This is a genomic window from Bacteriovorax sp. As-1 (genome assembly GCF_058446905.1).
On sequence record NZ_CP184341.1, the window covers coordinates 1192286 to 1307628 of the forward strand.

The 115343-nt window shown below is 40.6% G+C and carries 110 protein-coding genes, 2 tRNA genes, 1 other RNA gene and 2 pseudogenes (2 of these 115 running past the window's edge); 38 read left to right on the forward strand and 77 right to left on the reverse strand.

From position 1 onward, the window contains the following. The 3 genes from ACN20O_RS06070 to ACN20O_RS06080 form a co-directional block, all read right to left on the reverse strand. On the reverse strand, positions 1-85 hold the beginning of the coding sequence (locus ACN20O_RS06070) for a hypothetical protein (protein WP_491638182.1). 302 nt of this gene lie to the left of the window's left edge; the window shows 85 of its 387 coding nt (coding positions 1-85); its start codon is at positions 83-85; its stop codon lies off the left edge, out of view. Positions 86-149: 64 nt separating this feature from the next. Then, positions 150-1094, reverse strand: a complete 945-nt coding sequence (locus tag ACN20O_RS06075; protein ID WP_491638184.1) for a TerC family protein — start codon at positions 1092-1094, stop codon at positions 150-152. A 42-nt stretch (positions 1095-1136) separates the two neighbouring features. Further along, positions 1137-2246 carry a baeRF3 domain-containing protein gene (locus ACN20O_RS06080; protein WP_491638186.1) on the reverse strand — a complete coding sequence of 370 codons (1110 nt, stop codon included), beginning with the start codon at positions 2244-2246 and terminating at the stop codon, positions 1137-1139. Positions 2247-2379: 133 nt separating this feature from the next. Here ACN20O_RS06080 and ACN20O_RS06085 point away from each other — a divergent pair, with 133 nt between their 5' ends. Continuing rightward, on the forward strand, positions 2380-3255 hold the full coding sequence (locus ACN20O_RS06085; protein WP_491638188.1) for a LysR family transcriptional regulator: 876 nt from the start codon (positions 2380-2382) through the stop codon (positions 3253-3255). Here ACN20O_RS06085 and ACN20O_RS06090 read toward each other — a convergent pair. After that, positions 3251-4129, reverse strand: a pseudogene (locus ACN20O_RS06090) (TerC family protein); the annotation flags it as partial. The gene ACN20O_RS06085 and the pseudogene ACN20O_RS06090 sit on opposite strands and share 5 nt — an antisense overlap. A gap of 128 nt (positions 4130-4257) precedes the next feature. On the opposite strand from ACN20O_RS06090, the gene ACN20O_RS06095 reads away from it, so the two are divergent. Together ACN20O_RS06095 and ACN20O_RS06100 are read left to right on the forward strand one after the other, a co-directional pair. Further along, positions 4258-4836, forward strand: coding sequence for a 2OG-Fe(II) oxygenase (locus ACN20O_RS06095; RefSeq protein WP_491638190.1), 579 nt, complete (start codon positions 4258-4260; stop codon positions 4834-4836). After that, positions 4833-5483 carry a lysophospholipid acyltransferase family protein gene (locus ACN20O_RS06100; RefSeq protein WP_491638192.1) on the forward strand — a complete coding sequence of 217 codons (651 nt, stop codon included), beginning with the start codon at positions 4833-4835 and terminating at the stop codon, positions 5481-5483. The genes ACN20O_RS06095 and ACN20O_RS06100 overlap by 4 nt, the downstream gene beginning before the upstream one ends. On the opposite strand, the gene ACN20O_RS06105 is transcribed toward ACN20O_RS06100, so the two are convergent. From ACN20O_RS06105 to ACN20O_RS06135, 7 genes are all read right to left on the reverse strand, one after another. Continuing rightward, positions 5480-7468: a hypothetical protein gene (locus tag ACN20O_RS06105; protein ID WP_491638194.1), complete on the reverse strand. Its 1989-nt coding sequence runs from the start codon at positions 7466-7468 to the stop codon at positions 5480-5482. The genes ACN20O_RS06100 and ACN20O_RS06105 overlap by 4 nt on opposite strands. Before the next feature lie 122 nt (positions 7469-7590). Then, a complete protein-coding gene (locus tag ACN20O_RS06110; protein ID WP_491638196.1) occupies positions 7591-9081 on the reverse strand; it encodes a hypothetical protein in 1491 nt (496 codons plus the stop codon). Between the two features lie 57 nt (positions 9082-9138). Beyond that, complete coding sequence (locus ACN20O_RS06115; RefSeq protein ID WP_491638198.1) at positions 9139-9666, reverse strand: gamma carbonic anhydrase family protein; 528 nt, start codon at positions 9664-9666, stop codon at positions 9139-9141. A 4-nt stretch (positions 9667-9670) separates the two neighbouring features. Further along, complete coding sequence (locus ACN20O_RS06120; protein ID WP_491638200.1) at positions 9671-10195, reverse strand: c-type cytochrome; 525 nt, start codon at positions 10193-10195, stop codon at positions 9671-9673. Between the two features lie 81 nt (positions 10196-10276). Next, a complete protein-coding gene (locus tag ACN20O_RS06125; RefSeq protein WP_491638202.1) occupies positions 10277-10819 on the reverse strand; it encodes an LOG family protein in 543 nt (180 codons plus the stop codon). Continuing rightward, positions 10816-11547 carry a TlyA family RNA methyltransferase gene (locus ACN20O_RS06130; RefSeq protein ID WP_491638204.1) on the reverse strand — a complete coding sequence of 244 codons (732 nt, stop codon included), beginning with the start codon at positions 11545-11547 and terminating at the stop codon, positions 10816-10818. The genes ACN20O_RS06125 and ACN20O_RS06130 overlap by 4 nt, the downstream gene beginning before the upstream one ends. Beyond that, positions 11544-11948: a hypothetical protein gene (locus ACN20O_RS06135; protein ID WP_491638206.1), complete on the reverse strand. Its 405-nt coding sequence runs from the start codon at positions 11946-11948 to the stop codon at positions 11544-11546. The genes ACN20O_RS06130 and ACN20O_RS06135 overlap by 4 nt, the downstream gene beginning before the upstream one ends. A gap of 89 nt (positions 11949-12037) precedes the next feature. On the opposite strand from ACN20O_RS06135, the gene ACN20O_RS06140 reads away from it, so the two are divergent. Together ACN20O_RS06140 and ACN20O_RS06145 are read left to right on the forward strand one after the other, a co-directional pair. Continuing rightward, positions 12038-12114: transfer RNA gene (locus ACN20O_RS06140), tRNA-Ile, on the forward strand. Between the two features lie 116 nt (positions 12115-12230). Next, complete coding sequence (locus ACN20O_RS06145) at positions 12231-12599, forward strand: group I truncated hemoglobin (RefSeq protein WP_491638208.1); 369 nt, start codon at positions 12231-12233, stop codon at positions 12597-12599. Here ACN20O_RS06145 and ACN20O_RS06150 read toward each other — a convergent pair. Then, a complete protein-coding gene (locus ACN20O_RS06150; RefSeq protein ID WP_491638210.1) occupies positions 12576-13886 on the reverse strand; it encodes a sensor histidine kinase in 1311 nt (436 codons plus the stop codon). The genes ACN20O_RS06145 and ACN20O_RS06150 overlap by 24 nt on opposite strands. A 90-nt stretch (positions 13887-13976) precedes the next feature. Between ACN20O_RS06150 and ACN20O_RS06155 the strand changes: the two genes are divergently transcribed. The 5 genes from ACN20O_RS06155 to ACN20O_RS06175 all read left to right on the forward strand — a co-directional run bounded on the left by ACN20O_RS06155 (position 13977) and on the right by ACN20O_RS06175 (position 18293). Beyond that, complete coding sequence (locus ACN20O_RS06155; protein WP_491638212.1) at positions 13977-14537, forward strand: hypothetical protein; 561 nt, start codon at positions 13977-13979, stop codon at positions 14535-14537. Between the two features lie 61 nt (positions 14538-14598). Next, entirely contained in the window at positions 14599-15033 is a 435-nt protein-coding gene (locus ACN20O_RS06160) for a DUF3015 family protein (protein WP_491638214.1), read from the forward strand. 26 nt (positions 15034-15059) lie between these two features. Continuing rightward, on the forward strand, positions 15060-16928 hold the full coding sequence (locus tag ACN20O_RS06165) for an Lnb N-terminal periplasmic domain-containing protein (RefSeq protein WP_491638216.1): 1869 nt from the start codon (positions 15060-15062) through the stop codon (positions 16926-16928). 7 nt (positions 16929-16935) lie between these two features. Then, complete coding sequence (locus ACN20O_RS06170; RefSeq protein WP_491638218.1) at positions 16936-17253, forward strand: hypothetical protein; 318 nt, start codon at positions 16936-16938, stop codon at positions 17251-17253. A gap of 68 nt (positions 17254-17321) precedes the next feature. Further along, entirely contained in the window at positions 17322-18293 is a 972-nt protein-coding gene (locus tag ACN20O_RS06175) for a hypothetical protein (RefSeq protein WP_491638220.1), read from the forward strand. 57 nt (positions 18294-18350) lie between these two features. Here the strand turns inward: ACN20O_RS06175 and ACN20O_RS06180 are convergent, their stop codons facing one another. After that, on the reverse strand, positions 18351-18665 hold the full coding sequence (locus ACN20O_RS06180) for a hypothetical protein (protein ID WP_491638222.1): 315 nt from the start codon (positions 18663-18665) through the stop codon (positions 18351-18353). 71 nt (positions 18666-18736) lie between these two features. Continuing rightward, on the reverse strand, positions 18737-19375 hold the full coding sequence (locus tag ACN20O_RS06185) for a hypothetical protein (protein WP_491638224.1): 639 nt from the start codon (positions 19373-19375) through the stop codon (positions 18737-18739). Positions 19376-19576: 201 nt separating this feature from the next. Here ACN20O_RS06185 and ACN20O_RS06190 point away from each other — a divergent pair, with 201 nt between their 5' ends. Then, on the forward strand, positions 19577-20128 hold the full coding sequence (locus ACN20O_RS06190) for a transglycosylase SLT domain-containing protein (RefSeq protein ID WP_491638226.1): 552 nt from the start codon (positions 19577-19579) through the stop codon (positions 20126-20128). A 24-nt stretch (positions 20129-20152) separates the two neighbouring features. Here the strand turns inward: ACN20O_RS06190 and dapF are convergent, their stop codons facing one another. After that, positions 20153-20956 carry a diaminopimelate epimerase gene (gene dapF, locus ACN20O_RS06195; RefSeq protein ID WP_491638228.1) on the reverse strand — a complete coding sequence of 268 codons (804 nt, stop codon included), beginning with the start codon at positions 20954-20956 and terminating at the stop codon, positions 20153-20155. Positions 20957-21075: 119 nt separating this feature from the next. Between dapF and ACN20O_RS06200 the strand changes: the two genes are divergently transcribed. From ACN20O_RS06200 to ACN20O_RS06220, 5 genes are all read left to right on the forward strand, one after another. Further along, a complete protein-coding gene (locus ACN20O_RS06200; protein ID WP_491638230.1) occupies positions 21076-22911 on the forward strand; it encodes a Kelch repeat-containing protein in 1836 nt (611 codons plus the stop codon). 48 nt (positions 22912-22959) lie between these two features. Further along, positions 22960-24066 (forward strand): PAS domain-containing sensor histidine kinase, encoded by a 1107-nt coding sequence (locus ACN20O_RS06205; protein ID WP_491638232.1) that lies wholly within the window; start codon positions 22960-22962, stop codon positions 24064-24066. 63 nt (positions 24067-24129) lie between these two features. After that, the gene (locus ACN20O_RS06210; RefSeq protein WP_491638234.1) at positions 24130-24837 is read left to right on the forward strand and encodes a response regulator transcription factor; all 708 of its coding nucleotides are present in this window, start codon (positions 24130-24132) and stop codon (positions 24835-24837) included. A 204-nt stretch (positions 24838-25041) separates the two neighbouring features. Beyond that, complete coding sequence (locus ACN20O_RS06215) at positions 25042-26778, forward strand: HAMP domain-containing methyl-accepting chemotaxis protein (protein ID WP_491638237.1); 1737 nt, start codon at positions 25042-25044, stop codon at positions 26776-26778. Positions 26779-26791: 13 nt separating this feature from the next. Beyond that, entirely contained in the window at positions 26792-27274 is a 483-nt protein-coding gene (locus tag ACN20O_RS06220) for a chemotaxis protein CheW (protein ID WP_491638238.1), read from the forward strand. Between the two features lie 12 nt (positions 27275-27286). On the opposite strand, the gene ACN20O_RS06225 is transcribed toward ACN20O_RS06220, so the two are convergent. Together ACN20O_RS06225 and ACN20O_RS06230 are read right to left on the reverse strand one after the other, a co-directional pair. Continuing rightward, a complete protein-coding gene (locus tag ACN20O_RS06225) occupies positions 27287-28099 on the reverse strand; it encodes a substrate-binding periplasmic protein (protein WP_491638240.1) in 813 nt (270 codons plus the stop codon). A gap of 165 nt (positions 28100-28264) precedes the next feature. After that, positions 28265-29239 (reverse strand): extracellular catalytic domain type 1 short-chain-length polyhydroxyalkanoate depolymerase, encoded by a 975-nt coding sequence (locus ACN20O_RS06230; protein WP_491638242.1) that lies wholly within the window; start codon positions 29237-29239, stop codon positions 28265-28267. 225 nt (positions 29240-29464) lie between these two features. Here ACN20O_RS06230 and ACN20O_RS06235 point away from each other — a divergent pair, with 225 nt between their 5' ends. Together ACN20O_RS06235 and ACN20O_RS06240 are read left to right on the forward strand one after the other, a co-directional pair. Then, on the forward strand, positions 29465-30511 hold the full coding sequence (locus ACN20O_RS06235; RefSeq protein WP_491638244.1) for a hypothetical protein: 1047 nt from the start codon (positions 29465-29467) through the stop codon (positions 30509-30511). A 168-nt stretch (positions 30512-30679) separates the two neighbouring features. After that, the gene (locus ACN20O_RS06240) at positions 30680-31936 is read left to right on the forward strand and encodes a hypothetical protein (RefSeq protein ID WP_491638246.1); all 1257 of its coding nucleotides are present in this window, start codon (positions 30680-30682) and stop codon (positions 31934-31936) included. A 62-nt stretch (positions 31937-31998) separates the two neighbouring features. Here ACN20O_RS06240 and ACN20O_RS06245 read toward each other — a convergent pair whose 3' ends face one another. Genes ACN20O_RS06245 through ACN20O_RS06255 form a run of 3 tightly spaced genes read right to left on the reverse strand, consistent with a single transcriptional unit; the run spans position 31999 to position 33951 of the window. After that, a complete protein-coding gene (locus ACN20O_RS06245; protein ID WP_491638248.1) occupies positions 31999-32559 on the reverse strand; it encodes an outer membrane beta-barrel protein in 561 nt (186 codons plus the stop codon). Positions 32560-32569: 10 nt separating this feature from the next. Continuing rightward, positions 32570-33565: a glycosyltransferase family 9 protein gene (locus tag ACN20O_RS06250; protein WP_491638250.1), complete on the reverse strand. Its 996-nt coding sequence runs from the start codon at positions 33563-33565 to the stop codon at positions 32570-32572. Continuing rightward, a complete protein-coding gene (locus ACN20O_RS06255) occupies positions 33538-33951 on the reverse strand; it encodes a DUF309 domain-containing protein (RefSeq protein ID WP_491638252.1) in 414 nt (137 codons plus the stop codon). The genes ACN20O_RS06250 and ACN20O_RS06255 overlap by 28 nt, the downstream gene beginning before the upstream one ends. Before the next feature lie 71 nt (positions 33952-34022). Between ACN20O_RS06255 and hisC the strand changes: the two genes are divergently transcribed. Together hisC and ACN20O_RS06265 are read left to right on the forward strand one after the other, a co-directional pair. Then, positions 34023-35171 (forward strand): histidinol-phosphate transaminase, encoded by a 1149-nt coding sequence (gene hisC, locus ACN20O_RS06260; RefSeq protein WP_491638254.1) that lies wholly within the window; start codon positions 34023-34025, stop codon positions 35169-35171. Continuing rightward, positions 35168-36172 carry a fumarylacetoacetate hydrolase family protein gene (locus ACN20O_RS06265; RefSeq protein ID WP_491638256.1) on the forward strand — a complete coding sequence of 335 codons (1005 nt, stop codon included), beginning with the start codon at positions 35168-35170 and terminating at the stop codon, positions 36170-36172. Before hisC ends, ACN20O_RS06265 begins: the two co-directional genes overlap by 4 nt. On the opposite strand, the gene ACN20O_RS06270 is transcribed toward ACN20O_RS06265, so the two are convergent. Then, entirely contained in the window at positions 36169-38094 is a 1926-nt protein-coding gene (locus ACN20O_RS06270; RefSeq protein ID WP_491638258.1) for a methyl-accepting chemotaxis protein, read from the reverse strand. The two genes, ACN20O_RS06265 and ACN20O_RS06270, sit on opposite strands and share 4 nt — an antisense overlap. Positions 38095-38276: 182 nt before the next feature. On the opposite strand from ACN20O_RS06270, the gene ACN20O_RS06275 reads away from it, so the two are divergent. Further along, positions 38277-39362 carry a homogentisate 1,2-dioxygenase gene (locus ACN20O_RS06275; RefSeq protein ID WP_491638260.1) on the forward strand — a complete coding sequence of 362 codons (1086 nt, stop codon included), beginning with the start codon at positions 38277-38279 and terminating at the stop codon, positions 39360-39362. Between the two features lies 1 nt (position 39363). Here the strand turns inward: ACN20O_RS06275 and ACN20O_RS06280 are convergent, their stop codons facing one another. From ACN20O_RS06280 to ACN20O_RS06290, 3 genes are read right to left on the reverse strand one after another with little or no spacing between them, the layout of a single operon-like run. Then, positions 39364-40143, reverse strand: coding sequence for a lysophospholipid acyltransferase family protein (locus ACN20O_RS06280; protein WP_491638262.1), 780 nt, complete (start codon positions 40141-40143; stop codon positions 39364-39366). Between the two features lie 8 nt (positions 40144-40151). Further along, on the reverse strand, positions 40152-41003 hold the full coding sequence (locus tag ACN20O_RS06285) for a GNAT family N-acetyltransferase (protein WP_491638264.1): 852 nt from the start codon (positions 41001-41003) through the stop codon (positions 40152-40154). After that, entirely contained in the window at positions 40993-42201 is a 1209-nt protein-coding gene (locus ACN20O_RS06290) for a M20/M25/M40 family metallo-hydrolase (protein ID WP_491638266.1), read from the reverse strand. Before ACN20O_RS06290 ends, ACN20O_RS06285 begins: the two co-directional genes overlap by 11 nt. Before the next feature lie 128 nt (positions 42202-42329). Here ACN20O_RS06290 and ACN20O_RS06295 point away from each other — a divergent pair, with 128 nt between their 5' ends. Next, positions 42330-42956 (forward strand): flavin reductase family protein, encoded by a 627-nt coding sequence (locus ACN20O_RS06295; protein WP_491638268.1) that lies wholly within the window; start codon positions 42330-42332, stop codon positions 42954-42956. Positions 42957-42959: 3 nt separating this feature from the next. Here the strand turns inward: ACN20O_RS06295 and ACN20O_RS06300 are convergent, their stop codons facing one another. The 4 genes from ACN20O_RS06300 to aroC are packed head-to-tail and all read right to left on the reverse strand — an operon-like array spanning position 42960 to position 46607. Continuing rightward, positions 42960-43328 carry a hypothetical protein gene (locus tag ACN20O_RS06300; protein ID WP_491638270.1) on the reverse strand — a complete coding sequence of 123 codons (369 nt, stop codon included), beginning with the start codon at positions 43326-43328 and terminating at the stop codon, positions 42960-42962. A 20-nt stretch (positions 43329-43348) separates the two neighbouring features. After that, positions 43349-44590 carry a carboxyvinyltransferase gene (locus ACN20O_RS06305; protein WP_491638272.1) on the reverse strand — a complete coding sequence of 414 codons (1242 nt, stop codon included), beginning with the start codon at positions 44588-44590 and terminating at the stop codon, positions 43349-43351. Then, positions 44565-45590 (reverse strand): 3-dehydroquinate synthase, encoded by a 1026-nt coding sequence (locus tag ACN20O_RS06310; protein ID WP_491638274.1) that lies wholly within the window; start codon positions 45588-45590, stop codon positions 44565-44567. Before ACN20O_RS06310 ends, ACN20O_RS06305 begins: the two co-directional genes overlap by 26 nt. 24 nt (positions 45591-45614) lie before the next feature. Further along, positions 45615-46607, reverse strand: coding sequence for a chorismate synthase (gene aroC / locus ACN20O_RS06315; RefSeq protein WP_491638276.1), 993 nt, complete (start codon positions 46605-46607; stop codon positions 45615-45617). A gap of 181 nt (positions 46608-46788) precedes the next feature. Here aroC and ACN20O_RS06320 point away from each other — a divergent pair, with 181 nt between their 5' ends. The 3 genes from ACN20O_RS06320 to rnpB all read left to right on the forward strand — a co-directional run bounded on the left by ACN20O_RS06320 (position 46789) and on the right by rnpB (position 48605). Next, complete coding sequence (locus ACN20O_RS06320) at positions 46789-47379, forward strand: zinc ribbon domain-containing protein (protein ID WP_491638278.1); 591 nt, start codon at positions 46789-46791, stop codon at positions 47377-47379. Positions 47380-47457: 78 nt separating this feature from the next. Next, entirely contained in the window at positions 47458-48231 is a 774-nt protein-coding gene (locus ACN20O_RS06325) for a transglycosylase SLT domain-containing protein (protein WP_491638280.1), read from the forward strand. 49 nt (positions 48232-48280) lie between these two features. Continuing rightward, positions 48281-48605: RNase P RNA component class A (rnpB, locus tag ACN20O_RS06330), an RNA gene on the forward strand. Here rnpB and ACN20O_RS06335 read toward each other — a convergent pair. The 3 genes from ACN20O_RS06335 to ACN20O_RS06345 form a co-directional block, all read right to left on the reverse strand. After that, positions 48605-49663: an A/G-specific adenine glycosylase gene (locus ACN20O_RS06335; protein ID WP_491638282.1), complete on the reverse strand. Its 1059-nt coding sequence runs from the start codon at positions 49661-49663 to the stop codon at positions 48605-48607. The two genes, rnpB and ACN20O_RS06335, sit on opposite strands and share 1 nt — an antisense overlap. A gap of 86 nt (positions 49664-49749) precedes the next feature. Beyond that, entirely contained in the window at positions 49750-50550 is an 801-nt protein-coding gene (locus tag ACN20O_RS06340) for a hypothetical protein (protein WP_491638284.1), read from the reverse strand. Beyond that, a complete protein-coding gene (locus tag ACN20O_RS06345) occupies positions 50547-51158 on the reverse strand; it encodes a helix-turn-helix domain-containing protein (RefSeq protein ID WP_491638286.1) in 612 nt (203 codons plus the stop codon). Before ACN20O_RS06345 ends, ACN20O_RS06340 begins: the two co-directional genes overlap by 4 nt. 148 nt (positions 51159-51306) lie before the next feature. On the opposite strand from ACN20O_RS06345, the gene ACN20O_RS06350 reads away from it, so the two are divergent. After that, a complete protein-coding gene (locus ACN20O_RS06350) occupies positions 51307-51741 on the forward strand; it encodes a pentapeptide repeat-containing protein (RefSeq protein ID WP_491638288.1) in 435 nt (144 codons plus the stop codon). A 196-nt stretch (positions 51742-51937) separates the two neighbouring features. Here the strand turns inward: ACN20O_RS06350 and nadB are convergent, their stop codons facing one another. Both nadB and nadC read right to left on the reverse strand, forming a co-directional pair. Further along, positions 51938-53497 carry an L-aspartate oxidase gene (gene nadB, locus ACN20O_RS06355; protein ID WP_491638290.1) on the reverse strand — a complete coding sequence of 520 codons (1560 nt, stop codon included), beginning with the start codon at positions 53495-53497 and terminating at the stop codon, positions 51938-51940. After that, complete coding sequence (gene nadC / locus ACN20O_RS06360) at positions 53494-54342, reverse strand: carboxylating nicotinate-nucleotide diphosphorylase (RefSeq protein WP_491638292.1); 849 nt, start codon at positions 54340-54342, stop codon at positions 53494-53496. Before nadC ends, nadB begins: the two co-directional genes overlap by 4 nt. A gap of 250 nt (positions 54343-54592) precedes the next feature. Between nadC and ACN20O_RS06365 the strand changes: the two genes are divergently transcribed. Together ACN20O_RS06365 and ACN20O_RS06370 are read left to right on the forward strand one after the other, a co-directional pair. Then, the gene (locus tag ACN20O_RS06365; RefSeq protein ID WP_491638294.1) at positions 54593-55441 is read left to right on the forward strand and encodes a ComEC/Rec2 family competence protein; all 849 of its coding nucleotides are present in this window, start codon (positions 54593-54595) and stop codon (positions 55439-55441) included. Positions 55442-55514: 73 nt separating this feature from the next. Further along, the gene (locus tag ACN20O_RS06370; protein ID WP_491638296.1) at positions 55515-55820 is read left to right on the forward strand and encodes a hypothetical protein; all 306 of its coding nucleotides are present in this window, start codon (positions 55515-55517) and stop codon (positions 55818-55820) included. Here ACN20O_RS06370 and ACN20O_RS06375 read toward each other — a convergent pair. From ACN20O_RS06375 to ACN20O_RS06405, 7 genes are all read right to left on the reverse strand, one after another. Further along, on the reverse strand, positions 55817-56872 hold the full coding sequence (locus tag ACN20O_RS06375; RefSeq protein ID WP_491638298.1) for an ATP-binding protein: 1056 nt from the start codon (positions 56870-56872) through the stop codon (positions 55817-55819). The genes ACN20O_RS06370 and ACN20O_RS06375 overlap by 4 nt on opposite strands. Then, complete coding sequence (locus ACN20O_RS06380; RefSeq protein WP_491638300.1) at positions 56872-57519, reverse strand: response regulator transcription factor; 648 nt, start codon at positions 57517-57519, stop codon at positions 56872-56874. Before ACN20O_RS06380 ends, ACN20O_RS06375 begins: the two co-directional genes overlap by 1 nt. A gap of 162 nt (positions 57520-57681) precedes the next feature. Continuing rightward, the gene (locus tag ACN20O_RS06385; protein WP_491638302.1) at positions 57682-58248 is read right to left on the reverse strand and encodes a peroxiredoxin; all 567 of its coding nucleotides are present in this window, start codon (positions 58246-58248) and stop codon (positions 57682-57684) included. 43 nt (positions 58249-58291) lie between these two features. Beyond that, the gene (locus tag ACN20O_RS06390) at positions 58292-60541 is read right to left on the reverse strand and encodes an alpha-ketoacid dehydrogenase subunit alpha/beta (RefSeq protein WP_491638304.1); all 2250 of its coding nucleotides are present in this window, start codon (positions 60539-60541) and stop codon (positions 58292-58294) included. A 127-nt stretch (positions 60542-60668) separates the two neighbouring features. Then, on the reverse strand, positions 60669-61766 hold the full coding sequence (locus ACN20O_RS06395; RefSeq protein ID WP_491638306.1) for a hypothetical protein: 1098 nt from the start codon (positions 61764-61766) through the stop codon (positions 60669-60671). Between the two features lie 79 nt (positions 61767-61845). Beyond that, complete coding sequence (locus tag ACN20O_RS06400) at positions 61846-65661, reverse strand: beta strand repeat-containing protein (RefSeq protein ID WP_491638308.1); 3816 nt, start codon at positions 65659-65661, stop codon at positions 61846-61848. 114 nt (positions 65662-65775) lie between these two features. Then, on the reverse strand, positions 65776-66888 hold the full coding sequence (locus ACN20O_RS06405) for a Glu/Leu/Phe/Val family dehydrogenase (protein ID WP_102245097.1): 1113 nt from the start codon (positions 66886-66888) through the stop codon (positions 65776-65778). A gap of 84 nt (positions 66889-66972) precedes the next feature. Between ACN20O_RS06405 and ACN20O_RS06410 the strand changes: the two genes are divergently transcribed. After that, entirely contained in the window at positions 66973-67302 is a 330-nt protein-coding gene (locus ACN20O_RS06410; protein ID WP_491638311.1) for a 2Fe-2S iron-sulfur cluster binding domain-containing protein, read from the forward strand. Here the strand turns inward: ACN20O_RS06410 and ACN20O_RS06415 are convergent. From ACN20O_RS06415 to ACN20O_RS06445, 7 genes are all read right to left on the reverse strand, one after another. After that, entirely contained in the window at positions 67294-67635 is a 342-nt protein-coding gene (locus ACN20O_RS06415; RefSeq protein WP_491638313.1) for a hypothetical protein, read from the reverse strand. The genes ACN20O_RS06410 and ACN20O_RS06415 overlap by 9 nt on opposite strands. Before the next feature lie 139 nt (positions 67636-67774). Then, positions 67775-68056 (reverse strand): hypothetical protein, encoded by a 282-nt coding sequence (locus ACN20O_RS06420; RefSeq protein WP_102245100.1) that lies wholly within the window; start codon positions 68054-68056, stop codon positions 67775-67777. Between the two features lie 100 nt (positions 68057-68156). Further along, a complete protein-coding gene (locus ACN20O_RS06425) occupies positions 68157-69140 on the reverse strand; it encodes an NAD(P)/FAD-dependent oxidoreductase (RefSeq protein WP_491638315.1) in 984 nt (327 codons plus the stop codon). A 48-nt stretch (positions 69141-69188) separates the two neighbouring features. Then, positions 69189-70556 (reverse strand): hemolysin family protein, encoded by a 1368-nt coding sequence (locus tag ACN20O_RS06430; protein ID WP_491639265.1) that lies wholly within the window; start codon positions 70554-70556, stop codon positions 69189-69191. 93 nt (positions 70557-70649) lie between these two features. After that, a complete protein-coding gene (locus ACN20O_RS06435; protein ID WP_491638317.1) occupies positions 70650-71129 on the reverse strand; it encodes a hypothetical protein in 480 nt (159 codons plus the stop codon). Then, positions 71126-71905 (reverse strand): hypothetical protein, encoded by a 780-nt coding sequence (locus ACN20O_RS06440; protein WP_491638319.1) that lies wholly within the window; start codon positions 71903-71905, stop codon positions 71126-71128. Before ACN20O_RS06440 ends, ACN20O_RS06435 begins: the two co-directional genes overlap by 4 nt. Further along, positions 71893-72354 carry an NUDIX domain-containing protein gene (locus ACN20O_RS06445; protein ID WP_491638320.1) on the reverse strand — a complete coding sequence of 154 codons (462 nt, stop codon included), beginning with the start codon at positions 72352-72354 and terminating at the stop codon, positions 71893-71895. Before ACN20O_RS06445 ends, ACN20O_RS06440 begins: the two co-directional genes overlap by 13 nt. A gap of 42 nt (positions 72355-72396) precedes the next feature. Here ACN20O_RS06445 and ACN20O_RS06450 point away from each other — a divergent pair, with 42 nt between their 5' ends. Continuing rightward, entirely contained in the window at positions 72397-73392 is a 996-nt protein-coding gene (locus ACN20O_RS06450; RefSeq protein ID WP_491638322.1) for a tRNA dihydrouridine synthase, read from the forward strand. Here ACN20O_RS06450 and ACN20O_RS06455 read toward each other — a convergent pair. From ACN20O_RS06455 to ftsY, 6 genes are all read right to left on the reverse strand, one after another. After that, a complete protein-coding gene (locus ACN20O_RS06455; RefSeq protein ID WP_491638324.1) occupies positions 73319-73819 on the reverse strand; it encodes a hypothetical protein in 501 nt (166 codons plus the stop codon). The genes ACN20O_RS06450 and ACN20O_RS06455 overlap by 74 nt on opposite strands. Continuing rightward, positions 73816-74445, reverse strand: coding sequence for an SDR family NAD(P)-dependent oxidoreductase (locus tag ACN20O_RS06460; protein ID WP_491638326.1), 630 nt, complete (start codon positions 74443-74445; stop codon positions 73816-73818). Before ACN20O_RS06460 ends, ACN20O_RS06455 begins: the two co-directional genes overlap by 4 nt. 110 nt (positions 74446-74555) lie before the next feature. Next, positions 74556-76115 (reverse strand): ribonuclease Y, encoded by a 1560-nt coding sequence (rny, locus tag ACN20O_RS06465; protein ID WP_491638328.1) that lies wholly within the window; start codon positions 76113-76115, stop codon positions 74556-74558. Positions 76116-76135: 20 nt separating this feature from the next. Continuing rightward, positions 76136-76699: a 5-formyltetrahydrofolate cyclo-ligase gene (locus tag ACN20O_RS06470; protein WP_491638330.1), complete on the reverse strand. Its 564-nt coding sequence runs from the start codon at positions 76697-76699 to the stop codon at positions 76136-76138. A gap of 8 nt (positions 76700-76707) precedes the next feature. Then, positions 76708-77016 carry a hypothetical protein gene (locus ACN20O_RS06475; protein ID WP_491638332.1) on the reverse strand — a complete coding sequence of 103 codons (309 nt, stop codon included), beginning with the start codon at positions 77014-77016 and terminating at the stop codon, positions 76708-76710. A 90-nt stretch (positions 77017-77106) separates the two neighbouring features. After that, a complete protein-coding gene (gene ftsY, locus ACN20O_RS06480; protein ID WP_491638334.1) occupies positions 77107-78231 on the reverse strand; it encodes a signal recognition particle-docking protein FtsY in 1125 nt (374 codons plus the stop codon). Between the two features lie 106 nt (positions 78232-78337). Here ftsY and ACN20O_RS06485 point away from each other — a divergent pair, with 106 nt between their 5' ends. Beyond that, positions 78338-79309, forward strand: a complete 972-nt coding sequence (locus tag ACN20O_RS06485) for an amino acid--tRNA ligase-related protein (protein ID WP_491638336.1) — start codon at positions 78338-78340, stop codon at positions 79307-79309. Here ACN20O_RS06485 and ACN20O_RS06490 read toward each other — a convergent pair whose 3' ends face one another. The 3 genes from ACN20O_RS06490 to ACN20O_RS06500 all read right to left on the reverse strand — a co-directional run bounded on the left by ACN20O_RS06490 (position 79310) and on the right by ACN20O_RS06500 (position 81712). Further along, positions 79310-80053: a hypothetical protein gene (locus tag ACN20O_RS06490; RefSeq protein WP_491638338.1), complete on the reverse strand. Its 744-nt coding sequence runs from the start codon at positions 80051-80053 to the stop codon at positions 79310-79312. 134 nt (positions 80054-80187) lie between these two features. Beyond that, the gene (locus ACN20O_RS06495) at positions 80188-80388 is read right to left on the reverse strand and encodes a hypothetical protein (RefSeq protein ID WP_491638340.1); all 201 of its coding nucleotides are present in this window, start codon (positions 80386-80388) and stop codon (positions 80188-80190) included. Next, complete coding sequence (locus tag ACN20O_RS06500) at positions 80375-81712, reverse strand: sigma-54-dependent transcriptional regulator (protein WP_491638342.1); 1338 nt, start codon at positions 81710-81712, stop codon at positions 80375-80377. The genes ACN20O_RS06495 and ACN20O_RS06500 overlap by 14 nt, the downstream gene beginning before the upstream one ends. A 188-nt stretch (positions 81713-81900) precedes the next feature. Here ACN20O_RS06500 and ACN20O_RS06505 point away from each other — a divergent pair, with 188 nt between their 5' ends. Further along, complete coding sequence (locus ACN20O_RS06505; RefSeq protein WP_491638344.1) at positions 81901-85428, forward strand: Ig domain-containing protein; 3528 nt, start codon at positions 81901-81903, stop codon at positions 85426-85428. A gap of 5 nt (positions 85429-85433) precedes the next feature. Here ACN20O_RS06505 and rimO read toward each other — a convergent pair whose 3' ends face one another. Next, positions 85434-86816 carry a 30S ribosomal protein S12 methylthiotransferase RimO gene (gene rimO, locus ACN20O_RS06510; RefSeq protein WP_491638346.1) on the reverse strand — a complete coding sequence of 461 codons (1383 nt, stop codon included), beginning with the start codon at positions 86814-86816 and terminating at the stop codon, positions 85434-85436. Positions 86817-86899: 83 nt separating this feature from the next. Between rimO and ACN20O_RS06515 the strand changes: the two genes are divergently transcribed. Next, positions 86900-88996, forward strand: coding sequence for a lytic transglycosylase domain-containing protein (locus tag ACN20O_RS06515; protein WP_491638348.1), 2097 nt, complete (start codon positions 86900-86902; stop codon positions 88994-88996). Here ACN20O_RS06515 and ACN20O_RS06520 read toward each other — a convergent pair. After that, a complete protein-coding gene (locus tag ACN20O_RS06520; RefSeq protein WP_491638350.1) occupies positions 88989-89600 on the reverse strand; it encodes a LolA family protein in 612 nt (203 codons plus the stop codon). The two genes, ACN20O_RS06515 and ACN20O_RS06520, sit on opposite strands and share 8 nt — an antisense overlap. 204 nt (positions 89601-89804) lie before the next feature. Here ACN20O_RS06520 and ACN20O_RS06525 point away from each other — a divergent pair, with 204 nt between their 5' ends. The 4 genes from ACN20O_RS06525 to ACN20O_RS06540 all read left to right on the forward strand — a co-directional run bounded on the left by ACN20O_RS06525 (position 89805) and on the right by ACN20O_RS06540 (position 93872). Then, entirely contained in the window at positions 89805-90761 is a 957-nt protein-coding gene (locus tag ACN20O_RS06525; RefSeq protein WP_491638352.1) for a hypothetical protein, read from the forward strand. Between the two features lie 96 nt (positions 90762-90857). Beyond that, complete coding sequence (locus ACN20O_RS06530; RefSeq protein WP_491638354.1) at positions 90858-91766, forward strand: glucosamine kinase nucleotide-binding domain-containing protein; 909 nt, start codon at positions 90858-90860, stop codon at positions 91764-91766. Next, positions 91766-92860 (forward strand): N-acetylglucosamine-6-phosphate deacetylase, encoded by a 1095-nt coding sequence (gene nagA, locus ACN20O_RS06535; RefSeq protein ID WP_491638356.1) that lies wholly within the window; start codon positions 91766-91768, stop codon positions 92858-92860. Before ACN20O_RS06530 ends, nagA begins: the two co-directional genes overlap by 1 nt. After that, the gene (locus ACN20O_RS06540; protein ID WP_491639267.1) at positions 92844-93872 is read left to right on the forward strand and encodes an SIS domain-containing protein; all 1029 of its coding nucleotides are present in this window, start codon (positions 92844-92846) and stop codon (positions 93870-93872) included. The genes nagA and ACN20O_RS06540 overlap by 17 nt, the downstream gene beginning before the upstream one ends. On the opposite strand, the gene ACN20O_RS06545 is transcribed toward ACN20O_RS06540, so the two are convergent. From ACN20O_RS06545 to rph, 11 genes and pseudogenes are all read right to left on the reverse strand, one after another. Next, on the reverse strand, positions 93869-95296 hold the full coding sequence (locus tag ACN20O_RS06545; RefSeq protein WP_491638358.1) for a C1 family peptidase: 1428 nt from the start codon (positions 95294-95296) through the stop codon (positions 93869-93871). The genes ACN20O_RS06540 and ACN20O_RS06545 overlap by 4 nt on opposite strands. A 126-nt stretch (positions 95297-95422) precedes the next feature. Further along, the gene (locus tag ACN20O_RS06550; protein WP_102245124.1) at positions 95423-96106 is read right to left on the reverse strand and encodes a VOC family protein; all 684 of its coding nucleotides are present in this window, start codon (positions 96104-96106) and stop codon (positions 95423-95425) included. Positions 96107-96111: 5 nt separating this feature from the next. Beyond that, complete coding sequence (locus tag ACN20O_RS06555) at positions 96112-96576, reverse strand: hypothetical protein (protein ID WP_491638360.1); 465 nt, start codon at positions 96574-96576, stop codon at positions 96112-96114. Next, a pseudogene (locus ACN20O_RS06560) lies at positions 96573-97085 on the reverse strand (cupin domain-containing protein). Before ACN20O_RS06560 ends, ACN20O_RS06555 begins: the two are co-directional and overlap by 4 nt. Before the next feature lie 63 nt (positions 97086-97148). Next, complete coding sequence (smc, locus tag ACN20O_RS06565) at positions 97149-100823, reverse strand: chromosome segregation protein SMC (RefSeq protein WP_491638362.1); 3675 nt, start codon at positions 100821-100823, stop codon at positions 97149-97151. Positions 100824-100990: 167 nt separating this feature from the next. Beyond that, positions 100991-101653, reverse strand: coding sequence for a fumarylacetoacetate hydrolase family protein (locus ACN20O_RS06570; protein WP_491638364.1), 663 nt, complete (start codon positions 101651-101653; stop codon positions 100991-100993). A 17-nt stretch (positions 101654-101670) separates the two neighbouring features. Beyond that, positions 101671-102111 carry a thioredoxin TrxC gene (trxC, locus tag ACN20O_RS06575; protein ID WP_491638366.1) on the reverse strand — a complete coding sequence of 147 codons (441 nt, stop codon included), beginning with the start codon at positions 102109-102111 and terminating at the stop codon, positions 101671-101673. Positions 102112-102149: 38 nt separating this feature from the next. After that, a complete protein-coding gene (locus tag ACN20O_RS06580) occupies positions 102150-103340 on the reverse strand; it encodes a sugar transporter (RefSeq protein WP_491638368.1) in 1191 nt (396 codons plus the stop codon). Between the two features lie 23 nt (positions 103341-103363). Next, positions 103364-103440: transfer RNA gene (locus ACN20O_RS06585), tRNA-Pro, on the reverse strand. A 69-nt stretch (positions 103441-103509) separates the two neighbouring features. Beyond that, on the reverse strand, positions 103510-104091 hold the full coding sequence (rdgB, locus tag ACN20O_RS06590) for an RdgB/HAM1 family non-canonical purine NTP pyrophosphatase (protein WP_491638370.1): 582 nt from the start codon (positions 104089-104091) through the stop codon (positions 103510-103512). After that, positions 104091-104807 carry a ribonuclease PH gene (gene rph, locus ACN20O_RS06595; protein ID WP_102245132.1) on the reverse strand — a complete coding sequence of 239 codons (717 nt, stop codon included), beginning with the start codon at positions 104805-104807 and terminating at the stop codon, positions 104091-104093. Before rph ends, rdgB begins: the two co-directional genes overlap by 1 nt. 58 nt (positions 104808-104865) lie before the next feature. On the opposite strand from rph, the gene ACN20O_RS06600 reads away from it, so the two are divergent. After that, positions 104866-105579, forward strand: coding sequence for a biotin--[acetyl-CoA-carboxylase] ligase (locus ACN20O_RS06600; protein ID WP_491638373.1), 714 nt, complete (start codon positions 104866-104868; stop codon positions 105577-105579). Here the strand turns inward: ACN20O_RS06600 and ACN20O_RS06605 are convergent. From ACN20O_RS06605 to nagZ, 8 genes are all read right to left on the reverse strand, one after another. After that, the gene (locus tag ACN20O_RS06605) at positions 105576-106718 is read right to left on the reverse strand and encodes a response regulator (protein ID WP_491638375.1); all 1143 of its coding nucleotides are present in this window, start codon (positions 106716-106718) and stop codon (positions 105576-105578) included. The genes ACN20O_RS06600 and ACN20O_RS06605 overlap by 4 nt on opposite strands. Positions 106719-106806: 88 nt before the next feature. Further along, entirely contained in the window at positions 106807-107547 is a 741-nt protein-coding gene (locus ACN20O_RS06610; RefSeq protein ID WP_491638377.1) for a PP2C family protein-serine/threonine phosphatase, read from the reverse strand. A gap of 3 nt (positions 107548-107550) precedes the next feature. Next, entirely contained in the window at positions 107551-109881 is a 2331-nt protein-coding gene (locus ACN20O_RS06615) for an FHA domain-containing protein (protein ID WP_491638379.1), read from the reverse strand. Further along, a complete protein-coding gene (locus tag ACN20O_RS06620; RefSeq protein WP_491638381.1) occupies positions 109835-110902 on the reverse strand; it encodes an FHA domain-containing protein in 1068 nt (355 codons plus the stop codon). Before ACN20O_RS06620 ends, ACN20O_RS06615 begins: the two co-directional genes overlap by 47 nt. Further along, a complete protein-coding gene (locus ACN20O_RS06625) occupies positions 110902-112482 on the reverse strand; it encodes an FHA domain-containing protein (RefSeq protein WP_491638383.1) in 1581 nt (526 codons plus the stop codon). The genes ACN20O_RS06620 and ACN20O_RS06625 overlap by 1 nt, the downstream gene beginning before the upstream one ends. Next, positions 112470-112802: a DUF192 domain-containing protein gene (locus ACN20O_RS06630; RefSeq protein ID WP_491638385.1), complete on the reverse strand. Its 333-nt coding sequence runs from the start codon at positions 112800-112802 to the stop codon at positions 112470-112472. Before ACN20O_RS06630 ends, ACN20O_RS06625 begins: the two co-directional genes overlap by 13 nt. A gap of 16 nt (positions 112803-112818) precedes the next feature. Then, positions 112819-114111: a type II secretion system F family protein gene (locus ACN20O_RS06635; RefSeq protein WP_491638387.1), complete on the reverse strand. Its 1293-nt coding sequence runs from the start codon at positions 114109-114111 to the stop codon at positions 112819-112821. Between the two features lie 150 nt (positions 114112-114261). Beyond that, positions 114262-115343 carry the 3' portion of a beta-N-acetylhexosaminidase gene (gene nagZ / locus ACN20O_RS06640; RefSeq protein WP_491638389.1) on the reverse strand. The gene runs 1 nt beyond the window's last position, so only the last 1082 of its 1083 coding nucleotides appear in the window; the start codon is cut by the window's right edge — 2 of its three bases fall inside, at positions 115342-115343; its stop codon occupies positions 114262-114264.

The following is a 115343-nucleotide window of genomic DNA, read 5'->3' on the forward strand; positions in this document are numbered from 1 at the left end:
TAATGTTGAGATTGATTTGTGAGTAAGCACTGCCAGAGTAAGTTGAGAGTAAAAAAACGAACAATAATGGTAGAGCTCTTTTCACAATTCCTCCGGGTTTGAAGAGTTCATTCTAAACAAACCCGGCGTAATTGAGAAGCTCCGGTAAATTATACCGGAGCTTTTGGTAGCTTCTTGTTTTTCTTTGGAAAGTAGATTGAAGCGACAATTGAAGTAATAAGCAACGTAAAGATAACCCCAATCGATACAATGGTTGGAACGTGGTACCAAGACGAGATGATCATCTTCACCCCTACGAAAGCCAGGATTCCGGCTAATGCATAGTTGATGTATTCGAACATCTCCATGATGCCATTAAGTGCAAAGTAAAGCGAACGAAGACCAAGGATCGCAAACACGTTAGATGTGAAAACGATATATGGGTCTGGCGTAATCGCTAAGATCGCCGGAATCGAGTCTACCGCAAAGATAATGTCGGTAGTTTCAATCATGACGAGAACAAGAAATAATGGAGTGAACATTCTCATCCCATTATGAGTTGTCCTGAAATGCTCCCCATCAAAATGCGGAGAGATCTTCCAAAATCTTTTTACGAACTTGATCATTGGATTGGCTTCAATCTCAATGTGCTTTTCTTCTTCACGAAGCATCTTAAGACCTGTGAACACCAGGAATCCACCGAAGATATAAATCATCCAGTTGAATTTTTGGATTAAGGCCACGCCGGCGAAAATAAAAATAATTCTAAAGAGCAACGCTCCTAGTACACCCCAGAATAAAACCCTGTGTTGGAACTGAGCTGGAACGCGGAAGTATGAGAAGATAAGCGAGATAACAAAAATATTATCCACACTCAGAGATTTCTCGATTACATACCCAGTCAAGAACTCCAGACCTTTTTGTTGCCCCATCTTGTGATAAACCCAAGCATTGAACATCATCGCAAGACAGATCCATACGGCCGTCCATGCCAAGGATTCTTTGATTGAAACCTTATGCGATTTTTTGTGAAATACCCCCAAGTCGAGCACTAACATGAAGGTGATAATCCCGGCAAACGCCAACCATTCCCATACCGAGTGAACTGCAAACATTCTCTTTTACTCCTAGAAACGCCTATTTTTAGAAAAGCCTATTTATAATCCTGAAGCCTGAATGTCTCCCGAATCGTATGCACCATCATATAGGTGTGAACGGTCAGTGACAATCGCTACAGCGTAATGTCCTTTAAAATGGTTGATTTCTTTTACTACAACCACCTCGCCACCTTTGGCGAGCACCATTTGACATAAGTCATCGAGAACGTCGTCATCATGTGAGTTTATCTGTTTTGGTTCGATGAAAATCTCACCAGTTTGTCTGTTGATTGATCCCCATACATAGCGGTTTTCAACAACGAACAGTTTTGTAATCTTACCGTAAACCGCGCTGATAGCGATATCTTCAAGATATGTAATCGCACGGTCTCTGTTCATGGCCAGTTCCAACTCGGTTAGAGCTCCGAGTTCTTGCTGCTCATAATAAGGAGTAAGAATGTTATAAACACGCTCTTGCAATTCGGCCGCTTTCATCTTTTCAACGTTGCCGACAATCGATTCATTCATCAGCATTGATTGGTTGAGAAGTTTTTTCATGTGCCCGATGTGGTCTTTAACACCAGCAAGGACAATAGGAAGGCGGTAAGCTGTAAAGAGCTTATTAAGTTCTTGAGAAGAATTAAGGAAAAACTCTTTGCCATCTTTTTTATTTTTTCCGTCAATCCCCGGCTCATTTCTATATGAATCCAGTTTTACTAAGTGACCGCTATTTTCAATCAGCACGTTGATGGCGCGTGAACTCATCGTCACGATGAAAAAACCACGAACATTGTTTTTAATTCTGATCAGCGGCTTAATGTGATAGCTGTCGGCCACAACAACGAGATCGTTGATTGATGACTGCACTCTAATGTATCCCAGGTCTCCATCGAAACCTTCTTCTGAATAAAAGACCACTACTCCGCGGTCCATTGCTTCAACTTTATCCAGGTACTTTTCATTCCAAAGTTTTTCCATAAATGCATCGACAAAAGATCGCGTATAGTCTTTTAGGAGATACAACTCAGCCTTTAAAAGAAGATCTTTCCATCTCTCTTTCATCGACTTCTGGTCGAGAATGGCAACATCTTTAGACAGGTAAAGAGATATCATTGGCCCTTTACTACCGATGTTTAGCGCATTCAGGTCCCTAATTGTAAGTTCTCTCATAAATCCTCCTTGGACTATAGATAGCGATATATTAGTCCATGGCGTCGTTTTAATAAAATTGATATTTAAGCTAAAATAGTTCGTTTTTTACGAAGATTGTTTTATACTGACATAGCTAACTAGGAGATTATTAATGAAATGGCTCAACTATCACCATTTAATCTACTTCCGCGAGATCGCCAACGAAGGAAGTATCTCTAAAGCTTCTGAAAAACTCTTAATCGGTCAACCCGCTCTCAGTGCTCAGTTAAAACAACTCGAAGACCAATTGGAAATCGAACTTTTCGAAAGAAAAAATAGAAAACTCATTCTGACTGATGCTGGAAAAGTTGTTCTGAAGTACGCTAATGAAATCGGACAACTGGGACAGGAACTACTGCAAGTTATCGCAGATAAATCATACTCTAATAAAACGCCTTTTAGACTTGGAGCTTTAGATAGTGTGCCTAAGCAGATTGTTTGGGAGATCGCTCAGAAGGCCAGAAGCTACGGCGACTGTTTTGTCAGTATTGTCGAAGGAGACCAAGAGGAACTGACTCAAGAACTTCTCTCGCGCAATATCGATTGTTTTATCTCAAATTATTCGGGTGACATTTCAAAAGATAAAAACATGAACAGTAAATCTTTTGTTAAGGCCCCTGTTTCTATCTATGGATCAAAACAGTTCTTAAGCTGCAAGGCTAACTTTCCCAAGTCGCTTAACAACCAGCCGATGATCCTGCCTACCCACCACTCAAAACTGCGCCACGACCTGGATTATTTCTTTGATTCAAAGAAAATTAAAATCTTAAGCGAGCTTGAGACACAGGATACAGCATTGATGAAGATTTTTGCTGCTCAAGGAGCAGGTCTGGCGGCCCTGCCGGATATCGCGGCCCTTGATCAGGTGAGAAACAATACACTTTATAAGATTGGGACACTACCAAATATCAAGGAAGAGTATTGGATTATCAGTTCAAAGAGAACTATTGATAACCCAATCGCTTCCAAATTAATGAAGTCTATTTAGATTCGTCGTTTTCTTTCTCTGGGATTAACAGAGAGAAAACAATTGAGAGCGCAATTAAACCTAAAACAAATCCCAATGAATAAGACGTTGGGATTTTGTACTTAAATTCAATTAACATTTTCACCCCGATAAAGATCAGGACGATTGAAAGAGCGTAAGACAGGAACCTGAAGAGCTTCACTACGCCGGCAAAAGCGAAATACAACGATCTCAATCCTAAAATAGCAAAGATGTTTGACGTGTAAGCAATAAAGGCACTTTTCGTTACCGATAAAGTTGCCGGGATCGAGTCTACCGCAAAAATGACGTCGGTTGATTCAATAATCAGAAGAACCAAAAATAACGGTGTCATGTGGCGCACGCCATTTTCCATGACAAAGAATTTCTGGGCGTGAAACTTATCTGTCATCTTGAAATATTTTTTCGAAAACTTATAGATAAATCCTTCTTCCGGATTGATGTCGTCATCCCCACCTGAGAAAAGCATTTTTGCTCCGGTATAGATTAAGAAGGCCCCAAAAATATAGAGGATAAAATGGAATTTGCTGATTAAGGCCACACCACCTGCGATAAAAATAATTCTCATCACCAGGGCACCTAAAATCCCCCAGAAAAGAACGCGGTGTTGGTATTGCTGCTCAACCTTGAAATATGTAAAGATCAAAGTCATGACAAAAATATTGTCGACACTTAAACTCTTTTCTAAGACATAGGCGGTTAAAAACTCATACGCTTCTCTTTCACCGATATAGTGATAAACACCATAATTAAAGATGAGGGCCAGTGTTATCCACACACCTGTCCAGATAAGCGATTCTTTTACAGAAACAACGTGATCTTTTTTATGAAAGACCCCTAAGTCCAGTGCCAACATGGCAAAAACAAAAACGTGAAAACTAATCCACCACGATAACTGCGATTCCAAAAACTACTCCTTAAATCGTACCTATTAGCTGCCAAATATCATTGAAAACCATCAAATTATAAGCTAGGTTTCACTATATGAAAAAAGAAATGCTCATATCCTCTCTTATCGAGAAGGGTTGGTTTCACGCCGAAGCTTTCCTTCCCCAGGAATTCTGCTTAGAGTTATTGGAAGAATGTAAAACTCTGGAGTGGAAAACCGCCCATGTAGGCACTGGAAATCTTAAACAAGAGGCCCTGACCATCAGAAATGACTCTATTTTCTGGATTGATGAAGGAACTGCCAGCCATCTTCAAAAAAAATATCTCGAAGAAATGCGCATACTAATGGATGACATTAACAGAGAGCTTTATTTAGGGCTTCGCGAATTCGAATGCCACTTTGCCCATTATAAAACTTCAGGCTTTTACAAAAAACATCTTGATCAACACAAAGGCAGTCAAAAACGCATCGTCAGCGCTATTTTTTATCTCAATGAACCAGTGGCCGGTGGTGAACTGGTGATCTACAACAAAGAAGACCCTGAAGCGATCGAAGCCAAAATCAAACCCCGCCCGGGAAGTTTTGTTTGCTTTTTAAGCAATCAAATTTATCATGAAGTCCTGCCCACAGAAAGTGAGCGCTACTCTTTGACCGGTTGGTTCAGGACCTTATGAAAGTAAAAATCCTCGCACAAATTATTTATTATCTTATCCGCATTCTCAACCTGACTTACCGTTATGAGTTTATCGGACTGGAAAATAAAAAACGTGCTAAAGATTTTCACCCCAACAAAACTTTTGTCTACGCTCTTTGGCACCAGAATTTAATTGGTGCTATCTTCTCTCATATTGGTGAACAGTTCACGATGGTTATTTCTGAATCAAAGGATGGAGAACTAGTCGCTGTCACTTGTGAGAAATTTGGCCATATCCCTGCCCGTGGAAGCTCTACGCGCGGAGGAAAAAGGGCCTTAATTGAAATTGTTAAAACTGTGAAGCGCGGAGTTCCCGGAGCGCTTACCGTCGATGGGCCAAAAGGCCCTGCCCATGTAGTAAAGCCTGGAGTTATAGAGATTGCCCGTCTCGCTCAATGCGCACTTCTCCCCCTTTCTCCTTATGCTGAAAAATACTGGTACTTTAAAAAGAGCTGGGATCAGTTCCGTATTCCAAAACCCTTTACAAAAATTGTCGTAGTGATTGGTGAGCCGGTGTTTATCGGCGAAGACGTCAGTCGTGAAGCGTTTGAAGAAGTTGCAGTTAAGGTTGGCAATCTCATCACCCAAGGTGAGGAGACTGCCAAGGCCCATTTATCTAAAAATTAATTTACTAATTCGTCAGAAAAACTCTTTTGGCATCCCATTCTTTCATAGATGTCTTGAATGTTGCGCGCTTTAACTTTAGTAGCTGAAACTTCCAGCATTGATCGTCCAATATAATAAGACCCAAGCCATGGCATATTCAGGTAGCGCTCAGTATCTTCTTTAGAAACTTCATCACCTTTCATTTTCTTAAGCGCAAAGATGGCTGACTTGTAGTGACGTTGAACCTTTTCAATTGAGCCGAGAAAAGTTGCTTCGTTTTTATATTCATTCATTGAACCATTATAGTAGTTCTTGACGTCAGAATAGATAATATCTCTATTAGTCACAACGAAATCAAAACCTTCCTGAACAATGCTGTCAGCATGCTTAAAAAGAATTCTTAACTTCTGAGCATCCTGGCATAAATAATTTGAGGCCAGGTTATCCTCCTTATTATTTTTAATAATGCTGGTGTATTTAGCATTAAATAAATCCAATCTCTCGTTGAATTCTTTAACTTCATCGTAACTCTTGTATGTCGTATACTTTAAGAATTTATCTCCCCACTCTCCATACAATTGAGCTGAGATTTTTTTATGGTTATCAAGAATAGTCAGCAGGTTATCTGATCCATCATCCAGGCCAGAGTACTCTTTAGGCGCAACAACATTGCCTAAACGTGTCTCTACTTTCTTTAACTCAACCAGCTTTACCAGGTATTCTTCTTTTTTCTTATCAAGCGAAGAGGCCAATTCTATTTTTGCTTTTTGGTTCTTCTCAGACATTGAGTCTTCTTTCGTTTTGATATCTTTTCCAATTCTAATAATATGGAAGAGGATATTCGCACGGTTTTTATCATTGAAATCCCTAGCTGAAACATCCAATGTATTCATAAAGTTTTCAACATCAATAGGATCGAATTTTTTTAGCTCCAGAAGGAATAGATCATCAAGCATCGGAATCGAGCTGATATTGAGTGATTTATAATATTTTGTCTGCGCTACTAATAAATCATAATCTTGGGCAAGCTGTGACATGATCAAAAGCTTCTGAGTGTCTGTCGGGATTTCTCCTACCTGATTAATTTCTGGCTGTAAGTATTTTTTAACCTTCTCTAAAGTCTTTTTAAATTCTTTTAAATCACCTACGCTTTCTTCAAAGGCCTTGCGGTCCATCTCAGAATAAGATTTTGAGACACTGACCTTCTGGTCTTCCATGCTTTTAAGTTCTGCTGTAATCGACTCCATCAGGGCCTTCGTATCACGGTAGTCTTCCTTGCTGGTATTGTTTTCAATATCCAGTGCCCCTTGCATGTCAAGCTCTCTTCTAATCTCGTAGAATGAGCAGTTAAGCTTAACAAACGTCTGGCGGTCAGTTGATTTTTCAAAATCAAAACGTTGCTTAAAAATTAAATCAATTAAGCGAAGAGCAGAGGAAAGAAGAAACCCTCCACCAGCAACAACAAGCCCAAGCTGGTTTCCGGCAAGGACTCCAAGCTGTGTTGAATCGTAGATAAAATCAGCAGTCATTTCCAGGACGCGACCATCTTCCAAGTTACATTGATTCTTTCTAAACATGGTTGTGATGCTAGAAAAGAGTGTTGAAAATTTAAGTCCACTAATAGCATTCGTGCTTTGGGTTGTGTTCCCATCTCCAAGAAGGCTGCCTAAGACCTCAGTTGTCTGAGAACTGTTACTGACAATATTCTGGTTTTTTAATTCGTCCTGAATTCCTTTGATTGACTCAATAACTTCAGTCATTTTATCAGCATCTTTTTTAAGACAATTTCCTTTTAAAACGTCTTTAATCGCTTCTGTTTTTGCAATCAAATCCGAGAATTTTTTTGATTCCATTGGACACGATTTAGGGCGCTCGGCCTGAGTGTTGTATCGCTTAATGAGCTGATCAACTCTGGCAAAATCAATTTCCGTCTGTGCTGCAAAAGCAGACCAAGGCATAACTGCTGCCAGAAAAGCTATAACGAATGAAAGGACTATGTTCACCATATAAACCTCAATCATTGGACGTAAGGATTCAATCTAATGAGAGCAAACTCTATGCCGGGCCCAATCATGACTTATTAGAGATTTAGGCGAAGTGCCTGATTAAAGATCATTCAGGGTGTCTATTATTTAGACACCCTGTTGAGACAGTTCCAATTCATTTTAATTTGATTCCCCAGAAGGTTGAATTGGTGCGTGAGCTCAAGGCAGCCAGCGCGTGTGAGGTATCGATTATCATTCATCTGCGAGTAACAGTACCACATCATATCGTCAGCATTTTCCGGGTCAGCATTGCGGCTTTTTGCCAACGTGCAAGCTTCAATATCCAGCTCTCTTGGATTAGAAGTCAAACATCCCCAATCGTGGTTTTCTCTATTCAACAGACATAAATAGGCCTTGGAAGGAGTCTGCTTTAGAACAACCTCTCCTGCACATTTTCGTAGATAGGGCCCATAGCTCGAAGAGAGAAGTAACTTTTTTTGATTGCCACTTAATTTTGTTAAAAGTCCTGTCTCTTTATTTTTCTTAGCAATCGTGCATAACTGATCAGCGCTAATGTAATCAATTTCTTTAGAGAGAATTGAACTCACAACACTTAATAAGGAATCTTCATAAGTATAAATATCTATCAAGTTATGCAGTTTCATAAAACCTAAAACCTTCACTTGAATTTCACTTAATCCTTTTGAAGACTGATAGATTGAAAGCATTTTCTCGTAAAGATTGCGGGCGATTTCATCCTCATCGCGGGCCAGGGCCACAAGAACAGGATGATTCTGGTTTTTGATAAGAAAGTCATAATTTTCTGAAATACTTCCTGCCTTTAATATTTGCCTCCAGGCATTGAGAGACAAGGCCGAATCAGTGACGGAAAGGGCCGCTTTTTTTAGCTCGTCACTTTTGCGAACTTCTGGCTTCACAACCCTAAGGTTAGTTCCCTTGAAGGCAGATAAAAGTGCATTTTTCCCAAGCCCTGTTGTTTTCTTTTCGGCCATTGAACTTTCTTTAAAAGCACGCTCTAATCTCGGAGCGGCCTGAGCCCCAAGAGGGCCAGTGCTCTCAAAACCTACGACCATTTGAGACTTATTAAAAATAGACGACATTGATTCGGCCATACTTTGACCGAAACTTAAATAGCGGGCCGCAGCCACTTCCTCTGCCAAGCTGAGTGGAAAACCGTCACCGACCAGAACTCTTAAATAATCATTAACACTTCTGTGATCAGGAGACTTTGATGAAAGAGTATTACACCCCATCAAGTAGACAGCTTTTGGTTTATCTAAGATTGATGGGCATGTCCCTAATTCACGGGCACGAGTGAGCTCCTCGAGAGAAATCGTAGATGAGCTTTGTTCTCCAAAAAAAAGCCCTCCGAAATGTCCAGAGACCACAAGAATATCACATGAGCTTACTGTCTTACACGCCTTGGAAAACCACTCTGGGTCTTTATTCTGAGGAACAAGTTCAACATGTTTATATCCCAATGGGGATAAGTTTTTATTGAAGCTTATTTTCTCGTCGGGTGAATTAAATGTCATTGAACAAAATGTCTGGGCCTTGAGTCCAAAGGACGCCACTAAGACCAAGACTCCGACAATTGTTTTTGCTCTTTTCATAGAGGGCCATCATATAACGAAATCTGGGCCCGAGGGGGGAAAGAAGTATTTTTTACACTAAAGCAATTTTACCTGTGAAGGATCCAGGTATTCGTCTTTATAAAGGACATAGGCTTTGTAATGATTGCCGTATTGAACGATTTCTTCCTGAGTGAGCTCGCGAACGGCCTTTGCCGGGCTTCCCATAATCATGCTCTTTGGTGGATATTTCTTTCCCGGAGGAACGACACTTCCACCTGCCACCACGGAATTTGCTCCGATGTGGGCACCATCCATAATCACGGCCCCCATACCGATCAAACAACTATCTTCAATCTTGCAGCCATGAAGAGTCACGCTGTGACCGATACTCACATTCTCACCAATAGTGAGCGCGAAATCCTTGGTCACGTGAAGCATAGTTAAGTCTTGAACATTGGTGTTTTTTCCGACTGTGATGGTGTTAACGTCGCCACGAGCGACACACTGATACCAGATATTGACATTTTCAGCGAGAATGACTTTCCCGATGACATCGGCACTGGGAGCGATAAACACTCCCTTTCCTAATTGTGGGTTAATTCCTTTAAAGGAATAAAGAGGCATGATCCTAGTTAGCTGCCGGTGCTGCTGCAGGAGCTGCGCCTTCAACTAGCTTTTTCCACGGAAGACGTGAAACGTAAGCAGCAAGGTCTTTCATATCTTGTGGAGATAGACCTTTTAGGATTGGGTTCATAACTGGGTTTGAACGAACACCAGCTTTCATGTCTGTAAGTTGTTTTTCGATATACCAGTCGAACTGTCCACCGATGAAAGGAGCTTTTTGAGAAGCTTTCCCTTCTCCACCTTTACCGTGACAAGAAATACACTGATTATAAAGTTTATGACCTTGAACTAGCTCTGGAGTGTTCAGGTCTACAACTGGAGCGTATTCCTTTACTTCAACTTCAACTTCAGCAACTTTTTCTTTTGGAGCCGTTAGCTCATGAATAAGCTCAGTTCTTTTTTCGTAAGCTTCTTCTGTTTTATGAAGATCAAATTTAGCATTTGAAACTGGAAGAGATTTGTATGAGAACAGCACAAGACCAAGTACGAACGCTGTTAATACACTTAAAAAAACCATCAATCTTGTCATGACTCTCCCGCCTTAGACCTTGAGAAAAAAAATATACGTTTAAGACTCGAATTATAGGGCATTATTAAAAACTTGGCAATTTTATATGCCTTGCAAAATAATTTTTTCTACATCACTTACAGTTTTTAATTCATGCAGGAGATTTAAATGTTCTCCCTTAATAAACCCTTCTGCATTAGAGTGTCTTAGATAAGACAGCAGTGAGTCATAAAAACCTTCAAAGTTTAAAATATAGCTCGGCTTCTGATGGTATTTTAATTGAGTCCAAGTCAAAACCTCAAACATCTCATCAAGAGTTCCCATTCCACCCGGCAAGCTTAAAAAAGCATCTGCGTTGTCATACATCAGTTGTTTTCTTTGATGCATGTTATCCACAACGTGAAGTTGAGTCAGTCCACTGTGGGCCACCTCGTAATCAACTAAGGCCTGAGGAATTACGCCGATCACTCTTCCTTTATTTTTTAACACGCTGTCGGCAATCGCCCCCATCAGTCCGATCGAAGCACCACCGTAAACTAAACCTACGTTGTTTTTTACTAAAAGCTCGCCGATCGCACGACCTAGCTCGAGATATTTAGAACCCTGGCCCGATGCCGAACCACAAAAGATGCAGAGGTTTTTCATTTAGAGCGCCCTTTATCAAAATAGAAGAAGTATTCTTTGTTGCCGGTCTTTCCCAGAATAGGTGAATCACATTGATCGACCAGGAAAAACCCCTGGACCTTACACCACTCTTTCATTTCGTGCATCATCACCAGGCGATGGCCTTCGCTTTTTACGATTCCATTCTGGTCAACACCCGTTGGACCAACTTCAAACTGCGGCTTCACCAGCGCAATGATCGCGCCTTGTGGCTTCACCAGATCGAAAATATTTTTAAGAACTAATTTTAATGAAATAAAAGAAAGATCTACGACAGCAAGGTCAACCTTCTCACCCAACTCGAATGGATAACGGATATTGACCCCTTCATGATTTTCCACACGCGGGTCTGAGCGAAGAGACTGGGCCAATTGATCGTGACCGACATCAATGCAGTAAACTTTTTTAGCTCCCTGATGAAGAACATAATCAGTAAAACCACCAGTGCTTGCCCCCACGTCCGCAACGACCAATCCTTCCGGATTAATTTGAAAACGCGCAAGTGCTCCTTCAATCTTATGAGCTCCACGAGAAACATATTGAACGTCTTTTCTCACTTCCAACCCCTCTGCGGTCACTTGTTGAGATGCCTTTTCGACTTTTTTCCCTTGATAAAACACCACGCCTTCCTCTATTAAAAGCAACGCCTGCGACCTGGTTGAGGTCAGCTTTGCTTCAACGAGAACTTTATCAACGCGGTCTTTGGTCATAGTGAAACTGGAGTGATGACGATTTCAATCTGCTCTTCGTTGCGCTCAACGTGAGTGATAGTCTTCGTTTCACCTAAATAGATGTCCAGGTTAGGCTCGTTAAAAGTCTTAACGATTTTTCCATTGATGTTGTAAAGATCGCCCTTAATGCGCACAAACCCTGAAGGCCCGTACTCATGAACACTTTGAACATAAAAAGCAGAGATATCCGCTTTAATTCCGTTTTTCATCTGAATTAAAACGTGCTCTTTTTCATCCACGGATTGGATTGAATGTTGCTCTGTAGACAAGAAGAACCCTTTTCCGATTCCCTTTTTATAAATAAGGCTCACTTTTAAACCGATTTTTGCTTCCGCAACCGTTGTGAGCGCCATTAGGCTTAAGACTAATAAAATTTTCATTCTAAAATCTTAAAGGATGATGCCTAAGGGTTCAATCGAATTGTGTACAGATCAGGCGTTTTGGTGCATACTTTGTTGACAACATATTGGGGTCAATAGCTCAGTTGGTTAGAGCTCCCGGCTCATAACCGGGTGGTCCTGGGTTCAAGTCCCGGTTGACCCACCAATTTAACCACCAGACCTAGTCTGGTGGTTAATTTTTCTCTCACCTTTCTTGCTTCAATTGCAGCTCATTCAAAATTACTCTAGACTAAAAGCTGATCACTTTATCCTTAAGGGCAGATGATGACTCAAATGACTATCTACGATAAGTACGGTGGCTATGATTTCTTTCATAAGATCATCTATGAGCTTTACTTAGAATTATTTGATCACATTGAGATCAGTTACCACTTCATTGGTGTCGACATCGAACGCCTATCTAATCTCCAAGCGCAATACTTGTGTGAAGCAATTGGCGGACCAAAGATGTATCAAGGCCGCAACATTGCCGTTGTTCATAAATACTTAAGGGTGACGGATTATGAATTCGATACCGTCGTGGTCACTGCTAAAAACACTCTGATGGATAGGATTGCGCGCTACCTTTATAAACGCATTAAGAAGATTAAAGGTTTTTTAAAAAAATTAAGAAGCGCATTCAAACTCTAAGATAAAAGTAGTTCCGGTTGTCGGGGCCATATCTTCTGCACTCTGAGAGACGACTGCGATTTTCCCATCAAGTTTTTCTACATATGTCTTAACAATCGGCAGACCAAAACCTGTGCCCTCTTCGCCCGATGTTCCTTTTCTCGTCGTCTTACTTCTCATGTCGAAAAGTTTGGGAAGAAGATCCTTTGGGATACCGATTCCAGAATCCTTTATATAGATCACAGCATTTGTTTCCTTTTTTTCGACTTTAATTGAAATTTCACTTTCAGCTGGAGAAAACTTGATCGCATTAGAAAGCAGGTTTCCAAGAATTTGATGTAATAATAGATCTCCGTTGGCACGGATTGGACACGCCTTCATATCACTGATCACTCTAAGAGAGATATGCTTGGCCTCCATTTTCTCTGAAAAGTTTTCTTTCAACTGACCCAGAAGTTCAAAAATTTCTACATTCTGGATTTCTATCCCGTTTTTTCCAAGCTCTGTTGCGTACAGGTTTCTCACGTTGTTAACGATGTCAGAAATGTTATAAGAGGCCTTTGAAATTTTTCTCACTGACGTCAAAGCTGTCTCAGGCAGTGGCTCTTTGTTTAAAAGATTGCTTCTCCCGATAATAACCGTTAGTGGAGTTGAAATGTCGTGAGTGATAACACAAATAAGATTCTGAATTCCTTCTTTTTTGTCTTCAATTTCTTTTTGGTGCATTTCGACCAGAAGAAGAAAAACCCAAACTATAATAGCGGCGACAAAAATCCAACCGAATGTAACAAGGGCCTGAGAGATAAGGAGCCCATTAGGTGTGATTAAATAAGGAAATGGATATTCTCTCATTTCTAAAACTGCGAAACCTAAAACCACTAGCGTGCTGATAGTCAGCCAGGTGATGATCCCTCTTTTACCCGTCACGACTCCGGCAATCAATGGAAGAATACCAAACCAGATAATGATGTTGCTATGAAAACCACCGCAGAAAAAACCAAAAGTCGCCTGGTGAATCATCCCGGCGGCCAGGAAAATGTTGGTGTTAAATTCAAGGCGATTATTAAGACGAAACAACAATGGTGAAAGTAGATGAACAATGCTTGCAGTGATTCCCACGATCCCTGGAAGAGGATGCAGGATTGTTTTGTAGGCCAAAAGAGCATAGCCCCACATCAATATCCCTGTTGCTAAAACACACACCAGATAGCTGTGTATATACCTCGGCGCCAGATCTTTCTTTTGAAGACGCCTCTTTGCCACGAACTGATAAAGGTTCATGTATGCATTTAGGAATAGCTCACCCATATGGAGTAGATTCTACATAAAAAAAGCTGTCCGTTGCTTGAATTTATCATTAAGATAAAAATAATTTTAACGGACTAAATTAGTATAAAAATGAAAAAACTCATTCACCTTTTTAGTGTTTTGCTTTTTGCGGGCTGTTCTTCACCCCCTGTAGGACCAGTTGCAACTTTTAAGCAAGATGGTATGGTTATTTCTATTAATGCGGAAGTCGCAGATAAAGTTGAATCCAGTTTAAAGAGCGAACTACTTTATATAAAGACTATCGCTGAAAGCGACTTTAAAAATGAACTCTTAAAAACGCTCTCGTTTATTCACTTTATTGATTATCAAAAAGATAACTGCGCTAGCGGCCAGGTCGCTTGTTCAGATAAAATGAACGACGGTAAAATCTTTATTAATCAAAATTTTTTCCAGATGCCGACACTGGAACAATTCACGGCCCTACTCCACGAAGCTCGTCACCTGGAATCACAAAACTTCGAACACATGAAATGCACCAAACGTCCGCAGTGGGGTTATGAGTGTGACGAAAATATTAACTCTCCTTATGGATTAGAATACAAATACCTGCTTCATAAATTTATTAACAATAAAGACGAGCAATCCGCTCAAGTACTTCAGAAGATTTTTCTTCGCGTAAATAAAATTTAATTTTACTGTAATCAAAAAGTAACTTATACTTTAGCTTTATTATTCTTATGGAGGATTTCTCATGAAGAAGCTTTTAGTTATCGCTATCTCTCTAGTATCTGTTAACGCTTTTGCTGCTGGTTACGGTTCAGCTGGATGTGGTCTTGGATCAATTGTTCTAGGTGACAAGCCAGGTTTCATGCAAGTTTTCGCTGCTACTACAAACGGAACTTCTGGTTCACAAACTTTTGGTATCACTTCAGGTACATCTAACTGTGGATCTGCTGGAAAATCTTCTGAGCAATTCATTGAAGCTAACAAAGCTTCTCTAGGAAACGATATCGCTCGTGGACAAGGTGAAACTGTTGATTCTCTAGCTACAATCATGAACGTATCTAACAAGACTGAGTTTGCTGCAGCTCTTAAAGCTCAGTACTCTGAAATCTTCAAAACTGGTGATGCTAAGACGATCAACTCAAAGATCATCGCTATCGCAAAATCAAACAAGTTACTTTAATTTTCTCTTAAATAAGGGAGGAGGCTTTGCCTCCTCTCCTCTACTGCAGACAAAACATGACTTCTACCCTGCGCTCCGCTCTTTTCTTCTTTCTCTTTGTTTCAGTAAGCTATGCTCAAGACCAATACTATTCTCCTGTTTGGAAAAACCTGCTTCACTACAACAGTGGTCTTCTAGGCATCTCCAGCGATGTCGATGATCCGGCCTTCTTTGTTGCTAAAGATGGAAAAAATAATCCGCTTCATGAATTGGCGGAAAACGTTCTTAAAATTAATACTAAAGATAAAGAATACATCTGCCGTTTCCCGGCGAGATTTAAATATTTAAATAGAAGCCAGAACCTTAATGTTGATGAATCTATTTTAAAGAGCTGTGAAAAATATCAGCAATACCTGGCCGACCATTACCCAAAAACCGTTCACCTGGTTTTTTCATCTTACTATCTTGAATCCCCTGCTTCGGCCTTTGGTCACACCTTCTTGAGATTTTCTAAAAATGAATCTCTTGCAAGTGATAAGAGATCAGAGCTTCTCGATGTTGGAATCAACTATGGCGCTTCCAACACTTCAAGCAATCCACTAGTCTATACCGTTTACGGGATCTTCGGTGGTTTTCAGGGAACTTTCTCTTCTATTCCTTATTTCTACAAAATCCGCGAGTACAATGATTTTGAATCCAGAGACCTTTGGTCTTATGAACTCAACTTCACTGAAGCCCAAAAAGAAAAATTGCTCGATCATTTATGGGAGCTAGGTGGAACCTGGTATTACTACTACTTTTTTACTGGAAACTGCTCACAGAAAATCATGGCACTGCTTGATGGAGTTGAGCCTTCATGGAAACTTCTCGATAGTCTTCCCAAATACATTATCCCGGCCGAAACCATCAAGGCCCTTTATAATGTTCCGGGACTTGTGAATCACATCACTTTCCGCCCAAGTAAAAGAAGAATGTTCCAGGAAGCTTACGGTCAACTTTCAACAGAAGAAAAAAGAGTTTTCAAGCAAGTTGTCGACCACGATGACTGGAATCTAGTCCAAAGCAAAGATGTCTCAACAGCTTCAGCGGCAAAAATCCTGGATGTAATCATTGAGTTTATCGACTACAAATATTCGAAAGAAGTTCTTTTTGAGAAAGGACCTAAGTACGAATGGAAACAAAAACTCCTGGCCATCAGAAGTCAGAATCCGGAAAAGGGAGCTGATCTTCAAATCCCTGCTCCAAAAGATGAAGAACCACATCTTTCTCATCCATCGAGAAAGCTAAAGCTCATGGCGGTAAAAACTGAGCACTCGAATGACCTGACATTTAAAGTCTCTCATCGATTTGCACTTCACGATTTCACTGATCCAACTCTTGGTTCACCAAAGTTATCGTCAATCAATTTTTTTAAAGTAGACTTAGAAGCTTCAAAAAAGGCGATAAAAGTCGATTCATTCACAGCAGTCGAAGTGGCTTCATTTAATCCTTGGGGAAGTTATTTTTATCCGGTGAGCATCTACGGGATCATCGATTACTCAAAAGATAGAATGAATCTTTGTGGCGAGTGCCGCGTCTTTAAAGGTTCTGTGGCCTCAGGTCCATCGTGGTCTTTTTTCAATGACCGCTTAATTCCTTTTATCTTCGCTAGCTCTGATTTTATGTACGCGACTGCTTATAATAAAAATTTTGAAATCAATGCTGGTATCTATACCGGTGTAATCTTAAGAGTCTCTGATTGGTTTTCAAGTTTTGCCAGGTATAAAAAGGCCTATGCTCTTTTTAATAAAAAAGAAAACTACATGACCGAAGTTACTGGTCAGTTCCACCATTCTAAACACGTTGATACCAGCATCGAAGCTAGCTTTACTGATAAAAGAAAGCAGTACATGGTTGGATTCAATTTCTTTTATTAGGAGTTATATGAAGTATCTTTTTCTTATTGCCCTGCTTGCTTCTTGTGCTGAACTTCAAAAAAATACCAACGTCAACATGATGGCAGAGGCCGAGACTGTGAGAGTCCTTGAAGCCGATGCACCGGCCGGTTCTTGCACAGTTGTCACAACTGTTCGCGGGGAAGATAACCTAATGAACCTTGGAAAAGACACTGCGGTCGCAAACATGAAGAAATATGCTGAAGGAAAAGGCGCTAATGCTATCTTCGTCAAAGAGTGCAAAGAGACAAAAACAGCTATTTCGACGATCACGAACTGCAAAGGTATCGCTTACAAGTGCCCATAAGCAACAAATTCTGAAAAAATTACAAGGATTCTATAAGAGCGCCCTGCATCTGGTAGAATCCTTGCACTATGAAAAAATCAATCCTATCCCTGAGTCTTTTAAGTCTTTCGTTCAACCTGTTTGCCGCTGAGGCCGACAACTTCACAGCGCGCACTCTAAATCTTGCTGATGCCGCAGAAGAGGTCAATGTCCTGGCCAACAACTACTTGAAGAAGGCCATCGTTGATTTAAACAAGGCCGGTGGATGTAATGAGGAAACCCTTTATAAGGAATTAAGAAAATACTTCGCCAATCACAGTAAAGGTGAACTGGTTAAAGACATTCTTTACCGAAATGCTGTCGCAATCAACAACCTCCCTATCAAACAATCTGTTTATGAAAACTGGGAAAAAGCTGATGGTTTTCTCCTGGGAAGAAAAAAGGCCGCCACGAGTCCTCTGGCCCTAAGTCCACTAATTAAAATCGGCGATGAAGTTGTCGGTGTAGATAAATTTGAGCATATGTTTGGAATGGGATTTACTTACTTCACTAAGTACTACCAAAAAGGAAAAGATATTAAAGACGTTCTAAGTTACGGAATCGCTCTGGAAAAAACGATTTTGGGTGGAAACGTGTTTGCCACAGGCGTTTTCTCATATGGAGACCTTTCAGCTAACTTCAATGGAATGAGATTCTGGAACCACGTCCTGCAAAAGAATGATGATATCTTAGGAAGCGAACATAACCTGGGCCCTTATGTGACTTGTTCAGCTTCTAAATGGCAAATTAATGAGAAGAACCCAATCGATTTTAAAAACTATATCGACGCTTCAATGGATGAAAGTATCAATTGCAGTAAATTCGCCGGCACAAAGGCCGTAGGAAAGTTTAAGGCATCCATTAAGAAAAGAGGCTTCTTCGACAGCAACAACCAAGCGCTTTGTCCGGTTGAGCCATCAAAGCTTCAGGAGATGAGACAGAAGTATAAGCCTTCCGGGATCGAGCACCTTATCATCAACGATGAAGGTCTTGACAAAGTCTCTTACTTTAACGAATTCTAGAAAATAAAAAAGCCTCCATTTCGGAGGCTTTTTTATTTAAACTTTTTAAAAGATGAATTAGTTTCCAACAGCACCAGTTTCATCAATCTTTAACTCACAAGAGTAGTTAAGAATAAATGCTGACACTCTTGTACACTTAAGATCTCTTCCAACTCTTACAGTTGTCTCTAAGCTCCCTTCTCTTTTTGATGTTTGTGTAGTAGCAGATAATTTTTCGAATACAACTTGTGCAGCTTCGCCCTGAATTAATAAACCAGCAGTATTTCCGCTAGCGTTCCAAGCGCGTGATGTCCCTTCCCAAGTTCTGATTGGTGAGCGTGCGAATGTAGAAACAGATGCAGTCAGTGCAAGAACAGCGATTAATGTTTTCATAAAAACTCCTCATTGGTTAGAATGAGGAGCTTCTATCATTGTTGGTCTCAGTAAAGAAAGGGCCATCTGAACTATTTACAGCGAGTCAGCGCCTCTGAAGATGATTGGGAAGCCTGCACACTTGAAGAAGAAAACTCAGCCTGAAGAACTTTATTTTTTCCCAATGTTAGTTTGTATGTTGTTGTCACGTCTGCATATGTATTGCGGGCCTGTTGAGTTCCTGTCTTATCCATCAGACCCATCACACAGTTATAAGCACCATTCACATCAACACCGCACTTGTACCCCATCTCCTGGTATGTACAGATTTGTGTTTCTGTTTTTTCTACGGCCTTTCCTTGAGTTAGTGTTTTACGTAAGTACAAATCATAGTTTAGACCTGAGTCTTTCGCTAAGAGCGTGAAAGTCTCATCGTTATGGTAGTTATCTGTTGGAACATCAATAGTTAGGGTTTGCCCGTTTTGCTTTAAAACCAGTTGTGGATCAAGTAGTGAAAATCCCAGAGGTACCTTCTCCGTCCTAATTTCCATATAACCCTTATTCAATGAGATGGTACGTCCTGCGTGTTGAGAAAGGACGACAGAATCCTTGCCCGGAATGGCCAAAATCCCTTTATGATCAATTTTTGAATTGATCAACCCTGCGTGTGCAGCAACAGGTAAAATAAGTGTCGAGAAAACCATACTAAGAGCTAAGACATTGTTTTTCATAATGACTCCGAGATTTAAACAGTTTGTCGAAATTCTATCCCGGAAACCTGCCCCATTCATAAGCACAGGTAATTATTTTAGACCCTGTCAAAAGGTTCAACACAGACTACTTTTTAGGCAATTTTTCTCTCATTTTTCAAGGGTTTAGACCATCATTTTTGGCCCAAACCGTGCACTTTAGAAGGCAAGCGGGGGCTTAAAATGAAAACAACAAAAACACTTATTCTTGCACTTATCCTTTCTCTGATTTCAACGAATGTTATGCCAAAGTCTTTCACTAAAGCAGAGATTAGAGCTTATAACATCGCTACAATTTCAAAGATGATTGAAGTTGTTGAGCCAAAAGTGAATGCAAAGAAAAGAGTAGAAATCGCGCTTGCTCTTTACCAGACAACAAAGAAGTATGCGATCGATCCAAAGATTATGGTGGCCATTATTTCTACTGAGTCTAACTTTAACAATGCCGCTGTATCTGTTTCGGGAGACCTTTCTCTTGCTCAGATCAACACTAAAGTTTGGGACGCTGAATTTGAGCGTTTAGGACTTGATAAAATAGACAAGAAGCTTTTAAAGGTAGACGAGTCTTATGCTCTTAACAAAATGGGTAAGATTCTTTCTATCCTAAAAAATCGTCACGCTAAAAAAGATTCTAAATGGTATGCAGTTTACCACTCAAAAACTAAAAAGTTTAAAAATGCATACGATGGAAAAGTTCAGACTCGTCTAAGAATGATTGCTTCAGTTTCTCTATAATCAATTAATGATTTGCGGGAATAACTACAGGGTTGTTCCCGTAAATATTTTTTCGACTTTTCCACAAAGATAGATGTCTTTTAAATCCTTCGAAAACTTTACCGCCAATCTTCCACCAAGAGTTTCCAGCACAACTTCGTCACTCCACCCATAGAAATGAGCTGCGGCCAGCGCTGTTGCTGTCGCACCTGTTCCACATGAGAGGGTTTCGTTCTCTACACCGCGCTCATAAGTTCTGATGCGGATGTGTTTTGGAGAGATCACTTCAAAGAAATTAGCATTAGAGCCTTTTGGAAAGCGGGCATCATAACGAACCTCTTTTCCGTTTGAAAAGACAGGGTAATCAAGAATCTTTTCGATTTCAAACACCGCGTGCGGAACACCAGTGTTCATATAAAGAGATTTTTTAGCTTTTAGTTTTGAATCTAAATCGTGAAGGTTAATTTTGTCCATGTCGTAGAGTTCAGTCATCTTCAGTCTGTAACCATAAACCGGATCAAGCGCACACTCATACACTCCATTCATCGTTTCGAATTTATACGTGTCTTTTTTTTCTTCAAGCACTTCATGAGCAAAAGCAGTAATAGCGCGTGCACCGTTACCGCACATTTCAACTTCGCCGCCATCGGCGTTGATATATCTCATTTTAAAATCAACTTTATCGCTGGTTTCAAGGAGAAGAACACCATCAGCACCAACTCCTGTTTTTAGTGAACACAGTCTGGCCCAAAGACTTCTGTCTTCAGCTCTATAAGTGAAGTCGCGGTTATCGATAACCACAAAATCATTTCCCGTTGCATTGAATTTTGTGAAGTTGATTGTCGTCATATAAAACTAGCCTATTCTTCGGTTAACACTTTGTCCAACATAAAAAGTTTGATTAAGCAAACTACTCTGTCATAAGATCAGCATCGCTTCCCTATTTTATATCTTAAATGAGGTTCAAAATGAAGTTTTTAACAATGACAGCAATTCTGCTTTTATCAAGCAGAGTGTTTGCCGACATGGTTTTCATGCGCGAGTGGGACAATCAAAAACATATCATGCATAAAAAAAATGATGGTGTCACAACTCAAATTACAAACGGTGATTTGGTTCATCTTTATCCTGACATCACTCCAGATGGAAAAAATGTTGTTTATGTTGAAGGAAAAATCTTCGACAACGGAACACAAGATCTTTATCTAGTGACAAAAAATCTTGAAACAGGAAAAACAAGAAAGTGGCATTCAGATGATCTTAAAGGGATGGTTCTTCATCCTAAGTTTTCTAAGAATGGTCAGTTCATTTTTTTCTCTGCTCCATTCCCTAAGAACAAAGTGTTTTACTTTGAACCAGGGAAATTCAATAGCAATAGTGACATCACAACTTTCAAAGCAGAAGCCCTCGTAAAAGAAGACGAAGCTTACTTCCCAAGACCATCGAGCGACGGAAACTTTGTTGTTTACCAAAGAAACATCACAGGAACGAGAGAAGTTGTTCTTTACGACCGTCTTGAAGAAACAAAACTTGTCATCGATAAAGGAATGGCCCCAGCTCTTTCTTTTGATGAAAGAAAAATTGCCTACACTTCAAAGAAAAATGGTTCGTGGGATATTTTCGAATACGACCGCGTAGCTAAAACTGTCACTCAAAAAACATTTGATGAAACAACTGATGAGATGGCCCCAACTTACACGCCAACTGGTGAATTAATTTTTGCTTCAAGCAAAACAGGTAACTACCAGCTTTACCAATTAAATGGCGATGAGTGGATTCGTTTAACAGAAATCGCTAATACTGATGACTACGCTCCTCAGTTTTCAGGTGAGACAAATTTCACTCAAGGCATTCGCGCTTCATTCATGGAACCAATGCGATCATCTTTTGGAACGATCATGCACAATGGTCTTCTTTATATGTGTGGAGGTCACCAAGGGCCGGAGCACACTTACCCGAAAGAGTCTTTCACGGATAACTTCAACGTTTACGACAAAAGAATCAACAACTGGAGAGAGTTAGCTCCAAGACCAATTAAGGCCCACGGTTACACATTGGCCGCAAAAGGAAACTACATCTACGCTTTCGGAGGATTCACTTACTCTGAAAATCATAAACCAAACTGGAAATCAGTTAGCACTGTTGACCGCTACGACATTCGCACCAACACATGGACGACGGTGGCTCAATTGACTAAACCTCGTTCATCAAATGTTGCCGTCACTATCGGTGATAAAGTTTATCTTGTCGGTGGCTGGGATAGCACTCCAAAATTCAACAACGACTACGATGGAACCTTCCATTCATCAATCGATGTCTTCGACCTGACGACTGAAACCATCTCTCCAGCTCCTTTTGAAATCCCTCGTCCACTAAGACGTGCTTTCACAGGAATTGAGTACCAGGGACAAATCCTTCTAGTTGGAGGACTTGGACAAGGAGCAAGTCACTTTGATTTAATTTCGAAAGTGACTCTCCTTGATCCAAAAACAGGAATCACGACAGAACTTCCAGAGCTTCCGTTTGCCACATTTGCCCCAGCAGCTGAAACAATTGGAAATGAGCTTTTTGTTTTCGGTGGAATGTTTAAAACTGGTGAGATGGCCTATGAGTATGTCTCTCACATCTACGGATACAATTTTGATTCGCAGGAATGGAGGCATACTGGGCGTTACTTAAAAGAAAGCAAGGGGTTTGCTCAGGTTTTCAAGTATGACAATAGAACGATTGGGGTTCTTGGTGGACACAGGTACTATTTAAATGAAGATAGGCCGGTAAATACATTTGAGATTTTTAAAAAATAGATTATATTTTTAAATAAAAAATCCCATATCCACGTCATTGGAACCATCATGAATTTAAAACAATTAGAAGAAAAAAACTCAATGTTTCAAAAGATCATGGATAATTTTCCATCAATGATTGGATACTGGGATAAAAATTTAAAAAACAAGTTTAGTAATGCTGCTTACAAGGGTTTTTTTCAAAGATCTGGAGAGGAAATATATGACAAGCACATTTCTGAAGTTATTGGCGAAGAGATCTATCAAAAAAACAGAAAATATATAGAAGCTGTCCTAAGAGGCGAAGAGCAGTACTTTGAGAGAGAGCTTACTAAAAATGGTCAAACAAGATTCACTCAAGCAATTTACATTCCCGACATTGAAGATGATGAAGTTCTCGGTTTTTATGTTTTGGTAAACGACGTTACTCAAATTAAAAAAATTGAAAAAGAAAGAAATGAAATCTATCAAAAATTAATTCAAAGCTCAAAAATGATTGCTCTTGGTGAAATGGCCAGTGGTATGGCCCATGAAATAAACAATCCACTCAGTATTATCAATTTAAAGGCCAGTATCACTATTAATGAAATAAAAAAAAACAATGTTGATATGAAGTTGATAGAAAAAAATCTTGATGCGATCATTTCAACGACCAATAGAATTGAAAAGATTATTACAGGCCTCTTATATTTTTCAAAAGATAATAATAATGAAGCATACTCTACGGTTTCTCTAGCATCAATTATTGATGAGACATTGATTTTTTGCCAAGAGAAGATGAATTCAAAAGATATTAATTTAATTCACCCCCTTATAGATTCAGATATATTTATTGAATGCAGTTCGGTTCAAATTTCACAAGTCATACTTAACCTTTTAAATAATTCAATAGATGCTGTTGAAAAATGCTTAACCAAATGGATTAAGTTAGAAGTAAAAATCAACAACAACGAAGTCAGTATTTTTATTTCGGATAGCGGTCCAGGAGTCCCGCACTCAATTAGAAGTAAACTTATGCAGCCTTTTATAACGACAAAAGAAACTGACAAAGGGACCGGACTAGGGCTAAGTATCTCAAAAGGGATCATCGAAAAACACAACGGCTCTCTTGCACTTATAGAGTCAGCTCCTCACACAACATTTCGAATTGACTTGAAAAGAAAGATAGAAATTTAATTTTCTAATGAATCTTTTTAATTTTTGTATTAATATTAAACAATAACAGTGCTGTATGGAAGTATGAGTAAATATAAAATTCTAATCATAGAAGATGAGCAAGGAATTAGAGAAAGTTTAGAAATAATCCTTAGTCCTCATTTTACAATTTCCACAGCGGCCAATGGAATTGAGGGGTTAAAGAAATCTTTCAAAGATAAACCAGACTTAATACTTTTAGACTTAAAAATGCCAGACATGGATGGCTTTCAAGTATGTAAGGCCTTAAGAGAAGATCATGATTTTGACCGCGTCCCTATCATTATTCTTACAGCTTTCAATATCAGCTCAGATAGAACAAGACTTTTTGATTTAGGAGCGGATGACTATATTACAAAACCCTTTGATACAACTGAGCTGATTGCTAGAATCCAAAGGGCATTATCTCGTCTATCCAAAGAAGTTAAATTATCTAATTTAACTCCAGATCCAAGTACACCTACTATTATTAAGCACGGCGAATTGAAAATTGATGGACTGGCCCAAAAAGTATTTATTGGTGATAAGTTAATCGCCTTGAGTTCAATTGAATTCAAATTGCTCTACTTGTTGGCCATAAATTTCAATCAAACTGTTGCTCGTGAAAAAATTCTGGAAGATGTTTGGGAAAAACAACAAGTCTCTGCTCGACTCATAGACCCTCATATTCTTGCACTTCGAGAAAAACTCAAAGGTTACCATTTCTCTATCCAAGCGATTTATGGAAAAGGTTACATCTTAAAAAACCTTTGATATTCGGGACAATCCAAAAAATATTGGCACATTTTAATCCATAAATATCATTTTATATTCCATTAAAAAATAGTAACTTATTAATTTTACTTAAAAATATAAATTTTAAAAATTCTATTCCTTTATGCATTATTCTAAGCAAACTAAAGAATCTTAAGAATTATCCGACGAATTGTTAAGAAACAATAAATGGAGGAATAGATCATGATAAACAAATTAAGCTTAAAGGCAAAGTTAATCCTTCTTTGTACTTCCTTAACCCTTTTCACCGCACTAGTAGGAGCATTTGCTTATAGAGGAATGGAAAAAGTAAACGAATCAAACTCTCAAGTAACAGATATTGTTGTTCCAAACTTATCCTACATCAACTCAATGGCACTAGAATACAGAAGAGTAAGGATCACTGTCAGAACTCTTGGACTAGAAGGATTAACTGCTGAGCAATCAAAAGAAGCAATTGAAGACACACTAAAGGCGATCTCTCGTTACGAAGACATTAGAGAAAAATATTATGCCACCCCCTCACTTGCCGGCGAAAAAGAATTAGATGATGAACTCAATAACAACTGGCTACACTTCAAAGCGATTGGGGAAAAAGCTATTTCATTATACAAAACAGGAACACCTGAAAGCCGTAAGGCCATGATGAAAATCTTCCTGGAAGACTGCCCTCAGGCTGCAAAGACCTACACTGTCTCTCTCGAAAAACTTATTAAATACCACAATGAAAATTTGAAACATTATACCGAAGAATCTAAAAACATAATGACAACGACAAACACTATCATCATTCTTCTCACACTCGCAGCGATTGCAATTAGTTTAATTTCAGGAATTCTATTTGCTTCAAAACTATCCTCTTCTATCAATGCAGTTGTTTCAAATCTTCAAAGAAGCTCTAATGACCTTTCAAATTCTTCTCAACAAATAGCAACTTCTTCTGAACAGTTGGCACAGGCAACTACTGAACAAGCAGCTTCTCTTCAGGAGACTTCATCTTCAATTGAAGAAATCAAATCCATGGTTGTTGCAAGTACTGCAAATGCCAAAGATTCCACTATTGCTTCAGGAAAATGCCTTGAAACAGCAGAAAAAGGTAAAGAAGTAGTACAGGAAGTTATCAAAGCGATTTCACAAATCAATGTAAGCAATAATAACATTATGGAACAAATTAATCAGAACAATAAAGAGATTGAAGATATCGTAAAACTTATTAGTGAAATAGGAAATAAAACTAAAGTTATCAACGACATCGTTTTTCAAACAAAGTTATTGTCTTTTAATGCTTCAGTCGAAGCTGCAAGAGCGGGTGAAAATGGAAAAGGTTTTGCCGTTGTTGCACAAGAAGTTGGTAACCTTGCAGCCATGAGTGGTACAGCGGCCGTAGAAATTTCGAGCATGCTTGAAACCAGTATTTCACGAGTTGAATCTATTGTTAAAAACTCTCAAGATAAAATTGGCAGATTGATATCTGAAGGGAAAATCAGTATCGAAGAAGGTACAAGAGTTGCTGGTGAATGTGGTATCATGCTTGATGAAATTGTTAAGTCTGTCGCTAATGTTTCAAATGCGATTACGGAAATTTCAACGGCATGCCAGGAGCAATCTCTAGGCGTACAAGAAGTCACAAAAGCGATTTCTCAGCTTGATCAAGTCACTCAGGAAAATGCAACAAGCTCTTCAGAGTCTTCTAATGCCGCTTCCAACCTTTCTCAACAAGCTTTATCACTTGATAATTTAGTTTATGACTTAGTTAAAATTGTTGAAGGTAACAAAGATGGCAAAACTTCAAAAAATAACAATGAAAATCTTCACTCCGAAACAAACAAGATCGCAAAAGTTTTAACTCTTTCAAAAAGAATACCATCTGGAACATTAGCTTCAAATAAGACAGAGTCTCTTTTTCCATCATCCGACGACAGAAGATTTTCAGAAGTTTAATCAGGAGGTCAAGATGAATAGTATCGATGAGAGCAGTGGACTTGATAGTAGATATATTTGCTTCCGACTTAATGACGAAAGATTTGGTATTCCCCTTCTTCAAATAAAAGAAGTCATTGGAAACATTAAAGTTACACCAGTACCCAAGAGTCCTAATTATTTTAAAGGCCTGATGAATCTTAGAGGGAAGGTTATACCTGTAATAGACTTGAGAATAAAATTAGGAGTCACGACCAATAAAAGTAATGACCAGCTTGCTATCATTATTTTAGATAATACGCCTAACTCTGTCGCAATCATAGTAGACTCAATTGATTCCGTCATGACTTTTAAAAGAGAAAATATTGATACTGCAAACGATAGTGAAATTACCGCTGTTTCAGAACATATTCTTGGAATAGCAAAAGAAGAAAACAGTCTGACAGTATTGCTTCATTTAGAAAAAATTTTAAACATTGAATTCGCTTGCAAGGGAACTATTTCCCTTGCAGCTTAAGTCAAATAAAACTTAGAAGGCTTTTGCAATAAAAGCTTTATTTACAATGTGCGAATCCAGAATTTTTTTATTTGGATTCTCCTTGTGCTTTTTATAATTGCTATACTTATTTTCAATTCTATCGTAAGTGCCGTTTTTTCTAATGATCAAGAGTCCTTCATTGAATTTTTTCATCACATCTTCTGAACGAAAGGCTGCCTGGTAATGATTTTCTTTAAAGAGTTTATATAAAACTATCGGCTGTGAGCTATCAACAGTAGCGTCCAGCTGTGTATTAAAATAGTTAAAGATTCTGATGTCAGCAATTGCAACATCTGCTCTTTCTTTATACAATTGAATATTTCTAAGTTTTTGGTCAGCGAACTCTCGGTAAGTAGAATTACTACTGGCCATAGTTGCAAACTCTGCTCCAAGCAAATCACGAGAGCGCTGAAAACTTGTCACAGAGTATTTTTTTAAATCAGAGATTGTTTTTATCTGCAGGTTTTTCTTTTTTAAAGCAATTGCATAGTTTTGATAGGTAATAAATGGCAAGGAATTATAAAGAGGAAGTTTCTCACTTACATTCGTGTTAGTAATCGCATCCAATTCACCGTTTAGTATTTTAGACTTGAGTCTTTCCATCGGGCCAAAAAAAGATTTTACTTCATATCCTGCAGCACGAGCGGCCTCACGAAAAATCTCCACCTCAAGTCCTGAGTCCTCCTTTTCAAAAACGTAAGGGGGTTTATTCATTCCAAAACCAACCGTCAAAGTTCCCAAGGCTTCAGCCTGAAGAGGTGCCGAAAATACCAGTGACAGAACCAAAAATGAGAATTTTTTCATAAGTGCCTTGTGACAGTAATCATAAATATAAAATAAGTTTATAAAACACTATCAACTAATTTTAAGCTAGGAAATACATGTCTAAAGGAAAAAAAACTACGCCAAACATCAATTTATAGAGAGTGCTGTCTGAAATAAAAAGGCCCTCGCAGGGAGGGCCTTTTCTTAGAGTCCATATCTTTTAAAGAAGTCTAAAATAAGTGCTGTTGCATCTGGTCCTTTTGGATCAAAGTAGGCCATCCCTGCAACTCCACCACTCCAAGCATGCCCAAGGTCATTGATCATGTAACGTTCTATAAGTACATCTTTACTTGGATTAACTAGCGTGTACTTGTTGTACCCATACTTGCCATTTTTTCCAGCCACGAACTTCACGTCTTTTTCTAAGAAATAAGAAGTGTCGCGAGTTCCATTATCAAGAAGGTCGTTGAAAATTTTAAATTCAGATTCAATTTGAAAAGCGTGTGCCGGGCTCATCAGCGGGCTCGCCATTCCGTGGAAGATAATGATCGGCATCTTGGAAGGATGGTGCCCTGCTGAACATGCATACCCTGTTTCTGCGGCAAGAGGTGCTGCAACTGAAGCTCCATAAAGAACAACATCTGCAAAATCTAATCCAGTAGTCGTAGCGTAGTATTGAGTTCCATCGTGAGAAGCTAAGGCCTTGAAACGATCTGGAAAACAGTTTCCAAGAATGTTAACCATTGAAGCACCAGAACTCATTCCAGCAGCATACACACGGTTTTTATCACCGTTATATTTTCTTAACACTTCATCCAGCATTTCTACAATAACTTGCGGTTCACCGTAACGGCTATTGTTTGCAGGAAGAACCCAGTTCCAGCATTTGTATGAGTTATAAGTTGGATTTTGTTCAGGAAGAAGAACGATAAATTTTTCTTTGTCGGCCCATTCAGTGATGCGAGTTCCTTCAGCAAAGATAGCGGCATTTTGCTCGCATCCGTGAAGCATAACAACGACAGGTGCCTTTTCGTTTATAGGAAGTCCTTTTGGAAGATAGACTTTATAGTTTCTCACGCCATAGATGCCAACGTAGCTGCCTTCTTTATAGTCGATGGCGTACGCTGTGCTAACTAGTGATGCGAGTAATGTTAGTAAAATCGCGATTCTTGTCTTCAAAACAGTCTCCCGAAAACCTCTTAAAATGGTGCGGGCGCGATCTTATTTTAATGAATCTAAGAAGTCGAGGAAATCTGCTTCTACCACCTTTTTACACTCCGCTCCCAAGTCACGTGGCCTAAAGCCAGCCACAATAAGAATGTAATTTTTATGGCTATACATAATCATTCCAAAATAATAATGATACACCCGAAGGCCATCGACTTACCTTAATAACGGGATTTTATGAAAATTAAACAAGTGTTTAGTGCCCTTTTTCTGACTCTTGCTTTTGCAAACCAGGCTTACGCCAATGCTGAAAGCTATATTCTCAAGATGGGAGCAAACCGAGTTGTTTCATTTGAATTCACCAAAGCTAAAAATGCAAAACTTCCCACTCTTCTTTTTCTTCCAGGTGTAAACCGCGGACTTCTTTCAAGTGATGAAGCACTGGAGAATCTTGCTGAAAAAGGATTTGGAATTGTCACAATGAATTTCAGTACACAGCCAATCTCTGTGTCTCAACTTGATAAAGGTGTTAAGCCTGATTTTAGAAATTCAACGTACACATTAGAAAGCTACCACGCTGAAGTGGCAGCTCTTTCAAATGAACTGCAAAAGAACTTTAAAGTAAAAACGATTGTCCCGATTTCAATTTCATTCAGCTCTGCTGTTTCTTCAACTCTTCCAAACTTCCCCTTCATCATTGATGCTGTTCCAATGACCGCTTCAGCGGCAGTTAACCCGGAACTGGAAGCCTACAGAGCGTATTTAAGATCTGGAGAAATTTTCAATCCTATCTTTGGGCCAGGAATCACTCGCTCAATGCTGGATCAAAGCTACTATCAACAATGGCGTCCTCAAGTCGATAATATGATCACAACATTTGATCTGGATAAAAACAGAAAAGACGATATGGTTGAAGGTTACACTGTTGCCAGCCGCGCAGCTGAAGGATTCGTCTGGGATCTAAAGAAAACATCTGCAGACACGAGACGTGTGTTTATCTTTGCTAAAGACGATTCTGAAACATTACTCAAAGACCAATTACAACTTTTCTTGAAAGCGATGGATTCAACACCAAATGCTCTTGCTTTTTTAGTTAAAGATTCAGGACATGTAGTTTCAAGCGATCAGCCAGAAGCTTACGCTAACATCGTGACTTATCTTCTTACTTCAGACGTTAAGAATGTTTCTGGAGTTTATGAAGTGACTCCTGGTTCAGAAAAAATGAAATTGTACAAAGGCGCTGACGCTAAGAAGTACATCCAAGACTTAATCCGCTCTCTATAAAATCATGAAGCTGGTGTAATGGTCCTACTCCAACAGGCCAAAAAGACACCAGCTACAGCAAATACCCTAGTAAAAGTGTCAAAGAGATTCCAAATTTGAGCAATTTAGTTGGCATTAGGCTTGCTCTACAGTCTTTGCCGGGTTCCCGGTTTTTTCTGAGGGGGAAAAATGAATCTTAAAAAGCTGATGCTATCGTCACTACTCGTTCTCGCTACAACACTTCAAGCTGCAGACAACATCGGATGGGGCCCAGGCTCAAACCCAGGACGTGATCCAGGTCGCGATCAAGGTAGAGACCCATGGGACACAAGACCAACAGACCCTAGAGACCCTTGGGGTAACGAGAGCGCAAGCAGAGTCCGCGACGTTGAACTTCAAGTTCGTCAGTATTTCCAATCTCAATCGCGATTAGATTTAATCCAGGATTACTATATCCGCTCACAGCTTCAAGGAAAGCAAATCAGAGCTATCACTATCACCGCTTCAACCGAAGCTGGTAACGGTGAAATGAGACTGCTTTCAAATGGTCAGTCACTAGAGCAGCCACAAAGAGTCGCTCGTCAAATGGCAGACTACACACTAAGAGTTGATCCATTTGCCAATACGCTTGGCCAATCTCTTAGAAATCTTGAACTGGAAATGAGAGGAAGATTTTATGTTGAAAAAGTTGTCTTTAATCTCCTTCAGAATAATGGTCCTGGCTACCCTGGCCCAGGGACTCCATCTCAGCCGCAAGTTGAAGTGGTCAGACAACAGCTTAATGAACAAATCCAAACTGAAGGTGGGTTGCAGCTCTTTAGAATGTTTAACCTTGCCGCAGAAAGACAAGGCCAGGCTTTAAGAAGAGTGACTGTTTTAGCTAGGTCACAAAGAGGAAGCGCACAAGCTCAACTTCTACTAAACGACCAAAACAGTGGAGTCGCTCAATCAATTGGTATGAGTTCAACAAGACTTTCATTTGAAGTTGGCGGTCAAAGAATCGGAAGAGAAATCCAAGGGCTAAGACTGTACTTCAGAGGAAACATTGTTGTTGAAGAAGTGAGCCTTGAATTCGACAGAGGTGGAGTGGTTAACCCAGGTCCAGTTCTTGAAAGAAGAATCGAGCAAGTGATCAACCAAAGATTATACGATACAAGCGGAGTGAACCTGACAGCTCTAATGAGAATTGATCAAAGACACTTAGACCGAGTTGTTGATTCAGTAGAAGTTGTTTTAAGAAACAGTGACTACGGTGCAAGATTAAAACTATGTCAGCAAGTTTCAGGGCCATACGCAACTGTAAACTGCGGGAACATCTCTACACTTTACCCAGGTGCACAGACAGTAAGATTATCTTCTGTGAACTTTGCGAAACTATCAGAACTAAGTCTCTCGGTTAGAATGGGAATGATTGACATCGAAAGAATCATTATCAACCTCAGATAAGTCATTCCTTTTTTAATCTCCACACACGTCAAAAAGGGCCTCGTAATGAGGCCCTTTCCTTTTTAAAATCTGATATTGATCCCCACTGAAGGCTGGAGTTCGTAGTCTTTTAAATTTGGATCATCTGTTGGAGTGTAAGTCGCAAGCAAGTCGGCAGTCAGTGAGAAAAACTCCATCACTCTTACTTCCACACCTGTCCCCACGTATGGTTGAACTTTTGAAGATGTGCTCGTCGTTGAAGTTCCCCCGTTAACCGTTTTAGTTTGTTCGTTTTTTCTTCCCTGCGCTCCTCCTCGGATATAAGACGTCAGGAAACTCGACATCGTAAAACTTCCGCGAAGACCTACACGAAGTTTATCTTCAGAATCTTTGTAAGTTGTGTTTGTCGCCGTATCTGTGCTGTCATCTTGTGCGTGTGTGTACTCTACTTCCAGAGCGGAGATTGGAAAGCGATAAGTCGCTCTCGCCCCAAAGATCGCACGGCTTTTCATGTGCGGTGAAGGTTGAAACTTCTGCACTCGCTCCAATCCGATAATTGGTGTTACACTCAAGCGCCCTTTGACTTCGGCCGAAAAAACTTCACCTGAAACCAGGGAAATAATCGCTAAAATAATCTTTAACATAAACTCTCTCCTACAATTTGAAGTTTAAGTGAATTTGATCAACCATCTGGTTCATCTCTTTCATCTCTCTGACTTCATCCATTACATGGTATTGAATCGTCCCATCAGCATTAAAGAGCACTCGCTGAGGGCGGTATTTAAAATACTCATAAGAAGGCCATCCTTCTTTTTTATCATAAAACGAAAGGGCATCGACTCCGATATAATTACAAATCGCTTCTGCCCACACGTCATTAACGATGACCCCTTTTACTTTAGAAAAAAGATAAAGAAGTTCTTTTGTATTGGCCCCTCTTTGCATAAAAAGTTCATTGTGACCTAGGTCGACACTGGCAAAAAGATCAGAAATAATTCCTTCATCTTGTTTGCTCCAGATAACGAATCTCTGGCCATGAAAAGAGTCAAAAAACTTTTTCCAGATTTCAATCTGTCTAGAAACATTGGCGAAGTTATCCACCATCACCATAATAAACTTTGGTGGCTCTGGTTCTTTAAAGAGTTGCTCAATGTTGTCGATCTGCTGGCCACTTTCCTTGCTTTTAGCAATGCGAACATCGCTTAAATTTTTATTGAGATAAAGCTCCAGAAGTTTCATTGATTTCTTTTCAATCGGCATCATCGGCTGGTCAGGGAAACGTTTTGTCAGAAGGTACTTGTTCCACTTAACTTCATAACCCACTCTCTCTTTTGAACGAAAATTAAAACCCATGAAAGCTGAGTTAAGAGTGCCCTCCAGATCAAAAAATAAATCAATATTGAAAATATCATCTAAGTTGGCGCAAAAGTGATGAGTCTCCACCATGCTTAATTTTGTTTTTGGTCTTTCAAAAATTTTGAGTTTAAACGGCATAAAGTTAAGAGCTAATGAGCAGCCCTCTTCAACGATCACGTTGATTTCCGCTTTGGGAAACTCTTCACTCAAGGTCACCAAAAATGGCAGGCAATTCACCACGTCCACTTCTGTTCTTGGGAACTTCACTAAGATTTTTCTAATTTCCATGTCCATAAACTTGGGTCCTTAAAACGAAACTCAAAAAGATTTTTAAAATCACTAATGACTGGTTCCGCAGGCACGGCCCGCACCATCTGTTTTAACTCTTTCCACGAAAGCTCACTGTAAAGAAGATCGCTTTCAATGTGATTTTGCTCACAGCGATCAAATTTTTGTTTAGCTTTATAAATCAGGCCACGCGCACCAGTAAGATTGCCTTCGCGGTAATGAATCATCGCCGCCGCAACCTGAATCACTGCCCAATACACATTTCTAAGTGGTCCCGGCTCTTCCAACCAATGGTGCTCGAATTCCTCGTGGCACTCCCAATATTTCTGAGCGTTAAAAAGCAGGATTCCTTCCTCCATGAAGGCAAGATGTGAATGATCAAATTGACTCATTTTTTGCCTCCATGTGAGAAACTTGGTATCTTCATAAGCATCTATTCTACCGTTTTAATGGAATTATTGTTATGTCGGAAATTTCTGATCAAATCCAAACCTTAGTACCTGACTATGTTCGTAACCTAACTGTTTATCAAGCAGGAAAACCTATTGATGAACTAACTCGTGAAAAGGGATTAACCCGTGTTTCAAAGCTGGCCAGCAATGAAAATCCACTTGGTCCTTCTCCTTTTGCCATCAAAGCTATGACCAATGCTCTTTGGGACGTGCACCGCTACCCAGATATGAATGCTTATATGCTTAAGAGTTCTCTTTCAAAGCTTTATAAACTTAAACACGAAAACATTATTCTTGGAAATGGTTCTGAAGGGATCATGGCCTATATTGCCCGCGCTTTCATTCAACCTGGGCAGGAAGTCCTGACATGCCAGAATAGTTTTATCGGGTTTAGCATTATCGCTAGAAGCGTTGGGGCGATTTTAAAAACAGTTCCTCTGACGGAAGATTATCGTTTTGATGTTATTGCCCTCGGAAAAAGCATCACTAAAAAAACGAAAGTCATTTATATCTGCAACCCAAATAATCCAACTGGAACCTATATTACTAAAACGGAATTCGATATTCTTATGTCGTATGTCCCAAAGCATGTTCTGGTTATTTTAGATGAAGCCTATTTTGAATTTGCTGTTGGTAAAGAAGATTATCCAAATTCAATGGACTATCGTTATGACAATGTTCTGACACTGAGAACATTCTCTAAAGCTTACGGTCTTTCTGGAATCAGAATCGGCTATGGTTTCGGCCATGAAGACCTGATTGCCAACCTTCACAAAGTTAAACTTCCTTTTGAACCAGGCCTTATTGCTCAAATGGGAGCAGCTGGTGCTATTCACGACAAACCACATTTAAGAAGAACAGTTGTGAACAATCAAAGAAGATATGCGGAAACTTTCGACTTCTTAACAAAGCACGAATTTAACCCAATTAAATCCGTGGCAAACTTTATTGCTTTTAAAACTGGCTCCGAAGAAGCTTCACGCTATATGTTTGATAGCTTACTTGATAAGGGAGTTATTATCAGACAACTTAAGGCCAATGAAATGCCGGACTACGTTCGCGTTTCACTTGGAACAAAAAGAGAGATGAGCCATTTCTTTAAGGCCATGGAAGCCATTTTACCTGAGTACAACAAACGTTACGGGAGACCTAAAAAATGAGAGTCGTCACTTACTTACACCGTCATTCATTAGGAACTGAGAAACGTTTGGGAATCCTGGTTAGTGACACTGTCATTCTTGATCCAAATTTTGTTTTTGCTTGCGACTTTGAAAGAGAAGGGCGCTTCAATGCCAGAGAACGTGCTAATGTTCACTGCCCACCTTCTCTAAACACTCTTCTTCGCACCAGAGAAAATCCAAGAGAAGTTCTCCATGAAGCCTGGGGTTTAATGCTTTTCTTAGAAAAATGCGGCTGCTTTAACATGGAAGATGGAACAAAATATTTAATTGAGATGGATAAGAGTATATCTCTTACCGCTCCCCTTGATAAAATTGAAACTTATCGCGACTTCTTCGTGCACGAGAAACACGTGGCCACTGGTTTCAAAAAAAGAAATGAACCGATTCCTCCTGCGTGGTACGAGCTTCCTGTCTATTACAAAGGAGCGACTGCTGGATTTATTGGGCCCGATAAAGATATCCTATGGCCTTCATACACTGATGTTTTAGATTATGAGCTCGAACTGGGAATGGTTATTGGTCTTGATGGAAAAAACATCAAAGCAAAAGATGCACACAAACACATCTTTGGCTTTACGATCCTCAACGACGTTTCTGCCCGTGATATTCAGAAAAAAGAAATGACAGTCAGATTAGGACCGGCAAAAGCAAAAGATTTCTGCTCTGTCATTGGTCCAGTGATTGTAACTGCTGATGAATTTGATACGGCCGAACCAGATCTTCTGATGACGGCAAAAATCAACGGTAAGGAATGGTCGCGTGGACGCTCTGGGGATGCTCAGTTTACATGGGCCCAAATGATCGAGCACGTCTCTCGCAATGAATGGATTTTAGCTGGTGATTTTTTTGGTTCGGGAACAGTCGGAACAGGATGCGGTCTCGAGCTTGACCAGTGGATCAAGCCCGGAGACATTATCGAATTAGAAATTGAACAAATTGGAAAATTAATCAATAAGGTAGGACACAAGTCGCTTTATTAAGCGGCTTGTTCCACTCCCAGAACTTCTCTTTCAATCGTTCCTACAATTCTCTTAAGCTCAACAACCTGATCATTAAGTTTTTGTGCGTGTTCTGATGTCTCTTGAGATAACCCAAGACCATGGTGAACACCTTCGTCGATCTGATCGATTGCTTTTGTGATTTCTGAGTATCCTTTTGTCTGCTCAGTGATGGCCATCGAGATTTCATTCATCATTGAGCTTAGCTCTGTGATGTTGTCTACGATTTCATTTAATGAAGTCACACACTCTTTAGTGATGCGCTCACCTGAGTCAAGTTGAGCACTTGCTTTAGCCGTAAGCTCCACAACACGTGAGCTCATTTTTGTAATAATGCTCTCTACCTGTGTATTGGCCAGAGAAAGAATATCATTAATTTCTTTAGCAGAAGCTCCGCTCACCGAAGCAAGTTTTCCGATTTCTTCAGCTACAACCGCAAACCCTTTACCGTGCTCTCCCGCTCTTGCTGCTTCTACTGAGGCGTTAAAGGACAGAAGTCTTGTCTGGAAAACAATATCATTAATAACTTTTGTTCTTTCACTGATATCTGAAATGATTTTAATAATAGTTTTCAACTCTTCACTACTTGAGTTAATCTCTTTAAAAAATTCCTGGTTACTTTCAGCGATTTCTTTAATCGTTGAGGCCATTTTATAAATGGACTCTTTCCCATTGATCGCCTGCTTTTTTCCATTTTCCGATTTTATTGAAGAGATTTTAATACTTTCAAAGTTTTTCTCTGACATGGCATTGATCTCATGTAGAGAACTCACCGTCTCCTGAACAGCAGCGGCCTGCTGAGAAGAAACTGATGAAAGACTATTTGATGACTCTGTTAACTTTTCACTAGCGTCAGCATTGATTGCCACCGCACCAGTTAATTGTCTTAGGGCCGTTGAAATTCTCTTTGAGCCTTCTTTGAAGTTTTTAGATGTTGCAACTGAAACGATCAGGGCAATGAGAATCGATCCAATCCCAATTGATGTCGCTTTATTTCTTCCATCAACAATCGAGCCATCTCTCGTTAAAAGCAGCTCAGTTAAAACTTCATTTGTTAAAAGATAAAAGCCATGGGCCGTCTCCACCATTTTTAGAGTCATCGCATGGGCTTCGATCGCCTTTGCTTTATTTCCTTTTGAGATTTCTTCTAAAAGGGCAAAATATTGTTTAAATTGAGCATCAGCTTTATCACCTTGCTCTTTAACTTCTTTTTGCAGTTTTGAGTTTACACCATAAAAGTTTTTATCTTCATTAATCGATGTACCAGCATCGGCATAAATACGTCCCCAGTCTGACTCCCTTAACATTGAAAGAAAGACGGCCATCTTAACTTGCTCTTCTGTTGTCATTGGAACACTCGAATGAGCAGCGAAATCGGCCAGTAGTCCTTCAACTTCATAAAAACGATCTGCAATTTGAGGTGCTGCTAAAAGGGTAATGTCCATCAAGTAATATGAATCTAAATCAGGGTCAAGAATCAGGTTTGATGTATCCCCTGTGTGCACAACTAAGTCGCGAAGGTCTTTTAACACTTTATAAGGTTCAGCTTTACTCGCTTTAAAATCTTCAAACGTTTTTGTTAGAGCTGCTTTATTGATATGATCACGCTTCCTTTCAGCAAGAGATCCATCATCTAAAAGTAGATCACTTTCAAACTTATTGAACTGCTTTAATACGTCTGCCATTAAAGGCTCCATCGCTGGAGTGTATTTCTTATTTTCTACAACAAGGTTGATCAGATTCATCGTTGTTCTTTGAATCTCATTTCCCATTTGCTCTTTTCTGCCAAACACTAAATCTTTGTCGTATGAATTAAACATCAAATACAACAACACCAAGATCGGAATGGCGTAAAAAATATTGTTGATAAAAAGCTTCGTAGAAAGCGAGAAATTAAATTTCATAACTTTATGTCCTTTTAAGATTTCCTTACCTTTAATCGGTTAACTATTTAAAAATTTAAAAAAATCTTGATTTATGTCACCGAGCAAAAAAGTCGGTTATTCGCTGAAAATAGTGTATTTGAGCGATTCATAAGACCTTTTTTACTTCACGAGGGCCTTTGGTTTGGGTCAAAATGGGGGCTATGGAAAATTTTAAATCGTCTGGAATTCATACTAAACAAGCTCACGTCAAGGTGCCTGAAGGTCATTTTGAAGAAGAACACGGAAGAGATGGGTTCTTTGGAAGAGTCTCTCACCTCTACCACCAAAAACCACCGGTCGGATGGAGCAATATCGAGGGTGACCTTAAGCCTCGCTGCCAACCTCCAATGTATAACAATGCCGCCAAAAACGAATTCATCACTATTCTTTCAAATGATGATGTCGTCATAAATATTGGCCACTACACGGAATCGTTTAAAAACTTCTACCGAAGTGCAGACTTCGATGAGATGTATTTCATCCATGATGGAACAGGAACGATTGAAACTGTATATGGTCATCTTGATTATGTTAAAGGTGACTACATCGTGATCCCACGTGGAACCACTTATAAGCTTTACCTAAAAACTGAAACAAAGATCTTCAAAATTGAATCTCGTTCGGAATTTGAACAACCAGAACGCGGAATGCTTGGGCCAAATGCCCTTTACGATCAAACTGCGATCGTTGTTCCAACTGCAGCTTACGGCAGTGAACAAGATAAAAAAGAGTATAAAGTAGAAATCAAGCGCCTGGGTAAAATCACCACTGTGACTTACCCTTATAACCCGCTGTGCGTTTCTGGATGGAAGGGGTCAGTTTACCCGTTTAAGCTTTCTATCTATGATTTCTGCCCGGTGATGAGTCACCGCTATCACATGCCACCAAGTGCCCATACGACTTTCGTTTGTAAAAACTTTGTCGTGTGCTCGTTTGTTGAAAGACCACTAGAAGATTCATCTCACGGAGTGCTTAAAGTTCCTTTCTACCACTCAAACATCGACTTTGATGAAGTATTGTTCTATCACCAGGGAAATTTCTTCTCACGCGACAATATCGACGCAGGAGCATTAACTTTCCACCCACAAGGGATTCACCACGGGCCACATCCGAAAGCTTTTAAAAATAGTGAGAGCAAAACTTTCACTGACGAGTTTGCGGTAATGATTGATGCTAAAAGACCACTGATCCCATCAGAATGGTTTTCAAAAAACGAAAATAAAGATTACTGGAAATCTTGGTTCTAACTTAAACTGCGTGAGTGATGATTTGATACTCTTCACTCACCAGTTCATAACACTTCTCTGCCAATTCATTTTTGCTTTCAAAATCATTGGCATTCAGGCTTTTCATGACCGTCAGTTCGGCCACGACGTTTTTATGAGTGAAAAGTTTTAGAGCATGTCCCAGGAAGGCCATGTCGCCATACCAAAAAACTTTATCGCGATTTTGTAGAGTGAGTTTTTCTCCATCTAATGTGCGGTAGTTTAAGCATACAGGAAGAACTTTAGAGTGGGAGTTCACTGCCGCCTGAAAAAGAGGTCTTCTAAAACGAATCACCGCTTCGCCATTAGTGCTTGTGGCCTCAGGAAAGATCACGACATTAAGACCATCCGTAAGTGCGTTACTTAATTCCTTTACTTCCGCTGTTAGTCCAGAGCGGCTTCTTCTTTCAACAAATAAACATCCCCCAAGCATGCAAAGCTGCCCTAAAAATGGTGTTTCTTTCATTTCATTAGAAGTCACAAAGCATGTCGGGAAAAAAGAGCTGATAATAAGAATATCGAGGTAAGAGAGGTGATTGGAAACGATCAAGTAGTTTTCGTCGGGATCAATAGGAGCGAAGTTCTTTCTCACTTTCACATTAAAGATCTTTAAACCAATTCGGCTGGTCATCGAGATCACTTTGGTTAAAAAAGGCCTCGCACGCTCAAAACTAAACCCGGCAAAAGCAAAAATAGTAAACGAGACAAGAAAATACCCTATCAGGGCAACAACAAAAAAGAGTGTTCGAATAAATAGTCTCACAAGACCCATTAACCTTCCGACTTTTTAAAATACCTCTTCTCATAAGAAGAATTTAGTTCTTTGAGATTAAGTATAGTCAAAAAGTCGATGCATTGAAAATCTTTATCCAGGGCCGGATGGCCAAAAACTTTAGCTCCCGCATTGATATAACTGCGAAGCAATGAAGGAATTTGACTCATGATGAACTTCTCTTCGAAGATATCTTCTCCAGTCACCTTAGAAAGGCTCATTTTATATTTAGCTGTTGGTTTAATTGTAAACTCTTCTGATGTCATGTTGTTAGCTTTCATCGTCTTCACGATGGCCTTTGCCATGACCGGAGAAACAGTCATCACACTGCTACATCCAAAAAGGTAACTAGCATTCGTAAGCCTTGCATACTCACCGATTCCTCTCCAAAGAAGATCAATCACAGCTCCATTTCTGTGTTCCGGGTGAATACATGCTCTTCCTAACTCCAGTTTCACGCCTTCAGATTTAACAAATTCATCCAGGTTGAATTCGCCTTGTGAATAGAACTTTGATGTATGAGCACTCGAAAGCATGCGGTAAGTTCCGCAAATTTCTCCCGTTTGATTTGAACGGATCACCAGATGATCGCAAAGAGAGTCAAAATCATCCAGATCCAGGTTATGATCATCTGTGATTCCTGTCTCATTGAAAAAAATATGGTGTCTCATGCGAAAGAGCTCTACCAGCTCTGAAAGATGGTTAGCTGTTTTGAGTGTGTAATTTTGAGTTTTGATAAAAAGAGGATGCTTTGGACTGTAGGTTAAAAAACGTGGCGAAATATACAACATCCATTCATCGTGCAGCTTGTGTCCTGAGTGAATGCAAGCAATTTGAGAACTAGTTGTCATAAAAATCTCCTTTCTCTAAGAGAGTAAGCATTTTAGTAAGAGCATATTGGCGAGAGTAAAAACTTTTTAAACACATTTCTTCATTTTTAGTGTGCATGCCTTTTGTTTTAGGCCCCACTCCATCGAGATAAATCAGTCCAGGTCTGGCAAAGTAATTGATGTCTGCAGCTCCACCTGAGTGCTCAAGCTCACATCTTTCTCCTTCAATCTCTTCAATAACATCAACGTATTTTAAGAGAAGTGGATGGTGCTCTGGTCGCAGAGGTAAAGGAGGGCAATCGTCGACAATCTCAATTGTCGTCTGGCACTGCTCTTTGGTGTAGAAACATTCCACAGAAGATTTGTCGATCAAACCTCTAATTGCCTGATCGATCTCATCTCTAGCTTTCAAACTTGGAAATCGCGCATCTAATTTGATTTCCACAGAGTCACAGATCACATTGTAGCGGTCCATTCCTCCCCTCATTGTCCCGACATTGACTTTAACTTTGTTGTCGATGTCGTTGAGAGGGTGAATCTTTGTAATAAACTCACAAGCGTGATGAGCGGCATTGATGAAAGGCTCACCAAAGCGTCCTGCATGACTTGCCTTACCTTTGATGTTGATATTGTACCAACGGTTTCCATTTCTTGATGAGATCAAAGAGCCGTTAAAAAGCGCCGGCTCTAATCCAAAAACCACTTTTGATTTCTCTCCGACTTCTTTAAAGAAGTTGTGAAAACCAATTGATCCTGTTTCTTCGCAAGGAGAGCAAACAAAAGCATAAGTGTGATGATGAATGGGATGAGCGGCAAAAAAACTTCTTAGTGATTCAAGCGCCATGACAATGCTTCCTTTGTCATCGCCAATCCCTGGGCCGGTCAAAGTTTGTGAAGCGTAATGGATTTTGAAATAAAAATCCTGATCCGGAGAGCACACTGTGTCTGCGTGTCCAATAAAACTGATTTGCTCACTTGTTTCACCTGGTTTAACAGCGTAGAGTAAATCACCTGTCTCTAATTCAAGGTTGGGAATGAAATTGCACATAAAACCCAATTCCTGAAGTTTTAGAGCAATCTTTCTCTGAACGCGATTAACGCCTTCGACATTCTTCGTCTGGGAATCCATTCCCACCAGTTCTTCAAGAAAATCCAATCCAAAAAGCGTTTCCGCGACCTGGAAGGGAGGAGTCACTAAAGGTAGCGCTAAGTCTAACAACGAAACATCCTTGTAAGATATTAATAAAATTTAAACACAATGATTTACACATTGAGTGTTAAAATCTCGGTAGAACTTTGTTAGAGTTGTATCAAGATTATTTAAATAACCGGGGTTTTCGCGTGACAATGAAGTCTTTTGATACAAGTGGAGCATTTGCTGACAATTATAAATTTTTAATTGGCTCTATTCTTCCGCGTCCGATTGCTGTTGTTTCAACTCTTAATGAAAACGGAACAAACAATGTTGCCCCTTTTTCTTTTTTTACCGCAGTCTCAGCTAGCCCAATGATAGTTGCTTTCTGTCCGATGATCCGTTCGGCGACAGGTATGATGAAAGACACTCCCAGAAACATTTTTCGTGAAAAAGAATTCGTTATTAATATTGCAAGCGAAGGGATCATTGAAAAAATCAACATGACTTCAACTGAACTTCCGTACGGAGAAGATGAATTTGTTCTTTCTGGGCTCACTCCTATTGACTCAGAAAAAATTAAGACAAAAAGAGTTAAAGAATGTTTAATTCATTTTGAATGCATTTACCGCGACCACTTAAGCTACGGCGATAAACCCGGGGCCGGAATGATCATTACCGGAGAGGTGGTGAAGGTTCACATTGCAGAAGAGATTTTAGAAGATCACAGAATTATTACGAAAAAATTAAAACCGGTCGGCCGTGGTGTAGGAAATGATTACTTCAGATGCGATGATACATTTGAGCTTTCACGATTAATGAAAGCCCAAATTCAAAAATAAAACTTATTCGAAAGCGCTGTCTTTGTAGTAATCCTTCACTTCAAGGTACATTCCTACATTGCAGCCTTCTTCCAGGTCAATTCCCAGAACTGTTCCACCCTTAACTTCCAGAAGAGACATATCTGCTATCTGATCTACGTTCACACAGTTCATCTGGTGAAACTGAAGATAGAACATTGGGTAGCCTGGGATGGTAAGCGGTTCAATTTGACGTAGTTCATAAGTTTGACCAGCGGGTAGAACCACTCCATTTTCAAACACAATGTCTTGAGTTGATTTGTATTGATCGTAAAGCTCCAGATCACTCCATGAAGTGCTGGCAAGTAATGTCGATGAGAATAAAACAGACGCTAACAAAACGATTTTTTTCATATAAACCTCACTATTGAGATCTATTCTAACAACGACAGGAAATTTGGGAAAGATTTTTCTATGCAGTCGACTTCACCCAGTATTCCACCTGAATTCTTCCACATAAAAAGGGCAGCTGTCATGACGATGCGATGGTCGCGGACTGGATGAATAGTGACTTCAGGATAAGTTTTAGATGAACCCTTAATTGTCATTGAGTCACTCTCTGGGAAATGAGTGAACTCCACTCCAAAAGACTTCATCATCTTCACCATTTCCAACAAGCGGTCACTCTCTTTAAACTGTAAAACTTCAAGTTTAGAAAATGTACTCTCACCTACTATGTGTGCAGCAAGAAAGACTAATGTTGGAAAAAGATCTGGGGCCTTGGAAACATCAAAAGAGAACGCCTTCAAAGCGCTTCCTTTCTTGATTTCCAGTCCATCATTAGAAAGTGTACGGTGAGCACCAATTTCTTTTAAAAGCTCAATAAACGATGAATCCGCCTGAAATGAATCAATCTCCAGGCAATTTTTAATCAGCACTCTTCCCATTAAGGCCGCTAATGCTGCCGGGTAACCAAGAGAGCTAAAATCTACTGGGATAGTGTATGAATTCCCTTCCATGGCCTTTTTAATTACCTGAGAGGTCATCTTCAAATAAGCTTCTGAAGCTTTTAAGTTTAAGAATTCAAATTTTAGAGGAATATTAGAAAACGCCAACATTAAGGCCGAAGCAAACTGGGTGCTTTTTGAGCAATCGATATCCAGCTTGGTTGTATTATAAAGTGAAGCCGGCCCTTTCATTTTAATCCAAGGCTCAGGATTATTTTTGTCCTGATTGCATACTATGTTCACACTAATTTTTTTCAGCGGAACAATCAGGTCTTCAATCGGGCGCTCATTCATTTTCTCTGAAGGACCCAAGTGGTATTCTTTTTTCCCGCGAGATAAAAGAGCAATAAGAAAACGGTTTGTCGTCCCACCATCTCCAGTCAGGAGTTCGATGACGTCGCCGTTTGACTCCTTTTCACATTCAGGAAAAGCATTCTCAAAAACTACCGTCGATCCATTTTGACGGATTCGAAGACCAATTTTCTTAAAAGCATTTAATAAATGAGTGACATCAGTAGAAGTAGAAAGGTTGTGAACTTTAAAGTTACCACCACGAATCGCGCCAAGTATAAGAGCGCGATTCGAGTGAGATTTACTTGTCGGTAAAATGATTTCTTTATCGAATTTCTTAAGAGGCTGAACCTTATAAAGTGAATTTTCTAAGTTCATCTTTATTGGCTTCCAGCACCGCTTGAATTTCATCAAACGTTTTTGTTTCGATGTCGGCGTTTCCGATATCTTTAATCATAACCAGGTCAATTGAGCTAAGTGCGCTGATTTTTTTATCTTTTGAAAGATACAACATGATTTTCTCAATCGGGAATTCTTTGTTAAACCACGGCGAGTTCTCACCAGGCATTTCCAGCGCCTTTTTAAGTGCCGTGATGTCGTTTAAGTTTTTTTCTGTTCCAAAAAGTTTAAACAGAAGTGACATTCCCCACATCACCGCCTCTCCGTGAGGGATGTTGTAGATGAATTCCACTGCGTGGCCAAAAGAATGGCCAAGGTTCAGAAGTCTTCTCACCCCTGTTTCTTTTAAATCTTCTTCCGTTAGTTTTTCTTTGTATTTCGCACAGGCATCAATGATTTGTCCCATGTCCACTTTTCTAATAACCAGGTCATAGATTGTGTAATCGAGGAAACAGTACTTAAGGATTTCACCCATACCGCTGTTTTTTTCAACAGGAGTAAGAGTCTCGATAAACTTAGGGCAGATCCAGACATTTGTCGGCAAGTGGAAAGCTCCAATCAGGTTCTTTCCTGACTTAGAGTTAATCGCAACCTTCCCTCCAATACTTGCATCAACCATTGAAAGAAGAGTTGTCGGTACGATACTCCACTTGATTCCGCGAAGGATAGTGGCCGCAACAAGCCCTCCGAAGTCAGACGTAGCTCCACCACCGATAACGATCAGGTGAGCATTTCTGTGAATCCCTTTATCCAGGAAAAACTCTACTGCGCTTTGGAAATCGTTGATGTTTTTAACTTTCTCACCATCAGCAGCTTTCCAGAAAAGAACTTTTTTATTTTCAATTTTTTCCAATAGGATGTCTTTTGAGTAAAGACTCCACACATGGTGATCGGCGATAATTAAAACGGTATCCGTTTGTAGTTGGTTGATTTCTTCAACGATATTTTCTAGTTCTACATTCTTAATTTCTGTCTTCATTCTATCTCTTTTTCTTAAATATTTTTAAATCTGATAAGCATTCTGTCTTAAAAAATGATCCGCCAACACTACTTTCACCATGGCCTCCACTACCGGGATGGCCCTAGGGATAATGCACGGATCGTGGCGTCCCTCTTTGGCCTTATCCCCCACTGTCGAGGTAGGCTTAAAGGTAATAGTCATCACCATTGTTTCACCATTAGAAATTCCGCCTTCCATTCCACCAAAAGCATTCGCTGTATTTGAAACAGCTGATCCTTTCATCAGCGCCATTTCTTCTCCTAAACCATAAGAGAAAGAAACGACTGCTCCAATTGAAAGAAGCGCTTTAGCGAAATCCGCCTTTAACTTATCAAAGGCCGGCTCCCCTAATCCCACTGGTGAACTCTCCACAACGATGCGGACTCTTCCACCAACTGACTCTCCTTGAGTTTTTAATTCCTCAAGGTATTTTTTAATCTCGTCGTTTCTCTTTGTGTCTGGAAATGAGTAAGGACTTAAGTCTGTCGATAAGTCTTTTAAGATTTCTTTGTGTTCAAATGGTCCAAGCAAGCTTACGTAAGCTTTCACTTTTACCTGTGGTAATACAAGCCCTGCAAAATAACCGGCCACTACGCGAGAGAGAGTTTCTCTTCCCGAAGAACGCCCGCCTCCACGATGATCGCGGATACCGTATTTCATCATCGTAGTCTTGTCGGCATGTCCCGGACGATGCTCTTCTTTTAATTTATCGTAGTCAGCACTTTTTTGATTTGTATTGTGAACGATAACAGCGATTGGCGTGCCGAGAGTTTTCCCCTCAAAAACACCTGAGAGAATAACCGCTTTGTCGTCTTCATTTCTTGAAGTTGTTCCGGCGATTTTTCCAGGAGCTCTCCTGTCTAATTCGCGCTGCAAGTCCTCCAGCGAAACTGAAAGCCCAGCTGGAACTCCGTCAATCACTACACCCATTGCCGGGCCATGTGACTCGCCAAAGCTCGTCAAAGAAAACATTTTACCAAAGCTATTTCCACGCATATAGTGACTATTATACTCAAAAGCACCAGGCAAAAACAAGGAAGCATCGGTCATGTTCCTCGAGAGCTTTAGGCATTTAATCGAAATTGAGGCCCTAAAGAGGGAAAATCAACAAAATCTCGAGAGAATTAGCAGCGAAAATAAGAGAATATCCGACTTAGAGCAGCGTCGTAGCAAGACTTTGTTACAAAATGAAGATTTACGTCTGGAAGAAAAAAATCTCAAACTCGAAGAAAGCCAGTATCAAATCGAAGACTGGCAACTGCGTCTCAATAAACTCACTTCACAACTAAGCATGGCAGTAACTGAAAAAGAGCAACTCGCTTTTGAAAGTCAGATCACCAATGTGAAAAAAGATATCGAAAGTAACGAAGCTCTCTACTTTGAGAAGCTGGAAAAAAGTGAAGAAATTCAAACTCAGATCAAAGAGAATGAAGAGTTCATGAAAGGCTCACTCACAACTCTTGAATCCATCAAAGAAGAAGTGAAAGAAAATATCGCAAAAGAACAAACTATTATAGATAACCGCAATAAACGAATTGATTCACTCACTGACTTATGTCACCCAAGTTTGAAGTCACTCTATCTTGAACTTGAAAAAAAATTTTCACCAAAAAGCCGCCCCGTTGCTTACCTAATCGATAAAAAGTGCAATGCCTGCCACATGCTAACAGACTCTATGCTTAAGAGCTCTCTGGATGAAGGGCGCTCAATTGAGACCTGTCCGAACTGCGGCAGACTACTTATTCCCGAAACGGCACGGGTCTACTAACAATTTCTCACTACTTATATCCTAAAAAAATTACACCCTCCCCTTGTCATTGGCATTTTACTTAAGCTAGAAAATGTCATGATGAAAAAGACTTTAACCCTACTTGCTCTCGTTTTATCTACTCAAGGCCAGGCTCAAGAGATGGTTGAAAAAGGCTATCGTCTTTCAGGTGAGTCTGTGATGAAAGACTTCACTCTCATGAGACTGACTCCAAGTGAAGACCACCTCATCAAGTACATCTTAAAAACAAATCATAAAGTTCCTAGAGAAGAAGCTGTTGCAATTGCCAGCAATGTTTTAAAAGTTTCTGAATGTTTAAAACTTGATCCTTGGTTTTTAACTGGATTGATTCAAAAAGAATCTACATTCAAAAGAGATGCTGTCAGTCAAACAAATGCTGCAGGACTTACTCAATTTACCACTATTGGCATTAAAGAAGTAAACGATCAACTTGGACTTAGAGGAAGAGAAGGCGCAACTGAAAATGCGACTCTTTACTACAGTTCTAAAATCAGAGACTGCATTGATCCAGGATGGGTAGATTTATGGAACCGCGTTCCTGTCACTCCAAAAGACTCGGATTTTTTCAACCTTATAAAAGAAGAAATCAAAACTGATATCCCAGCAGCTGTCACTTATGGGGCCATCCTACTTAAGACTTACATAGCTTACGTAGATAGCAGGTCTGCAAAAACGGGTGTTGATCTTTCACTAAGTGAAATTTACTACCAGGCACTACAGATTTATAACGGTGAAAAAGGCAACGCTAAAGTTTATTACGCGAGGGCCATCTTCAAAAACGTGCAGAATCTGTATCCGCAAAAAGTAAATTTTCCTTTTCTTCAGCAATAAGCTCATACCCTATTGACGTCTAACGTGACTTATCCGATAACCCATCTACCGAGAAGGGGGAATCATCGCTGGCCTTGTAGTAATACAAGACGGGAGGAAAGTCCGGACACCACATGGCAACGTAGCGGCTAACGGCCGTCCATCGCGAGGTGAGGACAAGTGCAACAGAAAGTATGTACAGGTAATGCTGTAGTGAAACCAGGTAAACTCTACGTGGTGCAAGCTCAAATAGGTATAGGCGTCTTTTAGTAATAGAAGACTAGGGGGTGCCACCTCCGATGCTATACGGGTAGGGTGCTCGAGGCCTGTGGCAACGCAGGCCCTAGATGAATGATGGTTGAAAACAGGATCCGGCTTACACCTTTTCTCGGTTTTATTTCTTAGTGATCGCCTTGATCACTTTCAATGTCGCTGTCGACACATTTAATTTTGCATCATTGGTTTTAAACTCATACTCAACGTCGATTTTCTTCGTCATCTTTTCGAATTCTTCCAGCGATGTTTCCAGAATGTAGTTTTGAATATTGTATTTCGTGATTCCCGTTTTTATCATCGGGAATTTTTCAAAATCTTTTTTAATTTTTAAATGGGGATACTGCTTAAGTGCCTCGTCATTAGTTTCCAGAACAAAAGTCGGAACTTCCCACTGACCTGAAAGCCACTCGCGTGCGCCTTTTTGATAAACCAGGATTTTCTTTTTATCAGTGACGACAACTCTTAAGAGCTTAATGAATAAATCTTCACTCTCTTTTTTTGCACCCTCTCTAGGGAATGCAAGCGGATCACCACTTTGTTTTGCTTTACAAGCACTATTGAGAGGACAAATCGTACAAGACGCTTTTCTCGCCTGACAAATGATTCTCCCTAAATCCATGAAGGCTTCATTCAGCGCACGAGCACTTAAACCATCCATCTCTGCAAGAATTTTTTTATGCTCGAAATCGTTCCATAACTTCTTTTGAAGTTTTGGCCCTTTTTCAATATCGACACCATAAAAGCGCGACAGCACTCTTTCTAAATTCGCATCAACTGCTAGAGCTTTTTTATCAGCACCAATGGCGACAACAGCATTAGCTGTATATGGTCCAATCCCTTTTAAGCTTAAAAGTTCATCAAGTTTTGTCGGAATCTTTCCGCCGTATTTATCAACGATTTGAATCGCAAGATTGCGAAGATTTCTGGCGCGGCGATAGTAACCTAACCCTTTCCACGAAATGCACACCTGCTCTTCTGTGGTATCAGCAAGCGCTTCGATAGTTGGATACTCTCCTAAAAATCTTTCGAAGTGATTAAGAACCGTCCCCACTGTTGTCTGCTGAAGCATAATTTCAGAAACAAGAGTTTTATAGAGTGTTCTCTTCTCTCTCCACGGTAAGTGAGAGTATTGGTGCTTAGACCATTCAATAAGGTTGGAAAAAAGTGTATGTGCCATATGTAGCCGGAACTCTACTAAAATGAATTTTGTGTTTACGATTTCCAGACGCTATTAAAACGCAACTGCGGTTGCATTTTATCCATCTACCGACACATTTTAGTAAAATCTTTTGCATAGTCAACGAGATCGTCACTAGTAAATGCCTTTACACCGTCACCAGTCATTTTAGCCCCGTTGCTTTCCAGGAATTCACGCATCTCCATCGACATTTCATCAATATCTGTGACAATGAGTAAGTGTTTAGCTTTGGATTCTTTCATCCAACTAAGGAGTCTTTTTTGATCGTTTGTTCCATAAGACATACAAACGCTGGAGTAATCTCCAACTTCTTTAATAGACGTATTGTAGACAGAAGCGCGCACTTTGCTCTTGCAGCCTTTTATCACAGCTTCCATAAATGATCTTCTTCCACAGCGATCAGGCTCGCGGTTATAATCCACTGACTTAAGTGAAGACGAGATATCAAACCACACTTCAATTTCAGCAGGAGGTGCATCGCCCTTTTCTTTCCCGCAGAAAATATCAAAATAATTATTTTTATCGCAGTTTACTAAGCTCGTTTCAAGAGCATTGAAAGTTTTAAGCTCTGCTTTTTTATCTTCGGCCGCTTCTTTTACGGCTTCAGCCGAAGGTGGGGCTTCAACTTTCTTTTCAATGTAACCAAGTTGAGGATGAAAACATCCATCGCCCATTGGCACACAATGGGGGTCATCGTTTTGAGCAAGGTGAGAAGACATAAAAATGGATTGTTTTTTATCCAGAAGCTCAAGGATCATGGAAACTTTTTTAGGAGAAAGAAAAATCATTTCGATCTTTTTAGGCGTAGCCATCGATACGGCCGGAAACAGACAAACAAAACAGATGATTTTTCTTAAAGAGATCATATATCCATACCTTTCATCTTGAAGTACTGAAACATGTTATTGCCGACATCTACAATCAAGTCGCGCTCTTCCAGCTTCAGGTTTAAGAACTCCGTCATAAAAGCTCTCTGACGGGGTGTTAAGCTCTCTAGTTTTTCTCTGATACTTTTATCTGATCGATCCTTTGGAGAGGTTTTATCCTCTTTTAAAATCTCCCTGGTCGTCTCTCTTCTATCTTCATCCGCCACTCTTCTTTCTGTCGTGGTAGTGTGATTGATATTTTTTTGCATTCCAGGATCCGGGGCCGAATCAGTGAGCTCGGCCACGTCGATATTGTCTTCAGAGAGTTCGTCTTTATAAAACTTCACCAGTCTTATGAAACGATCTGCAAAGTCTTCTTCGACAAAATCAATCATCTCATGGAGGGGAATATTGAGTTTAGCGGTGATTTTAGCAATTAGCTGAGGGTTTAGTTCTGTTGTCTTCTGAGAGAGGAAACGGCTCATGGTAGAGATCCCTACGTCGGTTTGCTCTGCGAGCTCTTTTTGCGACATAGGCCCACGCATTTGCATGTATTTCCTGACCACTCCAAGGAACATCTCGATTTTATTGCGTCTAAATTCTGCCATGCAATTTTCCCCTTTTCTAACTACGCAAAAGCATTATCGGATTGCAAAATAATTTCTTGATGCAATTTTATTACTTGACGCAATTGGTCTATTTTGGTATTCTGAGCCCAGGAAAAGGGCGAGAAATCGCTCCCAACAAGAGGTCGATATGGAAACTCTTACTTATTTTATCAATGACTTATACGCTGAGCTGGAAGAAAAATTAGGTGAGACGTCATATCAGACACTTGAAAACAAAACTGTAAAATCAGTGACTTACCAAGATGCAATTATCTCTGGAAGTCGACTTCAGGACATGGTTTACGAGGACGTTATCTTCGAAAACTGTACCTTTTTCGGGACTCAGATCGAAAATTCACTGTTCATTAATTGCATGTTCATTAATTGCAAGTTCAAATTCTCACGCTTTACAGATTGCAATTTCGAACAAACAGCATGGGAAAATTGCATCTGGGGAATGAGCAGTATGAAAGACTCGGACATCGCAGGCAACGACATTAAAGACAATGTGGCCTTCGAGTCTCAAGGAACTGGATCGCATACGATCACATGCCTGGCAGAGTTTTTAACTCTATCGGCATAAGAACTAAAAAACATTTTAAGACTTAAAGAGAGAGCATCACGAACCTCCCTCATGGATCTCTCACTCTCATCAATAAATTGCGACGAGGGAATTATCTCCTACATACTTTTAATTTTGTCATGGATGACGAAGTTACAAGGGTCACTGCCCTACCACTGAGCCTGGTTTCCCTAAACCGGGCTCTTTCTTTTTTTACCTAAGATTTGCGGTAGAAACATCCCACTGATTGAGTGTTACGTCTTGAGGCCAGAAGAACCTGGTGGCCAACTTCAACGGCATTTCTTAAACCGATTAAACTGTCGACAAGTTTGGCGTCTTTATAGAAGCGGTTAATTTCGTCTGAGAGTTCATTGAACATGGCCTCTGCACGAGAAAGACGATCTTTTGATCTCGTCAATCCTACATAGTTCCACATTGTCTGCTTTAGAGTCTGCCAGTCCTGATGGATAAGAGCAGTATCAACTTCTTCAGTTCCATCAACCCAATTTTTAATCTGGTCACTTGAATAGATTTTTTCGTTATCTACTTTCTTGATAATATCAAGAGCAGCGAAATGCCCAAACGTCATTCCTTCAAGTAACGAAGTTGAAGCTAAGCGGTTAGCTCCATGAAGACCGGTACACGCCACTTCTCCAACGGCATATAGATTTTTAAGTGTCGTCTGTCCTTTAAGATCAGTCTTCACTCCCCCACACGTATAGTGAGCAGCTGGAACCACCGGAATGCGGTCTGTGCACATATCTACACCGTGATCCAAGCAATGTTTATAAATCGTCGGGAAACGGTTTTTAATCCACTCTGGGTCTTTGTGGGTGATGTCCAGGTAGACACAGTCACTTTGTGTTTCAATCATTTCATCAGCAATCGCACGGGCAACCACATCGCGAGGAGCAAGCTCCATGTCGGGGTGGTATTTCCCCATAAAACGAACGCCGTTTGAATTAATTAATAATCCACCTTCTCCACGAACAGCTTCGCTCACTAAGAAGCGTCTATGAGTCGCTCCTGCGTAAAAACTTGTCGGGTGAAACTGGATGAACTCCATGTCTGTTAAAACTGCCCCTGCTCTCTTGGCCATGGCATGACCATCTCCGCGAGCGCCTTCTGAGTTTGTATGGTGAAGATAGATCGCTCCAATTCCACCGGTCGCCAAAATAGTAAATTTCGCCAGGATTTTTTGAACTTCTTTTGTTTCCTGATTAAAAACATAAGCTCCAAGAACTTTGTTTTCTTCGTATCTCTGCTGGATTTTCACACCGTGGTGAAGAGCAGTCAGAAGATCGATGGCCGTATGAGAAGTAAAAAACGTCACGTTTTTTAAACTATTTTTCAGGTAGTTTAAAAGTGTAATCTGAATATCTTTTCCTGTGTAATCTCCACGGTAAAGAATTCTTGGAGTCGAGTGAGCTGCTTCTTTGGTAAAAAGAAGTTCACCACTTTCATCGCGTTCAAAGTTTGAATGTGCTTTATGAATTAAGAGGTCTTCTAAAATGGTACTTGATTCGTACGCTACCAATCTGGCCGCATCTACTGACGATGTTCCTGAACTTGCTTTTAAGATATCTTCCACTAAAGACTCTTCAGATCCCTTAGCGTAAATGATTCCACCTTGGGCCCAAACAGTATTGGTCTGCGAAGGGTCTTTTTCGCGAGTGACGATGGCCACTCTTAGTCCTCTTTCAGCCAGGCCAGCAGCCGCAGATAAACCAGCGATCCCTGTGCCGATAATTAAAACATCAAATTCAAAATCGCTCATTTTGAACCTACAGGTTTTAGCTTCATGGAAAGATCAATATGAGGGGCGCTATGAGTAAGGGCCCCGATGCTAATCGCATCGATTCCCTCTAGTAGAGCATCTTTAAGAGTTTCTAATTTTACTCCTCCAGACACTTCATACGTCACACCTGCTTTTTTCATTGCCACGGCCTTCGCCAGGTCTTCTTTAGAAAAGTTATCCAGCATCACGTGCTCAACACCGAGGTCGAACGCTAGTGCTAGCTCATCAAGAGAGTGAATCTCTACGATGATGTTTTGATAGTAAGTTTGCATCGACTTAAAATAGGCCCATGCTTTTTCCAGACCACCAAAAAATGTTTTGTGGTTGTCCTTAATCATCCACGCATCTGATTGAGAAAAGCGGTGATTATGTGCGCCTCCTACTCTAACAGCGTATTTCTCCAATTGGCGAAGCCCTGGAGTTGTTTTTCTTGTATCAAGAATAGTTGTCTTTGATCCGGCAGCAATTTCCACAAACTTTTGAGTGAATGTTGAAATGCGTGTCGCTTGTTGAAGTAAGTTAAGTGCGACTCTCTCACCTGAAAGAGCGATGGCAAAAGGAAGTTTAAAAGTAATCACTTCACCTTTTTTAAAATTCTTCCCTTCGTATTTTTTGAAATCATTGTAATCGAGTTCAGCGCCTAAAAAATTAAAAGCACCCACAAAATACGGAAGACCCGAAAGCATGACATCGCTTTTAATTTTAAGCGAGCACTCTACAGTGTCTGTTGGAAGTTGATTTAAGTAAAAAGCATTACCTTGTAGATCATCTTCTGCAAAAAAACGAGCGTAATCGGCTTCAAACCCTAATGTCATAAGACTCATAAAAACCTATTCAAAATCTGATGCCCGAGACCTCAAAAAGCCCGGATTGCCTACTATTTAACCCTTTACTCTCAAAGAGTTAAGTCTTTTATGCGCCCCCTTCTTTTTCAAGGAGTTAGGCATGAAATTTTTCGTCTTATTTAGCCTTATTCTCGCCCTTTCACTGGGAGTAACCATAGAAAAGGGTCTTGCCCAAAAACCACCTCCCCCAAGGACACCCCCACCTTTCCTGCAAAAGTACCAAAGGTCAATGAAGGCAGATTTCAAAAAACCAGAGAACGCAAACCTTCTTTTTAGTTTTATCACTGGTAATAAAAATGGAATTTCTCCCTACACCAGAAAAGCTTTTAAAAAGACCAACCTCTCTCACTTGCTTGCTCCCTCAGGGATTCATTATGCAAGTGTCCTCTTTCTTCTTTTTTTCTTAGTGAAAAAAATGAAAGCCAAGCGCTGGCAAAGAATCATCAAAGTGATGACCTATTCATCAGTTTTTTTTCTTCCTGGTTTTACTTCCATTCATCGCTTGTCAATTTTGAGATTGCTTTTGCAATTTAAGTTTCTGGCCAAAAGAAAATGGTCAATTGAAGTCATTTTCTTTCTGACTTTTGCCGTTTCTTTTTTATGTGGCCATTACTCTGATTCACCTCTGGGATTTTTGATGAGCTTCGCTTTCCTCGGGACATTTTTTGCTTTTCAAAATCACTCGAAGATCATGTTAATTCTTGGACTCTTTTCCACTCAGCTTATTCTGGGACTTTTTATGGGAGAAAAAGTTTCATTGCTTTCTATTCCTGTAGGCTTGGTTGGAAGTGCCCTCTTTGCTCTCTTATTTCCTACACTGCTTCTTTTTTTGGCGAGCTATTGGTTGATTCCTTTTAACTGGGGAGAGCCTCTGATTAGAAGTTATGTCGTGAGTGTTCAATTCATGGCAAAAATGCTTCAGGGCAGTTTTACCAGCTCTTCCGTTTTTCTTATTCTCGCAGTCTGGGCGCTGCTTATTCTCAAGACTTCTAAAAGAAAATACGCAATTGTTTTTTTATTGATCTTTCTACATACAAACACGGCCATGACTCCTGTTATTTTCAGCCACTTAAGTTAAAAAATGAAAGTCTAACTTGACCAACAACCTGGCCTTCAGTACAAATGCTGAAACGTTTCCTAAAGGACTTCATATGAAATTTCTTTCAGCACTTTGCTTTTCGCTTCTTCTTGCATCAGCACCACTTCATGCTGGCAGCATTAAAGAAATTTATTCAAGTGCTCAGGAAGCGATTGAATTTTACTACCAGGCCTCTGGTGAGTGGTCAGTTCTAAAAATTTCAAAAATTAATTTTGTAGACTCACAGAGCGCTGAGTTCACTCTCATCTCAGCACGCACAACGATTAAGAATCTAACAACAAGAGAAATCAGCAAAGAAATTTGCCTGGTGACTTACGTGACTGAAAACCACGAGTTCTACTCGATTAACTGTTTCTAATAAGAAATTTCAAAACGCGTCCCATTGGACGTTTTTCTCACAAGAAATTTTCCGCCCTGATGTTCGACTAATTTTTTGATAAGAAAAAGACCATAACCTTTTTTCTCAGCTCCACGATAAGGTCCAAATTCCTTTTGGTTGAAATAGCTTATTTGATCAGAGCTCATTCCTCCGGCATTGTCTTCATACATAAAACCAGAACTACGGTTTTTTAAGATCATTTGCAGCGGAACCCTTCTCGCGTTAGCAGCTGACTGCGAGTTTTTCATTAGATTCGTAAGAATAGTTTGTAAATCCATCTGATCAATAAAGAAGTCTTCATCTCCAGTGACCAGACACTCTCCCTCAATCCGATGTTTGCTCTTTAAATCCATTACGACTGATTTAAAACTCAGTTGCTCGACTCCACTGAATGAATTAAAAGAACGAACGGCCTCCACAACCTCCTGCAGTTCTTTGATTCCAGAGAGCGGCTGAAGTTTGTTTTTTAAGTCGTGGAGAAAGAGATCTGTCTTGATCCCTTTGTATCTTAATTTGCGATCGAGAAAGCTTTGTTTTGTTTTTACGCGGCTAACGTATCTCTCCAAAAGAACACTTACAATCCAGGAAGAGATCAGAGCATTAAAAACATCACCATGGTAAAACGGGTAATCGACGTAAACAGTCCTAGCGAAAGGATGGAGCGCGTACTCCAATAAAAAGATCGGAAGAAAAGCTGCAATGACAAAAGAGAAGCCTTCAAACACAATGGCCGAGACAAACATGTATTGAATGGCCGCGAAATGATAGCCCGGATTGAAAAACTGGCCAACAAGCACATAAGTAAAGCAGAAGACATGAAACATAATGACCCAATACTTCACCAGCTTATTGAAATGCACACATAAAATAAAAAAGAGCAATGCGAGGACTGTAATTGTTTTGGCCACGAGATAAGCTTTGACCATTTCCTCTTTGAGCATGGGGTATTCAAGAAAGGGCAAAATAAAGAACTGCACCAACACCCCATAGGCGATGATGAGAAAGGACTTCTTATATTTAATGTTGTCCATTATTTAAGTTTAAAGCCCACGCGTGGAATAGTTTGCAGTGACTCTTTTACGAAAGGAACTTTGTTTTTTAGATTGGTCAAATGTGTATCCAATTTATTCCTTGAAGATTTTGAATTTCCCCATAGATAATGGATCAGTTCGTGGCGGTCAATCACCTGGTTTTCTCTCTCCATGAAATAGCGGAAAATTTTAAACTCAGTTTCCGTCAATTCGAAAAGCTGGTCGTTGATCTTAATACTCCAGTCATCCTGAAAAAGGATAACCTTGTGTCCTCTGATGTCGAAGTCCGGATTGAAAGAATAAAATGTTTCAATTTTGTTTTTTAATTTTTGAATATCGATGGGCTTTTGAATAAAGGCATAAACCTTTTCTTCTAAGGCCAGTGAAAGCATCTCAACGGTAGGTCTTCCCGAAACCAGAATGAGAGGAACCGGCCCCAGGTGATAGCGAAACTCTGAAAGAACTTGAAAACAGTTTTTATCTTTTAAATAGTAGTCGGCAATAATTAAGTCATACTTATGTTTCAGGATTTGAGAATCCATATCGTCCAGAGTTCCAACGACAGAAATTTTTCCGTAACATGAAATATTTTCGCGAAGATAATTGCGTGCACTCTCTTCATCTTCAAGCACTAATATATGGCCCAAACTAACCTCGAATCGCTCTAATCTAATTAAGTAAACCTTACCTTAATTATTCAAAAAAGAATATAATTCTAATATTATAACAGTCAGAGCTGAATGTGGCCTTAATATTTACTTAATTCAGTCTTAAAGAGTGAACTAAGCCTTTTGTTTGGAGGCTTGGCATTATTTCAAGTGAGATTGTATCCAATCCAGGACAACCTCTGCATTTTTATCAGGTGGAAACACTGGGTAAAAAACTTTTTCGATCCTCTCATTCTCCAGGATTAAGACCATTCGTTTAATAAGGGTCTCTCCATTAAATTTAAAAGTAGGGAGCTCCAGGGCCTCAGTTAAGGCCAGGTCCTCATCGCTTAAAATCTCAAATGGAATGTGATTGCGCTCCACAAACTCTTGCTGAAACTCAGTTGTCTGCGTACTTACTCCAAAAACGGCGTATCCCAGAGTCTTAAATTCCTGATGAAGATCGCGAAAGCCACAAGCTTGAGGTGTGCACCCGCGCGCGCCAGGAATCATATCCCATCCCTCAGGGACAGATTCATTCGGCACTCCAGTTCGCGGATAAAAGAAAATAATCGTTGGTTGTTTTGCCAGGTTGCGGATGTTTACTTCCCTGTCCTCAGTCGTATGCAGAACAAGAGAAGGCAATGTCATTCCTTCTAAGTGATCAGTTGCCCCATCATCATGTGGGACCGGCAAATCTTTAAGCAGGTTGAAAAGATCTTTCATCATAGCACCTACAAAAAAGCCCTCTTTCGAGGGCTTCGTTTTTTTATTAGTAGTTCAGAAGTTTTTCCAGCACTTCTTCAACGTGATTTACCTGAGGCAGAATCACATCTTCAAGGGCCGGGTTGTATGCACAGTGAACGTCCATTGCCCCTACACGCAGAATTGGTGCATCCAGAAGGTCGAAACACTCTTCATTCACTCTCGCTGCGATTTCTCCAGCAAATCCTGATGTTTTGTGTTCTTCGTGAGCAATCATTAAACGTGACGTTTTTGTAATCGATTTTTTGATAGCTTCGAAATCATATGGAGCAAGAGTTCTTAGATCGATAACTTCAACAGTCTTACCAGTTGTTGCTTCTAATTTCTTAGCTGCTTCAATTGATTTTTGAACTAAAGCACCCCATGCAACGATCGTTGCATCTGCACCTTCACGGGCAATGCGGGCTTTACCAAATGGAATCATGTACTCATCCCCTGGATCAGCAGCACGGTTGTACCCTTGGTAGTATAAGTGTTTATGCTCTAGGAACATAACCGGGTCATCACCCTTGATAGCTGTTCTTAGAAGTCCAGCAGCGTCTGCAGAGTTTGACGGGAACGCTACACGGATACCTGGAACGTGAGTAAATAGTGATTCACCTGATTGTGAGTGGTAAATCGATCCACCTTTTAGGTATCCTCCAATTGGAACACGCACGACCATTGGACACTTGAAGTCTCCACCTGATCTGTAACGAAGTGTCGCCATCTCGTTCTTTAATTGCATATAAGCTGTCCAGATGTAATCGAAGAACTGGATTTCAACAACTGGCTTGATTCCACGAATCGCCATACCGATCGCACGACCGATAACGTTGGCTTCTGCAAGTGGCGAGTTGAAAACCTGACCATCCTTTGATTCACGCTGAACGTTTGCCGTAAGTTTAAATACTCCTCCTTTACCTTTTAGTTCAGGGTTGTTCAGTCTTTCCTTTTCGAAGAAGTCTGCAACGTCCTCTCCCCACATTCTTAGCATTGGGTTTTTAGCAAACTCAGTGCGAAGAACTTTGTTGATAGAAGCGGCCATTGGCACGTCATCTTTCCCAGAGAAGTTTGGAGCTGTTTCAAACTCAGATCCAGTGATTGGATGCTCATCTGAGTAGAGGTGATCAAGAACTGTATCTAGCTTTGGCCATTCAGTATTGATCGCTTTATCCATAGCTGCTTTAACGTCAGCAGTTACTTTTTTAAGAACTTCTTCTCTTTCTTTTTCTGTGATCACACCAGCTTCAACCAGGAATTTAGGGAAAGCGTTGAAAACATCTCTTAACCCTTCTTCGTGTAGCTCAGCTTTTGTTCTATACATTCCGTGGTCATCAGAAAGTGAGTGAGAGTATGGTCTTGTTACAGTTGCGTGAACAAGAGCAGGCTTTCTTGTTTTTCTGATGTACTTCGCAGCCTCAGTCATTGTCGCGAAAGATTCGATCGGGCAACATCCATCAGTGTTGAAGATTTTAAGCCCTGGGAAGTTTGCCAGAGTTTTTGAAATTGATCCTTCAGGGTACTGAACAGTTGTTGGAGTTGAAATCGCAAAACCGTTATCTTCTACCATGAAAAGAACTGGAAGATTGTTTACACAAGCAGTTGTTAAACCTTCCCAGAATTCCCCTTGAGCAATTGTTCCGTCTCCAGTTGAAACGTAAACGATTTCGTCAGTGTGGTAGTCCATAGAAGAAACATCAACTTTGTGCTCTTTCTTTAATTTTTCAAACCAGATCCCTGCTTCTGCAAGACCACAAGCTTGAAGGAACTGAGTTCCAGTACAAGACGATTTGTTAACGATGTTAAGCGGTTTATTTCCCCAGTGAGCTGGCATCATACGTCCGTATGAAGCTGTATCACCCGTGTTCCCGTTTGCCTGACATAACATTTCGTATGAAGTAACTCCAAGACCTAAACATAGAGCGCGGTCGCGGTAGTATGGAAGAAACCAGTCGTACTTTGGCTTAAGAACCATTGCCGCTGCTGTTAGAATTCCTTCGTGACCAGCCCCTGAGATCTGGAAGAAAGCTTTTGACTGTTTCTTCATCGAGATTTCAGCATCGTCTACTTTTCTTGATGTATAAATGTTTGAGAGCATCTCAAGCATTTCTTTTTTACCTAGGTTATATTTTTTAGCGAGCTCCAGCTTTTTAGCGTGTTGATTCGCTCCACCTTTTGCTTTAATCGGTGCTGCTGCTTTTGCCTTAACCGGTGCAGCTTTCGCCTTCATCGGTGGAGTTGCTTTTGCTTTAGATTTTGCTGTCTTTCCCAACATAGATTTCGATCCTCAGTAAGTGATAAAATAAAGTAACAAGACTCTACCTAAAACTGACCGTAATGTCTAAATTTGAGGGGGGAAAACGCCCTGCGTTCTCTTTGGATAAGTGCCTAAAATTTTGGGATTAAAATCCGCTAGAAAGGGAAAGAGCGAAACGGCGGTCCTCTTCTCCTCTAAACTTGGCCGAAGAGGTGTCTACTGCGTAGGTTGTCAGGTCAAATTCCAGTTTTCTGGATTTCACACCTAAACCAAAAGATCCGAATCCATCACCATAACCTGCGCGGATAAAAAAGACGCGGGAAATATCAATTTCCATTCCCAGAAGAAACTTTCTTGAAGCAGAAACGCTACTAAATTCATTTGAAAGATCTTTGTAGTTCATTTCAAAGTGAATACGGCTGTTGTTGCTGATTTGTGGAGTCACAGAGAAACCAACATCGATACTTTGCTTGATGGAATCAGGAACACCAGCTCCTCTTCCATTTTTAAAGTCTTGCTTAAAAGCGTTGTGCATTGTCGCTGAAAAAGTTGGAAGAAAAACAATTGGAAGCGTGATCTTAGCCCCTGCTGTTCCAATGAAAGCGTTCCCTTTTTTATAAGCATTATCTGCAACTGTTAATGTCGCTGCCGGGTCTGCTGTTCCAATAATTTCTTTTCTATTTAAAAAAATCGTCGAGACCCCGGCCTTAAACACTCCCCCAAAAAGTGAGATATTAAGAGCGGCGTACGGCCCATGATCTAAACGATCAGCGAATTCAAAACCAGCAGTCGAATCATCGACAACTGTTGCTCTTGTTCTTTTAGCTAGCAAATAACCAAAACTGAAATAGCGCGAAGTAAAGTTTGGCAGCATATGAAAACGCGAGTGTGAAATCTTTCCAACATTGTCTTTTAAAACTTCACGCGTTCCATCCAGTGAAAACATTTTTGTGGTATTTTTTAAAGCATCAGTAATCGCTCCACCTGTTCCAGCAGAAAGAAGACCTTTATTAACTTCAAGGTGAAAATTCGAAAGGTGTAAATGCGAATAACGAACAGTTCCTAGCCCTGCAGGATTGTAAAAAGCTGCAGAGGCATCATCAACTTTAGAAATAAAAGCGTTCCCCATAGCAAGCGCACGACCACTCGTCGCAAGTTCCGGAAAAACAGCATCTTCAAAATCAATGGCAAAAACTGATTGAGAGAAAATGAAAAATGTCAGTAAGAGAGCACTCTTTTTCATAGGATAATTTTATCTTATGCGGGAGTTCTTTCCTATGCGGTAAGGATGGCCTCTAAATAAAGGGCCTTTTGATCAGGTACTACGGTGGAGTTGTTTTATAAGGATGTCCTGCCGGTAAGTTAGCACTTACTCCCCACTTATGAGCGGCATAACCTTCGAGCTTCTGACGGTTCAGTGTACTCAGAACACCATTAGTTACAATAAACTCTCCCATAACTCCGGCCATCCAGCCAGTCTCAGCATTGTTTCTAAAACGCGCCCCTATTCTCGAAGTCGTGAGTGTCGAGCCCGCTCTTGTGTAATTTGTCTTTGCCTGTGATTGAGATGTCCCATTGGTGTATGAGTAAAAAGTTGTCCCTGAGTCCTCCATCATTCCTAACATGATTGTGTTATTGAAAAATGTTGTACTGGTTGTCGGCAAGTTCACTTCGGTGACATTACCGCTATTGACCTGAAGACTGGTGATCGTATTCGTCGTTGAAGTGACAAAAGGAGAATAAGATACGTTTGATGTCGTGCCAGTGTTTCCTTCACTATAAATATATCTATTAGCATTGATCGCTGCCGCTTTCATAACAGTGAAGATAGATGAAGCACCCAAATCATAGACAAATTTTGTCCCCGCAAGACTTGAACCATTGGTCACACTCTGAGTTCCATTAAAGGTTATCCCCGGAAGATTTGTTCCCATACTACTTGCACTATATGCCGGTCTCTTATTGGCCGTGGCTTGAGTCATATTCCGCCCATTACCAGATTTATCATTGATCTGGCTAATGGCCGTACTTACGAAAGTCATGGTCGCTGTCTCTGTTACATCTAACCATTGCGCCAGCACCGTTGATCCAAGACAACTTGGCTCCCAAAATGTCCAGGCGGGTGTGCTCACAACATTTGAAAGCTTCGATGTCGCACTAGTCCCTCTTACTGAATAGTAATAGTTATTAGTTGAACTACAAGATGGGTAGATCGTAAATGTCTGAGCACCGCCCACACCACTTTTTAACTTATAGCTCCCTCCCAACGAAACACTTGGAGCAGAACCCGAAGTCGTGTATCCAGTTGCTTCAACCCAAGAAGAGACATCGCACGACCCTGCAGCCGTTCCCAAACACACTTCAACTGAATTGAGGGCCTCATCAGCTGTCAGTCCGGTAAAATTAATTGTTCGGGCATATGAGTTTCCAGAATATGAAGAGGCAATTCCCGAAAGATTGCTTGCAACTGTTAATGATCCGGAGATATCAGGCACTGGCGCCACGGTCAAACCAAACACGCTCGTTGCAGTCATGGCTGGCATTGGCGTCCCATTGTCTGAAACAGTTAAAGTAATTGTTGCTGAACCACTGGCAGTTGCTGTTGGTGTGATTACAGCCTGACAATTTGGAGCCGTTCCAGAGATAACAATATTTGCGTTCGGAACAAGTGATGTATTGGATGAAGTTCCCGCTACGTTTCCGCTACAGGTTAGTGTGGAATCAATATCTGCAATCGTAAAAGTGATCGCGCTCGTTGGTGTATCTTCATCAGTTGATTTATTTGTGATTGCAGAAATAGTTGGAGCATCATTGACCGCATTCACTGTTAATGTGAAAGCAGACGTCGCCGTTTTGGCCGGCAACGGAACTCCGTTGTCAGTTAACGTTAACGTGATCATCGCCGAACCTGAATTGTTAGCTGTCGGTGTAATCGCGGCCACACAATTTGGCGCGGTCCCTGTAATCACAATATTTGCATTTGGAACAAGTGCAGTATTGCTTGAAGTTCCCGCTACGTTATTACAGAAAACAGTCGAGTCCGCATCAGTGATCGTAAAAGCAATGCCATTTATCGCTGTATCTTCATTCGTACTTTGCGCTGTAATTGACGAAATCACCGGAGCTTGATTGACTTGGGTGACGTTCATCGTAAATGTTTGCGTAGCTGTCAGCGCAGGCATCGGAGTTCCATTATCCGTTAAAGTCAAAGTGATAGTCACTGAACCATAACCAGTAGCTGGAGTGATCACAGCTTGGCAATTTGGAGCTGTTCCTGAAATAACAATATTGGCATTCGGAATCAGAGTTGTGTTAGATGACGTCGCAGCCACACTACTTGTGCAAGAAAGTGATGAGTCTACATCATTAATCGTAAAAGCAATGGGAGAACTCGCTGTCGCCTGCCCTGTAGTCTGAGTGGCAATAGCAGAAAGAGTTGGAGCATCATTAACTGCATTCACTGTAAGAGTGAAAATAGAAGTCGCCGTCAGTGCCGGCATAGGTGTTCCATTATCAGTTAATGTCAGAGTAATCGTTGCTGAACCATAACCATTAGATGCCGGGGTGATAACGACCTGGCAATTTGGAGCTGTTCCTGAAATAACAATATTAGCGTTGGCAACTAAAGCAGTATTACTCGAAGTACCCACCACATTGCTGCAATAAACAGTGGAGTCTGAATCCGCAATCGTAAAGTTAATCGCACTTGTGACCGTGTCTTCATTAGTCGTCTGATTTGTAATCGCTGAAATAGTCGGCGCTTGATTAACCTTCATCACCTGAAGATTAAATGTTGTCGTCGTTGTTTGAATTGGCATTGGGAAACCATTATCCGAAACGGCCACTGTTAAAGTCGTCGTCCCCGACTGGCCACTTACCGGTGTAATCGTCGCCGTACAGTTAGGTGCAATTCCTGTAATTGAAATATTTGTATTAGGAACCAAGGCCGTATTGGAAGACGTAATAACAGTACTGCCATTGCATGTCAGATTTGAATCCACATCAGTGATCGTAAAATTCACACTCTTGGCCGTACTTTCATTGGTAACTTGAGTGGCAATCGCCGCAATAACCGGAGCATCATTAACTGAGACAACGGTTAAACCAAATGAAGTTGAAGCTGTCTTGGCGGGCAGAGGTGTCCCATTATCACGAACTGTAAGTGTGATCGTCACGACTCCTGACTGATTCAAACTCGGCGATAATGTCACTGTACAATTTGGAGCAGTTCCACCAATCACAATATTAGAAACCGAAACCAGTGAAGTATTAGAAGAAGTCGCCGTCACATTTGAACATGCAAGAGTTGAATCCACGTCGGCAATAGTAAAAGCAATCGCTGATGTTGGAGTGTCCTCATTTGTTATTTGGGGAGAGATCGTTGAAATAGTTGGAGGATCATTAAAAGCATTAACTGTTACAGTAAAAGTCGACACTGCTGTTTTCGCAGGAAATGGAGAGCCTGTATCAGTTAACGTCAGCGTGATATTGCTCGAACCAATTTGATTTGCGGCCGGAGTCACTGTCACAGAACAACTTGTCCCCGATCCACTCACGACTACATTTGCCGACGGAATAAGCGTTGTATTTGAAGAGGCCACTGTCACGTTAGAACATGAAACAGTCGAATCAGTATCGGCCACAGTAAAAGCAATATTAGAAATAGCGATTCCTTCAGTAGTTGTTTTTGCACTAATTGGAGAAATCGTTGGAGCTTCGTTACTTCCCGCTGGCGGAGCAGAGATAGAGAAGCTGGCCTTCCCTGTCGTCGAGGTTTTTCCTCCGGCCACGACATTATAATTAAAACTCGCGGCTCCTGTGTAAGCTGCCGCCCCTGTCACTCCAACCGTACACACTCCTAACTGATCACAGCTACAGGCCTGAGTTACGCTCACGTGTGAAAGTTGAGAAAGTGAACAGCTCGAAGCTAAATCGCTGTCGATGCTTTCATATGACAGAGTAATGATTGATTGAGTTTTTGATGGAACATCTGCCGGTGTGATGTTTTTAGCAATAAGACGATTAACCACCTCAGGTGAACCTACTACTTCTTCTTTTTTAGTCGAATTTAAACAACCAACAAAAAGCAGTGTTAATGAGAAGAGAATGGCATTAATAAACGTCTTAATCGGGGTCATATAACCTCAATTAAGATTATAGGTTAAATAGTGGACTTAGCTAAAGTGGGAACAGGAAGAGGAAAAAAAGGTCACCAAACGATTTTCGCTTGGTGACCTAATTGATTTTGATAATTAACGAGAACGAGACTTACGTCCTGGGAATCTATGACTTAGGTTCCCTAGGTACTTCCCTCTGATGTTCTTGATTGACTGGATTCTTTGTTCAGCCATTAAATCCGTAGCTTTGTACACCGGAATATTTTGCTCATCAGATAGCTTGAAGATTTTTAGAGTCGTATCGTAGATTTTATCTACCATTTTTGTCGCCTTCTCAGCTGACCAGCCTTCGAATTCGATTGATACGTTCATTACCCCACCCGCATTGATCAGGTAGTCTGGAGCGTATAGGATACCTTTTTCTTTTAGCATATCTCCGTGACGGTTTTCTGCTAGTTGGTTGTTAGCAGCACCACAGATGATCTTAGCTTTGATTCTATCGATTGTTTGATCGTTAACAGTTGCACCTAGAGCACATGGAGCGTAGATGTCACACTTAACATCGTAAATGTCATTAAGACCTACGAATTCAGCGTTAGGTACTGCTTCTTTGAAACGAGCGATGTTTGCTTCGTTCATGTCAGTGAAAAGAACTTTCGCTCCTGATTCATACAGGTGTCTTCCTAAGTGAGTTCCAACTGAACCAGCGCCTTGAAGAGCAACAACTTTACCTTTTAGTGAACGGTCACCAAAAACTTTAAGAGCTGAAGCTTCCATCCCACGGAATACTCCGCGAGCTGTCCATGGAGAAGGGTTACCAGATCCACCGTTGATTTCAGCAACACCTGTTACGTTGTTTGTTTCAGCGAAGATGAATTCCATGTCGTCAACAGTAGTGTTAACGTCTTCAGCTGTGATGTAACGACCGTTAAGAGACTCTACAAATCTTCCGTACGATCTGAAAAGGGCTTCTGATTTATCCTTTGTAGGATCTCCCATGATAACCGCTTTACCACCACCAAGGTTAAGACCTGAGATTGAGTTTTTGTAAGTCATACCACGAGATAAACGAAGAGCATCTTCGATAGCGTCGTCGATTGATTTGTAGTTCCACATTCTTGTTCCACCTAGAGCTGGTCCAAGAGTAGTGTTGTGAATCGCTACGATAGCTTTTAGGCCGCATGAAGGGTCAGAGAAAAATACCACTTCTTCGTGTCCCATTGAGTATAGTTTTTCGAAAGTAAACATTGTCATTCCTCACTTTTGAGTTGGATAATTTTGCATCGTGTTTTACAATTGGGAAGATATTATTCTTTGAAGGATAAAATAAATATGCCCACCGTGTTAGTTCACCTTCCGGATTCCTCTGAATCTCTCAATGAAAAGGAGCCTTCAAAGCCTCGTGAATACAAAGTTAATTTAAGCCAAATCTTATACGATGAACTAGATCGTCAAAACCTTAGTTTGCCTCATGGATGCCTGGCCGGCTCGTGCGGCTCATGCCGCATTGAAGTTATCAAAGGAATCGAAAACTTATCCCCTATGGGTGTGGTGGAAACAGACACAATCGAACATATCAAAGACTCTTACCCGGGAAAGACTGTTCGCCTTTCTTGCCGGGCAAAGGTGCTTGGCGACGTTGAAATCGCTCCCTTAAAGTAAACAATTATCGACTACTAACTCTGTTCCTTTTTGTTGAACATACCCCAGCACTTCTGACTGAGTTACTTCTCTATTGAGATCAGAATCAAGTTTTAAGAGGAAACGTACACGGTCTGACTTAAGAGTTGGGTTCACTTCTCCCAGGTTTCCTAAAATCAATTTATCATTGCTATTATTATCCTGAGCTTTAATCACTTCAATGCTTCCATTCAGATTCATTGTGAAAACATTTTGATCAGTGTTGGCCGCTCCCAGCCTAGGAATATTACTTTCAATTTTTCCTGCGCACGAAGAAACGAGAACCAACAATAAAACCCATAAAATGAGTTTCATTTTTTTCACTTGATAAATAAATTTATATTATTAAACCAAGTTGAGTTAATTACTGTCAATGAAAAATATTGAATCAAAAAAAGGCCCTGTATTAAACAGGGCCTCTTTCGTTTTTTGATTTGATTAAATGCTTAAGGAGCTAAGTGTTTTTCAAGCTCGTTTGTGAGTGCATGTGGCTAACGCGCTTTTTTTGAATTTGCGCTTTAATCGCGCGCAGTGCTTTTGAAAAACTTCGGTAGAGAAATGTATCTTCCTTTTTAGCGAAGTAAGTTCTAGTTTTAGTTTGTAGTTTAATGTTAGTGCTAAAGTGACCTGCAGGGTCCTCTTTAACATCGATTTCTACGTGCGAATTTCTTGGCGCAATTTTTTCGATTTCACTTGTCGCCTCATTTACCATATCTGCAGTATTGAAAGTTTTCATGCTGTCATCCTCCATGGCTGACGTGTTAGTACATAGGAAGTTAACCATTTTGGTTATCTTCTTAAGGATACTTTACACCCATATTGCTCTATATGATCTGTCATAATAGTGAGGCTTCAGTTCGCTTTTTTCGACGGATCAAAACGTTGATTTCATCAGAAGAATCAACAGCTCCATCCCATGCTGTATATATTTGTTTTTTGGTGTTCGCTCTTAAATCTCCAGCGACATACAACCCATCTACACTTGACTTACCTTTGTTATCGGTCACCACAAAACCTCTTTGGTCAAGATTGGCACCTAACATTTTTGCCAGCTCATTGTAGACAATCATCCCTAGAGCGATGAAAGCGTAATCTGCTTCAACTTTTTTATCACCACAAATAAATCCATTTAAAATTTTATTTTTTGGATCACCTTTTATTTCAGTAATCGCTTCAGTGACAATTTTGAAATTATATCTCTTCATCAATGCAGTTGTTTCTTCATCAAAACTCGGCGCTTCTCCGTTAGTAAGAATCGTTACCTCCGGACATTGGTAGCGTTCATACAACATGATTCCCACCCATGCTGCTCCTGAGTTGTGGCCAAAGATCGCAATCTTTTTATTAAGCACATGGTGCCCGTCACATCTCAAACAGTAATCAGCAAGCTGAATGTTAGCGTATGGATAGATTGTTTCAATTGATCCTTGAATCGTCGGTTGAACATCCATCACTCCCGTACATAAAATCACAAAACGGGCCTGATAAACTTCGTTTTTGTTATCAGTTAAAGTGAAGAGGCCATCTTCTTCTTTTTTGACACTGACTATTCCGGTGTTCTTTTTCCAGATTAATTTATCTTTGAATGGACCGGCAGCTAACCAGTCGAGAGATTCTTTATTGGGTTCGTCGATGCCTTTTTTATATTCAAGATGCCCCGGCATGTTTTCAACTTTCGTCACCCAAAAAGCGCGAGAGCGTTTTTTATCTTTTGGTGAACCCGGGAAAAAAAGACATTCATCGTTGTTTAAAACAGTTCTAAGAACGGCCATGACTCCAGCGGAGCCACCGCCAATTACCGCTACATCATGAATTTTCATATGCTCATCCAAAGGAAAGAAGAATGCCCCGGAGAGCATTCTTTAGATCTACTCTTTTTCTTGAAGATTAAGTGAAGCTTCGATGTCGTTTTTCTCTACCAGTTCAGCGTGCTCTTTCTTAGAGAAAATATGTTTCTCGCCATCGACATCTTTAATACGTATTTGTTTGATCACGTGGTCTTCAACGATTTCCAGGTTAAATGATAGCCCTTCCCAAACAATGATCTGATCCTGCTCAGGGAAAGTGTTCCCCAACATGTCCAGCATAAATCCAGCCAAAGTTGAGTAGTTATCATTCAGAGGAATTTTAATATCGTAATCACTATAAAGCTCTCTTAACGAAATATCCCCTTCGACAACAATACCGTCTTCCAGGTTAGCTTCTTCAAGACCCTTTTCAATCTCTTCAACGTCATCGTGCTCATCGTGAATTTCACCGAAAATCTCTTCGATAATATCCTCTAATGTAACGATACCAACAACAGTTCCGTTTTCATCTTTAACCAGCGCTAAGTGAACTTTCTTTCTGTTCATGTGGTCAAAGACCGACTGGATCTTCATGTGTTCGTAAACGAAGAAAGGCGGTTTTAAAAGTTTTTCCATTTTAAAGTTTTTCTTCTCTTCATCTGTTACGAAAGCTAAATCTTTTACGTGCAGGAATCCAACGATGTTTTCCAACTCTCCGTCAACAACCGGGTAACGTGAGTTACCTGTTTCTCTTACGTAGTTCATCATCTCTTCGAAGTTCCAGCTGACCTGAGCATAATTCACTCTCACTCTGGAAATCATAATGTCTTTAACTTTGATCATCGGGAATTCAAGAATAGAAGAAAGAAGATCGATTTGTTTTGAGTCCATCGTTCTTTCTTTTTCTGCTTTAGAAATCATGAATTCGATATCATCTTTCGTCACCATTCTTCCGGTCACTTCAGCACTGTCACCTAAAATTGTTCCAATGAACCAAACGATAGATTTGATTACCGGGTATAGAAGATAAAAACAGATTTGCAGGGAGCGAATAACGATGACTGAGAATTTTTCAGCGTGTGTTCTACCAATAGTCTTCGGGATAATCTCACCGAATATAATGATGATAACTGTCGTTAACCCGAGAGCGATACCGACGATACTGCTTCCGGTGTAGGCTGCCGTGATAGATGTTGTAATCGATCCGGCAAGAATGTTGGCGATGTTATTTCCTACTAGGATCGTTGCAAGAAGCTCTGATGGTCTCAAGATCATGAAGGCCATAGCTTTACCTTTTGCTCCACCTTCTTCAATGAGTTGGCGAGCACGGTCTACACCGATAGATAAAAGTGCGGCTTCAGCTGCTGAGAAAAAAGCGGCTGCGATAAAACAAAGGATTAGAGCGAAGATTTCGTAGGAAGAGACTAAATATTCAAGCGGGGGTTCTATGGAAAAGTCCTGGTTAAGTTAGTAACAAGTAAACAAAAACTAATCTAATCATTATACAGGAAGGTGTCCCCGAAGTCTAATTGCCACCAATTATCAATGATCTAGAGGCTTACCGTGAAAGTTATGGTCCGAATAAATGATGCGATCATTCATTTCGTGGTTAAACCCCGGAATTTCCTCAATGTTCTTCACGTTCCTGAAAATCGTTTGGCACTTGTAGCAAATCGCGATGACTTGTAGTCTTCTAAATAAAAAGAAGTCCAGAGCGTACAGAAACACAAAAGTACTTAGGTACCAAAGCGGGTTAATCCCGAAATAAAGCAATACAGTTGAAATAATGGCCGCAGAAACAAAGAGAATGACTCCCAGCTTTCTGTTGAAATCTTTTTGTGAGTAAAAGTCTTTTCTCTCACACGAAGGGCAGTCTTTGAGAATTCCTTCTTCGTGATTGTGATCAAATTTCACTTCCTGCTCTGTCTGACAAACATCGCACTGAATTTTATGAGCGCTTGTTTCAGGGTAAACGTGAACGCTTGAACCACAATGTTTACACGTGAATTGAACAGTCATCATATATAAAGTCCGTAGTTAAAAAAGATATAAGTTGAAACGAGTTCGCCGATAAAAACAAAAAATGTCATCGCGTAAAGAATCCCGGTTGAACTTTGAATTGATCTTAGTTTTAAAAGTTTCCAGTTAAAATAGGTCATTCCCAGAATGACTAAATACCCAAAAGACACTCTCATAGTTAATAGCATCCAGTTAAAAGCGTAGCCAGCTCCCAACTGTGTTTGCTCTTCAAAGAAGTCGTAGTTGTGCATTAATGAGTATGAACTCCAGACGATTTTCACCGCTAAAATAATCCACGTAATCACCGCGGCCACTTTTAATGGCTGCTCTGATAATTTAGGAACAACTAAATACCAATGTCCTAAAATCATTGAATAAGTAATCACACCTAAAAAAAGCGCTGCCGAAATAATGAAAACGGAATTTAAAACGTTAAAACTTACGAGTGCGCAAAGTAAGTAGGCCAGCACAACACTATTGATCGCATAAAGCCCCCACATGGGAAGAGACTTATCATCCTGGTGAAAAGTAGAAATTAGAATCATTGAAACAAGTGAGAGAGCTTTTAATCCAAAACTCATCGTCATCATTTGCGCCGGAGTTACACCTTGGATGACCATTGAGATTACCAATGCCCCGATAGCTGTATTAGTCAGAAGCTTAATGAGACCTGCTCCAGTTAACTTTGAAGAAGCGATTGGTGAAAAAAGAATCAGCGACCAGGCCACTGATAAAAGGAAAAAGTCTGCAATCGTTTTAATAAAATCTACTGTTGCCATAAGTATTGAAGCGCGCCCTGTTCGTGTTGAGTTTTTATATATACGGCCAAATCATCAATAATGACATGGTTTATCGGGGGAATCTTGCCTTGTAAAGAAGCGGATTTTTCATTGTATGGGATTGTGAGCCACTGCCCTTTTCCCGCTGGTAAGTCTTGGAATTTTGAAATGAAGACGAATAAACAAATATTCTTATCTTCAATCGAGTAGTCCTGGTACTTAAAGAGAACCAGCTTTTCATCCTGTGGAAGAAGTAAATCCACTTCCTCGTGAACCTCTCTTCTGCAGGCCCCTTCCGGAGTTTCGCCTACTTCGATCTTCCCTCCCGGGAATTCCAGCTTTCCATAAAGCGCTCCCTCTTCCAGGCGCACTTGGGTCCAGACCTTAAAGCTTTCGGCCTCTACGTCTTTGATAAAAATCGCAATAGAAACGGTGAGATTTTTTTTCAAGTGTCTTTTCCTTTGAATGGGTTCCTGATACTAACATGCTCGATGAATAATTTCGACGTGTTTCCTAAAAAATCCCTGCTCTTCGCGCCTATGGAAGGCATCACCGATGAGCCATATCGCATAGCTCTCATGAAGACTTTTCCTGAGTGGGATCATCTTTTTACGGATTTCCTACGCGTTCCAACTGTCGGAAAGGTGACTGAAAGAATGATTGTCGAACATTACGGCGAGCGCATCCTGAAAAATCCTGAATGGCGAAAGAAAAACTCATTTCAAATTCTCACCACAGAGCGCGCACAAACAAAAGACGTCGTCGATATCCTCGAGTCATTAAAGATGGATCATTTGGATTTAAATCTTGGATGCCCTTCTAAAAAAGTAAACTCACACTTTGGCGGTGCTTATTTATTATCCAACCACAAAGCGCTCTCGCATGTTTTAAAAACCATTCGCTCAAACTTTACCGGACATTTTTCGGTTAAAATGCGCATCGGCTACCGCGACGACAGCAACTTCTCTGACACGCTTAAATTAATCCAGGATGAAGGTGTTGAGGCCATCACTCTTCACGCCCGCACACGCGATCAACTTTATAAAGGTGTCGCAGACTGGAGCTACATTAAAAAAGCAGTTGAGGAAGTGAAAGTTCCTCTCATTGGAAACGGCGATATCTGGATTGCTGAAGACATTGAGAATGTTTTTAAAGAAACAAAATGCCATTCAGTCATGTTTGGAAGAAGTGCTCTTAAAACTCCGTGGCTTGCTAAAATTTATAAAGATTATGTAGAAGATGACGGCAACATCGACGAAACTTATCTTCTTTACGAAAGAAAGAAATACCTCGAGTTGTATTTTGATGCTCTGATGGTTGAGTACAGACAAATTGGCTGGGCAGACAACCTAATCCTCAAGCGTTTTAAATCTTTCTCACGCAATTTATTTGATGACTATGAAGACTTCGAAGCTATTCGAGGCGCTTTTTTACGTGCTGAGACTCTGGAGCAGTTTCTTGGGCATCTGTATGCTCTGAAGGGATAGGTGGAAGCTCATCTTTTTTTCTCTTTGAAACAAGATAAACCGCTTCAAAGCAAAACGATCCAAGCAGAGTAAAAAGAATATTCCCTTTCCCACCTACCATAAATAACAACAAGGTAAAAATCACTGGCGAGATCGCTCTGATAATCGATGAAGCATAAGGCACGCGTTTAAGGTTAATAAACATCTGCAAGTAGTGATTTGATCTCACCACGACGGCCAGGAATGAAAATCTGTTGTTGCTGGTAAGAATCTGCTCTTTAAGCCCAGGTGTTAAAAGAGCAAAGTGCCAAGTAAAGGCCGTTAAAAAGAAAATGATATTTAAGAAATCAAGATTCAAAAGATAAAGAATGCCCCAACAGACAGCGAGATTAGAAAAAGAAATGATGTAGTATCTCGCTTTTGGTGAAAGCTTTTCCCACAACTTCATTTAACAATTCCTTTTTTATGTAAAAAGACAATCTCAGGGAACTGCACGTGTCTTGGACTTCTCGTGACCATTTGAAAAACATGCATGAAATCATCTACGCTCATCATTTGATCGCGTGGAAGATCCATGTCTCCTTCTTCCCAAATTGGAGTCGCAATCGCTCCTGGCATTAGGGTTGAGAAGCGTACACCTAAATGTGCCCACTCTTCTCTTAACGACTCGATCATGCCGTTTAAAGCAAACTTTGAAGCACTATATGCAGAAATATTAGCTAGCCCCTTTTTAGAAGCGATGGAAGACACTGTCACAATATGAGTTTCATCTTCAACAATGAAGTCACTAGAATGCTTTAGGATATGGAAAGCCCCAACAACGTTTGTCATCAGGTGATCAGAGAATTCTTTAGTCGATGTTTCAACTAACGGAGACATTTCAAAGATGCCGGCATTTAAGACAATCATGTGCAATTCATTAGTGTGATTGCCAATGAGTTCGTACATCTCTTCAACAGAGGCTTCGTCTTTGATATCGCAAATAATGTCGATGAAATTTGGATTGTCGATCGGAGTGCCTCGACGTGAAACGCCGATAACTGTATAGCCTTCTTCTAGAAGGAATTCGGCCATTTCAAAGCCGAGGCCGGATGAGGTTCCGGTTATAAGTGCGAATTGATTATCTTCCATGTATTAATCTAATCCAAAAAAAATGCAGCCCGAAGGCTGCACTTTCTATTATTCTATTTCGCGATACCGACAGCTTTTGTTTCTCTTAGTACTGTAATCTTAATCGTTCCAGGATATGACATCTCTTCTTCGATCTTCTTAGCGATGTCGCGAGAAAGCATGACTGTTTCCTCATCTGTTACACGATCGTTTTCTACGAAAACTCTTACTTCGCGTCCACCAGAAATTGCGTATGACTTCGAAACACCTTCGAAGCTGTTTACGATTTCTTCAATGTCCGTTAGGCGAGATACGTATGATTCCATCATTGCTTTACGTGCACCTGGACGAGCTCCAGAGAGAGCATCTGCTGCTGCTACAAGGTGAGCAAGAACTGATTCTGGTTTTTCATCATCGTGGTGAGCGCGAACTGCGTGAACGATATCTGGAGACTCTCCATATTTCTTCAGGAAGTCAGCACCAACAACCGCGTGTGATCCTTCAGCTGAAGCATCAATTACTTTACCTACATCGTGAAGAAGAGCTGCACGACGAGCCTGTTTTACGTTTAGTCCAAGTTCAGCGGCCATAGCTCCACAAACGAATGCAGCTTCAATAGCATGTTGATATTGGTTTTGAGTGTATGAAGTTCTCCACTGAAGAGCTCCAACTAATTTTAAGATTTCAGGGTGGATACCGTGAACTCCGATTTCCATCTGAGCTTTTTCCCCCAGGTCGCGAAGCTGTCTTTCCATTTCAGCTTTTGATTTGTCATGAAATTCTTCGATTTTAGCTGGGTGGATACGTCCATCGGCAATAAGCTTCTGGATAACCATTCTGGCGATTTCTTTTCTTACAACGTTGAAAGAAGAGATAACAACAACTTCTGGAGTATCATCAATAATAAGATCCACACCACAGATTTGTTCGAACGCGCGGATGTTACGTCCTTCGCGACCGATTAGGCGACCTTTAACGTCGTCGCTTGGAAGTTCAACCGAACCGATAGTTTTTTCACCAACGTATTCACCAGCAAATCTTTGAATCGCGATCCCCACGATTCTTTTTGATTTAGCTTCTGCTTCTTCTTTTGTTTCTTCTTCAATTCTTCTTAGGACTTTAGAGAAGTCTACACGAGCTTCTTCTTCCATCGCGCGAAGAAGTTCATTTTTTGCTTCTTCTTTAGTCATCTGAGCAACTTGAGCTAAGCGATCACTGAACTCATCTTGTTTCTTTTTAAGTTTTAGAGCTTCTTCTTCATGAAGTTTCTTAGAAACTTCAAAAGCGATTTCTTTTTCTTTTAAAACTTTTACTTCTTTGTCGTGCTCTTCGATTTTGCGGTCAAGAGTCGCGTCTTTTTTAGCTAATTCGCGCTCTTGGTTTTTAATTTCGTTAGTACGGTTGTTGATTTCGCGGTCTGATTTTTCTTTTTCTTCACGCGCGATCTCTTTTGCTTCCTGACGGGCTTTGTACTTGATTTCATCAGCAGACTTCTTCGCCTTTTCGATGATGTCGTTTCCTTTGCCTTCTTTTTCTTTGATATCTTTTTGAACTTGGGCGTTCTTTACCACGTAGCCAATCACGGCTCCGATTACGGCAAAAAGAACAGCTGCCAAGATTACCGAAATATTCATATATGAGACTCCTTCTAGCTCTATCGATTGGTTATATATACTTCCTGGTCAGTGACCACGAAATCCATTTTTATGTCATGTGCTTCAGTTGGGATGTCATTTTCCATCTGCACCTCAAAAGCGACTCCGATCTTAATCACCGGATGTGACTCGAGATACCTGTCGTAAAACCCTTTCCCACGGCCCAACCTTTCGCCCTTTGTTCCAAAGCCTAGACCTGGAATCAAAAGCACCTGAGGTTCTACAACCTGAGCCTGTGCTTTAGGCCCAAAGATTGTCACCCCAAAATCCTGACTTTCAACAAGCTCAGAGAGAGTTGCCTTTTTAAAAAGCATCACACCTGATTCGAAGGCGGGGTAAGCCGTCAGTTTATGAAAACTCTCATCAAGAGATGTGAACCATTTTGGTTCGCGCTCGATGGGAGCATAAACTCCAATAACTAAATTTTTTTGAATAACGCCAAGGTCGTTTAAGAGCTGGCGGAGATTTGAAGACAACTTCTGACTTAACTTAAATTGCTCTGACTCATTCAGGACTCCGAGTTTTTGCTTAAGCGCTAATCGAAGTTCTGTTTTCGTTCCCAAATAAACTCTTAACGGGTTGTGGGAGAAACCTCTTCGATATACTGAAGGGCATCGACTGCAGTTAAACGCAGTTGAGTGATATTTTCGCGGTACTCTTTTTCCAGGGCCAACTTCTCACCTGCAAATTGAAGTGCAAGCAGGACTGCCACCTGGTGAGGTGCCAACTGCGGTGATTGCTTAAATATTTTCTGAGCCTCAGATTGAACAAATCCGACAATATCACTAGGACTAACACCAACAAGTCTCTCATCTTTTTTGAGCTTGATTTTGTAGCCTAGTACTTCAAATACTTCTTGAATTTCTCTTTCGTTATTCATTGTATTAAGAGTAAACGATAGAGGAATTTTCGTCAAACAAAATGCCTTGCGTATAAGAGTGAAAACCCTCTTATTTCCCCAAGTTTGCCTTTAGTTTCCTAGGAGAGCATTCAAGTAGTCGTCGACATTGAAGACATCTAAATCCTCAGCTGTTTCCCCTACACCAATGTAAGCGATTGGAAGTTTTAACTGAGAGACGAGAGTCACAGCACTTCCGGCCTTAGAAGAACCATCGCATTTAGTGAAAATCAGGCCTGTTAGATCAAGAGTCTTGTGGAACTCCTCTGCTTGACGAAGAGCATTTTGACCAGTGATTGCATCGATCACCAATAGAATTTGGTGAGGAGCTGTTGGATCTAGTTTCTTTAAAACATTTTTACTCTTAGCAAGCTCGTCCATTAAATTTTCTTTCGTATGAAGACGTCCTGCTGTGTCGAGAATACAGTAATCAGCATTTACATTAAGAGCTGCTTGAAGAGCGTCATAACCAACTCCCGATGGGTTAGCACCTTCTTTGGCCCTGATCATTGTCGCGCCTGCACGGTCACACCAAACCTGTAACTGATCGACAGCAGCAGCTCTGAATGTATCGCAGGCCCCAACAACAACACTCGCCCCTTGAGCGCGAAGTTTTGTTGCGAGCTTTCCAATCGTCGTTGTTTTTCCGGCACCATTAACACCGACAACCATAATGACTTTTGTTTTACCTGATTCGTTTTTATTAAAAGTATAAAGTGAGTGATCAACTGTTTCCTGAATCGGCTTCATTTTGTCTTTCAGGAAATTAAACAAGAAAGACTTGAAGCTGTTTTCATCCAACTCGCCTTCTTTGGTTTTCTTTTTTACCTCTTCAATCAGCTCTGAAACAGTGGCCGTTCCAATATCCGCGCTATAAAGAAGCTCTTCGATTGATTCGATGGCATCGTCATCTAGTTTGGGCCCAGAAAATAGTCCTGAGAGTTTTCCCCAAACTTCCTGGCGAGAACGGCTTAAACCAAGTTTAAGTCTTTCGCTAAAAGAAATTTCTTTTTTAGCTGCTGGTGCTGGAGTTGTTTCGACATCAGTGGCCGTAGCCTTTTCTTCAACTGGAGCTTCTGCTGCGATAGTTGGAGTTTCTTCTGTCCTTGGAAGCTCTGGAGTTTTTGGCTTTTTCTTAAAAACTAAAACCGCGACAACAACAACTAAAAGCCCGACGACAACGTATAACCAATCCATTAAAAATCCTGTGCTTAATTAAAAATACGAGAGTGCTCAAGATAAATGAAGAGACCCTTTTTTTCAACTTGCATAGCAGAGGATTTGTCATATATAAGTCCTTAATATGCGTAAAGTTAAACTGGCCGCTCAATTCCAAATTCTTTGGGCGATAAGACAATTTTTTATCCAAAGAAATTTTGTGGATGTTTTACCTCCTCCGATGGTGCAAAACCCGGGAATGGAGACTCATATCCACCCTTTTCAGGTGGCCCATGCGCGCACGCAGTCTTTAAGTCCTTGGTATCTAAATACGTCGCCAGAGTTCCATATGAAAGAGCTTCTTTCGCTGGGATTTGAAAATATTTTTACTCTTGGTTACTCATTTCGTGACGAACCCAATGCTCCCAATCACCGTCCGCAGTTTTTAATGCTGGAGTGGTACAGAACCGGAGCTCATTACACGAAGATCATGGATGATTGTGAAGAGCTTTTCAAATTCACACTGCACTCTCTCAACGAAAAAAATCTTCCAGTTGATCAAACACTTTTAAACGCAAAATTTGAGCGCGCGACTATCCAGGAACTTTTTCTGGATATGCTAAACGTCGATATCCTAAACTTCCTTGAGACAAAAGATTTAAAAGAATTGATTGAGAAAAATTTTAAAGATGTTCCTCTTCCTGTCCAGGGTGAAGAACTATCTTGGGATGATTATTACTTCCTGCTTTTCTTAAATAAAATTGAGCCTCACCTGGCCCATTATCCTTACCTGCTTCTCTATGAATTCCCAAATCACTTAAGTGCTCTGTCGACTTTAAAACCTGAAGACCCGAGAGTGTGTGAGCGTTTTGAAATCTATTCAAAAGGTGTTGAGCTTTGCAACTGCTTTAACGAACTGCGCGACCTGACAGTTCAAAAAGAGAGATTTCATTTTCAGGCAAAAGAAAAAGAGAAACTCTACGGTTATAAACTTCCTGAGCCACAAGTGCTGTACCAGGCGATGGAAAGAGGTCTTCCTGTTTCCAGCGGAATTGCTTTGGGAGTTGAGCGCTTGTTAAAAATCCTGACTGATATTGAGAACCCGTTTTGGGAATAACTACATCATTGAATTAAACGCCGAATGAATTTTGATGATAAGTTCAGACTTAATATGCTGAACTGGAACCTTGCTTGCCCAAGCTTTATGATTCAGGGCCGAGCTCTTTTTACGAAGAGGGTTTGACCAGATTTGTGGGAATCTTGTCGCCAAGTCTGATGACATAATGGCATACCATCTCTCTAAACCGTCACGGTCGTCACCAAAAGCATCGGCAACTTCTAAGGCCTTTTCAGTCACTAGTCTCTTTAGAGTAAAGACACTCATTCCTTCAAAACTTTTCTTAACTACTTTTTTTCCAAAATATTTATCATAGAAATAAACAGCAAAATCAGCTGTCGCATTTTTAACTGGTTTATCCCAGTTTTCCATTCCTGCATAAGTTGAATCAAGAACCAGTGAACGGTAAACACCTTCACGCGTTCCCCCTTGAGAAAGAACGTTCAGGAATTTTCCAAGTTCATCATCATTTGGTTTCTCTTGTCTTGTCGCTTCGTAAAGTTCTTTAATATAGGCATAGTTGAATTTCTCTTCAACTTCCGGCTTTAAAATAACTTTATCTTGTTTCTTATTGTAAACAGCTGTCGAGCGAGCATCGTCCACGATTTTGGGGATCGCTGGCATAGGCACTTCGTCTTTTGGAATAGCTTTATCGGCGCCGATTAACTTAACAGTCCACTCTTCTCCCAGAACCTTCATTAAGGTCGGGCGCATTTTCTCAACGAACGATTTCTCTTGAACCATTTTTTGCTCTTGGGCATATAGAATGTGAATTGATAATGCCAAAACAAAAATCACAGCTAATCTCAAGAAATCCTCCCATTGAGTATTGGATGAATCCAGTTTAACTGCGATTTTAATAATTAATAGATGGAAATTTAGTTCTTTGTGTTTCGGTAAAGAATTAACTGCTCTTTTAGCAGGGAAAGTTTCTGTTCTGTTAGTGGAAGAATTTTATCAACTAATTCAGGGTTCTTTTTCCACTCATCGCTCATCAATTCCAGCGCACTTAAAAGTGACGATAGTGTCGAGTTGATATCGTGAGTGAGAACGGCCTTTGGTTCATCAAGATTGGACACGGGCCCCTCCTTGAGTTTTGATATTAGTCATAATTCTATAGAATGAATTATTAGAAAGCTTCAGGTCTCCCAAAGTCTTTCTCACTCTATCGTTGTTTTCGGCCAGCACCTTTTCTACGATTTCGGCCTCTAGTCTTTCTAAGAAATTGGCCAATCCCATTTCCTTGACGACAGCTATATCAATCTTCTCTTTTAAAGCACCTGAGGTCTTGATCAAAAGGCCCGCAAGGTCTGCTTTTTCAATGATCCCTTTATCGCTGCTTCGTAAAATCTCAATCACTTTCTGCAGCTCGCGCACATTGCCTGGCCATGAGTGACTGAACATTTCTTCTTTGGCTTCAGCGGAAAGAACAATTCTTCTCTTGTTTTGTTTTAAAAAATGAGCAATTAAATTCCCCAGGTCATTCTTTCTCTCCCTAAGAGGCTTAAGAATGATATTGAAGCCTTCCAAGCGGAAAAGGAAATCTTCGCGAAACTCACCATTTTTCACTTTAGTCTTCAGGTCTTCACAAGTTGCACTAATTAACCTGAAATGACTTTTTACCGGCCTTTCCGACCCAACCGGATAAAATGTCTTTTCTTCAATCGCTTTAAGTAATTTTTTCTGCAAACTCAGAGGAAGAGTGGCAATCTCATCGAGGAATAAAATCCCTCCATCGGCCAGCTCCATTAATCCTTTCTTTGTTTTGATCGCACCGGTAAAGGCGCCTTTTTCATGTCCAAAAAGTTCTGACTCAATCAAGCTTTCTGAAATTTCTGAACAGTTTAAATGAATAAAAGGCTTTTCACTTCCCACTAGCTCATGAATGTATTTCGCAAGAAACGTTTTTCCCGTTCCAGTTTCTCCGGTAATGAGAACCGGATGCTCTCCGTAAACAGCTTGTTCAATAAGCTTTAACTGAGCTTCAGTCTCCGGGTCATTAGTCATCAATGTATTCTTTAATTTTCCAAGAAGATCTGATTGTGAATTTTTATATTTTGAAAGAACAGACTCAATCGCTTGCTTAGTAAATGGCTTTGATAAAAAATCGCGGCAACCTAAAAGGTAAGCCTCTTCAATGATACTCTCTTCTTCTCTTCCACTTAAAACGATAGTGTGAATGTTTTTACTTTTTAACTTTTTGATGATTTCAAAACCGGCCAGCTTCGTTTCCAGGTCTAAGTCGACAAAGGCTAAGTCAAATGATCGGACACCTAAAAGCGCCAGAGCATCCGAAGCTTTTTCCGCTTCAGTGACCTTGTGTGATAGCTCCAAACGGCTCTTTAAACTGAGTCTCGAGAGGAGGTCATCTTCGACTAAAAGGATATCTAGTTTAGTATTCATGTAGGCATAATAGATAGATTTTGTGTAGGGTTCAATAACTCTTCAAAAAGGCTATAAAAATTCCCTACTGCCCACTTTTAGACCCAATTAAATTGTTGATTTCTTAAGTCAAGTTTCAATAAAGGACTGATTTCATTTTGTTTTCCATCATTCCTAAATATTTATCCGATTTTCACGATAATAGAAGTATGAAAACGTTAAAAACCACACTCACGCTTTCCCTATTTACCACTCTACTTTTGACTGGTTGTATGCCTGACAGCTTGACCAAGTTCAAAAAGGATCCGCCTAAAAAAGCGGAAGTCGCGACGGAGGAGCCACCTACGATTGTGGATAGTGGCGGGAATACGATTGATGTTTCTTCTTTAACGGATCCGACGACGTTTCAATATTCTGATGAAGTCAACCAAGCACTGGTCACTTCGCTCAATGCAAAACTTGGAGAAAAAGTTCAGTTATCCGCTGAGTTCGATGGTAGTGTTGGTGAAGTAAAAAAAGTTGCCTCTGTAATGAGAGGGTGTAGCATTACTCCTGCTCTTCCTTCAGGCCTTACTCTTGATACAACAAAATCAGAAACAGGGTGTTCTATTACTGGATTCCCATTAACAATTTCAACTGACTCTCTGAATCCAGGAGCTCCAATTAATTATACTGTTACCATGAGCTACTTAAGCAATACTGGTGCGACTAGAACAATTTCAACTTCAATCGCGATTGGTGTTTACACTCCGCCTGGACAATTTGAATACCTACAAAATGAAAAGATTCTCCTTAAAGTTTCACCTGCCTCTGGTAATTTAAATAGCGTAACTACGAATGCTGATGTGGACGCAACTTATTTAAGAAGTGGCTTCTTAACAACTTCTACTGGTGTAACTGGTGTTATTAAATACATTGATCCTGACAACTACAAAGTCGGTATTATTAAATTAATCCCAATCAGAGTTAACAACTTTGCTCTTCTCGGTCTACCTGCAGACGAATATCCAGGACTACTAACACCACGATTCATCAGTGCGGCCGGAGGAAAGTCGGCGAAAATTATTCGTGCTGTAGCTGCCACTAGTACTATATATGTTGAAATGATTTCTTCAAAATACTTCACCGCTGGTGATGTTCTTGATGACACAAAAACATTCGTAGCCTCTACGGGAGCGACAGTTGCTGCCGTTGACCTGACAACTGGGTTTAAAAGAGTAGGCGGTGCATCTAACATTGATATTGATAACAACGTTCAGTATTTCCTTTCAGCAATGACAGGCTCTCATGTTTCTCGCGTTTACGAAGTTACTAAAACTTTCGGAACAGATATGCCGAGGTTAACTTTCTCAACAATTGCTGCAACTGGAGTTATGTCTCCAGCTAATGGAGTTAAGTATACGGTTGCTCCAGCTCTTCCAAACGGATTATTCTTAAATGAAGATACAGGGGAAATCACTGGTGCATTCGTTGATAGCCTGGACCCTGCCTTCTTTACAATTAAGGCAACAAACCCATTAGGGGTTACAAGCACTGATATTGGGTTGAGTTCAATTAAAGCACCTCTTGACTTAAGTTATACAAATAGACAACTCGTTGCTGTAAAAAGCACTACGAAGTTCATTGAAAGTGAAACAATTTTGCAACCGATTGCAGCTCCAAGTACTACAAGTATTTCGGGACAAATTATCCGCAAATATGACAGAGGAAGTGGTACTGATGAAAACCGTTACAAACTTGCGATTGACGCTTCTAGTGGCTATTTCTCTGCTGGTGCAAGCTTAGATAGCGGGAACTTTTTCTACAGTGAGAAGTCATTCATCCCAACTTCTGCAATTGCTCCTTCAGCTTCAACGCTATCGACTGTGCCTATCAATGTGAACTACAACCTGGCCATCACAGTTGGTACATCTGCCCCTTTCGCGATTGGCGGATATGTTTCTACTCCACAAGGTGCTTTAGGAAAAGTTGTTGCGATTGAAGGAACGACTCTATTTGTTCAAAGCTTAACCCCAGGAACATCACCAACGTTCGTTGCTTTCCAGGAAAGAAATGGTGGTGTAGCAAATTCAATTGATAATGCTGCAACTTATGCTGCTGCTGAAACAACGATCACTCAAATTGAAGCTGGTACTTTAACTGTTACAATGAGTTCAATTGCTGGTACTCCTGATTTCACAGCTGGGCAAGATATTACATCGTCAGGTAAACTGGCCGCGTACATCTTTGACTCAAATCAGACTGACCCAGCTATCCCGGTAGACCCAACGATTGTTAGTCTAAGTAACGTTTCAAGACGTCCTGATTCAGTTCCTTTCCTGAGAAATGCCCAGACAGTTTATGATAATGAGAATGAAACTGGTGCTAACACAGGTGTTATTACTAACGTAGCAAACCAAAACGTTTATATTGCAGAAACAGGAAAGTATCTTGAAATCAGAGCTAACCTGACAGAAGGAAACAGCTTAACATATAGTGTGTCGCCAGCTCTTCCTACTGGACTTTCATTAAATAAGGCCACAGGTTTAATCAGTGGTACACCAACTATTAGAACGTCTTTAAAAACATTCGTTTTAACGGCAACAAACTTGATTGGTAAATCATCATACGTCATTCAATTAGAAGTTCGCGATTATTTTAAAATTGCTGATACTTCTGGGGCAACAACTTTCCAGCTTCATAAGTACGGGAAGAATATGCAAGCGCGTGGTTGTAAAATCAACGCCAATGATATTCTTGAAGCCCGTGGGATGCTGGATGTAAGATGTTTTCTTGATGCTGAAGAAGAAGAACTTCACAATACTGACTTAAAGTTCACTTCATCATCAGGTGCAGGTGTGTGTGAGTTCATTCAAGTTGAACCATACAACTTCCAGCAATGGGCACCATTACAAACATCTGCTTCAAAAAGATTGGTTACAACAAGTGGGTGTGCTGCTGGATCAGGAGCTGGTCTTCCAGGTTCAGAGACAGGTACATGGGTAAATTACGCTCCGACTGCTGAATCTGATTGTGATGGTAACTATACTGCCGATAGTGGGCCAAACTGTGACGAGGGTAGATTTACGGTTGTAAACTACGTTGGAAGTAGCTCTGACCCTACTAACAATCCTACGGCCTGTGATGTTATTACTCCTGAGTCACCAAAAGTCGTAACTTGTGGTGGTAAAAAAGTAAGCTGTCTCAATGGTCCAGTAACAGATATTTTATCTGTAGCTGAACTTGAACAAGGATACCGTTCACTGATTTACTCAACATCGTCAGGAGCTACTGTAAAGAATACGTTTAAGAGCCCATACTCTAAACTGTTATACACAAACTTAAGAGTGGCAAATTCTTCAGTGAAAAACAATTGTACAGCTACAAATTCTGATGCTGACCTGTGGGAAAATTTAGCAAGGTCAACGGCAGCAACGGCTGCTCCATATGGAGCAACACAACCATTCTACACATTCAACTGTCTTGATGGTGCAAAAGATATCAAGGCAAGAATCAGACTGATTGTGCGTGACTGGAACAAAACATTTAAGGTTAACTCTGCGATTGACTTCGATCTGCCAGGGGCGCTGCCAAATGGTACTGCTTTAATGAACAATACTGATGTTGTTTTTGGTAAGAGCAATAACGACTACTTTGACTGGGATGACGCTTACAATGGTGCAGCTGCCGGTTTCGTAGGAACCTGTGCAGACCCAGCTGGTGGTGTCCCTTATCAATACCCGCAAGGCGAACTATAAGTTTTTTAGCTTAAAGACGTCACTCGACCAACTAAATCGTAATCCAACACTTCGGTGATCTCGACATGAACGAGATCACCGATTTCTACCTTACGGCCTGATAAATCGTTAATGATCACTTTCCCATCGATATCTGGAGCTTGTCCAAAGTGGCGACCTTCGATTAGAAGTTCTGTTTCCTCATGCTCCCCTTCGATTAGAACAGGGATAACTTTACCAAGGAACTCTCCGTTAAGCTCTCTTACGATCTCTCTTTGAGCTTCGTAAAGCCTGTCAAAGCGCTCATCAATAACGTCTTGAGGAACTTTTGGTTGAAGTTTGAAAGCCGGCGTTCCTTCTTCATCTGAGTATCTGAAGATCCCCAAATGGTTAAATCGGGCCTTTTTGATTCCCTCTAGAAGTAATTCGAAATCCTCTTCAGTTTCCCCAGGGAAACCAACGATGATTGATGTTCTAAGTACAATTCCTGGGATGCGGCTTCTTAGTCTTTCAATTCTCTCGTGGATTTTTTCACCTGTGATTTTTCTATTCATGCGCTTAAGCACGTTTGAAGAAAAATGCTGAACTGGCATATCGAGATATTTACAAATTTTTTCTGATGTCGCCATCTTCTCGATAACTTCATCAGTAAGTTCGTCCGGGTAGAAGTAAAATAATCTTACCCAGTCGATTCCTTCAACTTGCTCAAGCCCAGTTAAAAGATGTGAAAGTTTATTGTTTTCATCTAAGTCTACACCGTAGTCAGAAAGGTCCTGAGAGATAAGGTTGAGCTCTCGTACCCCTGTAGAAGCCAAATTCTTAGCTTCATTTACAAGTGACTCAACCGATCTCGATCTCAGTTTTCCTCTAAGCTTTGGAATAATACAGAAAGTACAATTCCTGTTGCAGCCTTCAGAAATTTTTAACCACGCCGTATAAAAGGGCGAAGTGTTTAAGCGCGGGTCATATTCTGTGTGGATGAATTTTGGGATTTCCACGAATGATTTTTTTTCAAGCTTCCCTTCTTCCATAGCGCGAAGAAGAAGTGTGATTTTGTTATACTCACCTGTACCAATAATTAAATCAGCTTCAGGAATTTCTGCTTCTAGTTGCTGAGCGTATCTTTGTGCCATACATCCAGAAATAACCAGCGCCTTGCAACGCCCATTTTCTGGATCTTTAAAATCGGCCATATCTAGGATGGTATCAACTGATTCTTTTTTTGATGCTTCAATGAATGAACAAGTGTTAACGATGATAACTTCAGCGGCTTCTGGTGCGTCGGCAATTGAATAGCCATCTAGCCCCATGTATCCTAACATGACCTGTGAGTCGACGAGGTTTTTTGAACAACCAAGCGAAGTAAAGAAAACCGTCTTATCATTGAAAAGTTTTGTTGATAATTCCACTGTGTACCTAACGTGTTTTTTAATTTAAAAAGCTAGGACTAAATAGTACAAATTAGTTAAATAATCAAAGCTTAAAGGGCCCTATGAAAAAAATACTGCTTATCACTCTTCTCTTAACTGGCTGTTCTTCAAAGCCAATTAACCCTATTCCAGCACCGGGATATGCCCGCATGAGTGCCCTAAAAAGCGCCCTAACTGAGGGAAATAAGTCATTTGAGACCCAAAACGATGCTGAGGAACTGGCCCAGGAGTACTTGAAAGCGATGAAGGCAGAGTCGACAGGAGACACAAAGAGTGCCTGCAAACTTTTTAAGAACCTAGCGGAAAATGAGTCTTTCCCGCTCAATCAAACAGCTTTAGTGCACACTCTTAGCAACTGCTCATACTCGGCTTCTGAGCTAAGAAGCATCTGGGCCCAAACGGTGATTGCCAGCTATTTAAAAGAAGCTTACCTGGATTCATCACTAAAACTTGCTGAAAAATACCAAATCGATGAGGAGGCAGCGAATTTCTCATACGACCTGGTGGCCTTCAAACAAGTTCAATCTGAAAAAGTAAAACTACTTCAAAATGCCATTAAACTGGCACAAAAAATCAACCGCCCAGAGCTTGAAGAGAAATTTTTTGCAAAACTCACAGAAGTCTCTCCGCTTTTTTCAAAGGACATCAACAGAGACAACATTTACTCCGTCGCCAAAGATTTCGAATCAAGCCGCGAGTTTGAAAAAGCGCGCGACCTTTACCTGGAGATCATCATCGGAGAAGAATACACTTTTGAAGAAAAAGTAAAGGCCTATAACTCTTACCGCACATCTTTTAAAGTCGCTCGCGACCTCAAGATGTTTATGGAAAAAACCGGAGAGATGGAGCTTTACTTAAGACAGCTACTCGATAACGATCCAGCGGATACAAAACTCCAGGAAGCCTGGGTGGATGCTAAAATCAATTACGCTCGCGCTGTCTGGACAGAGCACATGAACGCTGAAGCCAGAATCATTCTGGACGATGTGATTGAAAGAAAAATTGGGAACGCCAATCAAATGGCGACACTTTACTGGGTTTATGGCTCTCTTCATGTTGAAAGCAAAGAGTTCTCTGAAGCCCTTGCAAAATATGAAAAAGCTTCAACCTACAAAGTAACAACTCAAGACCTGCAAGAAAATGTTCAGTGGGCGCTGGTGTGGAATAAGTATTTAACAAAAAGATACGAAGACATGATGAACGATGTTGAGCGCTTCGTAAAAAAATCATCTAACCCGAACTTTATCCACAAGCTAAACTTCTGGAAGGCCCGTGCTCTATATAAATTAGGCCGTGAAGATGAAGGAAAGACGCTGTTTCAAACGACGGCCGCTAACGATGCTTTTGGTTACTACGGCCTGATCTCTTCAATGCAGACTCAAGAGCCACTAGCACCACTAGCTCCGACAGAAATCATTAAAGACCCGTTTGGGCACTTGATCCTCGATTGGTTAATAGCTGTCGATGAGAAGGCCTTTTCAACTAAGGTTTTAAAAGAAATCAACTCGCAATTTAAAACTATCACTGAAAGAGAAAGAGCGATGTCACTCTACGCTCTGACTGGATGGTACCAAGGGGGAATGGTTCAAATTTATAATTTCCCTATGAAAATGAGAGATGAGCTGACAAAAAAATACGTTTCTGTCGTCTTCCCCACTCCGTATGAAAATATTTTTGCCCGTTATTCACAAAAATACAAAGTGCCTGAAGCCCTGCCCTTTGCTATTACCAGACAAGAGTCTGCTTTTAACCCAAATGTACGCTCATGGGCCGATGCCTTTGGATTAATGCAAATGATTCCAGAAAAAGCGGTGGAGCTTTCAAAAAAATATCACATTCCTTATAAAAACTTTAATGACCTTTATAAACCTGAGCCAAACGTAGAGATGGGAACAGCTCTTCTGTCTGAACTAAACGCTCTATTCAAGGGCAAATTCGCTCAAAACGTGGCCGCCTACAACGCCAGCACTGAAGTTATCGCCGTGTGGGAAAGAGAGAGATTTAACGGGGATTATTTAGAGTTTATCGAAATGATTCCTTATGAAGAAACCAGAAATTATATCAAGCTTGTTTTCAGAAACTATATAACTTACAAGCGCGTTCTAAAGAACGAAGAAGTCCTGATACCTGAGGACTTCTTCGCTAAAGCTTTTAATTAACTTTTTTAGTATTGGCCGGCGGAGTAAAATTAAACCTGTCGGCCCCAGGTCCTTGATTTACTTTTAAATCCACAAATTTGAGTTTTGATCTCTTCCCATCTGGAAAAACCAACTCAATTGTATCGACATCTTCAAACTTCTGGCTTCCCTTTGTTTTGAAGTAAATCACCGATTCTTTAATTCCCAATTCTTTACTAGTCTTCGCTTTAAAAACGATCGTTACCGGCTCGCCCTTTTTTACGTCATAAAGATCGTTGCTTACTAAACCACTCTTTAGAGAATCAAAGAATCTGATATAGATATTTGACCCTTCTTTAGAGGTGGATTCAGTCACTTCACCTTGCTCACCCTCAATAAAAGGAGCGCGGTAGTACCATGACTTCGATCCGTTACTTACAAAGATCACAGTGCTTGGCGTATTGGTTTCAAAACGAATTTGCCCTGGATACTTATACTCGATAGTCCCTTGTCCTCTTTTTGTTTTACCTTTAAGAGTACTGGTATATTCCTGCTCAAATTTTGAGGTAAATGACTGTGGTAAAAAATCAGCAAAACTCGCAGAACTAAAAAGCGCAAGACCTGCTAACAATCCGATATTTTTCATAACGTAATCTCCAAATTAATCTCTTTCCCTTTAATCATGCCGTAAAAGAAATCAAAGCTCAATTCCTGCCGCGGTCAAAATGACACTGATTTGGCAAAACAATATGTAAGGTCGTGTAAAAATCTCACAGTCATGGCCTTATTGTTGACTTGAATCCTGCTTCTTTCTATATAGATGAGGGATTTATCACCAAGAGGAGATTTTATGAAACAACTTATGATGGCCCTAGGACTTCTAAGTGCCTTTAATGCTTTTGCTTCAACTGTTGATGGATACTCACTTCCAATCACTGGGATTCAAACTGAAGAAAACTTCACTCTAAACGCTGTTCAAACAAGAACTGAGTACAGAAATGAAACTGTTGCGAGGACTTGTTTTAGAACTGTATTCGACGGATACCAGACGATCTGTCGTCAAGAGCCAGAAACATACTGTTACGAAGACCGCATGTCTCGTAGAATTTGTAGCACAAGATATGTGAACCGTTGTTCGACTGAAGCACGTTACAGACAAGAAGCTTACACTTGTTACCAGACAATCTCTGTTCCATACGAAGTTCCTAGTAACAATGTTAAAGCTAACGTAAAAGTTAAAGTAACAAACACTCCAGGTGTTCTTGCTCCTCACAATACATGTAACCTGAACTCAACTCTTGAAGGTTCTTCTTTCAGAGTAAACGCTAGCTGTTCTGAGTTCATCGTTCTTGCAAAACAATCAGCTGACGAATCACGTGTTGGTGACACTGTTATCCAAAACCGCGTTCTTGACCTAACTCTTGTTGACGCTAAGAAATTAACGGCACCAGTAAAAGGTGGAATCGGGGAAATGAGACTAGAAGGACAAACTCTTGTTCTAAGAACTGGCGACCTTACAAAAAATTCTAATTTTTCTCTAAAACTTTTCGTAGAAAGAAGAAAACTACTTGGAAGCGATGACACACTTATCAACCGTAACCTGGCACCAAGCGAATACTCTTTCGAAAAAACAGGTGAGGATTTCGGTTTAGTTAAGATCAATCTTTCTAACCTTCTTGGTGGAATCAACACAAAGAAGAAACACGTTATCAGAGTTAACTTGAATGTAGCTGCTGATTTAACAGGTGCTCTTAACACATCTCTTCCTTCGCTTTCAGCTGAAGAATCAATTACTGTAAACGACTAAGACCTTACAACAGTCAGGAGATCGCATCTCCTGACTGCCTTTATCAACTACTTTTATCTCTTTGACTCAAATCCCTCCTGCCCATAAAATTGAGGCATGAACAAAAGCGCAATTGTAAACCCAAAGATCGTGGAAGATTACACTATTAAATACCTCGTTGGTGTTGATGGTGGCGGAAGCGGAACAAGAATTATCGTCACTGATAAAAAACTCAAAATTTTGGCCAGTGCTCAAGGCGATCCTTCGGCCCTAGGTCAAGGAATTGAAAAGGCATGGAGAGCAATCGTCGATACACTGGCGCGTGCTTTTCACTATGGAAGCATTCCGGTTCCTATGCTTTCGGAGTGTGCGATTGGACTTGGACTTTCAGGTGCTAACAATGTCATCTGGAAAAATGAATTCTATATGCGCAACCCTGGATTTAAAAATATCATCGTCGACACTGATGGCTTCACCACCCTTCTAGGAGCGCACAGTGGAAAACCAGGCTCTATTGTCGCTGTCGGCACTGGAAGTGTTGGCATGGTGATGAATGATAAAAACGAACGCAAAGATGTTTCAGGCTGGGGATTTCCTTCTGGTGATGAGGCCAGCGGCGCCTGGCTTGGTCTGCGCGCTTGTGCTCTTACCCAAAAAACAATTGATGGCAGAAGACCAGCTTCGGCCCTAAGTGACGCCGTTTTAAAATACTGTGGAAGAGAGCCTTCTCAGTTTTTAAACTGGCTTGGAAATGCTGGTCAAAATAGTTTTGCCCAGCTCGCGCCTCTCGTTTTTCAAGCAGCTCCCAATGATCAGGACGCCAGAGAGCTTTTAATTGCCGCTGGAAAAGAAATCGAGCAAATGGCAAAAACTCTCGATCCAAAAAATGAGCTTCCACTTTCAATCTGTGGAAGGTTAGGTGAAGCCCTCATTCCTTATTTGCCGGAAGCAACGAGAAAACGCAATCAACCAGCTGTGGGCGATTCAACGATTGGTGCTCTTCTTTTAATTGCTGAGGAAAGATAATGAAAATCATCAAGGCCAATATTATTACTGAGAATGGTCTGACAGAGGCACATATTTCTTACTCTGATAAAATTGAAAAAATTGAACTTAAATCTTCACCTAATCCTGCTCTTCCTAAACTGGTTTCAGGTTTTATTGACCTGCATGTTCACGGTGGAGGCGGAGCTGATATCATGGAAGCTGGTTCTTCGGCCGAAACGATTTCTCAAACTCATGCGCGTTTTGGAACAACTAGTTTTCTAGTGACGACGATGACAGCTCCTTTTAGCGACTTGGAAAAATCTTTTCTCGCTTTAAAAGAATGCTTTCAAAATAAAAAGAAAAACTATGCACGTATTCTCGGTGTGCACTTAGAAGGACCTTTTATCAGCTCTGATAAACTTGGTGCTCAACCCAATTTCACTCGCGAAGCTACCCTAAAAGAAATCAATCATCTCAATAGTATTGTTCCTATTAAAGTTATCACTCTTGCACCGGAAGTTTTTAATCACCTGGATTTAATCCCTGAATTAAAAAAGATGGGAATTACGGTTCAGATCGGACATACCAATGGAACATATGAACAAGGCGTAACGGCACTCAACCAAGGTGCAAAAAGCTTCACTCACCTCTTTAATGCCATGTCGAGTTTTCATCACAGGGCCCCTGGAATGGCAGGGGCTGCACTTGCTCATGCTGAGTATGCTGAACTTATCCCGGATTTAGAACACGTTCATCCTGGAGCTATTAAGGTTGCTCTAAAGGCCATTCCTAACCTTTATTTCGTTACTGATTCAACAGCAGCGACAGGAATGCCAGACGGTGATTATAAACTAGGAAGCCATACTGTTCATAAATGTTTGGGAGGAGTGAGACTTGCCGACGGCACACTTGCCGGAAGTGCTCTCACTATGGACCAAGCTTACAGAAATCTCTTAACACTTGGTTTAACTGAAGCTCAAATCACTAAAAAGCTTTCTGCTATTCCGGCAGAGGTCATCAACATCAATAACCGCGGACAAATTAAGGTCGGTCACTTTTCTGACTTTGTTTTACTAGATAAAGAAAACCGCATCAGTGCTGTCATCATCGAAGGAGATGAATGTGATTTCTAAAATGCGCACAGAGGCCCTTGAAGCCGCTACTGTTGTCGAGAGACAATATAACGAAAATACCGGACTTTTAAATCACATCACTGAAGAGCTAAGACGGCTTGATCCTTACTCTATCGTGAGCATCGCACGCGGAAGCTCGGACCACGCTGCTCAATACTTAAACTACCTGGCCATGGCCAAGCTTGGGAAACTTCCGACATCACTTTCAATGTCAATTCTAACACTTTATCAAACTCAACTTGATGTTAGTAAGTCTGTGGGAATCGCCATCTCGCAATCAGGGCAAAGTCCGGACGTTGTAAACCCCCTTAAGTATTTTTCAGAAAATGCCCTAGCAAGTATTGCGCTGGTAAATGATATTACCTCTCCCCTGGCAAGCTCTGCCAAGTGGACGGTACCCCTGCATGCAGGTGCTGAAAAATCAGTTGCCGCTACAAAAAGCTTTATCGCCTCTCTGTCTGCTTCAGCTCACTTAATTGCCAGCTGGAAAAAAGACCAGGATCTTCTGGATGGACTCAAAGCTCTTCCTGAAGACCTAAAAGCAGCACAGGCCTGCGATTGGACATCAGCGATTCCAGTTCTAAAAGATGCCAAGAGAATCATGGTTGTCGGAAGAGGTTTTGGCCTTTCTCTGGCGCTGGAAGCTTCATTGAAATTTAAAGAGACTTGTTCCATTCAAGCGGAAGCTTTTAGTGCCGCTGAAATCAAACACGGACCTCAGGCCTTAATTGAGAATGGTTATCCGCTGATCGTTTTTGCCAACAGAGGCCCCGCTCTTCACAGCATGCTTGACCTGGCAGCAGATATGAAGGCCAGAGGTGCCAATGTCATTCTGGCAGCGCCTTCATTTGTTAAAGAAAAGAGTTTAACGATTCATTCAGCGAAATCAGAGGATCTGGATATTCTGAGTGCCGCGCAGTCATTTTATTTGATGATTGAAGAACTTTCGAGAAGCATTGGACTCAATCCGGATGAACCAAGACACCTCTCGAAAGTCACTAAGACAAATTAATTTTTGATTTCAATTGTTTTCATGTCGGTAGAAGTGTAATCGCTTTTGCCGGCAGAAACTCTTTCAGCAGCAAAATAAATCTGATACTTCCCGTTCTTAACGTTGCCAGTCCTAAAACCTTGGCGCATTTTCTCGTTCCAATTCTGAGTGTTGCTTCTATAAACCACTTCACCATTTAAGTTGCTGACCACAAAATTGATATTCTTTGGAGGTATCCCAGTTGAACCAGTATTAATAGTTAATGAAAGCTCAATTCTTCCTTGAAGAGGTTTTGATAAATCAATCAAGTCATCTCCCCAGGCAATCGTTACTTCAGAAGGTTTGTTGGCCACATAGACAGAAATAGGAATACTCCTTTGTCCTTCTGAAAGAAGAGTTAGTTCATATTCTCCATCTTGAAGCCCTTTTGTATCAAGTGAGCACACAGAGTTTTCCAAGCTGCAGTTTTCAACCATGATATTTTGATGAGCTGATTTTAATTCAATTTGTGCTAGTGTTTCATTTGCATTGGTATAAGCAAATGAAGTTTTCCCATGGATAAAATCCCCTGTCTTTAAATCATTGAAAGCAAGCTTCCTCGATGTCTCACCAACTTCATACTTCCACGTCAGGTTGGCAATCCCCGATGGGTCACTATAAGCAATCCAGGCATACCCACTTTCTCCCCAATCCTCACCCCAAGAGTTTTTAATCAACCATGCTTTCTTTTCATCATCAAATCCAATCAGGGCAACAGCGTGACCTCCGGCCTTTTTTGAAGTAGTCGCTTTATAAATTCCGCCTTTGTAGTACAGGAAATCCTCACGAGCATTCATCGTTGTCAGAAGTGGACCTCTTTTTAAGGCCTCTTTAACTTTTTTATCACTTCCACCAAAGCGCGTGCTTGGAGTTGAGCTCGATGTGATTTTAATCACACGCTCACTTTGATTTTCGCAGTAGTTTTCCAGACACTGCTCGTTTTTCCCAATAGCACCTAACCTATAAGGAGCACAGGCCAAATCAACAGTCCCAACAGTTTTAAGTTGGTATGTTGCCCATTCCGGCAGCCATCCAATTGAACAACTTCCCTGGCCGCAGTCAAAAAGCATCTGTTGAGAGAACTGTGGCTTTAACCACGAAAGTTTATTGTCGATATTGTACTGACCTTCTAAAACGGCAACAGAAGCAAAAGCAACACATGATCCGCAATTACCTTGATTGCTTACAGGTGAAAGCCAGTTTTGTCCGTCGACACTTCTCCAGTCCCATTTTTCTTTTACTACATTTTCAGTGTAAGTCAGAGTTCCTTCAGGTGTGATTAGTTTATTTCCAAAAAGTTTGCTTCTTCCTTGCGCATCTAATTTTGAGACCCAGGTTTCACCTCTCGTCCAGGCAAAGCTCGAAGTGCTTGCGACCAGAAGAGATAGAAGTAAAATTGATTTCATAAATACCTGACCATTTTATTAAGTTTTAAATTCATTCTTAACTAAATGATCGCATAAATATTTTTAAAAATTTTAGACAAATTATTACATTGAAACAAAAAAGGCTCCCGAAGGAGCCTTTTTAAATTAAGCGTATGGATCAAAGTTGTTTTCAAGATTATTGAGACTGAATTCTTTATCAACGTAAAAAGGTGAATACACCACTTCCAAAATCAATTTATCCGGGCCCGAGAAAAGAACGGAGTAATAATGGTTATCACCTGATGGACCTGAGCTTTTTACAGTTTCCATATTATTCTTCTGGATAATTTCACGATAAAAATCATCTACGATTTCTTTTGTTTCAGCATAAAATGCCAGCTGTTTTGGAGAAGCAGGTTTTGACTCCATCGCCACCGGATAAAGGATAATTTTCATAGTCCCATCAGTATAAGTCGTGTGGTCAATGCGGCTGACGATTTTTTCCCAGCCCAGGCTCAAAAGAACAGAGTCGTAAAAACGCACGCTCTCTTTGTAATTTGAAACGGCCAGGTCCAAGTGGGCCATCTTTACTCTCTTTACTCCCCACTGCCATTTTGGCTTCTCTCCATAGCGGAAACAAATCATTGTCAGGCCCATTAAAAGAATAGGTACTGATGCCCAGGCATAAAAATACTGAGTGCTTCTTTCCACTTCCAGTGCTTTTAAAGTCAGACGGATTGCAATCGGAATGACAACCACTAGAAGAGTGACAAACCATCCTTCCCAAGTGATTGGAGTCCACCCCCATCCGTAAGTTTTTCTTCTAAACCAAAGTTTATTTTTTCTCATTGCTCTTATCTCTTAATCAGGCTGTCATGAATTCCAAAATAGAATTCGCGTTTAGTGTTGTATGAATTTAGATAAACTCTTCCGCCTTGTATAGAGACGTAAGCACTATCATTGAAATAACGATTTAAACGAGCTGCTGCACTTCCTTTAAGTTTGAAGACTTGAACTTCACCTACTTTCTGGAAAGAGTTCATTGGGATATTGAAAGTACACGATCCATAGATTTCGTTAGCGTGATTTCTTAAAGCATCGCACTCCATATTGAAACCTTCCTGATCGATATATTTTCTTTGCTCAGTCCCCTTCATTGAAGCCCAAAGCTCTCCAGCCTCAAAAGGAGTGATCAGACCATCGTCGGCCACACTAATGGAAAGGACATTTAAATCTTTAATTAAAACAGCAGAAAAATCAGTCTGGGCATATAAACCAGAAGAAAAAACAACTGCTGCTACGATGATCAACTTTTTCATTCCACAACCTTGGTATTTTTGCGGGCCTTGCCATCATGGGGCCCTAATGTTTGTTTCGGACAATCATCCCAGAAATCGCCACGAGCTTTTCTTTTTTCGTTGGCATCGGGGTTAATGGGGTAAATGATCTTGTTTTCTTTTTTCGGTCTTTCACCACCAACTAATAATAATACATTTTTGTCTGTGTTATTCAAAAAAGTGTGAGCAATTCCAGTACCCGCGGGAAACGCTACAAAATCTCCAGGGGCCAATGGATGTAAGACTCCGTTGATCCAGACGTCAGGATGCCCCTCAAGCACGAAGGCAAACTCCTCTTCTGCATTTTTTGCATGAAGCCATGACGTCCTTCATCCCGGATGGATTAGTTCAATATGAATACCAATTTTCTGCAGGCCCAATAATTTTCCCACCGGGGCTCCAATGCTCATCAACTCGGAATCTCCTTCATAATGAGAATCGTCAGCGTCAAAAAGATCTTTGTAGTTTCCGATGAAGGATGGATGTTCCATAACTCTCCACTATTCCTAAAAAAAAAGGGCCTCCGAAGAGGCCCTTTAAGGTTTGTACTTTCTTTAGTGTAATTGAACCGAAACGGCCTTTGAAACCCCTGGCTCTTGCATTGTAACACCGTAAAGAGTGTCGTTAAGCTCCATAGTCTTCTTATTGTGAGTAATAAGAATAAACTGAGAGTCACTGCTCATTTCTCTTAGAAGCTCGTTGAAACGTCCAACGTTAGCGTCATCAAGAGGAGCATCAACCTCATCCAGAAGACAGAATGGAGATGGTTTAACAAGGAAGATAGAGAATACTAAACTTACCGCTGTCATTGCCTTCTCACCACCTGACATCAGGTTGATGTTTTGCATTTTTTTACCAGGTGGTTGCGCTACGATCTCAATTCCACATTCCGGATCATCAATGTTTCCAACGATACGTAGATCTGCTGATCCACCACCGAAGATAATCGGAAATACTTTTTGGAAGCGCGATTGAACTTCTTCAAAAGCAGTATTGAAACGTGCTTTCGATTTTTCATCAATGTGAGCAATCGCTTTTTGAAGGTCATCAAGTGATGACTTAAGTTCAGTTTCCTGAATCTTTAAGAAATCAGCACGAAGTTTCTGACGATCGTAATCTTCAATGGCCTGCCAGTTTATATCACCGAGGCGACCAAACTCCTGTCTGTAGTTTTTAAGTTTCTCAGAACACTCTTTAAGATCTTGTCCGTAACGGCGTACGAATTCAAAATCTTTTCTTTCGATTTCTTTAAGACCTTCTTCTGTTTCCATCCAGAACATAGAGTTAACATCTTTAAGATCTGTGTAGTCGCTTTCTTCATATGAAAGGAATTTACCAAGAACATCGCGAAGATCGATCTGGTATTTCTCGAAAATGTTTCTTGTGTTTTGCTCTTCCTCAATAATGTATTGAGAAAGCTTAACTTCAAACTCAGTGATCTCTCTTTGGTTCTTGTTGATCTTTGAAGAGATTTCCTTAACTTCATCTTCTCTGTCTTTCATTGAAAGAAGAAGTTGTCCAAGGCTGTCTTTTAGAAGATTCAAGACGTCTTCTTTGTCGCTTAGAACTGTTGATGTTTCTTTGTTAGAAGCTTCAAGGTTTTCAAGCTCAAGAATGATCTGGTCAATTTCTGTATTGTAAGTTTCAACTAAAGTCTTGTTGGACTCCAGACGTTGAGTTAAACGCTCGATCTGACCATTTAAATCTTCAATCTGAGAGTTTAAGCTCTTAAGAGTTGATTCAAAAGATTTTGCTTCAACTTGCTTTTGAAGAAGAGTTGATCTCTCCTCTTCGTAAGAAGATCTTTGGATTTCAACTTCTTCTTGCAGCTCTTCAAAACGAGCTGTTTTTTCTTCCAGAACTGAATGGAATTCTTCTTTTTTACGAGAAAGTTTTTCTTCAGATTCGATCATATCCAGACGAGATTTTGAAATCTCATTCTTTCTGTTTTTTAGAATTTCAAGACGAGTGAAACCTGATTCAAAGCTTGCTAGCTTAGCGTCCAGTGCAGACTTCTTAGCTGCGTGCTGAGCACGTGCTTCTGCCGCCTGATCACGAAGAGAATCGAAGTCTCCCTTGGCGATTTCTAGCGCTTCTCTCTCTGTGTTTGCAAGAACTTCAAGTTCAGCGACTTCTTTTTGAAGATCGGCCACCACAACCTTAAGCTCGGCGATTGTATTGTTTCTTGCAACGAAACCTTGAGCTTCATCTGTACCAGTCTGGATAGAAACTAGTTTTGCCCCTTGAAGGTTCGCAAGTTTTCTTTCTCCACTCAGGTCTGTGATCGCTTTAAAGCGGATCTCAGTCGAAAGTGAGTTCATCACGTCAGTTGGAAGAGTTGCCGCAATAAAGTATCCATCAAGGAAAAATGACATTTTGTTTTTTAGAGCTGCATCCATTTCCAGGATATCAGTTAAAGCTACCAGGTCATCTCCTAGAGAAAGTTTTAGACGAGACACAGTTTCAGCTGAAAGCTTATCTGCGTTTGTCATTTTTAAGTAATCAAGATTTTTTGAGTTCGCTTCAATCCATGTAAACAGGTCGCTGTCAGCGTCAGCTGTTGCTACCAGAGTTTCCATGAATTCAGCTAGAAGCGTTTGAGTCGCTTTTGTGTATTTCTCATCACACTTAATCAGTGTTCCAAGAAGTGAGAAGCCTTCAGCATGGTCCTTTAGGAATGCTGAAATACCATCTTTTTTCCCTTCGAGAGAACGATTGATTTCAATTAAAGACTGAAGCTTAGAATCAGTCTGGATAAGTGTTTTTGATTTTGCCGTGAAGTTCTGCTCCAGCTCTCTCACTTGAGCACTATTAGCGTCAATTGTCGAACGTAGAGTCGTTTCTTTTTCTTTTAGCTCTGTTGCTGTTTTTTCAGCAGTTGCTACCGCTTCTCTTTCAGCTACGATCTGAGTGTTAACTCCAGAATATTGAGCTTCAAGAGCTTCAATTTCTTTTGTTAAGTCTTGAAGTTGATTTGAGTACTCTTCTAGGCGAGATGTATTTCTGAAAAGTTCCTGGTCAATTTTATTGAATGAATCTTTTTCAGCTTCGATTTCATCACGAAGATCATTGAAGCTCTGAGTTTTGAATTCAAGCTCTTCTTTTAGGTGCTCTACTCTTTCTTCAAGAAGAGCAAAGTCGTTGTCTTCTTCACCTTTTTTCTCCCAAGCTTCAAGTTCAGCTTGAAGTTGAGATAATTTTTCAAGACGACCAGCTAATTCATGATTAACTGATTCAATTTCTTTTTCGCGAGTTTCAATCAGCTTTTCTTTTTCTGATTGAGTTTTGCATAGGTAAACTAAGCGCTCTTCAGCTGCTGCAAGCTCTTTTGAAATAACGTTGTATTCTTTTTGCAGTTCTTCGATTTTTTCTGTTTCTTCGTCTTTTCTAAAACGCTCTTCTTCAAGACCGATTTCCAGAACTGATTTTCTCGCAGAAAGGTTTTCAATTTCTTCAGCACGTGCATCAACGATCGTCTTTCCTTCTTTGTAGTTTTTAAGAAGGTCGAACTCTTTATGAGAATGAACAATTAAATCGTAACGTTGAACTTTTTCTTTAAGATCGCGAGCACGCTCAGCTTTTTCAGCCTGCTTCTCAAGCGCTTTAAGGTTCTTTTCAATTTCTTGTTGCAGATCGTTTAGACGAGCAAGGTTTTGCTCTGTCGCTTCGATTTTCTTAAGGGACTCTTTCTTTCTCACTTTGAATTTCGTGATCCCTGCAACCTCTTCGATCATTACACGACGCTCTTCTGGTTTTTGGTTTACCAGTCGGTGGATTTCTCCTTGAGCGATAATCGAGTATGACTTTGCCCCAGCTCCTGTATCCATGAAAACTTCCTGGATATCGCGAAGACGACAAGGCATATCGTTGATACGGTATTCTGTTTCACCGTTTCTATAAAGTTTTCTTGTTAACTGAATTTCAGTTGGCGAAGAAACCTGGTTACCAATGTGAATGTGTTTTCCATCATCATTTTCAAGAACAAGAGAAACTTCGGCAAATGATGCTGGAGTGTATTTTGATGACCCGGCAAAGATAACGTCTTTCATTGTCGAACCACGTAAGTGCTTTGCAGACTGCTCACCCATTACCCAGAAAAGGGCGTCAACGACGTTTGACTTACCGCAGCCGTTTGGCCCAACGATACCAGTAATTCCTTCGTCGAAATGAATGACCTGACGGTCTTTAAATGATTTAAAACCTTGGAGAATAAGTCTCTTTAACTTCACAGGCGTAATCCTTTGCTGTGTGTTGTTATGTGTGTAGCGATTAATGTGTCATAAAACACTTGTTTAGTACACGACAAAAACGGTGAATTAAGACAATGTAAGATGTCCATTTTCAGAGGGAAAATGATGAATTTTTGAGCAGAAGACGTGCTGCAACTTCTAGGCTTTTATTGGGCCTTTTGGACACCTAGCAATAGAGGCTTTCCATTTCCTAGTTTCGCTGAGATTTTATCCCCTTCCTTTAGGACCCCAACCCCTTCTGGCGTCCCAGTGAAAATCAGGTCTCCTTCCGAGAGTGTAAACACGGAAGATAAGTAACTTACAAGCGTTGGTATAGAGAAAATCATGTTTTCTGAGGTTCCTCTTTGGCGGATTTCTCCGTTTACTTCCAATGAAAAAGTGAGGTTTTTGAGCTCTGACTCATGGCCGGAAAAAACGCTAAATTCCCCAATGGCCGCAAAAGTGTCGAAGCCTTTAGCGATACTCCATGGAAGAGATTTTTCCTTCGCTTTATCCTGCAGGTCGCGTGCGGTGAAATCAAGACCTATTCCCAGGTGAGAAATATGTTTAGATGCTTCGGAGACCGGGATATCTTTCCCTCCCTTCCCAATGACCAGGACGATTTCCACCTCGTGGTCAACGCGGTTTGAAGTCTTTGGCAGAATCAGGTTTTCCCCACCGTAGCAGATAGACGATGTAGGTTTAATAAACACAACCGGTGAAGCTGGCACTGGGTTATTTAATTCTTTGGCGTGTTCGGCATAGTTTCTGCCAATGCAAAAAATGTTGTTAACTTCGAAGCTCGTTCCGGGGATTTTTTTACGTGACATAAGTAACCTTGGTTAATTTAAATATAAGCAGAAAGCCATCTTGAAAACTGATCAGGTGGAAGTGCTCCTGAAATTCTTTGGACCTCTATTCCATTCTTAAAAACAATCAATGTGGGGATTCCACGGATGTTCAATTTAGATGAAACCTCAGGGAAGTTTTCGGTATTCACTTTGGTAAAAACCACTCTTCCTGCGAATTCTTCTGATGCTTTTTCATAGGTAGGAGCAAAGGCGCGACAAGGTCCACACCATGGGGCCCAGTAATCGACAACGACAGGTAATGTTGATTGAGAAATCAATTTTCCCATGCCAATACTATCGACTTCAGAAACATGATGATGAAATAAAAGAGGGTTTCCACATTTGCCACAAACTGCTTTCGCCGTTTTAATTTTTTCACTGCTGACCTTGTTGGTCGCATGGCATTTTTGACAATTAGTATAGGTAAAAGCTGACATAAAACATCTCACTGATAAGAAGTTTGCTTTCAGCTATTTTAATGAAAAGAAACGTCCCCGCCAAATGTCTTTTTGACTTGATGAAAAGGAATCGCCAGGCTGATTAAGAGCGACAATAAAAGAAATCCCGCACCTAAATACCCGACACCTCCCAGGTAATTAACGGATGCCAAGCTGCCTATCAAAGCACCTGACCCAATCCCAATGTTGAAAATTCCCGAATAAAGTGAGACTGCGACATCCTGGGCGTCCGGAGCTGAAGAAACAATCGCCGTTTGAAAAACAAGCCCCATAACTGACATTGAAGCTCCCCAAAAAAGAGCGAGTGCAGCCAGAGCGACAATCGAAAATGTGAGAAGATTCCAAAGAAGTAAGCTCACTCCCATGATGGCCAGTGAGATTAAAAGTGGCTTCCTTAAAGAAGAAGCAAGTGCTCTTCCTCCAATGAGGCTTCCAATAATTCCAGAGCAACCAAACACAAAAAGAATAAAGACAATGTTGTTTGGAGTGTAATGCCCGATGGTTCTTAAATACGGTTTGATATAAGTAAAGGCCGTAAAATGCCCAGTGATAGAGATGGCCGTCACTAAGTAAATCAGGACAATCACTTTGTTTTTGAAAAGACCGGGCACACTTTTAAAGTTCCCGGAGTTTTGGCTTTTTAGGTTGGGAAATGTCTTATAGAGACTACATAAAACAACTAAGGCACCAATGCCAATTGAACCAAAGGCCCAGCGCCAACCAAAGATTTGCCCAATGGAAGTTCCCAGTGGAATTCCCAAAATACTTCCCAATGTTGTCGTCGTTGAAACAAGGGCAAGCGACTGCGTCTCTTTTCCAGAAGGAGCCACTCGCACAGCAAGTGGAATGGTAATCGACCAGAAAATAGAATGCAGTAAAGCGATCACAACTCGCGAAAGCATGAGTACTGGAAAATTAGTTGCCGTCATCGCGATGGCATGAGCAAAGATAAATAAAACAAGAAGAGTTAAAAGAAGTTTTCTGCGGTTAAAACGAGCACTCCACACTGTCATCGGAAGCGACATCGTCGCTACGATCCAGGCATAGATAGTCATCATCAGTCCAATGAAAGCTTCACTTTTTTGGATTCCTTCCGCGATCTCAGGAAGGAGACCAACGGGAATAAATTCCGTCGTAACGAAAATAAATCCAGCAAAACCCAAACCTAGTGAGGGCAGCCATTGTTTTAAAGATTGTAGATTATTCATAAAGGAAAAAAGAGATTTCTAAATGGTCGGAGCGAGAGGATTCGAACCTCCGACCCTCTGCTCCCAAAGCAGATGCGCTACCAAACTGCGCTACGCTCCGACGATTAGAAAATCAAAAAAGATAGGCTCCATATATATGGCATGAAACATTAATTGGCAAAGATTTTTTCTAATTTCTTTGGGCCAGGAACTTCGAAAGCATGGCCGAGGCGACCGCGCGATGGGAGTTTTTCTGTTTCCATTCATGTAGTTCCGCGACTGTGAGCCCTTCTTCGGCCTTATCTGCTGGAATAAAGACCGGGTCATAACCAAAACCTGTTGAGCCTCGGTAACTGTATCCGATGCTTCCGTTTAGGCGGCCTTCAAAGTAAAAGATCTCTTTTTCACTGAAGTACACACAAAGGACGCAGCTAAAATAGGCTTCGCGAGCACTTACTCCGTCCATTTTTTTAAGCAACAGCTCTGCGCGCTCGCGGTCAGTAAGCCCAGGACCACCGAAACGGGCCGAATGAAGCCCTAATTCATTTGGAAGGCTTTGCACATTAAGGCCGGAATCATCAGCGATCACCGGCACTTTAAACTTGTCGTAGTAAGCTTTCGCCTTAAGAAGAGCATTCTCAAAATAAGTCAATCCATCTTCCACTACATCTATTTTTTCAGGTGCAGCTTTAACGACTAAAATTTTTGGGTCAAAGAGTTCAGAGAACTCTTCTGCTTTATGAGCATTCCCCGAAGCGAGTAGTAATTCCATTAGGCTAAAATCTCATTTTGTTTAGCAAACACAGTCTTTAGTGATTCTTTTGCACAATCAATTAGAGCAAGCATTTGGTCGTGTGAAAAAGGTGCACCTTCTGCAGTCCCCTGGATTTCAACGAATTTTCCAGAGCTCGTCATGACGATGTTCATATCTGTTTCACAGCTTGAATCTTCTTCGTAGTTAAGATCAGCAATCGCCTTTCCTTCTTTATTGATACCAACACTAATCGCCGCTAGTTGATCAGTTAATGGACTTTCTTTTAGAAGTCCTTCAGCAATAAGTTTTTTCATTGCTAAAGAAAGAGCAACATAAGCTCCGGAGATAGACGTTGTTCTTGTTCCACCATCAGCCACCATAACGTCGCAGTCGATTTGAACTGTACGCTCACCTAGTTTCTTTAAATCGATCACTGATCTCAATGATCTTCCGATCAATCTTTGGATCTCTTGAGTTCTTCCACTCGCTCCATTTCTTTCTCTCTTATTGCGAGAGTGTGTCGCAGAGGGAAGCATTGAGTATTCGGCAGTCAGCCATCCTTCCCCTTTTCCTTTTAAGAATGGAGGCACACCTTCATCTACAGTTACTGTCACGTAAACTTTAGTATTACCGCACTCGACAATAACTGATCCTTTCGCATAAGGGTTAGGATTTACAGTGTATTGAATCTTTCTTGGTTGCGTGCGGGAAATAAGGTTAGCAAAAGATGACATTATTTTTCCTTTGAGATAGTTTAGGTCACATTTTAAGCCGGAAAAAGACTAAATTACAATGTATCATACGCATTTTAATTCAATTCACTCCACTCAGATTTATCTGAAGGATAATCTCGTCGAGCTTCAACGTCACGACAGCGAAATCCTTATCAGTGCCAGTGAACAAACTCTTGGAATTGGACGCAAGGGAAGCCAATGGGATTCCTATGCAAACGCTATTGCCATGAGTTTCACCATGAAGCCAAATCTAGTTCCGACACTCACTCCAATTGAAATCGGTGTACTCACTTCAAAATTTTTAAAACAAAAATATGGTGTTTCTATCTTTTTGAAATGGCCGAATGATCTTTTAACATCAGAAGGAAAGAAATGTGGCGGGATTCTCGCTCAGTATATCGACAGTGAGACTGTGATAGCTGGACTTGGATTAAATCTCGGTTCACTTCCTTCACTGGATGCTCCGGGGCATTACAAACATGGGCTGGGGAATGTTTCTGATTTAAAACTTTCCGAGGAAGATAAAAAAATAATCCCTGCGAAACTCTATTCTTATATTATAAATAACCGCGTTCAAACTCCACATGAAATGCAAGTTCACTTTCGAGAGGGGTGCTTTCACATTGGCCACATGGTCGTCATTGACGATGATGGATTTAACTTCGAAGGAAAATTCATGGGCATCGGACAAAACGGTGAAGCCCTCGTCGAAATCGACGGCAACGTAAAAGCGTTCCTATCCAGCTCACTTAAAATTTTAGGCAAGGCCTAGTGCTGAACTGAATCTGAAATTTCTTTGATTTCTTTGCGAATCAGGTTTTCTGCCAGGTCAGGAATCACTTCCCATGCAACCTTCTCTGCGTTTTGACGGCAGAACTCTCTAACCATTTCTTCGATCATTGGACGAAGAGAGATTTTTAGTTTTTCAACTAATTCATCCTGGTCCATATGAATGATTGTGTCGCCACCTTGAGGTGATTCGATAACTTTCGAAGCAGCTTTTGCTTCACTCTCTTTAAAGTGTTGAACAGTTTCTGTAAGGTCTGCGGTCACTTCATCAAGATTTGTTGAAAGAATGTCGGCGTATTCTTCAGCTTTAACCGGAACCACTTCATCAACGGCCCAGAAAGCTTCAGCTGAAATTTCGTCATCGATTTCAGTTAATAGATTGCGATTTAAATCTTCAGGGACTTCAAATGATGGATCTGTTTCATCTTCATCAAATGCACTTTCTTCCTGCACGAAGCTTGAAGAGGTTTGTAGTCTTTCAAGAACGTGTCTGTCTTCAGGAGTTTCTTCAATAACCGGCGGGAATGATTTCTGGAATTTTTCTTCCAAGCTATTAGATGCGGCAAATCCCCATCCTTCGATTTCACTCGACAGTGGGTCTAAACTTGTTGCTTCTGTTTGTCCGTATGCTGGCTCAGTCGGCTCTTCATCTTTTGCCGACATCTTTGGAGCATCAACTGTCCAAAGATCCAGGTCATCTGATTTTTCCGAAGTATCTTCTTGTTTTGCTTCTACAACTGGAGATGGAGTTGGTCTAACTCCTTCAAGTAGATCGCGGCATTTTTTGATGAACTTGCTACTTTCAAATGGCTTTACGATTTTGTCTGAGATCCCACAAGAAGCGAACTGTCCTTCATCAATTGTGTCGAATGTCCCAAGCATTACGATGATCGCTGCTCCTGGCATGACATTGTTGATTTGTTTTGAAAGTTCGTATCCTGATCTTGAATCTGAGAGATTGAAATCTAAAAGGATAAGATCGAAATGATTTGATTGAATTTTTCTAAACAGTTCTTCTTCATTCATACACTCAACAAGCTCGTATCCACTGTTTGCCAGTGTAATACCGATAACTTTTTGAATCGTTAAACTGTCATCTGCAACCAAAACTCTTGATGTCATATTCATCCTCTTATGTAACTATTCTCAACTAAATCAGCTTGTTAAGCAACTTATTTTGAGAACGTTAACCAACTAATTCACTCGCGTATTAAAACTGAAGAATCATTGCTGATTGATTGTCGAGATTCCCGCGGTCATTAGATAAGCGAAACAGTACTTTGATCGCTTCCATTTCACTTTCTAAGTTCTTTTCCAGCGTATACTTGATCTCATCTGCGCTTAAGCGCGAGTATGCTCCGTCTGTCAGTAGGACCACTAAATCCCCTTCCGTCACTTTTAATTCGCGAACGCTATAGTGAAGATCTTCAAAAAGACCAATCCCACTCATAGGAACAGAATGAAGATGAGATTGAAAAGTGTCTCGGCTTAAACTCGCCAGAGAGTCCGGCAAAACTTCAACGCTTAAATGACCTTTGCGGTACAAGTAAGCTACGCAGTTACCGGTCGAAACCAAAGTTAAAATATTTTCGGCCAAGGCTGCGGCAATCACCGAAGCGCCTCCGCGATTGTCCATACTCTTTTGTTCGTTGTCGCGGTTAACGTTTTGGTGGGCCGTATGAAACGCATTGATCAGGGCATTGCCCTCAATAAGATATTTGTGACTATAGAAAAAAGGCAATGTCGCTTCCGGGTCAACTGCAATTTTTGTGTAAGACCTCTTCAAGCTGTCTCTCACCATCATTGCCACTCGGTCACCGATATTTGAGCCACCAAATCCATCGACAACCATAAAAAGATTATTCACCAGATCAGCTTCCACTAAATCTTCATTAAGATTTAAATGCGGCCCTTGATGTGTCTGCATGCCATAACTTTTTAATTCAATCATAGTCTATTCCAGATAATCTTTAAGTTTTTCCGTCGCTTTTTTATAGTAGTCACTATCCACCGGTGAAATTTGCTGAACTTCCTGGAACTTCTCTTTGGCGTCCTGGAATAAACTCAACGATTCAGCTATAATCGCTTCACGGTAAATCTTCCTTGCCCTGGTTGCCAGTTGCTCTCTGATATCTCCAACCTGATTGAGAGCTTCTGAGTTTGAAGGCTCGATTCTAAGAATCTGTTGATAAACTTCATAAGCACCTTTTAAGTCCTGTCCTTCAAGCAGTGACTTTGCTTTTCCAATCAATGGAGCGACAGCTGAGTTCAACTCATCTTTTGACTTCTTTAGCATTTCTGTCGCTTCGGTTGTCAGGTCATCATCCATATCTTTAATACGCAGAAAATCTTCCAGCTTACCAATGGCCCTGAACCATTCATTTTGCAGGAAAAGGGTGCGTGCTGGTTTTAGTTTTTCAACTTTGTCGTCACGGTCTTTTTTCTTTTGGGCCTCTTCCAGCTCTTTTCTTTGTTTTTCTCTCTGCCAATCATCTAGTTCCATCTTCATTTTGGAAACTTCAAAGTTTTCTGGATCAATCTGAGTAATTTCATTAAAAGTTGATGTCGCCAAATCTACCCTTCTGTCTTTAGTGTATTCGCGGGCCTTTTCTAAAAGAGCAGTGACTTTTGCTTTTTTCTCTGCTGCCGCCAACTTCGCTTGTCTTTCTTTTTCGGCCTCTTCAATTTTCCCTAGCCCTTCTTTTGAAAGAGCAATGAGTGATTGCAGGTTTGAATTGAAATTAGGATCAACCGCCGCAACTTTTTGTAGCTCAGTTAAAGCTTCACGGTAACGACCTTCCTGAAAGTGAGACTTTCCAATCTCATATTGAGCAGAAAGTGCGCGCTTTTGCTCTTCAGATAAATTCTTCTGCGATACTTTAGTCACTGGACTATTAATTGATTTTTTCGCCGGAGCCTTTTTCGTCTGTTTAACTGGAGCCGTTGTTTCTTCATCGCCAAACAAAAACCAGGCAGCCGCAAGTGCAACAATAATATAGAGGGCTTTCTTTCTCTTCTGCTCATCTTTTAAAATGCGCTTAATAATTGATTTTTCTTCAGGCTCAGCAGAAACAGCTTCACCTAAAGCATCGAGTTGCTCGCCTTCTTCCAGCTCCTCTTCAACAACCTCTTCAACTTCAACCGTTTGATTTTCATCAACGGCCATCAGGGTTGCACTTTCTTCTTTTAAGAATTCCGATCTGATCTTAACAGTGAAAGTTACACCACCAATAACGAATTCATCGTTGTGGCTTAACATGACCTTGTTGATGCGGTCACCTTTATGAAGAGTACCGTTAGAAGAGTTTAAATCTTCGAGACTCAACATAATATTATTTTTAGTAATAACGGCATGAACAGTTGAAACTTCTGAATCATTTAAAATGATCTGACACTTACTTGGATCGCGTCCGATAAATGTCTTTTCGTTTTCAATAATGTAGCGGTCGTAAGGTGCGGTGTCTCCGAAAAGTTCCAGGTAGACGGAAGCAAAAGTCTGGATAACTTTTGTACTTTCATCATCGCTACCACCTTCAATATTTTCCAACGAGTAAGACATGTTTTCGTCTTCTACCGGTGCTTCTCCTGAATCATTTTCTGCAATAACAAAATCAGCATCTGTCTCTTGAGAAGTAATCGTGCTGGCATCTTCAGAACGTGGAGTTCCACCTAATGATAAATCCAGATCATCTTCTGGTTGGTCCTGGAATTCAGACTCTTCTCCTGAAGACTCCACCATATCATCCAGCCCAATCTCTTTGGTAGAATCCTGGTCAAAATGAACTGATGAATCAACAGTATCCAACTGTTGGATATTTAAATCTGTAGCCGTAGCATTGGATTTTGCAGTTTTGACAGGTGCCACAGGTGCTGGAGGTGTTTCTTTTTGCTCCACTGGAGCTGCCACCACTTTTTCTACTTTTTGTTCAACAACAGGAACTTCTTTTTGGGTTGTCACCCCAGTTGCCTCTGTCCCGTCACTTAACACTGTTACACTGAAAGACTCAGCAGTGAAAACGTCACCTGTCTCCAGTTCATGTCTTTCAAAATCATCACCATTAATCTGGCAAGCATTATCCGGATTGGTTTTTTCAATAAACCATTTACCACTTTTATGAATGATGCGCGCATGTTCTCTCGAGATTTTCTTATCATCGAGAACAATATGGCAGTCTTTTGATCGTCCGATCAAAAAAATGGTTTCTGAATAATCATGTGCGAGAACATCTTTGCCTAAATCAATTTCCTGAATCGGCTGGTTTCTCTTCAAAACACTTAATTTCACCTTTCTCCATTCCTAGCGATGACTCGATTGCACTAATTTTTAACATCGCATTCTTATATCTTTCGTCGTTAGGATACTCTTTAATTAACTGAACAACTCCACAGAAAGAAACAACAGCTGCCTGGTATTTTTTAGAATCCTGCTCCTGTGTTCCTTTTTCAAAGTTCTTGGTGATTTCATCATCCAGTCTTTGTTTTGCTTTTGAAAGATAGAAACTCGCCTGTCCGTTCCCTGGACTTAAGAGAAGGGCAAGTCTAAATTCTTCCATCGCTCTAAAATAATTTCCTTCCCTGAATTCTCTTCTCCCACTATGGATTAAAGCTTCCAGTTTTTTCCTTGTATCCGGATCATCTTTACTGGTCTTAGGGGCCATTGTTTCATTGAAAATATCCGCATCCGGGCTTTTGTCCGTTTTGATCACACCTTTTGGTGTATTAGGAGTATCGTTTCCACCAAAGAGAACAAAGGCCAATGCAAGTAAAACAATCCCAATAACCATGAAACGGGTCTTGCTATTTACTTTCGTATCATTAACCTTTTCCGTTTTAAATTCCTCTTCAAAGCTACCTTTGGCATTTCTCGCAGGAACTTTAACCTTCACACCTTTTTTAATTTCTTTAGCAATCGGTGAATCAGGTGTTGCTTCTGCCAAGATCATCTCTGCAGACTGACTGACAACAAAGATGTTGTATCTAAAAACAGTCTGCCCAATAACGACTTTCTCACCATCTACGAGCTTTTTTTGCTTAACCTTGGCATCGTTAACGATAACTCCGTTCTGCGCTCCTAAATCAGTAATCGTATAAGCGCCATCGGCCAGCGCAAGCTCAGCGTGCTCTCTGGAAATTTTTGTATCAACAATCTGGATATCAGCATTGTCACCGCGACCAATGATAATCCTCTTTCCTGTCAGGAAATAAGCATTACCTTTATTCGGTCCTGTCATACAGAGCAAACGGTGATGTGTCCCAACATCGCCAGGTGCTTTAAGCTCTGTAGTAATCTTAACGTTTGCTGCCATTAATTATCCAAAACAAAGGCAATATAAAAGCCTTTGGCAAATCCATCTTTCCCCATCAATGAGTTCACATAAATGTTGTATTGCTTTCCTTGCAGTTCATAATTTCCTTCCTGTGAAAGCCCCGAATTGTTAGCCGAGTTATCACACAATTCAATCAGCGTAGCTGCAAATCCACGCTCTTTGGTAATATCTAAAATATTCATTCCTTCAGACATTGACTGTCTAATACCGCAGACATCTTCAGCTGGAGTATTGATTCTCACCAGGTTTTTGGCCGAGTTCAGGACAATGACTGGCCCCTGGGCCCCGCGCATGAATTCCAAAAGTGTATTAACGTAAGCGTCGTCACTTTCCAAATCGTCCGCACTAATATCGCTTTCATCACGCTGTAATTCACGTATGCGCTGTAATCCTGTATTAATGGCATTTCTCACCGGATTCATTTCTTCAAAAAGAAGTTTACTCTCTACACTTCTTCTGCGTCCGCGAAGGCCTTCTTCAATTTGAATACGTAATTCTTCAATTGGTCTTAATGTTAAATAGTAGACGATTCCGAAGAATAAAATCCCTACAAGTAGTGAGGTCACAACTGATTCAAGATAAAGTCTTGTACTCTTTGAAGCTTCTGCTGTCAGCGTTGTTGGAGCAAAACGAATCGCAATAATCCCTACCGGCTCTTGCGTTCCTGTTTTTGGATCGTAAACGAAGATCTGCTTTCCAATCCCGATCTTCCCGCCTTCAAGTGGCAGAATTCTCGCATCCTTGATGTTTTTATTCTTTGGATTCGAGAACCATTCTTTAATTTGAATCGAAACTGTATCGTTAGTGTATTCATTCAAACGTGAAATAGGTCTTAGAACACGTCCATCTAAGTCGATGAGCTCATAAGACTCTACCCCGTCTTGTCCCGCACCATCCAGGAAAGACGTATCAACGCGCTCCAGGGCCTTTTGTTCAAGGGCCTTCGTGTTTGTACGGCTGATCTCATCAGCATAGTGAGTTCCACGGATACGAATCTCATTCATTAGAACGTTTTTTGAATCCTGAAGAACTGGACCAATCGTTAAAGTAATCGTGACGAGAGCAAAGGCCGCCGTCATAATTGCTAAAAGAATGCGCCATTCATACTCCTGGTTAATCCCATGAAGTAGTGGCATGAACTTATATTTAAATAACCAGAAGATTTTCCCAACTAAATTATCAGGAGGAGTTCCTCCGCCTAGAAGCTCATCTAAGCTTTCTTCGCGTTCGCGCTGAACAGCGACTTTCTTCTTAACGACAACTTTCTTTTCCTGAACAAAAACCAGTTGAAGAATAGAGTTCGGCAGACCGATCTTATCGCCACTCTTGATACTCGCTTTTTTAACAATTCTTCCATTTAAGAATGTACCGTTGGCACTTCCTAAATCGTTTACATAAATAACGTCGTCAGCAACAGTCACACCCATGTGTTTTTTCGACACACCTTCAACAGGGAAATGAATATCGCAACCAGGATCTCTTCCTAGTACGTTTTCTCCGTTTTTTAGAACGAATTCCTGTCCTCTTAATTTTCCACCGACAACGACTAACTTATACATACTGCCTCTAGTTTTTCTCCCGGCTGAAGGCCTTTCTTCAATGTTCCTGCCTTCATCTCCAACACCTGGTAAGACCTAAAATAGATCCAGGTCATTCTCCAGGGACTTAAGTCATAAAGAACTTTTACTATATTAAAATCCTGATCAAGAAAAATAATATCCAACGAATAACGCATAAAAAACGTATGAATCGAATTGCATGGCCTAATTAAAAAGCCATCACAGTCCGGAAGTTCCGCAGAAAACATCAATCCTTTCAATCTCAAAAAAAAACTCTCGCCGATCATCATCTTGTTACAGATAATTTCACCTGATTTCATTTTTAATTTATAAAATTTATCTTCCAGCCAACGCCTCCATGACAATCGGTGCGAATACAACCATCAGAACCGACGGAACAATTAAAAAGAGCATTGGAAATAGAATTTTTGTCGCCGCAGTTGCCCCGGCCTTTTCTACTTCTGAAGATTTTTTCTGTCTGATCTCAACCGAAAGCGCCTTTAAGATAGGGCCGATAGAAGCCCCTACTGAGTCAGCTGCAATTAGAGTCGCGGCAAATGAAGAGATCTGAATCAAGTCAATTCTCCACGCCAGGTTTCTTAAAGCTTCTGCACGGCTTGCCCCGATTTTAATTTCTTTGATGAGAATCTCAAATTCTTCAGTCAAAGGATTGGCCTTTGCTTTCTCAATAACTTTTGTCATCGCTGCAATAAAGTCCAGACCTGCTTCAACTGAAAGCGCCAGCATATCCACGCAAAATGGCATCGCACTGATAATCTCTTTTTGTCTTTGCTGAATCTTTCCCTTAATCCAGAAATCTGGATAAAAGAACCCGATAAACGCAATGACTGGAATCAAGGTTAAAGGCCATGTCTCTTCCAGGAAAGTTCTCACCACCATAAAGAGAATCGGGAAACCAAGAATTAAGAAAAGTTTAAATGCAAAAAAATCTTCCGGTGTTAGAACACTGGTTAAACCAGCTGCTGCAAGTTTTCTGCGGTATTTATCTTTGAATGTTTTCCTATTCTTCATTCCGGATACAATCGGACTGAAGTAACGTTTAAAGAAAGGACGTGAGTAACGAAGAACAACACCATGACGAGCGATATCGTCTAGTTGAGTTTTGTTATCATCTAGTTTTTCCTGGGCCTGGAACTGGTCTTCATCCTGGAAAATAGTTTTTGCGATTAAGAAAACAGCAAGTCCAATCAATGCAAGAGCTGCATAATAAAGAAGAACCGCTCCCTCATATTCAAGTTTTCCGCTCAATTCTTTACAGGCGATTTTCTCCCCACCACCACAAGCGCGCTGAAGAGCATCTTTTGCTTTTGCCTGGCTGATTTTTTCCTGATTTTCCGGAATGAGTTTCGCTGTTAATTGCTTAAGCTTTGCCATCTCTTCATCAGAGATTTCATTGTCAAAGTTTTCAAGTTTAACTTTTTTGCGTTTCTCTTTTAGCTGATTGATTTCTTCGCGAGTCGCGCGCTCATCAATTGGATCGAGACGTTTATTTTGAAGATACCAATGTGCGACTTGATAGCAGTTTGCAAACTGCTCTTTTTCACACGACTCATTATAAAGCTCAAATTTTTGATCTTGTGTAAGGTCGTTAAATTCAATCGCCTTCAAATTGCCTGAACTAAATATGAACAGAAAAATTGAAAGTCCTATCAGGGCCCTGGTCATTCTATCTCCATCATAAGTTAATGATATCAGATAAAACAAAATCCTGAGCGATGCATTGTCGATGTGGAAATATTGTCCGGTAGTAACAGAGCCTTAAGCTCTGTTACTCTTTTCTGCGATTTTCTTTTTTAGGTCTTCAACAAAAAGCTGGTTTTGTTTGCGGCTGAACTTTTTCTCTAAATCTGGAACGTAGATCGGCTTGTACTCAGTAAAGTAAGCTTTTTTAGCTTCACTGATTCGAGTTAAGCGATCAGCGAAGTCTGCTGCTTTGATTGTTTTATCTTTTTGAGCTTTCTTCAGGCCTTCAAGTCCTAAAACGGCTTCGGACATATCTCTATACTCGACTAAATCACTTCCCGCTCTGATGGCCATCATCGCTGCTTCACCAGTTCCACGATGAGCAGTGATCGCCCCCATCTGCATATCATCTGAGAGAATCAATCCTTTATACTTCAGTTCATTTCTTAAAATGGCGTGAGCTTTTGGAGAAAGTGAACATGGAAGGTCAGGGTCGATGTCTTCAACAATAATGTGAGCCATCATGATCATATCAACGCGCGCTTTTACCGCTTTGATGAATGGCTGAAGCTCTTCATTCCTAATTTCTTCTAATGGCTTTTTAACAATAGGGAGATCGTAGTGAGAATCTTTCAGTGTATTGCCGTGTCCTGGAAAGTGTTTCGCACAAGACATCAGGTGATTTGTTTCAAATCCACGGATCATTGAAGAAATAAATTTCGATACTGTTTCATGATCAGTTCCGAAAGCTCTATCCCAGATAACTTTATTCTGGTCATTATTCCAGATATCGCAAACGGGTGCCAGGTTCAGGTTGATCCCGCAAGCAAGCAGCTCTTCTGCCATGATTGTTGCGACCTCAAAAACTAATTTCGGCGAATCAAGCTTGGCGATTTCCAGCATCGGAGGAAACTGAGTGAAGTGAGTTTTAAATCTCACGACTCTTCCCCCTTCGTGGTCTGTACAGATAAAAAGAGGATACTCTTTTCTTAAAACCTGAACACTATTAACCAGCTCAGCAAGCTGGGCAGGTGATTCATAGTTTTTAGAAAAAAGAATAACTCCACCGATATCTTCTTTTTCGATGAATTTCTTTTCTTCATCCGTCAGTGTTAAACCGCTTAATCCTGTAAAAACAAGTTGCCCAAGTTGATTCA

What these genes read in the sequence shown, in the direction of transcription:
- ACN20O_RS06215 (WP_491638237.1), top strand. Translation starts at nt 25,042, where the DNA reads ATGATAAACAAATTAAGCTTAAAGGCAAAGTTAATCCTTCTTTGTACT.
- ACN20O_RS06415 (WP_491638313.1), bottom strand. Translation starts at nt 67,635, where the DNA reads ATGAAACTCATTTTATGGGTTTTATTGTTGGTTCTCGTTTCTTCGTGC.
- ACN20O_RS06095 (WP_491638190.1), top strand. Translation starts at nt 4,258, where the DNA reads ATGAAAAAAGAAATGCTCATATCCTCTCTTATCGAGAAGGGTTGGTTT.
- ACN20O_RS06225 (WP_491638240.1), bottom strand. Translation starts at nt 28,099, where the DNA reads ATGAAAAAATTCTCATTTTTGGTTCTGTCACTGGTATTTTCGGCACCT.
- ACN20O_RS06500 (WP_491638342.1), bottom strand. Translation starts at nt 81,712, where the DNA reads ATGAATACTAAACTAGATATCCTTTTAGTCGAAGATGACCTCCTCTCG.
- ACN20O_RS06235 (WP_491638244.1), top strand. Translation starts at nt 29,465, where the DNA reads ATGAAAATTAAACAAGTGTTTAGTGCCCTTTTTCTGACTCTTGCTTTT.
- ACN20O_RS06620 (WP_491638381.1), bottom strand. Translation starts at nt 110,902, where the DNA reads ATGGCAGCAAACGTTAAGATTACTACAGAGCTTAAAGCACCTGGCGAT.
- ACN20O_RS06550 (WP_102245124.1), bottom strand. Translation starts at nt 96,106, where the DNA reads ATGAGAAAAAATAAACTTTGGTTTAGAAGAAAAACTTACGGATGGGGG.
- ACN20O_RS06180 (WP_491638222.1), bottom strand. Translation starts at nt 18,665, where the DNA reads ATGAAAACATTAATCGCTGTTCTTGCACTGACTGCATCTGTTTCTACA.
- ACN20O_RS06440 (WP_491638319.1), bottom strand. Translation starts at nt 71,905, where the DNA reads ATGGCAACAGTAGATTTTATTAAAACGATTGCAGACTTTTTCCTTTTA.
- rph (WP_102245132.1), bottom strand. Translation starts at nt 104,807, where the DNA reads ATGTCATCTTTTGCTAACCTTATTTCCCGCACGCAACCAAGAAAGATT.
- ACN20O_RS06275 (WP_491638260.1), top strand. Translation starts at nt 38,277, where the DNA reads ATGGAAAATTTTAAATCGTCTGGAATTCATACTAAACAAGCTCACGTC.
- nadC (WP_491638292.1), bottom strand. Translation starts at nt 54,342, where the DNA reads ATGAGTCTTATGACATTAGGGTTTGAAGCCGATTACGCTCGTTTTTTT.
- ACN20O_RS06410 (WP_491638311.1), top strand. Translation starts at nt 66,973, where the DNA reads ATGCCCACCGTGTTAGTTCACCTTCCGGATTCCTCTGAATCTCTCAAT.
- ACN20O_RS06435 (WP_491638317.1), bottom strand. Translation starts at nt 71,129, where the DNA reads ATGATGACTGTTCAATTCACGTGTAAACATTGTGGTTCAAGCGTTCAC.
- ACN20O_RS06370 (WP_491638296.1), top strand. Translation starts at nt 55,515, where the DNA reads ATGAAATTTCTTTCAGCACTTTGCTTTTCGCTTCTTCTTGCATCAGCA.
- ACN20O_RS06580 (WP_491638368.1), bottom strand. Translation starts at nt 103,340, where the DNA reads ATGAATAATCTACAATCTTTAAAACAATGGCTGCCCTCACTAGGTTTG.
- ACN20O_RS06175 (WP_491638220.1), top strand. Translation starts at nt 17,322, where the DNA reads ATGAAAAAATCAATCCTATCCCTGAGTCTTTTAAGTCTTTCGTTCAAC.
- ACN20O_RS06385 (WP_491638302.1), bottom strand. Translation starts at nt 58,248, where the DNA reads ATGATGAAAGATCTTTTCAACCTGCTTAAAGATTTGCCGGTCCCACAT.
- ACN20O_RS06540 (WP_491639267.1), top strand. Translation starts at nt 92,844, where the DNA reads ATGAATGTGATTTCTAAAATGCGCACAGAGGCCCTTGAAGCCGCTACT.
- ACN20O_RS06515 (WP_491638348.1), top strand. Translation starts at nt 86,900, where the DNA reads ATGAAAAAAATACTGCTTATCACTCTTCTCTTAACTGGCTGTTCTTCA.
- ACN20O_RS06085 (WP_491638188.1), top strand. Translation starts at nt 2,380, where the DNA reads ATGAAATGGCTCAACTATCACCATTTAATCTACTTCCGCGAGATCGCC.
- ACN20O_RS06245 (WP_491638248.1), bottom strand. Translation starts at nt 32,559, where the DNA reads ATGTTAAAGATTATTTTAGCGATTATTTCCCTGGTTTCAGGTGAAGTT.
- ACN20O_RS06155 (WP_491638212.1), top strand. Translation starts at nt 13,977, where the DNA reads ATGAAAAAACTCATTCACCTTTTTAGTGTTTTGCTTTTTGCGGGCTGT.
- ACN20O_RS06530 (WP_491638354.1), top strand. Translation starts at nt 90,858, where the DNA reads ATGAACAAAAGCGCAATTGTAAACCCAAAGATCGTGGAAGATTACACT.
- ACN20O_RS06545 (WP_491638358.1), bottom strand. Translation starts at nt 95,296, where the DNA reads ATGAAATCAATTTTACTTCTATCTCTTCTGGTCGCAAGCACTTCGAGC.
- ACN20O_RS06340 (WP_491638284.1), bottom strand. Translation starts at nt 50,550, where the DNA reads ATGATCTCTTTAAGAAAAATCATCTGTTTTGTTTGTCTGTTTCCGGCC.
- trxC (WP_491638366.1), bottom strand. Translation starts at nt 102,111, where the DNA reads ATGTCAGCTTTTACCTATACTAATTGTCAAAAATGCCATGCGACCAAC.
- ACN20O_RS06150 (WP_491638210.1), bottom strand. Translation starts at nt 13,886, where the DNA reads ATGGGTGAGCTATTCCTAAATGCATACATGAACCTTTATCAGTTCGTG.
- ACN20O_RS06190 (WP_491638226.1), top strand. Translation starts at nt 19,577, where the DNA reads ATGAAAACAACAAAAACACTTATTCTTGCACTTATCCTTTCTCTGATT.
- ACN20O_RS06220 (WP_491638238.1), top strand. Translation starts at nt 26,792, where the DNA reads ATGAATAGTATCGATGAGAGCAGTGGACTTGATAGTAGATATATTTGC.
- ACN20O_RS06610 (WP_491638377.1), bottom strand. Translation starts at nt 107,547, where the DNA reads ATGATTGAATTAAAAAGTTATGGCATGCAGACACATCAAGGGCCGCAT.
- ACN20O_RS06335 (WP_491638282.1), bottom strand. Translation starts at nt 49,663, where the DNA reads ATGGCACATACACTTTTTTCCAACCTTATTGAATGGTCTAAGCACCAA.
- ACN20O_RS06570 (WP_491638364.1), bottom strand. Translation starts at nt 101,653, where the DNA reads ATGTCACGTAAAAAAATCCCCGGAACGAGCTTCGAAGTTAACAACATT.
- ACN20O_RS06600 (WP_491638373.1), top strand. Translation starts at nt 104,866, where the DNA reads ATGTATCATACGCATTTTAATTCAATTCACTCCACTCAGATTTATCTG.
- ACN20O_RS06170 (WP_491638218.1), top strand. Translation starts at nt 16,936, where the DNA reads ATGAAGTATCTTTTTCTTATTGCCCTGCTTGCTTCTTGTGCTGAACTT.
- ACN20O_RS06295 (WP_491638268.1), top strand. Translation starts at nt 42,330, where the DNA reads ATGAAGTCTTTTGATACAAGTGGAGCATTTGCTGACAATTATAAATTT.
- ACN20O_RS06240 (WP_491638246.1), top strand. Translation starts at nt 30,680, where the DNA reads ATGAATCTTAAAAAGCTGATGCTATCGTCACTACTCGTTCTCGCTACA.
- ACN20O_RS06120 (WP_491638200.1), bottom strand. Translation starts at nt 10,195, where the DNA reads ATGACAAGATTGATGGTTTTTTTAAGTGTATTAACAGCGTTCGTACTT.
- ACN20O_RS06625 (WP_491638383.1), bottom strand. Translation starts at nt 112,482, where the DNA reads ATGTATAAGTTAGTCGTTGTCGGTGGAAAATTAAGAGGACAGGAATTC.
- ACN20O_RS06420 (WP_102245100.1), bottom strand. Translation starts at nt 68,056, where the DNA reads ATGAAAACTTTCAATACTGCAGATATGGTAAATGAGGCGACAAGTGAA.
- ACN20O_RS06455 (WP_491638324.1), bottom strand. Translation starts at nt 73,819, where the DNA reads ATGAAGTTGTGGGAAAAGCTTTCACCAAAAGCGAGATACTACATCATT.
- ACN20O_RS06135 (WP_491638206.1), bottom strand. Translation starts at nt 11,948, where the DNA reads ATGAAAATTTTATTAGTCTTAAGCCTAATGGCGCTCACAACGGTTGCG.
- ACN20O_RS06100 (WP_491638192.1), top strand. Translation starts at nt 4,833, where the DNA reads ATGAAAGTAAAAATCCTCGCACAAATTATTTATTATCTTATCCGCATT.
- ACN20O_RS06265 (WP_491638256.1), top strand. Translation starts at nt 35,168, where the DNA reads ATGAGAGTCGTCACTTACTTACACCGTCATTCATTAGGAACTGAGAAA.
- ACN20O_RS06400 (WP_491638308.1), bottom strand. Translation starts at nt 65,661, where the DNA reads ATGACCCCGATTAAGACGTTTATTAATGCCATTCTCTTCTCATTAACA.
- ACN20O_RS06300 (WP_491638270.1), bottom strand. Translation starts at nt 43,328, where the DNA reads ATGAAAAAAATCGTTTTGTTAGCGTCTGTTTTATTCTCATCGACATTA.
- ACN20O_RS06475 (WP_491638332.1), bottom strand. Translation starts at nt 77,016, where the DNA reads ATGAATAACGAAAGAGAAATTCAAGAAGTATTTGAAGTACTAGGCTAC.
- ACN20O_RS06405 (WP_102245097.1), bottom strand. Translation starts at nt 66,888, where the DNA reads ATGTTTACTTTCGAAAAACTATACTCAATGGGACACGAAGAAGTGGTA.
- rny (WP_491638328.1), bottom strand. Translation starts at nt 76,115, where the DNA reads ATGAATATTTCGGTAATCTTGGCAGCTGTTCTTTTTGCCGTAATCGGA.
- ACN20O_RS06450 (WP_491638322.1), top strand. Translation starts at nt 72,397, where the DNA reads ATGAATAATTTCGACGTGTTTCCTAAAAAATCCCTGCTCTTCGCGCCT.
- ACN20O_RS06130 (WP_491638204.1), bottom strand. Translation starts at nt 11,547, where the DNA reads ATGACCAAAGACCGCGTTGATAAAGTTCTCGTTGAAGCAAAGCTGACC.
- dapF (WP_491638228.1), bottom strand. Translation starts at nt 20,956, where the DNA reads ATGACGACAATCAACTTCACAAAATTCAATGCAACGGGAAATGATTTT.
- ACN20O_RS06075 (WP_491638184.1), bottom strand. Translation starts at nt 1,094, where the DNA reads ATGTTTGCAGTTCACTCGGTATGGGAATGGTTGGCGTTTGCCGGGATT.
- ACN20O_RS06365 (WP_491638294.1), top strand. Translation starts at nt 54,593, where the DNA reads ATGAAGGCAGATTTCAAAAAACCAGAGAACGCAAACCTTCTTTTTAGT.
- nagA (WP_491638356.1), top strand. Translation starts at nt 91,766, where the DNA reads ATGAAAATCATCAAGGCCAATATTATTACTGAGAATGGTCTGACAGAG.
- hisC (WP_491638254.1), top strand. Translation starts at nt 34,023, where the DNA reads ATGTCGGAAATTTCTGATCAAATCCAAACCTTAGTACCTGACTATGTT.
- ACN20O_RS06145 (WP_491638208.1), top strand. Translation starts at nt 12,231, where the DNA reads ATGATGACTCAAATGACTATCTACGATAAGTACGGTGGCTATGATTTC.
- ACN20O_RS06110 (WP_491638196.1), bottom strand. Translation starts at nt 9,081, where the DNA reads ATGAAAAGAGCAAAAACAATTGTCGGAGTCTTGGTCTTAGTGGCGTCC.
- ACN20O_RS06310 (WP_491638274.1), bottom strand. Translation starts at nt 45,590, where the DNA reads ATGAAGACAGAAATTAAGAATGTAGAACTAGAAAATATCGTTGAAGAA.
- ACN20O_RS06490 (WP_491638338.1), bottom strand. Translation starts at nt 80,053, where the DNA reads ATGGTTCAAGAGAAATCGTTCGTTGAGAAAATGCGCCCGACCTTAATG.
- ACN20O_RS06390 (WP_491638304.1), bottom strand. Translation starts at nt 60,541, where the DNA reads ATGTTGGGAAAGACAGCAAAATCTAAAGCAAAAGCAACTCCACCGATG.
- ACN20O_RS06520 (WP_491638350.1), bottom strand. Translation starts at nt 89,600, where the DNA reads ATGAAAAATATCGGATTGTTAGCAGGTCTTGCGCTTTTTAGTTCTGCG.
- ACN20O_RS06460 (WP_491638326.1), bottom strand. Translation starts at nt 74,445, where the DNA reads ATGGCCGAATTCCTTCTAGAAGAAGGCTATACAGTTATCGGCGTTTCA.
- ACN20O_RS06555 (WP_491638360.1), bottom strand. Translation starts at nt 96,576, where the DNA reads ATGAAAAAGTTGATCATCGTAGCAGCAGTTGTTTTTTCTTCTGGTTTA.
- ACN20O_RS06630 (WP_491638385.1), bottom strand. Translation starts at nt 112,802, where the DNA reads ATGAAATCAGGTGAAATTATCTGTAACAAGATGATGATCGGCGAGAGT.
- ACN20O_RS06525 (WP_491638352.1), top strand. Translation starts at nt 89,805, where the DNA reads ATGAAACAACTTATGATGGCCCTAGGACTTCTAAGTGCCTTTAATGCT.
- nadB (WP_491638290.1), bottom strand. Translation starts at nt 53,497, where the DNA reads ATGAGCGATTTTGAATTTGATGTTTTAATTATCGGCACAGGGATCGCT.
- ACN20O_RS06210 (WP_491638234.1), top strand. Translation starts at nt 24,130, where the DNA reads ATGAGTAAATATAAAATTCTAATCATAGAAGATGAGCAAGGAATTAGA.
- ACN20O_RS06115 (WP_491638198.1), bottom strand. Translation starts at nt 9,666, where the DNA reads ATGCCTCTTTATTCCTTTAAAGGAATTAACCCACAATTAGGAAAGGGA.
- ACN20O_RS06375 (WP_491638298.1), bottom strand. Translation starts at nt 56,872, where the DNA reads ATGGACAACATTAAATATAAGAAGTCCTTTCTCATCATCGCCTATGGG.
- rdgB (WP_491638370.1), bottom strand. Translation starts at nt 104,091, where the DNA reads ATGGAATTACTACTCGCTTCGGGGAATGCTCATAAAGCAGAAGAGTTC.
- aroC (WP_491638276.1), bottom strand. Translation starts at nt 46,607, where the DNA reads ATGCGTGGAAATAGCTTTGGTAAAATGTTTTCTTTGACGAGCTTTGGC.
- ACN20O_RS06395 (WP_491638306.1), bottom strand. Translation starts at nt 61,766, where the DNA reads ATGAAAAAGAGTGCTCTCTTACTGACATTTTTCATTTTCTCTCAATCA.
- ACN20O_RS06305 (WP_491638272.1), bottom strand. Translation starts at nt 44,590, where the DNA reads ATGAACTTAGAAAATTCACTTTATAAGGTTCAGCCTCTTAAGAAATTC.
- ACN20O_RS06285 (WP_491638264.1), bottom strand. Translation starts at nt 41,003, where the DNA reads ATGACAACTAGTTCTCAAATTGCTTGCATTCACTCAGGACACAAGCTG.
- ACN20O_RS06160 (WP_491638214.1), top strand. Translation starts at nt 14,599, where the DNA reads ATGAAGAAGCTTTTAGTTATCGCTATCTCTCTAGTATCTGTTAACGCT.
- ACN20O_RS06080 (WP_491638186.1), bottom strand. Translation starts at nt 2,246, where the DNA reads ATGAGAGAACTTACAATTAGGGACCTGAATGCGCTAAACATCGGTAGT.
- ACN20O_RS06185 (WP_491638224.1), bottom strand. Translation starts at nt 19,375, where the DNA reads ATGAAAAACAATGTCTTAGCTCTTAGTATGGTTTTCTCGACACTTATT.
- ftsY (WP_491638334.1), bottom strand. Translation starts at nt 78,231, where the DNA reads ATGGATTGGTTATACGTTGTCGTCGGGCTTTTAGTTGTTGTTGTCGCG.
- ACN20O_RS06205 (WP_491638232.1), top strand. Translation starts at nt 22,960, where the DNA reads ATGAATTTAAAACAATTAGAAGAAAAAAACTCAATGTTTCAAAAGATC.
- ACN20O_RS06505 (WP_491638344.1), top strand. Translation starts at nt 81,901, where the DNA reads ATGAAAACGTTAAAAACCACACTCACGCTTTCCCTATTTACCACTCTA.
- ACN20O_RS06125 (WP_491638202.1), bottom strand. Translation starts at nt 10,819, where the DNA reads ATGAAAAACCTCTGCATCTTTTGTGGTTCGGCATCGGGCCAGGGTTCT.
- ACN20O_RS06485 (WP_491638336.1), top strand. Translation starts at nt 78,338, where the DNA reads ATGCGTAAAGTTAAACTGGCCGCTCAATTCCAAATTCTTTGGGCGATA.
- ACN20O_RS06350 (WP_491638288.1), top strand. Translation starts at nt 51,307, where the DNA reads ATGGAAACTCTTACTTATTTTATCAATGACTTATACGCTGAGCTGGAA.
- ACN20O_RS06605 (WP_491638375.1), bottom strand. Translation starts at nt 106,718, where the DNA reads ATGACATCAAGAGTTTTGGTTGCAGATGACAGTTTAACGATTCAAAAA.
- ACN20O_RS06345 (WP_491638286.1), bottom strand. Translation starts at nt 51,158, where the DNA reads ATGGCAGAATTTAGACGCAATAAAATCGAGATGTTCCTTGGAGTGGTC.
- ACN20O_RS06270 (WP_491638258.1), bottom strand. Translation starts at nt 38,094, where the DNA reads ATGAAATTTAATTTCTCGCTTTCTACGAAGCTTTTTATCAACAATATT.
- ACN20O_RS06425 (WP_491638315.1), bottom strand. Translation starts at nt 69,140, where the DNA reads ATGAAAATTCATGATGTAGCGGTAATTGGCGGTGGCTCCGCTGGAGTC.
- ACN20O_RS06325 (WP_491638280.1), top strand. Translation starts at nt 47,458, where the DNA reads ATGATGAAAAAGACTTTAACCCTACTTGCTCTCGTTTTATCTACTCAA.
- ACN20O_RS06255 (WP_491638252.1), bottom strand. Translation starts at nt 33,951, where the DNA reads ATGAGTCAATTTGATCATTCACATCTTGCCTTCATGGAGGAAGGAATC.
- ACN20O_RS06105 (WP_491638194.1), bottom strand. Translation starts at nt 7,468, where the DNA reads ATGGTGAACATAGTCCTTTCATTCGTTATAGCTTTTCTGGCAGCAGTT.
- ACN20O_RS06200 (WP_491638230.1), top strand. Translation starts at nt 21,076, where the DNA reads ATGAAGTTTTTAACAATGACAGCAATTCTGCTTTTATCAAGCAGAGTG.
- ACN20O_RS06250 (WP_491638250.1), bottom strand. Translation starts at nt 33,565, where the DNA reads ATGGACATGGAAATTAGAAAAATCTTAGTGAAGTTCCCAAGAACAGAA.